Annotated in this window: 96 protein-coding genes and 1 riboswitch (1 of these 97 running past the window's edge); of the genes, 52 read left to right on the top strand and 44 right to left on the bottom strand. The window is 43.5% G+C overall.

Features of this window, described 5'->3' with window-relative positions:
* Together L4D09_RS09930 and L4D09_RS09925 are read left to right on the top strand one after the other, a co-directional pair.
* Nucleotides 1–1,387 carry the 3' portion of an amidohydrolase gene (locus tag L4D09_RS09930; RefSeq protein WP_428457348.1) on the top strand. It extends 260 nt beyond the left edge of the window, so 1,387 of the gene's 1,647 nt are visible here — the last part of the coding sequence; its start codon lies off the left edge, out of view; its stop codon occupies nucleotides 1,385–1,387.
* A 40-nt stretch (nucleotides 1,388–1,427) separates the two neighbouring features.
* Nucleotides 1,428–3,029: a BCCT family transporter gene (locus L4D09_RS09925; RefSeq protein WP_428457347.1), complete on the top strand. Its 1,602-nt coding sequence runs from the start codon at nucleotides 1,428–1,430 to the stop codon at nucleotides 3,027–3,029.
* A gap of 97 nt (nucleotides 3,030–3,126) precedes the next feature.
* Here the strand turns inward: L4D09_RS09925 and clpA are convergent, their stop codons facing one another.
* Nucleotides 3,127–5,391 (bottom strand): ATP-dependent Clp protease ATP-binding subunit ClpA, encoded by a 2,265-nt coding sequence (clpA, locus tag L4D09_RS09920; RefSeq protein WP_428457346.1) that lies wholly within the window; start codon nucleotides 5,389–5,391, stop codon nucleotides 3,127–3,129.
* 47 nt (nucleotides 5,392–5,438) lie between these two features.
* Nucleotides 5,439–5,759, bottom strand: coding sequence for an ATP-dependent Clp protease adapter ClpS (clpS, locus tag L4D09_RS09915; RefSeq protein WP_428457345.1), 321 nt, complete (start codon nucleotides 5,757–5,759; stop codon nucleotides 5,439–5,441).
* A 478-nt stretch (nucleotides 5,760–6,237) separates the two neighbouring features.
* On the opposite strand from clpS, the gene cspD reads away from it, so the two are divergent.
* A complete protein-coding gene (gene cspD / locus L4D09_RS09910) occupies nucleotides 6,238–6,459 on the top strand; it encodes a cold shock domain-containing protein CspD (RefSeq protein WP_428457344.1) in 222 nt (73 codons plus the stop codon).
* 301 nt (nucleotides 6,460–6,760) lie between these two features.
* Here cspD and icd read toward each other — a convergent pair whose 3' ends face one another.
* Nucleotides 6,761–8,014, bottom strand: coding sequence for an NADP-dependent isocitrate dehydrogenase (gene icd / locus L4D09_RS09905; RefSeq protein ID WP_428457343.1), 1,254 nt, complete (start codon nucleotides 8,012–8,014; stop codon nucleotides 6,761–6,763).
* A gap of 142 nt (nucleotides 8,015–8,156) precedes the next feature.
* Here icd and rluE point away from each other — a divergent pair, with 142 nt between their 5' ends.
* The 5 genes from rluE (at nucleotide 8,157) to L4D09_RS09880 (ending at nucleotide 13,636) form a co-directional block, all read left to right on the top strand.
* A complete protein-coding gene (rluE, locus tag L4D09_RS09900; RefSeq protein ID WP_428457342.1) occupies nucleotides 8,157–8,792 on the top strand; it encodes a 23S rRNA pseudouridine(2457) synthase RluE in 636 nt (211 codons plus the stop codon).
* Between the two features lie 336 nt (nucleotides 8,793–9,128).
* On the top strand, nucleotides 9,129–10,244 hold the full coding sequence (gene mnmA / locus L4D09_RS09895; protein WP_428457341.1) for a tRNA 2-thiouridine(34) synthase MnmA: 1,116 nt from the start codon (nucleotides 9,129–9,131) through the stop codon (nucleotides 10,242–10,244).
* A gap of 14 nt (nucleotides 10,245–10,258) precedes the next feature.
* Nucleotides 10,259–10,876, top strand: coding sequence for a high frequency lysogenization protein HflD (gene hflD, locus L4D09_RS09890; protein WP_428457340.1), 618 nt, complete (start codon nucleotides 10,259–10,261; stop codon nucleotides 10,874–10,876).
* 100 nt (nucleotides 10,877–10,976) lie between these two features.
* On the top strand, nucleotides 10,977–12,347 hold the full coding sequence (gene purB, locus L4D09_RS09885) for an adenylosuccinate lyase (RefSeq protein ID WP_428457339.1): 1,371 nt from the start codon (nucleotides 10,977–10,979) through the stop codon (nucleotides 12,345–12,347).
* A gap of 155 nt (nucleotides 12,348–12,502) precedes the next feature.
* On the top strand, nucleotides 12,503–13,636 hold the full coding sequence (locus L4D09_RS09880; protein ID WP_428457338.1) for a ribosomal protein uL16 3-hydroxylase: 1,134 nt from the start codon (nucleotides 12,503–12,505) through the stop codon (nucleotides 13,634–13,636).
* Nucleotides 13,637–13,776: 140 nt separating this feature from the next.
* Here the strand turns inward: L4D09_RS09880 and oppF are convergent, their stop codons facing one another.
* From oppF to L4D09_RS09850, 6 genes are all read right to left on the bottom strand, one after another.
* Nucleotides 13,777–14,766, bottom strand: coding sequence for a murein tripeptide/oligopeptide ABC transporter ATP binding protein OppF (gene oppF / locus L4D09_RS09875; protein WP_428457337.1), 990 nt, complete (start codon nucleotides 14,764–14,766; stop codon nucleotides 13,777–13,779).
* Nucleotides 14,766–15,731 carry an ABC transporter ATP-binding protein gene (locus L4D09_RS09870; protein WP_428457336.1) on the bottom strand — a complete coding sequence of 322 codons (966 nt, stop codon included), beginning with the start codon at nucleotides 15,729–15,731 and terminating at the stop codon, nucleotides 14,766–14,768. Before L4D09_RS09870 ends, oppF begins: the two co-directional genes overlap by 1 nt.
* 72 nt (nucleotides 15,732–15,803) lie before the next feature.
* On the bottom strand, nucleotides 15,804–16,715 hold the full coding sequence (gene oppC / locus L4D09_RS09865; RefSeq protein WP_428457349.1) for an oligopeptide ABC transporter permease OppC: 912 nt from the start codon (nucleotides 16,713–16,715) through the stop codon (nucleotides 15,804–15,806).
* A gap of 14 nt (nucleotides 16,716–16,729) precedes the next feature.
* Nucleotides 16,730–17,650 (bottom strand): oligopeptide ABC transporter permease OppB, encoded by a 921-nt coding sequence (gene oppB / locus L4D09_RS09860; RefSeq protein ID WP_428457335.1) that lies wholly within the window; start codon nucleotides 17,648–17,650, stop codon nucleotides 16,730–16,732.
* A 113-nt stretch (nucleotides 17,651–17,763) separates the two neighbouring features.
* The gene (locus L4D09_RS09855; RefSeq protein WP_428457334.1) at nucleotides 17,764–19,395 is read right to left on the bottom strand and encodes an ABC transporter substrate-binding protein; all 1,632 of its coding nucleotides are present in this window, start codon (nucleotides 19,393–19,395) and stop codon (nucleotides 17,764–17,766) included.
* Between the two features lie 435 nt (nucleotides 19,396–19,830).
* A complete protein-coding gene (locus tag L4D09_RS09850) occupies nucleotides 19,831–20,007 on the bottom strand; it encodes a hypothetical protein (protein ID WP_428457333.1) in 177 nt (58 codons plus the stop codon).
* A 691-nt stretch (nucleotides 20,008–20,698) separates the two neighbouring features.
* Between L4D09_RS09850 and L4D09_RS09845 the strand changes: the two genes are divergently transcribed.
* A complete protein-coding gene (locus L4D09_RS09845; RefSeq protein WP_428457332.1) occupies nucleotides 20,699–21,097 on the top strand; it encodes a MerR family transcriptional regulator in 399 nt (132 codons plus the stop codon).
* 80 nt (nucleotides 21,098–21,177) lie between these two features.
* On the opposite strand, the gene L4D09_RS09840 is transcribed toward L4D09_RS09845, so the two are convergent.
* From L4D09_RS09840 to moaA, 5 genes are all read right to left on the bottom strand, one after another.
* Nucleotides 21,178–21,714 carry a hypothetical protein gene (locus tag L4D09_RS09840; protein ID WP_428457331.1) on the bottom strand — a complete coding sequence of 179 codons (537 nt, stop codon included), beginning with the start codon at nucleotides 21,712–21,714 and terminating at the stop codon, nucleotides 21,178–21,180.
* Between the two features lie 258 nt (nucleotides 21,715–21,972).
* The gene (gene moaE / locus L4D09_RS09835) at nucleotides 21,973–22,419 is read right to left on the bottom strand and encodes a molybdopterin synthase catalytic subunit MoaE (protein ID WP_428457330.1); all 447 of its coding nucleotides are present in this window, start codon (nucleotides 22,417–22,419) and stop codon (nucleotides 21,973–21,975) included.
* 2 nt (nucleotides 22,420–22,421) lie between these two features.
* A complete protein-coding gene (gene moaD, locus L4D09_RS09830) occupies nucleotides 22,422–22,667 on the bottom strand; it encodes a molybdopterin synthase sulfur carrier subunit (RefSeq protein ID WP_428457329.1) in 246 nt (81 codons plus the stop codon).
* Nucleotides 22,664–23,143 carry a cyclic pyranopterin monophosphate synthase MoaC gene (gene moaC, locus L4D09_RS09825; RefSeq protein ID WP_428457328.1) on the bottom strand — a complete coding sequence of 160 codons (480 nt, stop codon included), beginning with the start codon at nucleotides 23,141–23,143 and terminating at the stop codon, nucleotides 22,664–22,666. Before moaC ends, moaD begins: the two co-directional genes overlap by 4 nt.
* Before the next feature lie 47 nt (nucleotides 23,144–23,190).
* Nucleotides 23,191–24,180: a GTP 3',8-cyclase MoaA gene (gene moaA / locus L4D09_RS09820; protein WP_428457327.1), complete on the bottom strand. Its 990-nt coding sequence runs from the start codon at nucleotides 24,178–24,180 to the stop codon at nucleotides 23,191–23,193.
* Nucleotides 24,169–24,312, bottom strand: a riboswitch (molybdenum cofactor riboswitch). Its footprint overlaps the gene before it by 12 nt.
* A 179-nt stretch (nucleotides 24,313–24,491) precedes the next feature.
* On the opposite strand from moaA, the gene L4D09_RS09815 reads away from it, so the two are divergent.
* The 3 genes from L4D09_RS09815 to yvcK all read left to right on the top strand — a co-directional run bounded on the left by L4D09_RS09815 (nucleotide 24,492) and on the right by yvcK (nucleotide 26,572).
* A complete protein-coding gene (locus tag L4D09_RS09815) occupies nucleotides 24,492–24,719 on the top strand; it encodes a hypothetical protein (protein ID WP_428457326.1) in 228 nt (75 codons plus the stop codon).
* Between the two features lie 157 nt (nucleotides 24,720–24,876).
* Nucleotides 24,877–25,452 (top strand): LON peptidase substrate-binding domain-containing protein, encoded by a 576-nt coding sequence (locus tag L4D09_RS09810; protein WP_428457325.1) that lies wholly within the window; start codon nucleotides 24,877–24,879, stop codon nucleotides 25,450–25,452.
* Nucleotides 25,453–25,666: 214 nt separating this feature from the next.
* Nucleotides 25,667–26,572 (top strand): uridine diphosphate-N-acetylglucosamine-binding protein YvcK, encoded by a 906-nt coding sequence (gene yvcK / locus L4D09_RS09805; RefSeq protein WP_428457324.1) that lies wholly within the window; start codon nucleotides 25,667–25,669, stop codon nucleotides 26,570–26,572.
* On the opposite strand, the gene L4D09_RS09800 is transcribed toward yvcK, so the two are convergent.
* From L4D09_RS09800 to uvrB, 3 genes are all read right to left on the bottom strand, one after another.
* Nucleotides 26,534–26,893 carry an Hpt domain-containing protein gene (locus L4D09_RS09800; RefSeq protein WP_428457323.1) on the bottom strand — a complete coding sequence of 120 codons (360 nt, stop codon included), beginning with the start codon at nucleotides 26,891–26,893 and terminating at the stop codon, nucleotides 26,534–26,536. The two genes, yvcK and L4D09_RS09800, sit on opposite strands and share 39 nt — an antisense overlap.
* Nucleotides 26,894–26,911: 18 nt before the next feature.
* Nucleotides 26,912–28,345, bottom strand: coding sequence for a quorum-sensing sigma-54 dependent transcriptional regulator LuxO (luxO, locus tag L4D09_RS09795; protein ID WP_428457322.1), 1,434 nt, complete (start codon nucleotides 28,343–28,345; stop codon nucleotides 26,912–26,914).
* 405 nt (nucleotides 28,346–28,750) lie between these two features.
* A complete protein-coding gene (gene uvrB / locus L4D09_RS09790) occupies nucleotides 28,751–30,787 on the bottom strand; it encodes an excinuclease ABC subunit UvrB (protein ID WP_428457321.1) in 2,037 nt (678 codons plus the stop codon).
* 835 nt (nucleotides 30,788–31,622) lie between these two features.
* Here uvrB and rsxA point away from each other — a divergent pair.
* The 7 genes from rsxA to nth all read left to right on the top strand — a co-directional run bounded on the left by rsxA (nucleotide 31,623) and on the right by nth (nucleotide 38,844).
* Nucleotides 31,623–32,204, top strand: a complete 582-nt coding sequence (rsxA, locus tag L4D09_RS09785) for an electron transport complex subunit RsxA (RefSeq protein WP_428457320.1) — start codon at nucleotides 31,623–31,625, stop codon at nucleotides 32,202–32,204.
* Nucleotides 32,205–32,786 carry an electron transport complex subunit RsxB gene (rsxB, locus tag L4D09_RS09780; protein WP_428457319.1) on the top strand — a complete coding sequence of 194 codons (582 nt, stop codon included), beginning with the start codon at nucleotides 32,205–32,207 and terminating at the stop codon, nucleotides 32,784–32,786. It begins immediately after the preceding gene.
* A gap of 1 nt (nucleotide 32,787) precedes the next feature.
* Nucleotides 32,788–35,670, top strand: coding sequence for an electron transport complex subunit RsxC (gene rsxC, locus L4D09_RS09775; protein ID WP_428457318.1), 2,883 nt, complete (start codon nucleotides 32,788–32,790; stop codon nucleotides 35,668–35,670).
* A 2-nt stretch (nucleotides 35,671–35,672) separates the two neighbouring features.
* Complete coding sequence (gene rsxD, locus L4D09_RS09770) at nucleotides 35,673–36,722, top strand: electron transport complex subunit RsxD (protein ID WP_428457317.1); 1,050 nt, start codon at nucleotides 35,673–35,675, stop codon at nucleotides 36,720–36,722.
* A gap of 8 nt (nucleotides 36,723–36,730) precedes the next feature.
* Complete coding sequence (gene rsxG / locus L4D09_RS09765; protein WP_428457316.1) at nucleotides 36,731–37,366, top strand: electron transport complex subunit RsxG; 636 nt, start codon at nucleotides 36,731–36,733, stop codon at nucleotides 37,364–37,366.
* Between the two features lies 1 nt (nucleotide 37,367).
* Entirely contained in the window at nucleotides 37,368–38,051 is a 684-nt protein-coding gene (locus L4D09_RS09760) for an electron transport complex subunit E (protein ID WP_428457315.1), read from the top strand.
* A 151-nt stretch (nucleotides 38,052–38,202) separates the two neighbouring features.
* Nucleotides 38,203–38,844, top strand: a complete 642-nt coding sequence (gene nth, locus L4D09_RS09755; RefSeq protein ID WP_428457314.1) for an endonuclease III — start codon at nucleotides 38,203–38,205, stop codon at nucleotides 38,842–38,844.
* 66 nt (nucleotides 38,845–38,910) lie between these two features.
* Here nth and L4D09_RS09750 read toward each other — a convergent pair whose 3' ends face one another.
* From L4D09_RS09750 to motY, 3 genes are all read right to left on the bottom strand, one after another.
* Complete coding sequence (locus L4D09_RS09750) at nucleotides 38,911–39,249, bottom strand: hypothetical protein (RefSeq protein ID WP_428457313.1); 339 nt, start codon at nucleotides 39,247–39,249, stop codon at nucleotides 38,911–38,913.
* A gap of 151 nt (nucleotides 39,250–39,400) precedes the next feature.
* Entirely contained in the window at nucleotides 39,401–39,709 is a 309-nt protein-coding gene (locus L4D09_RS09745; protein WP_428457312.1) for a hypothetical protein, read from the bottom strand.
* A gap of 85 nt (nucleotides 39,710–39,794) precedes the next feature.
* Nucleotides 39,795–40,682, bottom strand: a complete 888-nt coding sequence (gene motY / locus L4D09_RS09740) for a flagellar protein MotY (RefSeq protein ID WP_428457311.1) — start codon at nucleotides 40,680–40,682, stop codon at nucleotides 39,795–39,797.
* Between the two features lie 203 nt (nucleotides 40,683–40,885).
* Here motY and rnt point away from each other — a divergent pair, with 203 nt between their 5' ends.
* From rnt to L4D09_RS09725, 3 genes are all read left to right on the top strand, one after another.
* Nucleotides 40,886–41,554, top strand: a complete 669-nt coding sequence (gene rnt / locus L4D09_RS09735; RefSeq protein ID WP_428457310.1) for a ribonuclease T — start codon at nucleotides 40,886–40,888, stop codon at nucleotides 41,552–41,554.
* A 403-nt stretch (nucleotides 41,555–41,957) separates the two neighbouring features.
* On the top strand, nucleotides 41,958–43,217 hold the full coding sequence (locus L4D09_RS09730) for an outer membrane protein transport protein (RefSeq protein ID WP_428457309.1): 1,260 nt from the start codon (nucleotides 41,958–41,960) through the stop codon (nucleotides 43,215–43,217).
* 31 nt (nucleotides 43,218–43,248) lie between these two features.
* Nucleotides 43,249–45,693: a VolA/Pla-1 family phospholipase gene (locus L4D09_RS09725; protein WP_428457308.1), complete on the top strand. Its 2,445-nt coding sequence runs from the start codon at nucleotides 43,249–43,251 to the stop codon at nucleotides 45,691–45,693.
* A 94-nt stretch (nucleotides 45,694–45,787) separates the two neighbouring features.
* Here L4D09_RS09725 and L4D09_RS09720 read toward each other — a convergent pair whose 3' ends face one another.
* Nucleotides 45,788–46,393 (bottom strand): peroxiredoxin C, encoded by a 606-nt coding sequence (locus L4D09_RS09720; RefSeq protein WP_428457307.1) that lies wholly within the window; start codon nucleotides 46,391–46,393, stop codon nucleotides 45,788–45,790.
* Nucleotides 46,394–46,734: 341 nt separating this feature from the next.
* Here L4D09_RS09720 and L4D09_RS09715 point away from each other — a divergent pair, with 341 nt between their 5' ends.
* The 3 genes from L4D09_RS09715 (at nucleotide 46,735) to L4D09_RS09705 (ending at nucleotide 53,801) form a co-directional block, all read left to right on the top strand.
* On the top strand, nucleotides 46,735–48,057 hold the full coding sequence (locus L4D09_RS09715) for a Na+/H+ antiporter family protein (RefSeq protein WP_428457306.1): 1,323 nt from the start codon (nucleotides 46,735–46,737) through the stop codon (nucleotides 48,055–48,057).
* A 170-nt stretch (nucleotides 48,058–48,227) separates the two neighbouring features.
* On the top strand, nucleotides 48,228–49,562 hold the full coding sequence (locus L4D09_RS09710; protein ID WP_428457305.1) for a response regulator: 1,335 nt from the start codon (nucleotides 48,228–48,230) through the stop codon (nucleotides 49,560–49,562).
* Between the two features lie 48 nt (nucleotides 49,563–49,610).
* On the top strand, nucleotides 49,611–53,801 hold the full coding sequence (locus tag L4D09_RS09705; protein ID WP_428457304.1) for a transporter substrate-binding domain-containing protein: 4,191 nt from the start codon (nucleotides 49,611–49,613) through the stop codon (nucleotides 53,799–53,801).
* A gap of 132 nt (nucleotides 53,802–53,933) precedes the next feature.
* On the opposite strand, the gene L4D09_RS09700 is transcribed toward L4D09_RS09705, so the two are convergent.
* A complete protein-coding gene (locus tag L4D09_RS09700; RefSeq protein ID WP_428457303.1) occupies nucleotides 53,934–54,275 on the bottom strand; it encodes a Grx4 family monothiol glutaredoxin in 342 nt (113 codons plus the stop codon).
* 408 nt (nucleotides 54,276–54,683) lie between these two features.
* Between L4D09_RS09700 and sodB the strand changes: the two genes are divergently transcribed.
* The 3 genes from sodB (at nucleotide 54,684) to L4D09_RS09685 (ending at nucleotide 59,724) form a co-directional block, all read left to right on the top strand.
* Complete coding sequence (gene sodB, locus L4D09_RS09695; RefSeq protein WP_428457302.1) at nucleotides 54,684–55,268, top strand: superoxide dismutase [Fe]; 585 nt, start codon at nucleotides 54,684–54,686, stop codon at nucleotides 55,266–55,268.
* A 290-nt stretch (nucleotides 55,269–55,558) separates the two neighbouring features.
* A complete protein-coding gene (locus L4D09_RS09690; RefSeq protein WP_428457301.1) occupies nucleotides 55,559–56,632 on the top strand; it encodes an efflux RND transporter periplasmic adaptor subunit in 1,074 nt (357 codons plus the stop codon).
* Entirely contained in the window at nucleotides 56,632–59,724 is a 3,093-nt protein-coding gene (locus L4D09_RS09685; protein WP_428457300.1) for an efflux RND transporter permease subunit, read from the top strand. The genes L4D09_RS09690 and L4D09_RS09685 overlap by 1 nt, the downstream gene beginning before the upstream one ends.
* 69 nt (nucleotides 59,725–59,793) lie before the next feature.
* Here L4D09_RS09685 and asd read toward each other — a convergent pair whose 3' ends face one another.
* Nucleotides 59,794–60,909: an aspartate-semialdehyde dehydrogenase gene (gene asd / locus L4D09_RS09680; protein WP_428457299.1), complete on the bottom strand. Its 1,116-nt coding sequence runs from the start codon at nucleotides 60,907–60,909 to the stop codon at nucleotides 59,794–59,796.
* Nucleotides 60,910–61,695: 786 nt separating this feature from the next.
* On the opposite strand from asd, the gene nhaC reads away from it, so the two are divergent.
* The 4 genes from nhaC (at nucleotide 61,696) to L4D09_RS09660 (ending at nucleotide 66,049) form a co-directional block, all read left to right on the top strand.
* Complete coding sequence (gene nhaC / locus L4D09_RS09675) at nucleotides 61,696–63,141, top strand: Na+/H+ antiporter NhaC (protein WP_428457298.1); 1,446 nt, start codon at nucleotides 61,696–61,698, stop codon at nucleotides 63,139–63,141.
* A gap of 516 nt (nucleotides 63,142–63,657) precedes the next feature.
* On the top strand, nucleotides 63,658–64,377 hold the full coding sequence (locus tag L4D09_RS09670; RefSeq protein ID WP_428457297.1) for a nucleoside recognition domain-containing protein: 720 nt from the start codon (nucleotides 63,658–63,660) through the stop codon (nucleotides 64,375–64,377).
* Nucleotides 64,377–64,841 (top strand): YjiG family protein, encoded by a 465-nt coding sequence (locus tag L4D09_RS09665; RefSeq protein WP_428457296.1) that lies wholly within the window; start codon nucleotides 64,377–64,379, stop codon nucleotides 64,839–64,841. The genes L4D09_RS09670 and L4D09_RS09665 overlap by 1 nt, the downstream gene beginning before the upstream one ends.
* Nucleotides 64,842–64,927: 86 nt before the next feature.
* Nucleotides 64,928–66,049, top strand: coding sequence for a M20 family metallopeptidase (locus tag L4D09_RS09660; RefSeq protein ID WP_428457295.1), 1,122 nt, complete (start codon nucleotides 64,928–64,930; stop codon nucleotides 66,047–66,049).
* 30 nt (nucleotides 66,050–66,079) lie between these two features.
* Here the strand turns inward: L4D09_RS09660 and L4D09_RS09655 are convergent, their stop codons facing one another.
* Entirely contained in the window at nucleotides 66,080–66,253 is a 174-nt protein-coding gene (locus tag L4D09_RS09655; RefSeq protein WP_428457294.1) for a hypothetical protein, read from the bottom strand.
* Between the two features lie 305 nt (nucleotides 66,254–66,558).
* On the opposite strand from L4D09_RS09655, the gene hcp reads away from it, so the two are divergent.
* From hcp to fldA, 3 genes are all read left to right on the top strand, one after another.
* Nucleotides 66,559–67,908: a hydroxylamine reductase gene (hcp, locus tag L4D09_RS09650; RefSeq protein ID WP_428457293.1), complete on the top strand. Its 1,350-nt coding sequence runs from the start codon at nucleotides 66,559–66,561 to the stop codon at nucleotides 67,906–67,908.
* A gap of 167 nt (nucleotides 67,909–68,075) precedes the next feature.
* A complete protein-coding gene (gene nifJ / locus L4D09_RS09645) occupies nucleotides 68,076–71,657 on the top strand; it encodes a pyruvate:ferredoxin (flavodoxin) oxidoreductase (protein WP_428457292.1) in 3,582 nt (1,193 codons plus the stop codon).
* A 113-nt stretch (nucleotides 71,658–71,770) separates the two neighbouring features.
* The gene (fldA, locus tag L4D09_RS09640; protein WP_428457291.1) at nucleotides 71,771–72,259 is read left to right on the top strand and encodes a flavodoxin FldA; all 489 of its coding nucleotides are present in this window, start codon (nucleotides 71,771–71,773) and stop codon (nucleotides 72,257–72,259) included.
* An 85-nt stretch (nucleotides 72,260–72,344) separates the two neighbouring features.
* Here the strand turns inward: fldA and L4D09_RS09635 are convergent, their stop codons facing one another.
* The 3 genes from L4D09_RS09635 to yejK form a co-directional block, all read right to left on the bottom strand.
* Nucleotides 72,345–72,719 carry a nitrous oxide-stimulated promoter family protein gene (locus L4D09_RS09635; RefSeq protein WP_428457290.1) on the bottom strand — a complete coding sequence of 125 codons (375 nt, stop codon included), beginning with the start codon at nucleotides 72,717–72,719 and terminating at the stop codon, nucleotides 72,345–72,347.
* 121 nt (nucleotides 72,720–72,840) lie between these two features.
* Nucleotides 72,841–73,998, bottom strand: coding sequence for an Hpt domain-containing protein (locus tag L4D09_RS09630; RefSeq protein WP_428457289.1), 1,158 nt, complete (start codon nucleotides 73,996–73,998; stop codon nucleotides 72,841–72,843).
* Nucleotides 73,999–74,242: 244 nt separating this feature from the next.
* On the bottom strand, nucleotides 74,243–75,256 hold the full coding sequence (gene yejK, locus L4D09_RS09625; RefSeq protein WP_428457288.1) for a nucleoid-associated protein YejK: 1,014 nt from the start codon (nucleotides 75,254–75,256) through the stop codon (nucleotides 74,243–74,245).
* An 84-nt stretch (nucleotides 75,257–75,340) separates the two neighbouring features.
* On the opposite strand from yejK, the gene L4D09_RS09620 reads away from it, so the two are divergent.
* On the top strand, nucleotides 75,341–75,559 hold the full coding sequence (locus L4D09_RS09620; protein WP_428457287.1) for a YejL family protein: 219 nt from the start codon (nucleotides 75,341–75,343) through the stop codon (nucleotides 75,557–75,559).
* A gap of 46 nt (nucleotides 75,560–75,605) precedes the next feature.
* Nucleotides 75,606–77,450 carry a DUF3413 domain-containing protein gene (locus tag L4D09_RS09615; RefSeq protein ID WP_428457286.1) on the top strand — a complete coding sequence of 615 codons (1,845 nt, stop codon included), beginning with the start codon at nucleotides 75,606–75,608 and terminating at the stop codon, nucleotides 77,448–77,450.
* 159 nt (nucleotides 77,451–77,609) lie between these two features.
* On the opposite strand, the gene L4D09_RS09610 is transcribed toward L4D09_RS09615, so the two are convergent.
* Complete coding sequence (locus L4D09_RS09610) at nucleotides 77,610–77,885, bottom strand: hypothetical protein (protein WP_428457285.1); 276 nt, start codon at nucleotides 77,883–77,885, stop codon at nucleotides 77,610–77,612.
* Nucleotides 77,886–78,011: 126 nt separating this feature from the next.
* On the opposite strand from L4D09_RS09610, the gene L4D09_RS09605 reads away from it, so the two are divergent.
* Nucleotides 78,012–78,707 carry an SDR family oxidoreductase gene (locus L4D09_RS09605; protein ID WP_428457284.1) on the top strand — a complete coding sequence of 232 codons (696 nt, stop codon included), beginning with the start codon at nucleotides 78,012–78,014 and terminating at the stop codon, nucleotides 78,705–78,707.
* Between the two features lie 258 nt (nucleotides 78,708–78,965).
* Entirely contained in the window at nucleotides 78,966–80,600 is a 1,635-nt protein-coding gene (locus tag L4D09_RS09600) for a GGDEF domain-containing protein (protein ID WP_428457283.1), read from the top strand.
* 25 nt (nucleotides 80,601–80,625) lie between these two features.
* On the opposite strand, the gene L4D09_RS09595 is transcribed toward L4D09_RS09600, so the two are convergent.
* From L4D09_RS09595 to L4D09_RS09570, 6 genes are all read right to left on the bottom strand, one after another.
* Nucleotides 80,626–82,593 (bottom strand): DNA topoisomerase III, encoded by a 1,968-nt coding sequence (locus L4D09_RS09595; protein WP_428457282.1) that lies wholly within the window; start codon nucleotides 82,591–82,593, stop codon nucleotides 80,626–80,628.
* A 161-nt stretch (nucleotides 82,594–82,754) separates the two neighbouring features.
* Nucleotides 82,755–83,693, bottom strand: coding sequence for a sulfotransferase (locus L4D09_RS09590; RefSeq protein WP_428457281.1), 939 nt, complete (start codon nucleotides 83,691–83,693; stop codon nucleotides 82,755–82,757).
* A 373-nt stretch (nucleotides 83,694–84,066) separates the two neighbouring features.
* Complete coding sequence (mnmH, locus tag L4D09_RS09585; RefSeq protein WP_428457280.1) at nucleotides 84,067–85,158, bottom strand: tRNA 2-selenouridine(34) synthase MnmH; 1,092 nt, start codon at nucleotides 85,156–85,158, stop codon at nucleotides 84,067–84,069.
* 2 nt (nucleotides 85,159–85,160) lie between these two features.
* The gene (gene selD / locus L4D09_RS09580; protein WP_428457279.1) at nucleotides 85,161–86,198 is read right to left on the bottom strand and encodes a selenide, water dikinase SelD; all 1,038 of its coding nucleotides are present in this window, start codon (nucleotides 86,196–86,198) and stop codon (nucleotides 85,161–85,163) included.
* Between the two features lie 150 nt (nucleotides 86,199–86,348).
* Nucleotides 86,349–86,900, bottom strand: a complete 552-nt coding sequence (locus L4D09_RS09575; protein WP_428457278.1) for an NAD(P)H nitroreductase — start codon at nucleotides 86,898–86,900, stop codon at nucleotides 86,349–86,351.
* A 94-nt stretch (nucleotides 86,901–86,994) separates the two neighbouring features.
* Nucleotides 86,995–89,007 (bottom strand): NADPH-dependent 2,4-dienoyl-CoA reductase, encoded by a 2,013-nt coding sequence (locus tag L4D09_RS09570; protein ID WP_428457277.1) that lies wholly within the window; start codon nucleotides 89,005–89,007, stop codon nucleotides 86,995–86,997.
* Nucleotides 89,008–89,272: 265 nt separating this feature from the next.
* Between L4D09_RS09570 and sppA the strand changes: the two genes are divergently transcribed.
* The 3 genes from sppA to L4D09_RS09555 all read left to right on the top strand — a co-directional run bounded on the left by sppA (nucleotide 89,273) and on the right by L4D09_RS09555 (nucleotide 93,054).
* Nucleotides 89,273–91,126: a signal peptide peptidase SppA gene (gene sppA / locus L4D09_RS09565; RefSeq protein ID WP_428457276.1), complete on the top strand. Its 1,854-nt coding sequence runs from the start codon at nucleotides 89,273–89,275 to the stop codon at nucleotides 91,124–91,126.
* A gap of 83 nt (nucleotides 91,127–91,209) precedes the next feature.
* Nucleotides 91,210–92,220: an asparaginase gene (gene ansA, locus L4D09_RS09560; RefSeq protein WP_428457275.1), complete on the top strand. Its 1,011-nt coding sequence runs from the start codon at nucleotides 91,210–91,212 to the stop codon at nucleotides 92,218–92,220.
* Nucleotides 92,221–92,379: 159 nt separating this feature from the next.
* Nucleotides 92,380–93,054, top strand: coding sequence for a glutathione S-transferase family protein (locus L4D09_RS09555; RefSeq protein WP_428457274.1), 675 nt, complete (start codon nucleotides 92,380–92,382; stop codon nucleotides 93,052–93,054).
* A gap of 13 nt (nucleotides 93,055–93,067) precedes the next feature.
* Here L4D09_RS09555 and L4D09_RS09550 read toward each other — a convergent pair whose 3' ends face one another.
* Nucleotides 93,068–93,367, bottom strand: coding sequence for a YeaC family protein (locus tag L4D09_RS09550; protein WP_428457273.1), 300 nt, complete (start codon nucleotides 93,365–93,367; stop codon nucleotides 93,068–93,070).
* 240 nt (nucleotides 93,368–93,607) lie between these two features.
* Here L4D09_RS09550 and L4D09_RS09545 point away from each other — a divergent pair, with 240 nt between their 5' ends.
* On the top strand, nucleotides 93,608–94,429 hold the full coding sequence (locus L4D09_RS09545) for a DUF2989 domain-containing protein (RefSeq protein WP_428457272.1): 822 nt from the start codon (nucleotides 93,608–93,610) through the stop codon (nucleotides 94,427–94,429).
* Nucleotides 94,430–94,467: 38 nt separating this feature from the next.
* Here the strand turns inward: L4D09_RS09545 and msrB are convergent, their stop codons facing one another.
* A complete protein-coding gene (msrB, locus tag L4D09_RS09540) occupies nucleotides 94,468–94,872 on the bottom strand; it encodes a peptide-methionine (R)-S-oxide reductase MsrB (RefSeq protein ID WP_428457271.1) in 405 nt (134 codons plus the stop codon).
* 346 nt (nucleotides 94,873–95,218) lie between these two features.
* Between msrB and gap the strand changes: the two genes are divergently transcribed.
* Nucleotides 95,219–96,214: a type I glyceraldehyde-3-phosphate dehydrogenase gene (gene gap / locus L4D09_RS09535; protein ID WP_428457270.1), complete on the top strand. Its 996-nt coding sequence runs from the start codon at nucleotides 95,219–95,221 to the stop codon at nucleotides 96,212–96,214.
* Between the two features lie 444 nt (nucleotides 96,215–96,658).
* Entirely contained in the window at nucleotides 96,659–97,537 is an 879-nt protein-coding gene (locus L4D09_RS09530) for a D-hexose-6-phosphate mutarotase (protein ID WP_428457269.1), read from the top strand.
* Between the two features lie 57 nt (nucleotides 97,538–97,594).
* On the opposite strand, the gene L4D09_RS09525 is transcribed toward L4D09_RS09530, so the two are convergent.
* The gene (locus L4D09_RS09525) at nucleotides 97,595–97,975 is read right to left on the bottom strand and encodes a VOC family protein (RefSeq protein ID WP_428457268.1); all 381 of its coding nucleotides are present in this window, start codon (nucleotides 97,973–97,975) and stop codon (nucleotides 97,595–97,597) included.
* 571 nt (nucleotides 97,976–98,546) lie between these two features.
* On the opposite strand from L4D09_RS09525, the gene L4D09_RS09520 reads away from it, so the two are divergent.
* From L4D09_RS09520 to L4D09_RS09510, 3 genes are read left to right on the top strand one after another with little or no spacing between them, the layout of a single operon-like run.
* Nucleotides 98,547–100,481, top strand: a complete 1,935-nt coding sequence (locus tag L4D09_RS09520) for a PrkA family serine protein kinase (RefSeq protein WP_428457267.1) — start codon at nucleotides 98,547–98,549, stop codon at nucleotides 100,479–100,481.
* Between the two features lie 37 nt (nucleotides 100,482–100,518).
* Complete coding sequence (locus L4D09_RS09515; RefSeq protein WP_428457266.1) at nucleotides 100,519–101,790, top strand: YeaH/YhbH family protein; 1,272 nt, start codon at nucleotides 100,519–100,521, stop codon at nucleotides 101,788–101,790.
* A gap of 22 nt (nucleotides 101,791–101,812) precedes the next feature.
* Nucleotides 101,813–103,342: a SpoVR family protein gene (locus tag L4D09_RS09510; protein ID WP_428457265.1), complete on the top strand. Its 1,530-nt coding sequence runs from the start codon at nucleotides 101,813–101,815 to the stop codon at nucleotides 103,340–103,342.
* A gap of 59 nt (nucleotides 103,343–103,401) precedes the next feature.
* On the opposite strand, the gene fadR is transcribed toward L4D09_RS09510, so the two are convergent.
* A complete protein-coding gene (gene fadR, locus L4D09_RS09505; RefSeq protein WP_428457264.1) occupies nucleotides 103,402–104,253 on the bottom strand; it encodes a fatty acid metabolism transcriptional regulator FadR in 852 nt (283 codons plus the stop codon).
* 593 nt (nucleotides 104,254–104,846) lie between these two features.
* Between fadR and nhaB the strand changes: the two genes are divergently transcribed.
* Together nhaB and dsbB are read left to right on the top strand one after the other, a co-directional pair.
* Nucleotides 104,847–106,436 carry a Na(+)/H(+) antiporter NhaB gene (gene nhaB / locus L4D09_RS09500; protein ID WP_428457263.1) on the top strand — a complete coding sequence of 530 codons (1,590 nt, stop codon included), beginning with the start codon at nucleotides 104,847–104,849 and terminating at the stop codon, nucleotides 106,434–106,436.
* Nucleotides 106,437–106,559: 123 nt separating this feature from the next.
* Complete coding sequence (dsbB, locus tag L4D09_RS09495) at nucleotides 106,560–107,075, top strand: disulfide bond formation protein DsbB (protein WP_428457262.1); 516 nt, start codon at nucleotides 106,560–106,562, stop codon at nucleotides 107,073–107,075.
* Nucleotides 107,076–107,154: 79 nt separating this feature from the next.
* Here the strand turns inward: dsbB and L4D09_RS09490 are convergent, their stop codons facing one another.
* Both L4D09_RS09490 and L4D09_RS09485 read right to left on the bottom strand, forming a co-directional pair.
* Nucleotides 107,155–107,568, bottom strand: coding sequence for a (deoxy)nucleoside triphosphate pyrophosphohydrolase (locus L4D09_RS09490; RefSeq protein WP_428457261.1), 414 nt, complete (start codon nucleotides 107,566–107,568; stop codon nucleotides 107,155–107,157).
* 3 nt (nucleotides 107,569–107,571) lie between these two features.
* On the bottom strand, nucleotides 107,572–108,219 hold the full coding sequence (locus L4D09_RS09485; protein ID WP_428457260.1) for a YecA family protein: 648 nt from the start codon (nucleotides 108,217–108,219) through the stop codon (nucleotides 107,572–107,574).
* A gap of 213 nt (nucleotides 108,220–108,432) precedes the next feature.
* On the opposite strand from L4D09_RS09485, the gene L4D09_RS09480 reads away from it, so the two are divergent.
* Both L4D09_RS09480 and dusC read left to right on the top strand, forming a co-directional pair.
* Nucleotides 108,433–109,125 carry an NAD(P)H-binding protein gene (locus tag L4D09_RS09480; protein WP_428457259.1) on the top strand — a complete coding sequence of 231 codons (693 nt, stop codon included), beginning with the start codon at nucleotides 108,433–108,435 and terminating at the stop codon, nucleotides 109,123–109,125.
* Nucleotides 109,126–109,189: 64 nt separating this feature from the next.
* The gene (gene dusC / locus L4D09_RS09475) at nucleotides 109,190–110,155 is read left to right on the top strand and encodes a tRNA dihydrouridine(16) synthase DusC (protein WP_428457258.1); all 966 of its coding nucleotides are present in this window, start codon (nucleotides 109,190–109,192) and stop codon (nucleotides 110,153–110,155) included.
* 90 nt (nucleotides 110,156–110,245) lie between these two features.
* On the opposite strand, the gene L4D09_RS09470 is transcribed toward dusC, so the two are convergent.
* From L4D09_RS09470 to L4D09_RS09455, 4 genes are all read right to left on the bottom strand, one after another.
* A complete protein-coding gene (locus L4D09_RS09470) occupies nucleotides 110,246–112,282 on the bottom strand; it encodes a methyl-accepting chemotaxis protein (protein WP_428457257.1) in 2,037 nt (678 codons plus the stop codon).
* Nucleotides 112,283–112,533: 251 nt separating this feature from the next.
* On the bottom strand, nucleotides 112,534–112,899 hold the full coding sequence (locus L4D09_RS09465) for an MmcQ/YjbR family DNA-binding protein (protein WP_428457256.1): 366 nt from the start codon (nucleotides 112,897–112,899) through the stop codon (nucleotides 112,534–112,536).
* A 97-nt stretch (nucleotides 112,900–112,996) separates the two neighbouring features.
* Entirely contained in the window at nucleotides 112,997–113,572 is a 576-nt protein-coding gene (efpL, locus tag L4D09_RS09460) for an elongation factor P-like protein EfpL (protein ID WP_428457255.1), read from the bottom strand.
* A gap of 600 nt (nucleotides 113,573–114,172) precedes the next feature.
* On the bottom strand, nucleotides 114,173–114,460 hold the full coding sequence (locus L4D09_RS09455) for a hypothetical protein (RefSeq protein ID WP_428457254.1): 288 nt from the start codon (nucleotides 114,458–114,460) through the stop codon (nucleotides 114,173–114,175).
* Between the last annotated feature and the right edge of the window lie 883 nt (nucleotides 114,461–115,343).

The raw sequence follows: 115,343 nt of genomic DNA, 5'->3' as shown, positions 1-115,343 counted from the left end.
GTCGATCGCAGATCTTCGTGATGCTATCGGCCATGCCGCTGAAAACTGCTCTCCCGGTCAATGGATCCGTGGCTGGGGGATGAACTATGAGAAATTCCCTGACGGTCGAATACCTACTCGCTGGGATCTGGATGATATTTCACCGGATAACCCGGTTTGTATCGTGCATGTCAGCGGACACAATGTTTTGGTCAATAGCCTTGCCCTCAAGTTAGCCGGTATCGACGATACTGTTGCTGATCCTGATGGTGGCATGTTTGTGCGCAACGATGATGATGTTATCACCGGTTATGCATACGATAGTGCCCAGCAACTTGTTATTCCAACAAGCGTGGATGTTGGCCACCATGGGCCAGATATTGGTTACGATCTTCCACTAGGTGAACTGGTTGATGACATTGACCGCGCCTGTAAGGCCTACCTAAAAGTTGGCATCACCTCTATTGTCGACCCCCAAGTCACCACTCGTGAAATGCCTGGATACATGGAAGCCCGTAAACAAGGAAAACTCACGATCAAGACAACCTGTATGTACCTTTCCAATCACCAAGATGCCATCAATGAACTCGGCATCACTGATCATATAGGCAATGATCTGCTTTCTATTGGACCAATGAAATACTACTGTGACGGTGCTTTAATTGGCGGAACGGCACTGTTCTACCCAAATGAGCCTCAGGGGGATCACGGTTGCAAATGTAACAAGAGTGCAGGCAGAGGGTACACCTATTGGCCTGATATCGCCGCTTTCCAAGAAGCTTTAATCGATACCCATCGCCGAGGTATGCAGTTTGGTGTACACACTCAGGGGGATATGGCGATGGATATCGTGCTCGATGCTATCGAAGAAGCTCATCGACGATATCCAAGAACCGACACCCGACACCGTATAGAACACTGCCATGGTCCAACACGTGAGCAGGTTGCAAGAATCAAACACCTAGGAGTGATCCCCATAACCCAACCGGGACAAATTCATGAGACTGGTGACGACCTAATACAAATTTATGGTGAATCTCGCTCCTCTCGTTTCTGTCCACTGAGAGATATGCTTGATGATGGGGTCCCAGCAGTCATCAGTACCGATGCCTTCGTGCAGTCTTATAAGCCTTTCGACACAATAAGTGCCGCTCTTTGCAGAAAGAGCTTATCAGGCACAGTCATTGGCGAAGCACAGCAAATCAGTATTCTGGAAGCGATCCGCTCTTATACATGGAATGCCGCTTACTCAGTTTATCAAGAAAAACATAAAGGCTCACTCGAAGTTGGCAAACTGGCTGATTTAGTTATTGTCGATGGAGATCTGCTCTCTATTTCTAACGAGGATATTGTCCACCAAACCGTTTTCATGACGCTATCAGATGGGGAAATTGTGTACCAGAAATAACTGCAAACTTGCAACATCAACTCTCATGAAATGGAGAAACATGATGCTTAAACCCGAATCATTGAAAAAAGATAGCTTTTTAGGTGACTACGACAAGCCCTTATTTTGGTCGACAACCATTGTTACGGCTCTAATCGTACTCCTCGGTGCTTTTAACCCTGATGTTCTTAAAGACTATGCCAGTCAAGCACAAACATTCCTTAGCCAGAAGTTCGGCTGGTTTTACATTCTCGCTCTTGCTCTTTATGTTTTAGCTGGATTATGGATAGGATTTAGTCGATATGGGTCATTGAAGCTGGGCAAGCCTGATGACTCACCAGAATTTTCTACCTTCACCTGGGTATCTATGCTGTTTAGCTGTGGCATTGGTGTTGGCTTCTTACTTTGGGGGGTCGCAGAGCCACTAAACCACTATATGCAAACACCTTACATGGCTGCACCCGGTACAGAAGCTGCGATTCCAGTTGCATTACAAATTACCTTCCTTCACTGGGGGCTACATACCTGGACTGCATATTGTTTAGTTGGGCTGTGCATTGCATTCCCTGCATTTCGCTACGGTAAGCCGATGAATATAGGTATTGCACTTTATGGGTTACTAGGTGAAAAAACACATAGCAGCGGCTGGGCTCGCTTGGTTGATCTTATTGGTGCTGTTGCCACTATAGGTGGTATTGCAACAGTACTGGGGCTAGGTGTCATTTCGATAGATTACGGCTTTAGCCACATATTTAATATTGAAACGGGCAGTCTGGGCAAAGTTGGAATTATTGTCGCACTCGCTCTTCTTTATAGTCTCTCTGCTATTTCAGGCCTTAAGCGAGGGGTCGCGTTTCTCAGCACAGCCAATGTCATAATCATCATTTGTTTCGGTTTATTCATTTTATTCGCAGGCGATACAAATACCTTGCTGCGTCACTTTGTCACTGGCTTTGGTAACTACCTCGGAAATATTTTACCAATGAGCTTCTGGGCCGATCCTCTACAGAAAACTGGCTGGATTAACTGGTGGACAATTTTCTATTGGCTTGTCGTCATCTCTTGGTCTCCATTTGTTGGAGGGTTTGTTGCCCGTATATCACGCGGAAGAACGTTAAAAGAGTTCATTATCTTTGCCGTCATCATTCCTGCTATCTGTTCTATGCTATGGTTTGCTGTTCTAGGTGGTTCCGCGATAGGGGTTGAAGTTGCGGGTGAAGTAAAAATATTTGAAGCAGTACAAAATAATCTAGGCTCAGGCATCTACGTCCTGCTGGAGACATTCCCTATCAGTAAACTGCTCAGCATCGTTGTATTTACCAGCATGGTTATTTTCATTGTGACGTCAGCCGATTCCGCTTGCTTCTTCGTCGCAATGCAAATGTCGAAAGGCTCTTACGAGCCAGCAGTTGGAATGAAACTGACTTGGGGCTTATTAACAGGGCTTCTCGCGATAGTCTTGTTACTCAGTGGTGGTTTACAAGCGGTACAAACCGCCTCCATTGTTGCCGGTAGCCCGTTTGCCATCGTGATCGGTTTTATGGTTTGGTCGCTAATACGCTTGCTTAAGAAAGAATACGCTAAAGACTTTGGCCACATCAACAAACCAACCCACCAGCCAACTCAGGCCTCAGAGAGCCTGCAGAAACCGTCAAGTACTTAAATAGCGTCCTAACCTGAAACAAGTAATGATAAAACGTAAAAAAGCCGCATTATGAATTTTCATAGTGCGGCTTTTTAATTACTTCAACTCACGCCGGTTAATGCGCGGGCTCTAACTCACTGCTGAATTGAAACTCAAGTTCGTTGTTAACAATGTCAACACGCACAGAGCCACCATTCACTAAGCAACCAAACAACAGCTCATTCGCCATTGGTTTTTTCAGATCTTCCTGAATAACACGTGCCATCGGGCGTGCACCCATCGCTTTGTCATAACCTTTATCAGATAACCATTCACGAGCCTTCGATGATACTTCCATTGATACACCACGCGCATCAAGCTGCGCTTGGAGTTCAACAATGAATTTATCAACCACTTGCGTGATAACATCTTTCTCAAGATGGTTAAACCAAATGATGTTATCTAAACGGTTACGGAACTCCGGTGTAAACACACGCTTGATTTCCGACATTGCATCGTGACTGTGATCTTGTTGGATCAAGCCAATCGATTTACGTACCGTTTCTGTTACGCCCGCATTCGTTGTCATCACAAAAATCACATTACGGAAGTCCGCTTTACGGCCGTTATTATCCGTTAACGTACCGTTATCCATGATTTGTAGTAGTAAGTTAAATACATCTGGATGTGCTTTTTCAATTTCATCAAGCAGCACAACAGAGTGCGGTTGTTTGATAACAGCATCCGTTAACAAGCCACCTTGATCATAACCAACATAACCTGGAGGTGCACCAATCAAACGGCTCACCGTGTGACGCTCCATGTACTCAGACATATCAAAACGTAGTAATTCGATACCTAAAGTACGTGCAAGTTGAACGGTAACTTCTGTTTTACCCACCCCAGTCGGGCCTGCAAACAAGAATGAACCCACAGGCTTGTTGTCAGCACCTAAACCAGCACGGCTTAGTTTGATCGCTTCAGTAAGTACATCAATCGCAGGGTCTTGACCAAACACCAGCATCTTCAATTTACTATCAAGCTTTTGCAGTACGTCGCGATCACTTGAAGAAACTGATTTCTCTGGAATGCGTGCCATTTTGGCAATCATGGCTTCAATGTCACTCACATTAACTGTTTTTTTGCGTCGACTAGCAGGTGCTAGGCGACAACGCGCACCCGCTTCATCAATCACATCAATCGCTTTATCCGGAAGATGGCGTTCATTGATGTATTTCGCAGAAAGCTCTACCGCAGCACGAATCGCTTTGTTGGTAAAACGGACTTCATGGTGTGCTTCATACTTTGGCTTCAAGCCCATCAGAATTTTAGTCGTATCATCTAGCGATGGCTCTATCACATCAATTTTTTGGAAGCGGCGAGACAAGGCACGCTCTTTCTCAAAAATGTTGCTATATTCTTGATAAGTGGTAGATCCCATGCAACGCAGCTTACCGCTACTTAGTAGAGGTTTGATTAGATTCGCCGCATCAACTTGGCCGCCAGAGGCAGCACCCGCACCAATAATAGTGTGGATCTCATCAATAAACAGTACCGCATGATCTTCTTTCTCAAGCTGCTTCAAAATACCTTTGAAACGTTTTTCGAAATCACCACGATACTTAGTGCCCGCCAGTAAGGAACCGATATCAAGCGAATAAATAACACAATCTTTGATGATATCAGGCACTTGACCTTCAACAATTCGCCAAGCAAGGCCTTCCGCTATGGCTGTTTTACCCACACCAGCTTCACCCACCAACAATGGGTTGTTCTTACGGCGACGACATAGCACCTGAACGGTACGTTCAAGCTCTGAATCTCGACCAATTAACGGATCAACACCACCAGCACGAGCCAATTGATTAAGGTTCGTGGCAAAGTTTTCTAGGCGGTCTTCTGAATTTTGCTCAGCACGAGGATCTTCACCACCGACATCTGAGCTGTTCAGGTCATCATTATCGCTGTCTTTAACTGTACCGTGAGAAATAAAGTTAACCACATCAAGGCGACTAATATCACTTTTCTTTAGCAGGTATGCAGCATGCGACTCTTGTTCACTAAAAATCGCGACGAGCACATTAGCGCCAGTGACTTCACTGCGGCCAGATGATTGAACATGGAATACAGCACGCTGCAATACACGCTGAAAACTAAGTGTAGGCTGAGTTTCTCTGCTCTCGTCATCAACAGGAATCAATGGCGTAGTTTGTTCAATAAATGAGTCTAATTCTTTACGCAGCGTATCTAAATCAGCTCGACAAGCTAACAGAGCCTCTTGAGCGGCTGCATTTTCTAATAGCGCTAACAGTAGATGTTCTACTGTCATAAACTCATGACGCTTCTCTCTTGCACGTGCAAATGCACCGTTCAAGCTAGCTTCAAGTTCTTTATTTAGCATAAGGCACCTCCCCTAAATACCACTCAAAATGGCGTGCCGGAAAAAACCTAAGCTTTTTCCTTAGTACACAGTAGCGGATGTTCATGCTCCCTTGCATACATCATCACTTGAGCCACCTTTGTTTCGGCGACTTCAGCGGTGAAGGTTCCACAAACCGCTTTACCCTCATAATGCACAGCAAGCATCAACTGTGTTGATTTCTCCAGATCCATGGAGAAGAACTTCTGTAACACTTCTATCACAAAATCCATCGGAGTGTAATCATCATTATTTAAAATTACTTTGTACATCGATGGTGGTTTAACCTGGATATCCTCTTCTTCCAAGACGTCGGAGTCTGGGATAATCCATTCATATAACTTGCTCATAACCTTAACTTACCAGTACGATAGGAATAGTCCACCAATAAACAATAACTTAACATTCAGCTATAAAGAAATGGTAAATCGACCGCAATTTCCCTACCTATATATTCAGACTAATGCACACATTGTATTCCAGCAAATCTGAGATGACTATGACTAAGCCGACAATACCGACTGATAGAAGATGTATCTGCTGACAAAATGTCCATTTGCGATAGATGTTGCAAATAATTGCACATAATGCCTGATATCTACAGATATCAGACATCCGTTAACGATTATTCCTCTTTAGAAGATTATTTTGCCATCAATGTTTTTGCGAAGATGTTAACGCACACACTTGACTGTCCATTTATTTTTACTAAAGTGTAACCTGTAGTAGATATTAACTGCATCAAATTAGCATTAGTATGCAAGTCATGTTACAAAGAGATAGCAAGCTAATGCAAAATGGAACTTGAATGCAAAGAAGGATGTAAGCATGGCAACAGGTACAGTTAAATGGTTCAATAATGCAAAAGGGTTCGGGTTCATTTGCCCAGAGACTGGTGAAGGCGATATTTTTGCACACTATTCAACTATCCAAATGGATGGATACCGTACACTTAAAGCGGGCCAACAGGTTAATTACACGATAGAGACAGGTCCGAAGGGTTTCCATGCCAAAGAGATAGTGCCTGTTGAGGGTGAATTAACAAAATAACGCCCGTTTCAACCTGCATTTTCTAGGCGAGTCTGTGCTCGCCTTTTCTGTAATCCAGCACACTCCACACCTAGCATTTTTTTATTGTTTACCTTACTGGTAACCTTCCGCATTGACTGAATAATAAATGCATAAAGCCACCAGCCTCCCGCGCCCACCTATTAACAATTTTATTAACATAGTCACGATCAGATATTAATAATAAAAGATTAATGTGTATCGTAAGTCATCGTGCTTGATCTGCAGACATAAAAAAACCCGGCGTTATCACCGGGCTTTGGCATGCTAAATGTAACTTAAATTACATTTGTTCAATCATGTCGTCAGCAAACTCTGAACACTTACGCAATGTTGCACCTTCCATCTGGCGCTCAAAGTCATAAGTAACAGTTTTATTGCTAATCGCCGATTCCATTGAGCTGATGATTAGATCTGCCGCTTCTACCCAACCTAGGTGGCGTAGCATCATTTCTGCAGAAAGAATCAACGAACCAGGGTTTACTTTATCCTGACCAGCATATTTTGGTGCTGTACCGTGAGTCGCTTCAAATAGCGCAACACCATCACCAATATTTGCACCCGGTGCGATACCAATACCACCAACTTGAGCAGCCAATGCATCAGAAACATAGTCACCGTTCAGGTTCATCGTAGCAATAACATCGTACTCAGCAGGACGAAGTAGAATCTGCTGTAAGAATGCATCTGCGATGCTATCTTTAACCACGATTTCTTTGCCTGTCTTTGGATTTTTGAATGTCATCCAAGGACCGCCATCAAGAAGCTCTGCACCAAATTCTTCTGCTGCTACTTCGTAACCCCAATCTTTGAAGGCACCTTCGGTGAACTTCATGATGTTACCTTTGTGAACCAACGTCAGTGAGTCACGGTCGTTATCAATGGTGTATTGTAACGAAGCACGAATAAGACGTTTTGTACCTTCTTCAGAAATTGGCTTGATACCGATACCACACTGCTGTGTGAAGCGGATCTTCGTTGCGCCCATTTCTTCTTGAAGGAATTTGATAACCTTATCAGACTCTTCTGTGCCAGCTTTGAATTCAACACCCGCATAGATATCTTCCGAGTTTTCACGGTAGATAACCATATCGGTTAGCTCAGGCTGCTTCAGTGGGCTTGGCACGCCGTCAAAATAACGTACAGGGCGAACACAGATATAAAGGTCAAGCTCTTGACGTAGAGCAACGTTTAGCGAGCGAATACCGCCGCCAACTGGCGTGGTTAGTGGACCTTTAATAGCCACTTTATATTCACGAATGAAATCAAGCGTTTCTTGCGGTAGCCAAGCATCTTCACCATAAACCTGAGTTGATTTCTCACCAGTAAAGATTTCCATCCACTCAATTTTACGATCGCCAGCGTAGGCTTTGTTTACTGCAGCATCAACAACTTTGATCATTGCAGGGCTTACATCAACACCAATACCATCACCTTCAATATAAGGGATGACCGGGTTGTTAGGAACGACCAGTTTACCTTCAGAATCCAGAGTGATTTTCTGACCTTCAGCTGGTACAACTACTTTACTATCCATTTAAATCTCCTAGCGTCCATTTGTTATCTTTTTGTAAGATGCGCGCAAATCATACTTGAAAAATTATCGATACGCCACTCATGTGATTTTTCGAGTATAATGGGCATGTCGATTTACTACTTCCTAGTACAACACGCTATTTATGAAGCCAAATACCTCGCCGCGTCAACAAAAACGTTCTAATAATGAGCGCCGACCTTCAAGAAAATTAAATAAACCAAAGCGGCCACGCGGACCGCAGAAGATCATAATATTTAACAAACCTTTTAACGTTCTTACCCAATTTACAGGGGAACCAGGCGATAAAACCCTGTCAGATTTTATCCCTGTAAAAGACGTATACCCAGCAGGACGATTAGATAAAGACAGCGAAGGGCTGTTAGTACTAACTAACGACGGTGTGCTCCAAGCCCAACTGACTCAGCCGAAATCCAAGCAGCCAAAAGTATATTGGGTTCAGGTTGAAGGTGCCCCGAGTGATGAAGATTTAGAGAAACTACGCTCAGGCGTTACTCTCAAAGACGGGCCGACTTTACCAGCCGGCATTGAACGAATTGACAGCCCTGAGATTTGGCCGCGTAACCCGCCGATCCGTGAACGGAAAAACATCCCAACCACTTGGATCGCGATCACATTACAAGAAGGTCGTAACCGTCAGGTTCGACGAATGACTGCGCATATTGGCTATCCGACGCTGCGCTTAATACGCTACAAGATGGCTGAATGGACAGTGAAAGATTTAGCCCCTGGTGAATGGCAAGAAGTCACACTAGGCTAAATTTTGCCATTGAGTCGCTGCCTAATTTTGCTTATTAGGCAGCGCTTTCTCAATACAGGTAGTCTTTCTATCTAATCGGTAACTTTTTTCGTCAAAAAATTGAAAATAGCTACACATTTCTATCTGGCTAATCTATCATTGCCGCCACAAAGCAAACGTTTGCGTCATTTTTAAAGTCGGCCATTGAATCTGTTTTGAGTACTTTCTAGATAAGAAAGTTTGCTCTGAACTGAAGATAGGCAAATTAATAAAGTGTGATTAGGCTCTCGCTCTGTTTCGCGAAAAAGCTTTCTGTTAGAATTACGCCCTTAACACTATTAACGACTGAAGAGAAATATGTCAGATAACAGCCAGAAAAAAGTCATAGTCGGCATGTCCGGCGGCGTTGATTCCTCTGTATCCGCTTACTTGCTACTTCAACAGGGCTACCAAGTTGAAGGCCTGTTCATGAAGAACTGGGAAGAGGACGATAACGAAGAGTATTGTTCTGCCGCAGAAGATCTCGCTGACGCACAAGCTGTATGTGACAAATTGGGTATTCACCTGCACACCATTAATTTTGCAGCGGAATACTGGGATAACGTCTTCGAGTATTTCTTAGCTGAATACAAAGCAGGACGTACACCAAACCCTGACATTCTTTGTAATAAAGAAATCAAATTCAAAGCGTTTTTGGAGTTTGCTGACGAAGTACTTGAAGCGGACTACATTGCGATGGGTCACTATACACGTCGCAGTTTCCCAAGTGCTGAAGGCGACAAGCCACAGATGCTACGCGGTGTTGATAACAACAAAGATCAGAGCTACTTCCTTTATACCCTAAGCCACGAGCAAATTGCTCGCAGCCTTTTCCCAGTGGGTGAGCTAGAGAAGCCAGAAGTACGCCGTATTGCTGAAGAGCAAGACTTGATCACTGCGAAGAAAAAAGATTCAACGGGTATTTGCTTCATTGGTGAACGTAAATTCACTGAATTCCTAGGTAAATATCTACCTGCTCAACCAGGCAAGATTGAAACTGCTGACGAAGGTCAAGTCATTGGTGAGCACCAAGGGCTAATGTACCACACGCTTGGTCAGCGTAAAGGTTTGCATATTGGCGGCCAGAAAGGTGGCGGCGGTAACGAAGATGCATGGTACGTTGTTGATAAAGATGTGAAGCGTAATGTTCTAATTGTGGGCCAAGGTAAAGACCACCCTCGCCTTAAATCTGATGGTTTGATTGCTGGCCAGTTGCACTGGGTAGACCGTCAACCAATCCGTGAACCACTATCATGTACCGTAAAAACACGTTACCGCCAACAAGACATTTCTTGCACTATCATCCCAATTGATGATGAAAACATCAAAGTGATCTTTGATGAGCCACAAATTGCGGTAACACCAGGCCAGTCAGCTGTTTTTTATAGCGGCGAAGTCTGTTTGGGCGGCGGTATTATCGAGAAGCGTATCTAAGGGAGTTAACGCACATGGCACACACTGTATATGACCGTACCATTGCTTTTGCTGGGATTTGCCAAGCGGTAAAACTTGTTCAGAAAATTGCTCGAGATGGTCATTGTGACCAAGATATTTTGGCTGCCAGCCTAAACAGTATTGTGATCACTGAGCCATCAAATACCATCGAAATCTATGGTAATGAAGCTAACCTACGTATGGGCCTAGAAGCGTTATCCGCTGAAATTGATAACACCCCATCAGGTAATGAAATGACACGCTACTTGGTCAGTGTGATGGCACTTGAGCGAAAGCTTGCCAGTCGCCGTGACAGCATGTCTCAACTTGGTGATCGAATTGATACCGCTAAACGCCAAATCGACCACTTTGAGCTTCTAGAAGATCAAATGGTCAGTAATTTGGCCAGTATTTACCTTGATGTTATCAGCCCATTAGGCCCTCGTATTCAGGTAACAGGTACGCCTGCGCACCTTCAGCAGCAAGCTGTACAACATAAAGTACGTGCATTGTTACTGTCAGCTATTCGTGCGGCTGTACTTTGGCGTCAAGTCGGTGGCAAACGCCGCCATCTTATCTTTGGACGCAAGCAAATGGTTGAGCAAGCCAAGATATTGCTCGCCCGCTGCTAATTATTTACTGCTGGGCTGTGTTCCAGCATTTATTTTGTCTTTTGCCTTTGCGAAAGACTGTAATACATCGTTTTAACCTCACTAATCAGGAGAGATCAACATGGAACTGTCAGCATTGACTGCTGTTTCCCCGGTAGACGGCCGCTACGGAAGTAAAACAATTGCACTGCGCAGCATTTTCAGTGAATTTGGTCTGCTTAAGTACCGCACTATTGTTGAAATCCGCTGGCTACAAAAACTAGCCGCTACTGATGCTATCGTGGAAGTTCCTGCATTCAGCGATGAAGCTAACGCTTTCCTAAATCGTGTTGCCGCAGAATTTAGCGAAGAAGATGCGCTACGTATCAAAACAATTGAGCGCACAACAAACCATGATGTGAAGGCTGTTGAATACTTCCTGAAAGAAAAAGTAGCTGAAGTACCAGAATTACACGCAGTAAATGAATTCATTCACTTTGCATGTACATCTGAAGATATCAACAACACGTCTCACGCGTTAATGCTTCACGAAGCCCGTGAAACTGTGATCTTGCCTGAAATTCGCAACGTTATCGATGCGATTAAAGGTCTTGCAAATGAGTACCGTGAAGTACCGCTTCTTTCTCGTACCCATGGTCAGCCAGCTTCTCCATCAACGATGGGTAAAGAAATGGCAAACGTTGCATACCGCATGGAGCGTCAATTCAAGCAAATCGAAAGCGTTGAAATTCTAGCGAAAATCAACGGTGCTGTAGGTAACTACAACGCACACATCTCTGCTTACCCAGAAGTTGACTGGCACCAGTTCAGCGAAGAGTTCATTACTGAATCTCTTGGCGTTACTTGGAACCCGTACACAACTCAAATTGAACCGCACGATTACATTGCAGAGCTTTTTGATGCAATTGCTCGTTTCAATACGATCCTTCTAGACTTCGACCGTGACGTTTGGGGCTACATTGCACTAGGTCACTTCAAGCAGAAGACGATTGCAGGTGAAATTGGCTCTTCAACGATGCCACACAAAGTTAACCCAATTGACTTCGAAAACTCTGAAGGCAACCTTGGTTTAGCGAATGCTATGTTCAACCACCTAGCTCAGAAACTGCCTGTTTCTCGCTGGCAGCGTGATCTAACAGATTCAACGGTTCTTCGTAACCTAGGTGTTGGTGTGGGCTATGCAATCATTGCATACACTTCAACCCTAAAAGGTATTAGCAAGCTAGAAGTTAACCAAGCAGCACTTGAAGCAGAACTAGATCGTAACTGGGAAGTATTAGCTGAACCAGTACAAACTGTTATGCGCCGTTACGGTATCGAGAAGCCATACGAGAAGCTAAAAGAGCTAACTCGTGGTAAGCGTGTTGATGGTGAAGGCATGCGCGCATTCATTGACGGTCTTGAGCTTCCTGAGCACGAGAAAGTACGTCTAAAAGAAATGACACCAGCAAACTACATCGGTGATGCTATTAAGCTAACTGATAAGCTGTAATCGCGGGATAGCCCACGATTCAATTTTAAGGCCAGCATTTGCTGGCCTTTTTTTTGTTTTCCCCTCCTCATACGCCTCCCTCCGTCACTGCCGATTGGTATTAGCCAAATAAAGAGTATAATCCGCAATAATAGTCAGCTAAAAAAGCCAATAGTATGTATCAACTCAGCTTCTCATTCGATGAATTCCTTGCTGAATTCTGGCAAAAAAAACCGACCATTATTAAAGGTGGTTTTAAAAACTTTGTCGATCCTATCAGTGCAGATGAACTTGCAGGGCTTGCGATGGAAGAAGAAGTCGACTCCCGTTACATTGCAAAAAATGGTAATGAATGGGATGTTCGCCATGGGCCATTAACTTTCGATAATGTGCCAGAAGACAATTGGTCATTCATTGTTCAGGCGGCTAACCACTGGCATGAAGGTGCCGCAAGTTTGATCACCCCTTTCCGACAATTACCCAATTGGTTATTCGATGACTTAATGATCAGCTATTCCACACCTGGCGGTGGTGTCGGGGCACACATTGACCAATATGATGTCTTTATTATTCAAGGCTCAGGTAAACGCCACTGGCGAGTTGGTCCAAAAAAAGATGATTATGAAGAAGAATTTGGCCACTCTGGATTACGTCAAATAAAAAGCTTTGAACCAATCCTTGATGATATTCTCGAACCTGGCGATATTCTTTATATTCCACCAGGCTTTCCGCATGATGGCTATGCCATTGATACATCAATGAGCTTTTCTGTTGGCTTCCGCTCACCGAAGAAGCAAGAGCTTCTCAGTAGTTTTGCTGACTTTGTCATCGCCAATGAAGTTGGTGATGTGCATTATCACAACCCCACTCTACCAGCTCGTAAGACGCCTGGTGCTATCTTAGAAAGTGAAGCACAAGACTTAGAGGCCATGATGCGCAGCTTGCTTGATCATCCTCAAATGATGAAGCAGTGGATGGGAGAGCACCTCAGTAATAGCCGCCATGAACTTGATATTATCTCGGCAGAACCACCGTGGCAAAATGCTGAAACCTACCAGTTTTTAGAAAGTGGTGAGGTGATGAAACGTCTGGGTGGCCTTCGTGCATTCTATTTCCCTGAACAGCCTCATGTATTGTATATCAATGGTGATAGGTATGAGCTGCCCGAAGAGTGTGGCAAAGTAGCCACTTATCTGTGTGACGAAGAAAGCATCACTCAAGAGATGTTAGGTCAGTTGCTCGATCACCCTGCTTTTGTTGCCCTTCTAACTCAGCTGGTCAATCACGGCTACTGGTACCCTGTCGACTAAACAGCCACCAGCTCAAACGCTAAAAACAAAACACCGAGCCATGGCTCGGTGTTTTTACGTTACATAACAATAATTTCATCAGGTTGAGATAAAAAAAGCGCGGATTCTACCCCGCGCTTAAAGCCTGTCACAGGCTTAAATCAATGGACATTCAAGCAAGAGACAGCGTGAATATCATTCCCTTCAAGCTGTGGTTTTTTCTCCGCGCAAGATGCCGTAGCCACTGGGCATCGCGTCCTAAACACACAACCTGACGGCGGACTCATCGGTGATGGCAGTTCACCTTCAAGAAGCTCGATATGTTTATTGCGCTCTAAATCAGGATCTGGAATAGGCACTGCAGACATCAGCGCTTTGGTATAAGGGTGTTTCGGCTCGCTAAAGAGCGCATCTGACTCCCCCATCTCAACGGCATTGCCCAAGTACATAACCAACACTCGGTCTGATATATGCTTCACCACTGATAGATCGTGCGCGATAAAGATAAGACTTAAGCCCATCTCTTTTTGTAGTGATTTAAGTAAATTGACAACCTGCGCCTGAATAGACACATCCAATGCCGACACAGGCTCGTCACAAATAATCATTTTCGGTTTTAAGATCAATGCACGAGCAATACCGATCCGCTGACACTGCCCACCAGAGAACTCATGCGGGTAGCGATTAATCACATTTGGCAATAAGCCAACCTTTGTCATCATCGCTCTTACTTGCGCTTTCACATCCTCTTTCGATAATTGAGGAAAATAGGCTTTTAGGGGCTCAGCAATGATTTCGCCTACCGTCATACGTGGGTTCAACGAGGCTAATGGATCTTGGAAGATCATCTGAATATCTTTACGCTTTTCACGCATTGATTTGTGATCAAGCTTGGTGAGATCTTGCCCTAGCCAAACAACGCTACCTTCTGTCGCTTCGACCAAACCAATAACAGCACGAGCAAACGTAGATTTACCACAGCCTGATTCGCCAACGACACCGAGCGTTTCCCCCTCGTAAAGGCGAATACCTACACCATCAACAGCTTTTAGTGTTAACGGTTTTGTCCAAGGCCAAGCCGACTTTTGTGCAATGTTGAAATGCACTTTCAGATCTTGAATATCCAGCAGTAGATTTTTTTGTGCTTCCATTACCACGTCCCCATATCAGAAAAACACGCACGTAAACGCCCTTCGCTAAATGCTTTTAGCTCTGGTGCCTCTTGGTGGCAACGGCTAGAAACTCGGTGACAACGTTCTTGGTAAGGGCAGCCAACAGGTAAGCTTAGCAAGTTAGGAGGATTACCAGGGATCGTCGGTAACTCCTCGCCTTCGGTATCTAAACGCGGGATCGCTTTCAATAAGCCTTCAGTATACGGGTGAGAGGGCTGATAGAAGATCTCGTTGATCTTACCGTACTCCATGGTTCGGCCAGCATACATCACAAGTACTTTATCGCAGCTACCAGCAACAACACCTAGGTCATGGGTGATCATGATAATGGCAGTATTGAAATCACTCTTCAGCTCATTCATCATTTCCATGATTTGTGCCTGCACAGTCACATCCAGTGCGGTTGTTGGCTCATCAGCAATCAGCAACTTAGGGCGACACAATAACGCCATAGCAATCATCACCCGTTGACGCATACCACCAGAGAACTCGTGGGGATACATCAAAATGCGTTTACGTGCCTCAGGGATTTTAACAGCATCTAGCATACGAACGCTTTCTTCAAATGCCTCAGCTTTTCCCATCCCTTTATGCAGCATAAGCACTTCCATTAGCTGATCGCTAACTTTCATGTAGGGGTTTAACGAGGTCATCGGATCTTGGAAAATCATCGCGATTTGCTCAGCACGTATCTTGTTTAACTCTTTTTCAGGCAAATTAAGAATATTGCGGCCTTCAAATTTAGCACTACCGCTAATCATGCCATTCTTGGCTAAAAGGCCCATAATAGCGAAAACAGTCTGGCTTTTACCTGAGCCAGATTCGCCAACAATACCAAGGGTTTCACCTTGATCAAGTGAGAAATTTAGATCATTTACCGCGGTAACAATGCCGTCTTGGGTTTTAAATTCCACGCGTAGATCTTTGACATCTAATAAGCTCATAATACTTCCTTATACTTATTCACTTTTAATTCACTGCCACCATCGAGCAGTGAACTAAAGTTTGTCTTATTCTTATCTGTCTTTTGGATCCAGTGCGTCACGTAAACCGTCACCCACATAGTTAAAGCAGAACAAAGTCACGACCATAAAGGCTGCTGGGAACAAGAGTTGCCAAATGGCCACTTCCATTGTTTGAGCTCCTTCTTGAAGCAGTGCCCCCCAGCTTGTCATTGGCTCTTGAACACCAAGGCCAAGGAAACTCAAAAACGATTCAGTTAGAATCATCGATGGTACGAGCAAAGTAGAATATACCGCAACGATACCCAGTACATTTGGCACGATATGGCGTGTGATAATTCGCCACTGGCTAACGCCAGATACATGCGCAGCTTCAATGAATTCCTTGCTACGTAGCGACAATGTTTGACCACGTACAATACGTGCCATGTCGAGCCACGAGATTGCCCCAATCGCCACAAAAATCAGCATGATATTTCTGCCAAAGAATGTCACGAGTACAATCACAAAGAACATGAACGGGATGGAATAGAGGATCTCAATCAAACGCATCATAACGCGATCCGTTCGGCCACCTATGTAGCCAGAGGCTGCGCCATATAACGTACCAATGGTTACCGCAACGAATGCCCCCATGATCCCCACCATTAGAGAAATTCGTCCTCCAACTAAGGTTCGGGTATATAAGTCACGACCTAGGCTATCTGTTCCAAAGAAATGGCCTTCCGCGCCAAGACTTGGTGCCGCATGCAAGGCGTACCAATCGGTATCATCAAATGCATATGAGCTGAACATCGGACCAAAAATCACAGCCAAGGTGATCATGCTCAGAATAGCCAAGCTAATCATTGCCGCTTTGTTACGCATAAAGCGAATACGCGCATCTTGCCACAGGCTACGGCCTTCGATATCCAATTGCTCTGAAAATTTCTCGATGGCCTCTATGTTGTCTTTTTTAGTCAGCATCATTGTTCGGCCCCTTAATAACGAATTTTCGGATCAATGTACGCCAGTACAATATCGACAATGGCGTTGAACATAATAGTTAACGTACCAATAAGAATGGTAATACCTAATACCAGCGAGTAGTCGCGGTTAAAAGCGGCATTCACAAACAATTTACCGATACCGGGTAAACCAAAAATGGTTTCGATAACAACAGAGCCTGTAATAATACCGACAAATGCAGGCCCCATATAAGAGACAACAGGCAACATTGCGGGCTTTAAAGCATGCTTCAAGATGATATGTGGATAGCTCAGCCCTTTCGCCCGTGCGGTACGAATGAAATTACTGTTTAATGTCTCAATCATGCTGCCACGGGTAATACGTGCAAACGTCGCAACATACAATAATGACATGCCCATCATAGGTAATAGCATGTACTTAATCGACCCGTCGTTCCAACCACCGGCAGGTAACCAGCCCAAGTTAATTGAGAATATATAAATGAGTATTGGTGCCAATATAAAAGAAGGCATCACCACCCCGGCCATGGCGGTGGACATTATCGTATAATCTATCCAACTATTTTGTTTCAAGGCGGCAATGGTGCCAACGGTTACCCCCATCACCAATGCAAAAATAAAAGCAAAAAAACCAATTTTAGCTGACACAGGTAGCGCATTAAACACCAACTCGTTAACCGTAAAATCTTTATATTTAAAGGAAGGGCCAAAGTCGCCTTGAACAATATTGCCTAAATAAGTGGTGTATTGCTCAAATACCGGTTTATCGAGACCATATTTTGCCTCGATATTTGCCATTACTTCTGGAGGGAGAGGACGCTCAGTTGTAAATGGGTTACCTGGTGCGAAACGCATCAAGAAAAAGGAAATTGTAATTAATACCAATAGTGTTGGTATTGCTTCAAAAATCCGTTTTGCGATGAATTTAATCATAAAATTCCACCGTTAAATTATCGTCTGTGACAGTTATAAATCGCTAGCTGTAAAACTAGAAATGACACTGCTCTCTTCCTGAGAGCAGTGTTTATTAGATATCTTGCTGTTTATTAATCAGCAATGATGTATAGGTCTTTACTGAAGATATTATCTTCAGGGTTATTCTCTGGGTAACCACCAAGTTTCGGGTTAACGAGACGTGCATTTACATAGTGATAGATTGGCATAATTGGCATATCTTTCGATAATTGTGCTTCTGCACCTTTATACGCCGCCGAACGATCGCTATCTGACGCAGCTGCAAGTGCCTTATCTAATAATGCATCATAAGATTCACTCTCATATTTTGGATAGTTTTGAGAGTGACCATCACGCATAATCGCTAAGAAAGTTGATGCTTCATTATAATCACCACACCAGCCGGCACGTGAAACATCAAAGTTACCTTGACGCTTGCTGTCTAGGTAGCTCTTCCATTCTTGGTTTTCAAGTACTGCGGTTACACCCAGTGATTTCTGCCACATTGAAGCAATAGCAACCGCTACCTTCTTATGGTTTTCGCTGGTGTTATACAGTAAGTCGAATTTAAGCGGATTACTTGAATCATAACCTGCTTCAGCTAATAGCGATTTTGCTTTTGCTTCACGCTCTTTCTGAGTCAGCTTTGAATAGTCAGGCATTTCAACGTCAAGGCCATTCGTAGCTAATGGTGTGAAGTTATAAGCAGATGTTTCACCTTTACCCACAATGAACTTGGCGATCACATCGCGGTCAATCGCATAAGACAAAGCTTTACGCACATTTGCATCATTAAATGGTGCTTTAGCCGTATTAAACTCATAGTAATATGAACATAGGTATGGCGTAACTTTCACATTTTCAGGGTATTGTTTTACCAAACGGTTAAAGTGCTCGTTCGGCATTTCATACGTCACATCCACTTCACCCGCAAGAAAACGGTTCATTTCCGCAACTTGGTTTTCAATTGGTAGGTAAGTGACTTTATTTAATACTGATTCTGCATTGTTCCAATAAGCATCATTTCGAGTTAGCACGATACGCTCGTTAACAACCCAGTTATCTAGCTTATATGCGCCATTTCCAACATAATTTTCTGGGCTAGTCCACTTATCACCAAGCTCTTCTACTACCTTTGCATTAACAGGCTTCATCGAAGTATGCACTGTCATTGATGCGAAATACGGGACTGGTTTATCAAGTGTAATTTTTAAGGTATGTGAATCTACCGCTTCAACACCTAAAGAATCTGGGCTCTTTTTGCCCATAATGATATCACCAGCATTTTTCATGGTGGTCATTTCTAGGTAAGAAGCATAAGGAGAGCCAGTCTTAGGATCGGCAAGACGCTGCCAAGTATAAACAAAGTCACTAGCAACAACTGGATCGCCATTTGACCATTTTGCATCTTTTCTTAGGTTGAAGACCCAAGTTTGATTATCTTCGGTTTCCCAAGACTCCGCTACGCCGCCAACTAACTTACCGTTGCTATCTTGGTTAACTAAGCCTTCCAGCAAATCGCGAATCACATTCGACTCAGGGACGCCAGATACTTTCTGCGGGTCTAGTGATTCAACTTCAGTGCCGTTGCCTCGAACTAGTTCTTGTTTCGCCGCAAGTTTAACACCTTCCGGAACTTCCGCTGCGATTGTAGAAAAAGAAGTAGCGGCAACCGTCATACCAGCACCAAGCAAAAGAGCTTGGGTAATTTTATTCTTATACATGCATTAACTCCAATACATCATTTAATACGTCCTTGAGGCTCTCCAGTTGGCTGCATAATTAAGCAACTACCTTTGCATCACTAATCCTAAGCAACACAAAGCAAACCGAAGAATTGGTCAAAACATTATCAGGCATTGAAGTAAGTTGCCACATTTTGATTACAAAAAGCGACATAATTCTTAATAACAGTGATTAATGTGAAATAAGTGACTAGATGACTGTTTGGTTACAGCTCAATGTGTCACAAAATTCATATAAGAAAGAAATATCGGCCAATAACGCCATGAAAACCTGATTTTTGAATAATTAATCTCATTAAAAAACAAATAATCAGCACAAAAAACTCAAATACACAACGAAAGCCCACACAGTCAATAACATTTGTTTAAAGATATGACTCTGATACATAAAAAAAGCGCCTTTCGGCGCTTTTTTTATTTATTCTCACTGTCTAATTGAATATTGGGTGGCACTTCATTGGGTGTTTGCTGTTTTCCTTCAATCATTGACTGATTATCATCAGCATTTACAACCGAATCAAACAAACCATCGTGATTAATGTCATCCATCATTTGTTTAATTTTACGATTCGTAACACGCTTATGCTTCATGGAACCCTCCGTTGTTAACCGAAACTATCAATTTTGAGCAGTAGAAAAAGTCTATGTTTTAAACCCAGCTAGCTCACTTCGTTATTCAGACTGAATAAAATTTCAATAATTCCGCTCATTCAGCCATACGAAACATGAATATAAAATATGGCACAACAATATAATTCTCGCTCGTTATGCGCTGCCATAATAACCAAACCGAATATAAAGCAGCCTCAATAGATTGATTTTTCACATAGTGAACTTTTCACAAAGAAGGCATTTCTATAACAAGTTTATAACGCTACTATAAATTTATTGGCTATTTACTTAATTACACTAAGTTTATTCCAATAATCCGTTCCCGTTCCGTTATATCTTGAGAGTAAAAATATATGAGACCCGTTGGTTGCTATCCACCCCCAAGTCCTTCCCGCGTCCGTCACGGCTACGTGCCTCCATCGCACAAAGCCAAAGATGGTAACAAAGATAACAATTAAGCCTATGCGGTAGCGTTATCCTATCTCTAGCCCCTCATTATGAGGGGCTACTTTTTCCTCAAACACATCCGCTAATTTCTGCGATCCTTGCCATTCATCAATAGCTATGGAATCATCAGCTAACGATCAAGGAAATGATCTGCCACCTTATATCAAACAATAAACCAGCAGCACTTACTCGTTTGGTATTGATGTTTTGAATGGAAGCCTCGATGGAAACAAAAACAATTATACGTGACGAAACCTACTCGATATCTCAACTTGCACAGGAGTTTTCTGTCTCGTTAAGAAGTATTCGCTTTTACGAGGATCAAGGGTTACTTAAACCACAGCGTCGTGGCAAGCATCGGATTTTTTCACGCCAAGATAGAAGTCGGCTGATACTCATCCTACGGGGTAAGCGTTTAGGGTTTACTCTAATGGAGGTACAAGAGTTGTTTCGCCTATATGACGCAGATAGCGGCACAAAGAAACAGTTACAAGACATGCTCAATACTGTTCAGGCGCGCCAGAAAAAACTAAAACAGCAACAAAATGACATTGAACTACTGATGATGGAACTTAACGCTGCAGAGCGTCGTTGTTATAAGCAGCTATCAAAATTAAACTAAGTCATCACTACTGATAACAAGGGCGCCATTGCCCTTGTTACCACATAAAGATTCAAGTGCTAATATAATAATTTACACAACTAATGCATGTTTATTTTTATCGTCCACACCTTGTGTGTACGCTGAGTATCTACGCCATCAACAATCATACGTTTTAAATAAGCTAAACGATGGTGGCCTTCAATAAGATTAAAAGGCGCTTTTAACACCTTGCCGTTCATCATGGGTAAATCACGCTCATAATGAAGGACAATTGGGGCAACAGGCCAAGTACCTCTCTCTTGCATCTCTTGAACCAGCCAGCTACGTTGAAAAATAGGGTTTTGCATTCGGCCAGACAGCTTATCAATGACATCTTGGTGTGGCGTTTGAATTTTTGACTGAATTTTCTCTGAGCTCCACTCTTCCAAAGAGAAGTGCATTGACTGAAAATCCAACCACCCCCAATGACAAAGCACCCCTTTCCAATGCCGATAAACCCAATGCTCAAGTACATCATCAGGGAAATTAGGCAGTACTTGCTTTGCCTTAGGTCGCCATTGAGCCCATGTTTCACAGCTTCTTTGCCCAAAACCATCTGGCTCTAATTCATAGAGTAAACGATCGCTCCTGATCATAAGCATACTCCTTTGCAGATTTGCATTCCTTGCTTCATCGTTCAAAATCAAATAACCATTCACTATTTATGGTTATTTATACCCATACTTTGAAAGTAGCACAGCGCTTTAGGAATGAACACCTGAATATTTAAGAAAGATTATGCGGAACAGGAGGAACAGGAGGAACAGGAGGAACAGGAGGAACAGGAGGAACAGGAGGAACAGGAGGAACAGGAAAGAATAGAGCGCCCATATATAGGCGCTATAGTTGCAGTGTTATTTTTGCCAGCGATCAGCAGCAGAAGTATCTGTATCGCGAGCATCCACCCAACGTGATTCTTCTGCCGTTTGCTCTTTTTTCCAAAAAGGAGCACGTGTTTTCAAAAAGTCCATAATGAACTCACATGCCTCAAATGCTGCACCACGGTGAGCACTGGTTACGCCAACAAAAACAATTTGATCACCCAATGCTAGATCACCGACTCGGTGGATCACGCGGGTTTTCAATAATGGCCAACGTTGGCTAGCCTGCTCAACGATTTCAGCCAATGACTTTTCTGTCATTCCAGGGTAGTGCTCTAAAGAAAGACCAGTAACACTATCACCTTGGTTAAAATCTCTAACCTTGCCAACAAACGTAACCACGGCTCCAGCATCGGTCCCTTGAGACAGTTGCTCGTACTCATCAGCAACTGAAAAGTCTTCAAACTGAACAGAGATCATTATTAACCCCCAGTCACTGGCGGGAAGAAGGCAATTTCATCGCCGTCTTTAATTTCAGTATCTAACGCTGTGATTGTTTGGTTAACCGCCACCAGCAATTTTCCAGACTCTAATGCAAGCTGCCATTTATCACCACGTGTCACTAAGTGGCTTCGTAATGCTTCAGCTGTAGTAAATTCAGCATTTAATTCAAGGCGATCAACCCCTACTAGCTCTTTTACCTGAGCAAAGAAAAGTACGTTAATCATGATTCCACCTTAAAATGCCCAGACTTCCCGCCCGTTTTTTCAAGTAAACGAACCTGTCCGATCACCATGTCTTTTTGTACTGCTTTACACATGTCGTAAATGGTGAGTGCAGCAACCGAAGCCGCCGTCAGGGCTTCCATTTCAACACCAGTCTTACCCGCTAACTTACAACAAGACTCTATGCGCACCATATTTTCCGCTTCAATTGCTTCAAGTTGTACTTCAACTTTCGACAACAGCAACGGGTGACAAAGTGGAATTAGATCCCATGTTTTCTTTGCCGCTTGAATACCAGCAATGCGGGCTGTAGCAAATACGTCACCTTTATGATGCTGGCCAGAAACAATAAGCTGCAAGGTCTCAGCAGCCATATGAATAAAAGCTTCTGCGCGTGCTTCTCTAACCGTTTCTGACTTTGCAGACACGTCTACCATGTTCGCTTCACCAGAAGCATTAATGTGCGTAAATTGGTTCATCCGTTAAAATCCAAACAGAAAAAATGAATATAATGTAAAAAGTTGGCTTAGCCACCAATCGAGGACAAGTTCGGTGTCATGCCTGTATTTCCTTCATCAAGGAAGTGGCTAACCGCTTTTTCTTGTAATCCACCTTGAATACGAGCGATCAGTGCATCACGTTGTTCATCTTCTTGCAGTAAATCACGTAGCTCTACGCCATGATCACCAAACAAACACAAATGCAGCTTACCTTTTGCCGAAACACGCAAGCGATTACAGCTTTTACAGAAGTCTTTCTCGTAAGGCATAATCAGCCCTATCTCACCCTGATAATCAGGATGACAAAACACTTGGGCAGGGCCATCGTTATTGCTTTTAAGCTTCAACACCCAACCATTGGCAATTAAGTAATTACGAATACTCACGCCCGATACATGATGGTTGGTAAAGAGATCATCCATTTCACCCGTCTGCATTAATTCAATGAAACGCAGCTGAATAGGACGATGCTGAATCCAAGCTAAAAACTGAGGGAGTTGTTGTGAATTAAGATCTTTCAATAAGACCGTATTCACTTTTACTTGCTCAAAACCCGCATCAAAGGCTGCATCAATACCATCCATAACCTGATTAAACATGTTTTCACCAGTTATCTGATAAAACATCTTCGGGTCAAGACTATCAACACTCACATTAATGTGCGTTAAACCAGCATCACGCCACTCTTTAACATGCTTTGCCATACGGTAACCATTTGTCGTGGTCGCGACTTTGGTAATACCTGGCTGCGCTGCAACAGTACGAATGATATCGGTAAAATCACGACGAAGACTCGGCTCACCACCCGTAATACGCACTTTAGACGTACCACATTCAGCAAAAGCACCAGTCACTCGCTGGATCTCTTCAAGCGTTAGGAAAGAAGGTTTTTTATTCTCTGCTGGACGATAGCCATCCGGCAGGCAATATGTACATTTAAAGTTACAGACATCTGTAACTGACAAACGCAAGTAATAAAACTTGCGATGATAATTATCTTCAAATTGTTTCGCCACGGAACACCTTTCCAAATACGGGAGGCCGATGCATTTCTTTATCGACCCTGGTGACAAAATGTCACTGTCTTAAAACACTTATGTTTCTTTTAAGAAGCACTTAGTGATCCAAGCTCGGAGTTATGGCAATTGTGTAAAGGGGTATAATCCAAACAGAACACAACAGCGTATAGTTATAAAAGTATCAGAAAATTGACCAAACGGGCAAATCGTTGGAAAAAATTCGTGTTGCATTCTACCTTTCACGGGATTTCACGACAATACTACTAAAGTGAATACAGGAAAGTTTTCTTACAAAAAGTGAGGATATTATGTCCAATATAATAGAATCTGCCACGCTTGAAGATGTTGCGCTCTATCTACAGCGTGAAGAAGGGCTAGATGCGAGTAGTGCCCGCACACAAGCTCAGGTCGTTATTGATAGCTTTACCGATATGCAGGATAAAGGGTTAATAAAAGGCTGGTACTTTGATGAACAAAGTCACTTAGAACTGTTACCCAGCGACAGCGCACTGAAGATTATCGCAAATCAAAAATAATTCGCATTTTGCACACTCATTTTGGCCATCCGTTTGCAATATGATACTGAATACTGACTCATTAGTAAGAAAGCCCCAATAAAAGCGGTATGACAATCCGGCACTACATTTGCAATGTCTATATTATCTGACAAGGGTTAAATAGCCGGAGCATCTTATGAAACAGTACATACCGCTTCTTTTCCAAAAGCGCCATATTTTACCTGGCGGTAAAATTCCTCTCCGCATTGCACCCGGCCCACAAATGGATACGTTTAAAGCGGCATTATCGAGTGGCGATAGTTTTGGGGTCTGCATGTTCGATGAAGGTGAGCATGGACATCACTTCTTCCACATCGGTACACGTGTCACTGTAGAAGATTTTGACACATCCCCAACAGATGGCACATTGATCGTAACGGTTTCAGGCCATGAAAACTTTCGAATCGATAGTCTCGAGCGTAATGATGATGGGGTATTCATTGGCGAATGCGATGCCATTCCGCTCTGGCCAGAAACTCAAGTGAATAATGACCAGCAAATTCTCGCTGATAAACTAAAGGTCATGTTCAAAAAGCACCCAGAACTTAATGGCCTTCATCAGCAAAAACAATTCAATAACTTGACTTGGTTATGTCAGCGCTGGCTTGAAATACTGCCAGTACCACCCAGTGAGAAGCAAGCGTTAATAAATACACCGAACTGTTTAGATACATATGATTATTTAATGAGCATCATGCAAAAAACACACTAGTTGCCAAACCACAATGTACGCCTCACTCATAAGAGAAGGCGTAACGGGTTACGCAATATACCCTACCCCCGCCCGCGCGATCAGCTTGCCACGCATGTTTCACTCTCACGAAGTGTGACAAAGTTATCAGCTTTACGTAATTGCCTGTATTCGCTGTTATGAAATTAGTACACTGTTCACAATTCTTGTTTTATCGGTATATATTGGCACCTTCATGTCTAACGCAACCTCTCTTTCTAATCAAAGCCCAAACATTGTCGCTATTGGTGGCGGTCACGGATTAGGACGGATCTTATCGGCCTTATCTGACTACGGTGAGAACGTGACAGGTATTGTCACCACCACAGATAATGGTGGTTCAACAGGCCGAATAAGGGCTTGTCAGGGGGGAATTGCATGGGGAGATATGCGTAACTGTATTAATCAGTTAATTACCGAACCTTCTGTTGGCTCGATGATTTTTGAATATCGCTTTCGTGGTAACGGGGAGCTTGATGGACATAATCTCGGTAATTTAATGCTAAAAGCACTGGATAACCTTTCGATTCGCCCATTAGAAGCCATTAACCTCATCTGCGATATGTTAAAAGTAAAAACTAATATCGTTCCGATGTCAGAGCACCCAGCCGACCTATCAGCCATGACGCCAGCAGGTGAAATTATCTGTGGTGAAACCAGTGTTGACGAATTAGAAGATGTACCTCAACGTCTTTATGTTGAACCTGCAGTGCCCGCAACCAAAGAAGCTGTTATCGCGATCAATAATGCTGACATTATTTTGCTTGGTCCTGGTAGTTTTCTTACTAGTGTAATGCCTGCATTACTGCTGAAAGAAATAGAGCAAGCGCTGAAAAGCAGCTCAGCTAACGTTGTGTTTATTACTAACTTAGATAAAGAGAACGGCCCCGCGGGTAGAATGTCGCTCGCTCAAATGCTTCATTGGTGCGAGCGAGCAATGGGGGGGCGTCAAGTAGACTGCGTACTAACTGATCAGCCAAATGAATTGCTTGATGCGAAATATAAACAATACGTGGAAGATCTCGCATCAAACAATCACGAATGGCGTCATGACCGCGAAAAACTACAGCAAGCCATTGAGCGGATCATCATGGCTCGCTAAGCGTTTATATTCAATTGCCATACCCTCGACCAACTGTCTAAATTCAGACAGATGGTCGAACATCCACTGCTCTTGCCCTTGCTTTACTCTCGATTCGCACTCTTGCGCCATTAACGCTAATTCGTCGGCCCCAAAACTAGCGGCACTACTTTTAATGGCATGGCTGATCTCTCTCACCTGGCCAACACTTGGTTGATCTGAAAGCTGACAAAAATACTGATCCAGCTCATCACTAAATACGGTCAATAATAACGTTAAGGTATCGTGACCAACTTCGTCTGCCATACGCCTAATTGTTTCTGCGTTGATTCCGGTTGCCATTCAATACTCTCCCTACAACTAACCTTGTGCTTCCTGCCAGGTTTGTAATTTACGATAAATCGTGGACGGACTAACTTCCAAAAGTCCCGCCGCTCGCGGAATGTTGCCATCGCAGGCATCAATTGCTGCTTCTATTGCGCGTTTCTCTACAATCCAAAGCGGCTCTACCTGCGATTTAGTCGCCATTTGGCTTACACTGTTGATGCCATGCACTTCAGGTACGCTTGGCGTATCTAACACAATGCTTGAAGAGGATGCAATTTTAACGCCACCATTATTAATCGGGGGCGGCACCATCGGTAATGTAACCTCTGTGCCTGTATTTAGCACCACGATATTACGAATTACGTTTTGTAGCTCACGAACATTTCCTTGCCAATGATATTGAGTAAAGAGCTTAATAACTTCGGGGGAAAAACGACTAAAGTCCTTCCCTTCTTCAACCGATACCAGTGCCAGTAAAGCATGTGCTATTTCAAGTACATCTTCACCGCGATCGCGTAACGGAGGCAGTGTTACAGGAATAACATGTAAACGATAATATAAGTCTTCTCGAAAGCGCCCCTCTTGTACCTCTAACCAAGGGTTTCGATTCGTCGCACAAACAAAGCGTACATCAACAGAGCTGGTTTTCGATGAACCGACTTTTTGGTAGGTGCCTGTTTGAATGAAGCGAAGCAGTTTACTTTGCAAATCAAGATCCATTTCGCAAAGCTCATCAAGAAATAACGTCCCATTATTGGCAAGTTCCACAGCACCCTGCCGTTCAGTGGATGCCCCAGTAAACGCCCCTTTTACATGACCAAACAGTTCACTTTCGATCAACTCTTTGGGTATCGCAGCACAGTTTAAGGCAACAAATGGCTTATCATTTCGAGGACTCGCAGCATGAACGGCTTCCGCGCACACTTCTTTACCCGTTCCACTTTCACCCGTAATAAATACCGTTGCTTTACTCGATGCAGCAGATTCAATCACTCGATATACCGCTTGCATCGGTAAACTATTACCAATAAAGCCTTGATACTGTGCACCAGCCTGCTTGGAGGCTGTTACTCCTTGCGATGATTTTTCTTCACTTTTTAACGCATTATTAACCGTCACACGTAACCTGTCGGCTTCGCATGGTTTTATCAAAAAGTCTTGTGCGCCATAGCGCATTGCTTCAACAGCTACATCAATCGAACCGTGGGCTGTCATGATCACGACAGGTATATCGCCGAGATCGCGCCTTACCGCTTCCAACACCTCCATCCCGGTCATATCTGGCAACCTGAGATCCAGTAAAATAAGGTCCGGGATGATATCTTTGACAAACCTGAGCGCTTCTGAGCCCGTGCCAACGATCGTTACCGATACACCTAAAGGGTTGAGGTAAGACTTATAAAGTGCCGCGACTGACGCAGTGTCTTCAACCATCAAGACTTGGCGCTGTCTTGTTTTGCTTTCCATTGCCCCCTCCAAATCTTATTGATCTTTACTAATTGTAATCAATAGAAAAATTTTGATAGTACTTTTTTGTCATTGAAGTCGCATAACGCCTTTTTTTTCATTATGAATCGCATAATAATTCGCAAAATGCAAATGCGTGTTTATTTTTCAACCTTGAAATGACAAAAATGTCCTTCAAGGCCGCTAAAAAAGTACAATTAAAGATGTCTTAAAAAGTTGGCACAGGTTCTGCATTAATTAATATGACTCTCCTGAGAGTCAACCTAGCCAACTGACGTTGTTTGTGGATTTTTTCACTAAAACAATGACGCCAACCGAAATTGTTCTCGGTTGGCTTTTTTTTGCCTGAAATCTGCCCCTGATACATACGCAAAAGTAAAAAGAGGCATCTCAAATGAGTGGGAATTAACTGTTGGTAATAAATTGCTGTCTTAACGTATGAATTTTATCTCGCAGCTCTGCGGCTTTTTCAAACTCCAAATTCTGTGCCGCATCGTACATCTGCTTCTCAACCTGCTGTATTTCAGTTTCAAGCTGTTGTGGTGACATCGAACTATAGCTGCCTTTTGTCTCTGCGACCTTGTGAAGCTGCGCAGCTCGATTTGTTGATTTTCCTTTACCCGGAATACCTAGCTCCATAATATCGGAGACTTTTTTATCAAGGGATTTCGGCACAATGCCATGCTTTTCATTGTGTGCGATTTGTTTTTCTCGGCGACGTTCTGTTTCTGAAATTGCACGCTGCATAGAGCCGGTAATTTTATCACCATAAAGAATGGCTCTACCTTCTAAGTGGCGAGCCGCTCGGCCGATGGTCTGTATCAATGAACGTTCAGAACGTAAAAAGCCTTCTTTATCAGCATCCAAAATCGCAACAAGTGAAACTTCAGGCATATCAAGCCCCTCTCGGAGCAAGTTAATACCTACAAGTACATCAAATTCGCCTAAACGGAGATCGCGTATTATCTCGACCCGTTCTACTGTATCAATATCTGAGTGTAGGTATCTTACCTTCACACCATGTTCAGATAAGTATTCCGTTAAGTCTTCGGCCATACGTTTGGTTAAAGTCGTCACCAACACGCGTTCGTGCTTCACTTCTCTTTTATGTATTTCAGACAGTAAATCATCAACTTGTGTGGCAACAGGCCTTACTTCAATAATAGGGTCAAGTAAGCCCGTCGGCCGTACAACTTGCTCAGCGATATCATTACCAGACTTTTCAATTTCGTAATTGCCCGGTGTTGCGGATATATACAACGTTTGTGGTGCGAGTGCCTCAAATTCTTCAAATTTCAATGGCCGATTGTCTAGTGCAGAAGGTAGTCGAAAGCCGTACTCTACAAGGTTTTCTTTGCGCGAACGGTCACCACGGTACATGGCACCAATTTGTGAAACTGTTACGTGAGATTCATCAATAATCAACAAACCATCGGCAGGTAAATAATCAAATAAGGTCGGTGGTGGCTCGCCTTCTGTACGACCACTTAAATAGCGTGAGTAGTTTTCAATTCCAGAACAAAAGCCAAGCTCATTCATCATTTCAATATCAAACTGAGTACGCTGGCTGATCCGCTGTTCTTCTACCAATTTATTACTTTCAAGTAACTGTTTCTTACGGCTAGCTAATTCGACTTTTATACCCTCTACCGCCTCAAGTACTTTTTCTCTTGGTGTAACGTAGTGGGTTTTCGGATAAATAGTACACCTTGGTAAATCGCGCTTAATCAAGGTACCCGTTAAAGGGTCGAATACACTGATACAATCAACTTCATCATCAAATAGCTCAAGACGAATGGCATCTTTCTCTGATTCCGCAGGAAAAATATCTATGACTTCGCCACGAACTCGGAAGGTACCGCGCTCGAATGCCATATCATTACGCTTATATTGCAATTCAGCCAGGCGACGTAAAATATCACGTTGATCGATCATATCCCCACGTCGAACATGCAGCATCATCTTTAAGTAAGAATCAGGATCACCCAAGCCATAAATCGCAGACACTGAAGCTATGATAATGACATCACGCCTTTCCATCATTGCCTTGGTTGCCGATAGCCTCATTTGTTCGATATGCGCATTGACCGATGCATCTTTTTCTATAAAGGTATCGGTTGTTGGTACGTACGCTTCGGGCTGATAATAGTCGTAATATGAAACAAAATATTCAACAGCATTGTCTGGAAAAAAGCCCTTCATTTCTCCATATAATTGTGCAGCTAACGTTTTGTTGGGGGCAAGGATCATCGTTGGACGTCCAGTTTCCGCAATAACGTTTGCAACTGTGAATGTCTTCCCCGTACCCGTCGCTCCCAATAAAGTTTGGTGCGCCAGCCCTGAATCGAGCCCGTCAAGTAACTGCGAAATAGCCGTTGGCTGATCACCAGAAGGTGAATAGCGTGATGAAAGGTTAAAAGTTTTAGAGCTAGTCTTATCCATCATGATTCCGAACTGGTTATATGATCAGTGTAGTGACATTGTGCAGTAGCTTACGAACATGTCAATAATAGAGTGCATCCTTACGCATTCACCAATCTAGATCTTACTAAAGCCACCCGATGAGTAACCGCTTATTGGCATGGCATTTTTCGCTAATTAAAGTAAATATACTTTTCGCTTGACGGTATGAATCTTACACCGTATTATCACCGCCCACGATTCATACAGCCTCCATTCAGATTCATTCTGAATAAGTCCTCACTATTCCTTAGTGTTATATTTTTATACCAACCTTGCCCACAGCTTATTCAATTCTTGATTTAAATCAATTCACAGAAGATTATTCTCAATTAAAAAGTAAAGTAATTACTTCAATACACGTCCCCAAACTTAAGCCACACCTTATGATGCCCCCAATAACAGGTATTTAACGCCTTCAAAGAATTGTCTATTTTTTACACAAAACGCCACCCACATAGGCTTACTGAGTAGTTTCCAAGTATCCATTAACACACTTATCCACAGTTTCCGTGGATAAGTGTGCTAAAGCCTTGTCTTTACTGGGCTGTGGGAATGCAAGACCCTTTTGAGCGATTTGCTATATAAAAACGGTTCAAAATAAGTTGGCATGGTGCATACGAAAATATTTGACAAATGTTTACTTAATGCTGGAAATACGTACATGCCTGTTAATACAACATAGCATTCTCATTACGATGGGCGAATTAACCATCAAAAAGTACATCTAACTGAAAAACCCTGCTGCTGAGGAGTTGTTATAGATACAACAAAGACTGATAATATAAGGATCTTTAGCAAATAGTATTATGGCGGTATGACTGAATACCTACTCCTCCTTGTCGGTACAGTGTTGGTTAACAACTTTGTATTGGTAAAATTCTTGGGTCTATGTCCTTTCATGGGCGTTTCCAAAAAACTGGAAACCGCGATTGGCATGGGGTTAGCGACAACCTTTGTACTCACACTGGCATCAGTGTGTGCATACTTGGTTGAGACCTATATTCTTATCCCTTTGGATATTCAATACCTTCGAACCCTCAGTTTCATCTTAGTGATCGCTGTTGTCGTTCAATTCACTGAAATGGTGGTTCATAAAACCAGCCCAACGCTCTATCGTCTATTGGGGATATTCTTACCATTAATTACCTCCAATTGCGCAGTGCTCGGGGTTGCTCTCCTGAATATTAATGAGCGACATAATTTCATCGAATCCGTGATTTATGGCTTTGGTGCTGCGGCAGGTTTTTCACTCGTGCTGATACTCTTTGCATCAATGCGTGAGCGTATTGCTGCTGCTGACGTTCCAGAGCCTTTTAAAGGAGCATCTATTGCCATGATCACCGCAGGTTTAATGTCTCTCGCCTTCATGGGCTTTACTGGATTGGTGAAACTGTAAATGAGCGGATTACTGATTGCCGTCATCGCGATTGCCGTTCTTGCTGCAATCTTTGGCCTTATCTTAGGTTTTGCGTCTATTCGTTTTAAGGTAGAGGCCGATCCAATAGTTGAACAAATCGACGCCATTTTGCCACAAACCCAATGCGGGCAATGTGGCTACCCTGGCTGTCGTCCTTATGCCGAAGCCATTGCCAATGGTGATGACATCAACAAATGTCCTCCGGGTGGCCAACAAACGATAGAAAAACTTGCAGACCTAATGGGCGTTGATGTTCAAGAGTCTGCGCATGATGCTGAGAAAAGTATTAAGAAAGTGGCTTTTATTCATGAAGACATGTGTATTGGCTGTACAAAATGCATTCAGGCTTGTCCTGTAGACGCAATTGTTGGTGGAACAAAAGCCCTTCACACCGTGATTAAAGATGAATGTACCGGCTGCGATTTATGTGTTGCGCCGTGTCCAACTGATTGTATTGAAATGGTGCCTATAGAAACGACACCTGAAAGCTGGAAATGGGATCTGAACCAAATTCCTGTTATTAATCTACCAGCCGAAAGTAAACAGAGCACGGTGAAGTAACATGCTGTCAATTATCGAACAAATAAAGCAAGGCCAGCTTTGGGACTTTCCGGGCGGAATACACCCATCTGAAAACAAAAAAATATCGAACAAAGCTGCGATTGTACAAGCTGGTATACCCCAAGAACTCATACTGCCGCTGAAGCAACATATCGGTACCAAAGGTGATATTCTGGTTGCTGTTGGCGATAGCGTGCTTAAAGGGCAACCGCTGACAAAAAGTGACATGAGTATGTGCGTGCCTATTCATGCACCAACATCCGGTACCGTCAGTGCCATAGAACAACGTACAACAGCGCACCCTTCAGGCTTAGCCGATTTAAGCATCGTGATCCAAAGTGACGGTGAAGATAAGTGGTGTGAAAAAACTCAGACCCTCGACTATCAATCACAAGAGCCCGGTGAGCTCATTGATACAATTCGCCTCAATGGTATTGCTGGATTAGGTGGCGCAGGCTTTCCTACGGGACGAAAACTGCAAGGTAGCCTTGGACTTGCAGATATTTTAATCATCAATGCTGCCGAGTGTGAGCCTTATATCACCGCCGATGATCGCTTAATGCAAGATTATGCGACAGAAGTCATCGAAGGTATTCGTATCTTACGCCACATTGTGAAGCCAAAGCTTACGCTAATTGGTATCGAAGATAATAAGCCAGAAGCTATAAAGGCTTTAGAAAAGTGCGTTAATGCCGATGATAATATTATTATTCGTGTTATCCCAACCAAGTACCCTTCTGGCAGCTCCAAACAGCTTGTAAAGGTTCTAACTGGCCGTGAAGTACCAACACAGTCTCGCTCTTCAGCTGTTGGTGTAGTAGTACAAAATATCGGTACAGCCTTTGCTGTTAAGCGCGCGATTATTGATGGGGAACCATTAATTGAACGTGTTGTTACGCTGACAGGTGAAGCCTTCAAACAACGCGGTAATGTTTTTGCACGCTTAGGTACACCCATTAGCTACTTACTTGACCACTATGGCTACAAGCCGGATAGAAAGTACCCACGCGTTATTGTGGGCGGTTCACTGATGGGCTTCACCCTGCCCCATGCCAATGTACCGATCACTAAAATTACTAACTGTATTTTAGCTCCAAAGCGTCGAGAGTTGCCTCTTCACACGCATGAAATGGCCTGTATTCGCTGTAGTGCCTGTGCTGATGCTTGCCCAACATCTCTGTTGCCTCAGCAATTGCAATGGTATGCAAAAGACCAAGACTACGACAAATGCGAAGAGTATAACCTTTTTGACTGTATAGAATGCGGCGCTTGTGCCTATGTGTGTCCAAGTGAGATACCACTCGTCAGTTACTATCGTCAGGCGAAAGCTGAAATATACGCTCGACGTCAAGATGAAGAAAACGCAGAACGCGCTAAACAACGCTTTGAAGCTAAACAAGCCCGCTTTGAACGAGAAAAAGCCGCACGCGAGAATCGCTTCAAAAAAGCAGCAGACGATCGTCGAAAAGAGATGTCATCGTCTGGTGGTGATGATGCTGTCGCAGCCGCTATTGCTCGAGTAAAAGCCAAACAAGCGCAAGCGGCAAGCTCAGAAAAAGATGATAAAAAGCCGGCTGTTGCAGCAGCTATTGCTCGCGCTAAAGCGAAACAGGCAGAAGCAGCTGCAAAAGCAAATAACACGGAAGATTCACTACCCGACAATAGTGAAATGGCAAAGTTACGTGAAGAACGTAAGCGCCAAGCTCGTGAGCGTAAAGCGGCTAAACAAACAGAAATCAGTGAGGATCAAGTAACAACACCTTCTGATGATAAAAAGGACGCTGTGGCGGCAGCTGTTGCTCGTGCTAAAGCACGAAAAGCAGCGCAGCAAGCCGAAGTACCCGCAGAAACGGAAACGGATAACGCGCCAACAGTGGACGACCCGAAAAAAGCAGCTGTGGCGGCGGCCGTTGCTCGTGCTAAAGCTCGAAAAGCAGCGCAGCAAGCCGAAGTACCCGCAGAAACGGAAACAGATAACGCACTAGCAGCGGACGATCCGAAAAAAGCGGCTGTGGCAGCGGCTGTTGCTCGTGCTAAAGCTCGAAAAGCAGCGCAGCAAGCCGAAGTGCCTGCAGAAAAGGAAACGAAAACGGATAACACACCAGCTGTAGACGATCCGAAAAAAGCGGCTGTGGCGGCGGCTGTTGCTCGCGCTAAAGCACGAAAAGCAGCGCAGCAAGCCGAAGTACCCGCAGAAAAGGATACGGAAACGGATAACGCACCAACAGTGGACGATCCGAAAAAAGCGGCTGTGGCAGCGGCCGTTGCTCGCGCTAAAGCACGAAAAGCAGCGCAGCAAGCCGAAACTACTGCAGACGCTGATAAAGCGCCTGAAGCGGACGATCCGAAAAAAGCAGCTGTAGCGGCTGCCGTTGCTCGCGCCAAAGCACGAAAAGCAGCGCAGCAAGCCGAAGTACCTGTAGAAGCTGATACAGCGCCTGAAGCAGACGATCCGAAAAAAGCAGCTGTAGCGGCTGCCGTTGCTCGCGCCAAAGCGCGAAAAGCAGCGCAGCAAGCCGAAGTACCTGTAGAAGCTGATACAGCGCCTGAAGCAGACGATCCGAAAAAAGCAGCTGTAGCGGCTGCCGTTGCTCGTGCAAAAGCACGAAAAGCAGCGCAGCAAGCCGAAGCGCCTGCAGAAAAGGAAACGGAAGCGGATAACGCGCCAACAGTGGACGATCCGAAAAAAGCAGCTGTGGCTGCTGCCGTTGCTCGCGCCAAAGCGCGAAAAGCAGCGCAGCAAGCTGAAGCGCCTGCAGAAACGGAAGCTGATAACACGCCAGAAACTGACGATCCGAAAAAAGCTGCTGTAGCGGCTGCCGTTGCTCGTGCAAAAGCACGAAAAGCAGCTCGTGATGCACAAGAAAAAAATGAGGATAAATAATCGTGGCTTTTAATATTGCCAGTTCACCCCATGCACACAGCCGTCGAAGCACCAGTAGCTTAATGCGTACAGTGATTCTTTGCACTTCACTGGGTGTGGCAACTCAATGGTATTTCTTTGGCTGGGGTGTGTTAATCCAAGTTGCACTGGCTTCGATTGTCGCCGTTGTTGCTGAAGCCGCTATCTTGAAGCTACGTAGTCGCCCGCTTATCCCTTATTTACGAGATAACAGCGCGTTGTTAACTGGTGTATTGCTGGGGATTTCAATTCCACCTCTCGCACCATGGTGGATAACCGTTATTGGCGTAGTCTTTGCTATCATCATTGCCAAGCATCTTTATGGTGGCTTGGGGCAAAACCTATTTAATCCAGCCATGGTGGCCTATGTAGTACTGCTGATATCATTCCCACTACAAATGACCACGTGGCTGCCACCGATATCACTCAGCGCGGAGCCTGTAACATTTGTCGATAGCCTTAGTGCAATCATGACAGGCTTTACACAAGATGGGTTTAGCGTACATCAACTTCGTATCGCTGTGGACGGTGTTACAACAGCTACGCCATTAGATACCCTTAAAACATCACTAACAACCGGTCATACAACCGCTGAAATTCTGTCAGGCCCTGTCTTTGGCAGCATCGCGGGTATTGGCTGGGAATGGGTTAACGTTGCCTTTTTAATGGGTGGCTTGATCATGTTAAAGATGCGAGTTATCCAATGGCATATTCCTGCTGGCATGCTTGGCATGTTACTGCTCGTCAGCACCTTGGGCTTCTTAATTAGCCCAGATAACTCCGCCTCACCGTTGTTCCACCTATTTTCTGGTGCCACAATGTTAGGTGCATTTTTTATCGCTACCGATCCTATCTCTGCATCAACTACGGTAAAAGGCCGACTTATCTTCGGGGCAATAATCGGTTTACTTGTTTTCCTTATTCGAACCTTCGGCGGCTTCCCTGATGGCGTTGCATTTAGTGTATTACTTGCCAATATGTGTGTCCCTCTTATTGATTACTACACACGCCCTAGAACCTACGGCCATCAATAGGAGCTGTTATGATTAACGCGATGAAAAAAAATGGGGGCATATTAGCAATATTTGCTTTGCTCTCTACTACGTTGGTATCGGTAACTCACTTGCTAACAGCGGGTAAAATTGAAGAACAACAACAAAAAGAACTCCTAAAAGTCCTTAATCAAGTTATCTCGCCAGATAGCCATGATAATGAGCTCTATAAAAGCTGTACGCTAATTACCAATGAGCAATACCTAGGCACGCCAGCTCCAATGCCTGCTTATATCGCAGAAAAAGAAGGTAAGAAAACAGGCGTTGCTATAGAAGCCGTCGCACCAGATGGTTACAGCGGAGCGATTAAGTTGATCGTTGGCTTGAACATTGATGGCGTGGTAACAGGTGTACGGATCTTAAACCACAGCGAAACACCAGGATTGGGCGATAAAATAGAAACAAGGATCAGTGATTGGATCTATAGCTTCAATGGTAAGAAACTTACTGGCGAAAAAGATCCTCGTTGGGCTGTCCGTAAAGATGGTGGTGAGTTTGACCAGTTCACAGGGGCAACGATCACACCACGAGCGGTTGTTGGGGCAGTTAAGAACGTATCACTGTACTACCAACAGCATCAACAAAGCTTATTCAAACAACCTCTGAACTGTCAGGGCGGATCATAGTATGAATAATGAATTAATGAAAAATGGTCTGTGGAATAACAACCCTGCCATCGTACAGTTACTAGGCCTGTGTCCGTTACTCGCCGTTTCTGCAACTGTCACTAACGCGTTAGGCCTTGGTTTAGCAACGACAGCAGTATTGGTAGGTTCAAATCTGATTGTATCGTTGGTACGTCAGTGGATACCTTCAGAAGTTCGTATTCCTGTATTTGTCATGATCATTGCAGCCCTAGTAACCTGTGTTCAATTACTGATGAATGCCTTTACTTATGGACTCTATCAATCATTGGGTATTTTCATTCCTCTGATCGTAACCAACTGTATTATCATTGGCCGTGCCGAAGCTTTTGCTTCCAAAAATGATCCAAAACCAGCTGTAATAGACGGCCTTTGGATGGGACTTGGCATGACGGCAGCTCTGGTTGTTTTAGGTGCGATGCGTGAAATACTCGGCAATGGAACCCTTTTTGATGGTGCAGATCGCCTATTAGGTGATTGGGCCTCAGTACTGCGTATTGAAGTGTTTAATTTTGATAGCAGCTTTTTACTGGCTATATTACCGCCCGGTGCATTTATCGGTGTCGGATTCATGATTGCCCTAAAAAATAGTATTGATAAACAACGCGAAAAAAGAGCCAAAAAGCAACAAGATAAACCTGCTATCGAGCGAGTTCGCGTTACATAATCGAACTAATCATACATACTAAAGCAAACGCTTAATCACGCTGTGGGTACGGATAACCCACAGCAGAGCCGATGCAAAACATGCTCTTTATTCTCTGAACATACTATAAATCCAACAGATAAGAGCAATGTCAGCTTAACTGGAAGTCACTATGAACAATGAAAAACGCGTCCAAATACTGGAACGTCTACGAGCAGAAAATCCTCACCCTGAAACCGAGTTAAATTGGAGCTCTCCATTTGAGTTGCTCATTGCTGTATTGCTCTCAGCACAGGCCACCGACGTTAGTGTTAATAAGGCCACAGATAAGCTATACCCTATCGCTAATACCCCACAAGCTATATTCGATTTAGGTGTAGAAGGCGTAAAAGAATACATTAAGACCATTGGCCTATTTAATTCTAAGGCCGAAAATGTCATTAAGACTTGTCGAATATTGCTTGAACAGCATAACGGTGAAATACCGGAAGATAGAGAGGCGCTGGAGGCATTGCCAGGAGTCGGGCGTAAAACGGCGAATGTCGTACTTAATACCGCATTTGGCTGGCCAACTATCGCGGTTGATACCCATATCTACCGAGTTTCAAATCGCACCAAGCTTGCTATAGGTAAAAATGTTGACCAAGTGGAGCAAAAGCTTTTAAAAGTCGTCCCTAAAGAGTTTAAGGTGGATGTCCATCACTGGTTAATTCTGCATGGTCGCTACACCTGCGTAGCAAGAAAGCCACGCTGTGGTAGCTGCATTATTGAAGATCTTTGTGAGTTCAAAGAAAAAGTCTACCCAGAAGAATAACTTGATCCACACAAGCTAAAAAAGCCCGACATATCGGGCTTTTTTAGCATCAAACTCAGGCAGTAACTATTCAACCTTACTAAAATACTCCGTTACGATGGCACGGTAGTTATTGTCGTCACTGGTTGGGTCATTAAACTCGATAGAGTAATACGGCATAATACTTTCTTTCAGCTTTTCAGCTATTTGCATTTCTAAATTTTCAACACTGACAGTACTTGAAAGCTCATACGTTTCAGCGCGGTTAAGATCCATCTCTTCAGCTTGCTCAACAGTAATCTGCTCAGCCTCAACTTCTGCCGCCAACTCCGAGTCGACTTTGGTCACATCACTATTAAGTACAACATCATCACTTGCGAACACACTACCGACACCAAACATTAATAGCCAAACTAAATTTTTCATTACCACTACCTTCTTAGTTTTTATTGTTCACACTAAATTTAGCCACTTTTTAGGTTAATTCAGCTTCAGAAATAAGAAATATAGGTGGGTTGCTCTAAAGGTAAAGGTGACATCGCCACCTTTTAGTTTCCAGCACGTTAACAATACGAGGCTACTCGACCCGATTATAGTAGCCAGTAACAATAGCCTGGTAGTTACTGTTATCACTACGAGGTACGACATAAGCGACAGAATAGTACTCGATATTCTTAGATTTCAATTTGTTATATACCTGCTGGTCAAGTCGGGCCTTACTTGTGACAGTATAAACAGTAAACGACTCAGCTCTATTTAATCCGAGTGTTTCAGCTTTATCTTTCGATACCTCAAAAGGTACACCATCAACTTTAGCGACCTGATTACAGTCTTGTGCGAATAGAGGTGAGACAGCAAACAATGTCATGAATAACAACGTTTTCATATTCAACGGCCAATTTTGATTACACCCTATAAAGTTAGACAAACAATCAAAATTAGCGAATTTTATACCGAGAAAGTATGGAAATCTAAATAATCGTACGCCCTAAAGAGATCACAACACGACGGTTCTTACTTCGCCCAAGGGGTGATGCGTTATCTGCTATTGGACGACGCTCGCCAAAAGCTTCAACCTGAATGCGATTCTTAGGTAACCCCATTTGCATAAAATACTCTTCCAACTTAACCGCTCGACGTTCTGATAAAGCTTGGTTGGTATTCTTACCGCCTTGCGAATCGGTATAGGTTGCGACGAGGATCAAATCAACATCGTCACTATAACGAACAAAATCTGAAATTTGTGCCAAACGCTGTTGAGACGCTTTATTCAGTTCATCACTGTCCTTATCGTAATGAAGAACTGTAAACGCGATATCATCAAAACTGTAAGGTAATAAATTATCTAAACACTGGCTAAATTGATTGTATGAAGACTGAAAGGCTACAGCAGAAAGCCCGACGTCTACTCTCTTGTTTCTTTGTTGCCAATCTTGATAACTAAAGGTGGGGTAACGACCAATTTCCAGCTCTGAGAGTATCGCCCAGGCAGTCTGTCCCCCTACATAACCGTCAAACTGCTTAAAGAACGTTAACTTTGTTATAGGCTCTGCAGCCTCACCGGGCATCCATCTTGGCGGCATCGATACCAAGCTAACATTACGCGTTTCCCCCATAGGTCGACGCATTTTTAATTCAAAATCTAAGTTGATTTTTTTGCTGGCTTTAGAGGTAAATTGTGCCTCACCATAGTTTGGAATGGCATGAAGCATTCTACATTCAAGCGGGGTATCAACAGCCACCTTCCAACTGGATTGCTCTGGGCTTGCAACATATTTCTGGCCTGCCACGACGGCACAACTTAATACAAGACTAAGTGCCGTTGCTGCATAGCAAAGAGTGATTGTTGTTTTGCCCATAGTTATTACTCGTTCATTAAAACCTCTCTATTGTATCGGATAAAATAGAAAAATCTTTAATCAACTTACCTGTAGACACAAAATTTCGAATAGAACAGCTAACATCCATTCACCATAATGAAAATGCTCGTGCGACCTAAAGGTTTAGCTCCGGTTGTGAATCTGACATAATGGCGAATTATTTTATTTTCTGCCGCAGTGTTATGAGCCAAGATAACGAACTAAACACACTAAAAAGTCGCTTTCGCGGCTACTTTCCAGTTGTCATCGATGTAGAAACCGCTGGATTTAATGCTAAAACTGATGCATTGCTTGAAATTTGTGCAGTTACCCTGCAAATGGATGAGGATGGCTGGATAAAGCCTGCCACGACACATCATTTCCACGTAACGCCTTTCGAAGGTGCCGTCATTCACAAAGAAGCATTAGAATTTAACGGCATACGAGACCCGTTCAGTGTATTACGTGGTGCGGTGTCTGAAGAAGTGGCGTTAAAAGACATTTATAAACAAATTCGAAAAGAACAAAAAGCAGCGGGTTGTTCACGGGCAATCATGGTCGCGCACAATGCAAACTTTGACCACAGCTTCGTTATGGCAGCCTCTGAGCGAGCAAAACTTAAGCGTAATCCGTTCCACCCTTTTGCGACCTTTGATACCGCCGCATTAAGCGGTCTTGCTTTTGGCCAGACTGTATTAGCAAAAGCGTGTGCAACAGCCGGAATTGACTTTGATAACAAAGAAGCACACTCAGCACTGTACGATACAGAAAGAACAGCTGAACTTTTTTGTGAGATTGTTAACAAATGGAAGAAATTAGGCGGCTGGCCTTTGTTCGAAAATCAAACAGAAGATGAAGTAAGCGACGCTTAATTTAAACAACAGCCACTGCTGTACCTCCCTTTAAAGCCCAGACTCTCTGGGCTTTTTTTATGCATATTCAAACGCTCGTTTCATTTTAAACGTTTATTTCAAACAGCACGCAATCGAACGGTGAATAATTAGACAATATATTCAAAAACAATTGGTTACACTAGGTTAACAATTCTAAAGTTGATCTTTATAATAGTGCCAACTGTTTCATAATGTTTCGTAATGCTTCCAGTGATAACGAGTAGAAACAAATATCTCATTAGCCTGTTCTAATAGGCTAGCCCTTCTACTATGCCCATCCCGGAACACTCTCACCGAAACAATGAGCCAGTGATTTAGTTTGCTTTTCCTTTCATGGATAGAAGAGCAAGAAGCAGCGTCTAAATATAAGGCAACTATAATAATGTCTAAAAGAATCACTTATACAGCAATGGCCATTACCGCAGCGCTAGTTAGCATTAATGCTAATGCGGCAGGCTTCCAAGTAAATGAACACTCTGCATCAGGCCTTGGCCGTGCATTCTCTGGCGAAGTAGCAGTAGCAGATAATGCATCAGTGCTTGCACGTAACCCCGCGGCGATGGCCATGTTTGAACGCATGGAATTCTCGGGCAGCTTATCCCTAATTGACCCTTCTATTGATGTATCCACCGTTGGTAGCAGTCCGAGCCAAACATACAATGATGTAGCACCTTTCGCAGCAGTACCTGCAGGTTATTTCATCCAACCAATAAACGACAAACTTGCGTGGGGAGTTGGAATATTTTCAAATTACGGTTTCGCAACCGACTACCCAGCAGATGCGAATTTTGGTGCTTTAGCTGGTATGACAGATCTAATCACCATAAACATAAACCCCAACATTTCATGGCGGATTAATGATCACTTCAGCATTGGTGCAGGTGTATCTCTTGTTTATGCCGATGCAGAGCTAAACCGAAACTTCGGCAGCCTCGCGCCAATATACGGAACTGAACCAAGCCAAACACTGATGAACCTTCAAGGTGATACATGGGAGTGGGGCTGGAATATTGGTGCATTATGGGAACTCAACGAAAATAACCGCTTTGGCTTTAGCTATCGCTCACAGGTCGATTTAGATTTTGATGGCAAATACACTGACTATCAAGGAAGTGGTGTAGCAGGTTCTTCTCCAACAAACCCAGCCACAGTTGACGGCAATTTAAAAGTTCCTCTCCCTGCAATTGCTGAATTTGGTGGTTTTCACCAGTTAACTAAGCAATGGGCTGTCCATTATGGTGTTCAATGGACACAGTGGAGTAAATTTACCGAACTTAAAGCGACGAGTGATGACTGCATTGATAATACCTGCCTTCTTAAAGAAGAAGAGTATAACGATAGTTTCCGATATTCATTAGGTGCAACATACACGTTAAACCCTGAATGGGTGATCCGAGCAGGATTTGCGTTTGACGAACAAGCAGGAAAAGCAACCCTAAGTATCCCTGACACAGACCGCTACTGGTACTCAGCAGGCTTTACATATCTTTATAGTAATGACTTAACATTTGATTTAGGTGTTACCTACCTATATGGCAAAAGTAACACGTTCAAGGAAGAGTATGTTGATGGCCGAGAATATGAATTTAGTGGCAAGAACTATGCGTGGCTAGGTGCTGCACAAGTTAACTACAAATTCTAATTTTAGCTAAAAGATTTTAAGGATAAACTTAATGAATAAAAAATTACTTGCTCTTCTAGTAGCATCAACCCTTGGTTTAACAGCATGTGGAGATGAAGCCACAACAACAGGTGACCCTACATTAGATCCTGGTATTGGTGAAAGCCTAAAAGCAGAAACAAAAATAAAGTTCGATCTTACAACTGATCCATCTAATCCAATTATCGTTACGCCTACCTACCTCGCAATGGATAGCTTTGACGGTACAATAAAAACAGACGGTGACGTAGGTACAGAAGGATATTCAACTGATATTTCTGACCCTGAAATAGCCCTCGGAAAAACGGATGGTTGGAGTACGAACCAGCCAATAATGATCGAGTTTACTGGTAACAATCTTGATGCTAGCACAGCTGAAGATGGTTTCTACCTTCTAGAAACAGCAGACCCAAGCTCACCTGAGTATGCCAATACTCCCCCAATACCATTAACAGCTGCCAATGGTGATTTCATTGTAAGTGCATCAGGTAAAACACTAACAATCATCTTCCTAAAACCTTTAAAACCTGCAAGCCAATACCAGTTTGCGGTTACATCTGATCTTAAAGATGAAAAAGGTAACTCTGCAGGGATGAGTAGTAGTTACGCAGTTTTGAAATCAACGACTCCAACGCCAGACATGGCACTAGAGCCAGCCCAAAAAGTTGCCCACTTGAGTGAAGCGACTTTTGCTGCAACGGGGGTGGATAAAGATAAAATAATCTTCTCTAATTGGTTTACGACTGTATCTGCCGGTGATGCTATGTATGCCGCTAAAGCGGCTTCTGCACTTGCTTTACAACAGGGTGCAGAAAACGTCTGGGCAGGAACGGCAATTAGTGAAGACGTAACGCCAGATGAATTAGATAGTGTCTTCGAGATGTCTTTCGAACAAGCATCATTAACCAACACTCCAGACGGTAACCTTGTCTTCACAGGGACTGTCAACTTACCGTATTACTTAGAAACAGACCCAACGAAATTTGCTTCTACTCCGTGGCAAAGTGGTATGCCGAGCTTAGCTGCAATTTCTTATGTACTTGAAAACGGCTCTGATGCTGATAAAACAATTGTAATGGCTAAGCTGACCGAGCTTGGGATAACATTAGATGATCTCGCCAACATTGCGACAGATCCTGCGACTCAACTTCGCGTATTGCCATTACTGACAGGTCAAGAGATCATATTATCTGACGGTAGCCAACTTGACGCAGAGCGACTTATCACCCGCTATAGCCCTGTACCAAAATTGAAGTCAATACAGGAAGTGGAATACACTGTTATTTTCCCATCTGATACAGATTGTCAGAATATAGCGGCTAACCAAGTTACTATTTTCCAACACGGGATCACGTCTTACAAAGACACTCTTAAAGCAAGTGACCTCCCTGATAAAATAATTGGTGATTCATGTAATGCAATTTTTGCAATTGACTTACCGCTTCATGGTACTCGTGGCATCTCGCTTCCAGATGGAAGCACGGTTAATGCCTCAGACGATCCAAGTGTTTACCTGAACCTGCAATATCTACCCGTTGGTAGAGATAATGTTCGTCAAAGCATTACAGACCAAATAAACCTACGTGTCGCTATTGGCCGTCTTTTTGCGGGGATTTCAGCAGGAAACGGCAGTAATATGGGCCCACTTGGTTGGCTAGACCCTACAAAAGGTGTCAATTTTGTCGGTCACTCGCTAGGGGCAATTACAGGTATTGATTTGGCCTATGTTGCCAATCGCACTGTCAATGAAGAAACAGACCCGCTGCTCTTTAATATCAATAAGTTTGCGCTCGCAAACCCAGGAGCAGGTATTCCCTATTTACTTCTTGAGTCAGGCTCATTTGGTAACTTTGTCAAAGGTACTTTACTTTCGGCAAGCAGTGATGAATTTGCGGCAGTATGTAATAACCCAGGTTTGTTACCAATGACAACTTGTTATGGGCGATACGAACGATCGTTAGTGAATAGTGGTAGTAATGAGTCGCTCAGCCAACTCGAATCTATTTATAGCTTATACAGCGAATTTGCATATGCTTCTCAAACTATCTTGGATACAGTCGACCCACTCAATCACGCGCCACTTATTAGTGAACAAACTCCTGTTTATATGTCGATGACAATTGGTGACAGCACTATCCCCAACTATCTGATACCAAAAGCAACGGTTGAGGGGACTGATATCATGAAACCCTATTCAGCATTTGCAGGTACTGCAAACCTTGTATCAGAAGCACAGCTGGGACTAACTCCTACTACAAGTAGTGTTACTGGAGATAAACCACTGAAAACGGCTGCCTTCTTTACAGCGGGAAGTCACACTAGTTTCATGCAAGAAACGACAGCTCCCTCAGGCAAACCAGCGACCCCAGAAATGCAAGGGCATGCAGCTAGCCTGCTTAATGGTGATGGCACTACACTTACAGTAAACAACAGTGGAATTCTGACCACTACACCATAACTTCGTAATACTCACCAAAAAGGCTAGCCTCGCGGCTAGCCTTTGTTTTATCTCACCGTATTAATTGATGATATAACCAATGTTTTCGACTCAATTACAGGTCGTCAGTGTGCTCAGACAGGTACGCAGCAACACCTTGTGGTGATGCGTCCATGCCTTCCTTACCTTTTTCCCACTGCGCCGGACAAACTTCGCCGTGCTCTTCATGGAACTGAAGTGCATCTACCATACGAAGCATTTCGTCAATGTTACGGCCTAGCGGTAAGTCGTTCACCACTTGGTGACGTACTACACCTTCTTTATCAATCAGGAACGAACCACGGAAAGCCACACCCGCCTCTGGGTGCTCAACATCATAAGCCTGACAAATTTCATGCTTAGTATCAGCTATCAGTGGATATTGCACTTGGCCAATACCACCATCTTCAACTGCGGTATTACGCCAAGCGTTATGAGAGAACTGTGAGTCGATTGATACGCCAATCACTTCAACACCTTTTGCCTGAAAATCAGCAAAGCGCTTATCAAAAGCAATCAACTCAGATGGACAAACAAAAGTAAAATCTAATGGGTAGAAGAAAATAACCGCAGGCTTTCCTGCAATCTGCTCTTTCAAGTTAAACTGATCAACAATCTCACCATTGCCTAAAACAGCCGCGGCAGTAAAATCTGGCGCTGGACGACCTACTAGTACACTCATTACAAACTCCATTTAATTAGCACAGCATCATGAAAATGCCATTTATATAAACAGCATATAGCAATAACACGTTGTTATTGCTACGGGTTATACATCATTTAAGAACGCATTCAGTATAAACAGCACTTTATGACAAGGCTTAGATCTAAAGCACAGATAAAGAAAATTCCCTGTTAGCATCAAATTTTCCTCGACATGTTGAAAAATTTCAGCAAACTGAATGTTTTTGAGCAAAAAAGCCCAATTAATTAATAAATACGGTAATTCGGTGCTTTTTTATGCATCAAATGACGTAATACAAGTATTTTAAAAACATAACACAACGGATGGATCTCAGTTTTATGAACCCAATAGTAATATCGGTAAGCGTCATGCTTGTACTCGCTTTAATGCGGGTCAATGTTGTTGTAGCGCTTACCTTCAGTGCCATTTTAGGTGGCCTGATGGGCGGAATGTCATTAGCAGAAACAGTCTCTGCTTTTGAAGGTGGCCTTGGTGGCGGTGCAACAACTGCGCTTAGCTATGCAATGCTAGGTACGTTTGCTGTTGCGATTTCTCGCTCTGGCATCACCGATGTACTGGCACAAAAGGTGATTAAGAAAATAACTGGTCACAATAATGCTGCGGCCGCAACTGGCGTAAAATATTCCGTTCTGTCCATTTTACTACTGCTTACCATTTCTTCTCAGAACGCAATTCCAGTTCACATTGCCTTTATCCCAATTGTAATCCCACCGCTATTGCATGTATTTGCCAAGCTGAAGCTGGATCGTCGCCTCGTTGCCTGTGTACTAACATTTGGCCTTGTCACCCCATACATGGTTCTGCCAGTTGGCTTCGGTGGCATATTCCTTAACAATATTCTTTTGAAGAACCTACATGATAACGGATTAGATGTAGTTGCTTCTCAAGTACCATTTGCCATGCTTCTTCCTGCGTTAGGTATGATCTTTGGCTTATTGATTGCCACATTCTTCAGCTACCGCAAACCGCGTGAGTACTCAGAAGAAAAGATCCTCGCAAATGAACCAGAGCATGCTGAGATTAATATGCAGCATGTAAAGATCGCCGTTGTCGCTATCGTGGCTGCTTTAGGTGCTCAACTTTATAGTGGCTCGATGATTGTCGGTGGTTTGATCGGCTTCATGGTGTTCACCTTCGGCGGTGTCATCAAGTGGAAAGAAACCCAAGACGTGTTCACCAAAGGTGTACACATGATGGCAATGATCGGCTTTATTATGATCGCCGCAGCTGGTTTCGCCGCAGTAATGAAAGCAACAGGTGGTGTTGAAACGCTGGTTAGCTCGCTGGCGGATGCCATTGGTGATAACAAGCCATTAGCAGCGCTGCTTATGCTTGTCGTTGGCCTATTTGTTACCATGGGTATTGGTTCATCTTTCTCGACGATTCCAATTTTGGCGACGATTTACGTACCACTTTGCCTTACTTTTGGTTTTTCACCATTGGCAACGGTTGCATTAGTCGGTACTGCTGCTGCGTTGGGCGATGCAGGTTCACCAGCATCAGATTCAACTTTAGGTCCAACAGCGGGTTTGAATGCCGATGGTCAACACGAACACGTGTGGGAAACCGTTGTACCGACATTCTTGCACTATAACCTACCCCTAATTGCTTTTGGCTGGTTAGCCGCAATGGTGCTATAGCAGACGACAGGTTCTCATAACCCGATGTAACAACATGAATACCAGCCCAATATTGTGGCTGGTATTTTTTTATCTCACATTCCCCAGCAACTTCTTATAAAACAACATTCACATAAAGATTCCCTGTTCTATAGTTACTTGATAAGAAATAGATTTTTCAGGGATGATTAATGGAAATTCTCACTCAGTCATCATATCTAATCATTGATGACAGTAATATTATTCAAAGCGCCACACGTGCACTGTTAATGAAACTTGGCGTGCCAATGAACAATATCGTCAGCACCGCCAATGCAAAAGGTGCGATTTCTGCCTGCACTCAGCGTAAATTTGATATTTTACTTATCGACCATAACCTCGGAGCGGGTAGTACAGGACTACAGCTCTTAGAATACCTGCATTACAAACAGTTACTTTCAAGCCGAGTATTGGTTTTCATCGTTACAGGCAACGATAGCCAAGATGTATTTTTTGGCTACTCTCAGCTTGAGCCCGACGGCTACCTAATTAAACCCATTCGTTCTGGCGATATTATAAAGCGTGTCTCATCGGGGCTGCTGAGAAGAACATTTTGTGAAGAACTCCAAGAGGCGTTTAATAACGGTGGACTTCCTATGGTTAAGCCACTCTTTGCAAAAGCACCAGATACCATGGCACTAAAAGGAGGCATACTCTTTGTTGCCGACCTTTTACGCACAAAAGAGAAATTTGATGAGGCTCAGGCAATGCTCGCGGGCTTGCTGCAAATCCACGACTACCTACCCGCAAAAATCAAGCAAGTCGAAATACTGGCCGAGCAACAGCAATACAAGAAAGCCATTGCGCAGCTCGATCAACTTATCGACGAAAATGCCTTTAATGTACGGTTACTTGGCATCAAAGCCACCATTAGTGTGATGGCAGAACAATGGCAAGACATCGAGCCAACCATTCAACGCCACATCCAACTCCAGAGTAGCAACATTGAACAGACACTAAGCCTTGCTTGGTTTTATCTCTCAGAACACGACATCGTAAAAGCAGCACCATTGTTATCAAAAAGTGCATTGTTACTCCCCCACTCGATGTGGGACAACGCCGGTCGCCGTGGCCTTGCTGCATTCGCTGACTTACTCTCATGTAAACAATCAGATAATCCCAATGCTCTACAAAACTGGAAACTTGAAGCCGCCTGGGCTCGGATAAGCAAAGATCCAAAAAGTAAAATTTCCTCCAAAGGAACACAGAAGGCAATCTCCGCCATCAGGCACCTTCTTTTAGATGAGAAACAACAAGCACAAGAGACACTAGCTAGTATCCTCGACAAAGAAATATCTGACACTGAAACAGGCTATTTAATCTGTTGGGCACAGCATAAACTCGGTGATCAAGACAGCATAAACCACGTAACAAAAATAATGAGAAATCTCCAGTCGCCCACCAGTTTCACACTTGAACGTTTGCAGGCGATTGCTCTTAGTAAATTAACTCAACAGCGTATTTCGTTACCTGAACCGAGTGCTTAATACTCATTAATAAACAATATAGATTCTTTCTTTACAAGGATGTAAAGCATGCTACATGCTATTCGAGCAGCTATCAGACTCACTATTTTCATCTCGCTTGTTCTCTGTTCATCCAGGCTTATTGCTGCCCCAGAGCAACAGAAAAACGTCAACGACAATGCACCACAATCGGTCTTGAAGATCGGTCTTCCCTATTTCAGCCTCCCTCCCTATATTTATATCGACGACTCAATAGACTCCGCGCTTATTTCCCCACAAGGTTATGCTGTTAATAACGGTGCTTATAGTGGTTTATTCATTGATGTCTTAAAGCAAGTATCAGCTCATGCTGAGCTTAACTTTCAACTGGTGTTTTATCCGACCTATGAAGACGTGACGACCGCCTTCAAAGCAGGTGAACTCGATTTATTACTCGGGGTATCTTCAACGTTCGAGCGCCAAAAGTTCATGGCTTTCAGCGAGCCCATTTTTTCAATTCGCCGTGGTGTGATCACACAAGGCAAGCCAATTAACCGCTATCAAGAACTAAATGATAAAGCGATTGCCGTTGAACAAGGCTTTGCCTTACATGAATTGTTGCCAGCACTTTTACCTAAAGTACAGCTGCACTCTGTTCCTAATAGCACCGCTGCGATTAAATCCATTGAAAATAATACCTCTTTTGGTTATATAGGTGATGCAGCAGTCCTGTCGAACCTACTTAAACAAAATAATAACCAAGATTTATCTCTGTCAATCTTACCGGGATTACCAACCAACCACTTACACTTCGCTACTCAAAAAGGTAAACATAAGTTATTAAGCCGCATAAATTTCGCCTTGGAAGACATCAAGCGCGATAGTATGAAGGCGATTTATAATCAGTGGCTAACGCCCGACCAACAGAACATGTTCACTCACTATGGTCAACTGAGGCTCACCGCTGAAGAAAGAAACTGGTTAGATGCTAATCCTTCAATTACCGTTGGTATTCATCGAGACTGGGCCCCCTATGATTACATCAATCCGCAAAATCGGCATACGGGCCTCAGCGCCGACATACTCAATATAGTCAGCTACGAGTTAGGGGTTAAATTTAAAATTGAATCCTCCCCCTCGTACTCTGCATTACGAGAGTCATTCGCTGCCGGTAATATCATGATGCTTTCTTCTGTTGCTGAAACGCCAGAAGACAGCCAACAAATGTATTTCTCATCACCCTACATTCAAGAACCGTGGGTGTTATTTGGCCGTACCAGTGGCACATTCAATGATATTTTTCAGAAAACCAAAACTCGAGTTGGGGTCATTAACAACACCGCAGGGGATATGCTTCTGCCGCGTGTCTGTGAAAACTGTGAACCAGTCTCGTTCATCAACCAAGTTTCGGCTTTTCAGGCACTACAAAAAGAAGAAATAGATCAGGTTCTTACCTCATTACACCACGCCTCCCCATTATTACAGAGTGACTATATTGGCCAATTCAAAATGATTGGCCAGATACAGCAAGAAAACTTGCTACCACTACGGTTTGCAGTCAATTATCGCCACCCGATCTTACTCAATATCATTAATAAAGCATTAGCGGCCATTCCTGAAGAAGAGTTCTACCGCATAGAACATCAATGGCTCACCTTTGATTACCAAGAAGGCTTAGCGCCGATGGCGGTCGCTAAATGGGCAGGGTTAATTTCAGCACTTGGATTAATCATTATCATCAGTGTCATTAGCTGGAACCGGAAAATGGCGCAAGAGATTTTACAGCGAAAAACGGCAGAGCGCCGTGCAAAACGAGCAGAGCAACGCCTACAGCAATTAGCTGATAATCTTGATGGTATAGTGTTGCAGCACGTCCAATCTTCTATATCCGACCCTCTCACTTTTCATTTTACCTTTGTCAGTGCAGGCATTACCGAGCTACTCAACATTTCAGCCGAGCAGCTGTTTAATACACCGACCGCTTTACTTGACCAGATGAAAATTAATGATTTATCCACACTTAAACACAGTATGCTCAGCGCTTGTCAAGAAGGGCATTGGGATCACGAGCAAGCCATGAAAAGCCATAATGGCCAGCCAATGTGGGTACAGTTTAAAAGTCGGATCACCCCGCATGAAGACAATGGCTATTACTGGAATACTGTCGTTACCGACATTTCGCTGCTCAAGCAGCAACAGCAGGCATTAGATGACGCTCGCCAGAAGGCCGAAATTGCAACAGCAGCAAAGTCACAATTTCTAGCCACCATTAGCCATGAGGTTCGCACGCCCATCAGCGGTATTATGGGGTTACTTGAATTGATGTCTGATCAGCCTCTTAACGAAGAAACACGTAGCCTACACGGTGGACTAACTCAGTCTGCACGCAATATGCTCCACATTGTGAATGATGTATTGGACTTTTCGAAAATCGAAGCTGGCAAACTTGAACTTAACCCCACAACCGTTCAATTAGGTACCACTTTGGCCCGTATCATTCAGCCTCAATCGATACATGCACAACAAAAGAGCCTAGCCTTCCACTATTGGCAAGATCCCTTGTTAGCACACAGCCATTTCGTTGATGACATCCGTTTACATCAAATACTGAACAACTTTTTAAATAACGCGATTAAATTTACCCAGCAAGGAACAATCTCACTGATCGTCGATGTACTCACTCAGCAACAAAAGATCCCGCATCAAAGCGATACGCATACTATACAAGTGGTGCGCTTTAGCGTGAAAGATACAGGCATTGGGATCTCACAACAGCAACAAGAAGCCTTATTTAAACCTTTTGAGCAAGCGGATCAAAGCACTAGCCGTCGGTTCGGTGGGACTGGGCTTGGGTTGGCCATTGCCCGCAAGCTAGTAGAGCAGATGGATGGAACAATCACAGTCTCCAGCGAGGAAGGCAAAGGCAGTACCTTTGCGGTTACGTTACCTCTAACGGTTACTAGCCAGCAGTCCTCGCTGCGTCAACAAGTACGACTGAATGAAAAAAGTGCGCTGCTATTTGGTTACTTCATTCAACGAGAAGAGCTCTATCAATACTTACGCCACCACGATATGACTCCTGAGTTATCGACGGCAGTCAACCCGCAAGCCATTAGCGATATTTTAAAACGGCAACAGCCTGACTTTGCCTTTTTTGCTCAATCTATTTGGCAGCAGCTTAAGCAAAAAACTCCCGACTTCTTAAATGACTTAGCTAACTGTAAAGTCGTCATTATTAATCAAAACCCGATGCTGTCCCCAGAGCCTCTCGATAATCAGTGGTGGATTTCAGTTAACCCACTACTTCCCGATAATTTATTTCATGTTATGACACAGCCAATTAAAGAAGCGACAGCAATAGCGAAAGCATCGACATTCTCACCAATACTGACAGAAACAAAGGAAGAAGCAGAAAGTAACGGACGCCTCATTTTAGTCGCAGAAGATCACCCTATCAATCAGCAGGTCATCGCCAAACAGCTGGTTAAAATTGGCGTTCATGCCGATATTGTCAGTAATGGACTTGAAGCCTTAGCTGCACTAAAAGAAAAGCGATATGGGCTACTGCTGTCAGATTGCCATATGCCAGAAATGGATGGATACACGTTAGCAACAACTATTCGCCAGCACCACCAAACAGGTGAAGCCACCAATGACACACTAAGTAACTTGCCTATCATCGCGCTAACAGCCAACGCAATACAAGGTGAAGACAACCGCTGCTACGCCGTTGGCATGAATGACTTTTTAATTAAACCTGTTTCTATAACAAAGCTTCGTCAAGTCATTAATAAGTGGCTACCCGAGCCAGCTGAGGATACAGAAGAAATCACTAAAGTAAGCACAGCCAACGATTTCGGTGCTTTATTTGGTGATATATCGATGATGCTCGAGACACCAGAATCAGATCCACTCTTCAAAAATGAACAAATTGATAACGCCAACCATGATCAAGCCACTACCGTTGACGCCATCAATTCAGTACTTGAACGCGATAAAGTGATGAGTATTTTTGATGATGAAGAGCTGACTGATAGCTTGATAGATGAATTCAAAATAAACCACCAGCAAGATCTCGAGCTACTTCAACAAGCACTCAGTACGAATAATCAAAAATCTGCTGCCGATGTTGCCCATCGTATGAAAGGAGCAGCACGGATGCTGGAGTGCGAAATATTAGCGGCACCGCTAGAGCAGATTGAGTATCAGGCCAATCACAACCAACTTACCCCAACTGCAGAGGCGGTTATTTTACTTCAAACTCTCAGCAAGCAATTATAAGGGGCTATTACCTCCTTATTTCAATATATCACCATCATAAAAAACGCCCCGAGCAAGTAATTACTCGGGGCGTTCCTATAATTATCATCGCAGTTACTCGACCGAAATCAGCAATAACCGCCGCAGATAACCTTATTCAGCAGCAGCTTCACCGTCACGGCGTGATGCAGCTTCTTTGATAAGAGGCTGAAGCTCACCTTTTTGGAACATTTCGATGATGATGTCACAGCCACCAATTAGCTCACCGTCAATCCAAAGTTGTGGAAAGGTTGGCCATTGTGCGTAAACTGGTAGCTCAGCACGGATATCCGGGTTTTGTAGGATATCAACATAAGCAAACTTTTCGCCACAGCCCATTAGAGCTTGAGATGCCTGAGATGAAAAACCACAGCTTGGCAGTTTTGGTGAACCCTTCATGTACAACAGAATGGCATTTTCAGAGATCTGTTGCTTAATTTTATCGATGGTTTCCATAGCTTCCTCTTACGACTTTTGTTTATACCAAACAAATTCTACTGCCTGACTATTTATCATACACATAGCCCTGCTTTTTATGCTCAGTATTATAAGTTGAATATCACAAGCACATTCTACTGCCTTGAGCCTCGGAAAAAAACGCCTAAAAGTTATAAGGGTATTGTTTTCGTCATGATCTGCCTTTTCACGCACCTTTTTATGTTAGGGGGGTTTTAATAAAGAAAAAACTTGCTAAAATGATTCCAACATCACAACTCGCATACTTACCCTTGGGTATAGTAATGCTGTGATAATACCCACCAAGCGAATAAGATGGGTATCAGTCAGTTAAAAATAAATTGGCAACAAGCCAATTGGAAGCAATGTTTCAGGACCAGCCCCCTCATTAAAATGGAGAATCGAGCAATGGCATTCGAACTACCCGCTCTACCTTACGCAATCAACGCTCTTGAGCCACATATCTCTCAAGAAACACTTGAGTACCACCACGGCAAACACCACAACACTTACGTTGTTAAGCTAAATGGTCTAGTTGCAGGTACAGAGCTTGCTGAAAAATCTCTTGAAGAAATCATCAAGACTTCTACTGGCGGCGTTTTCAACAATGCAGCTCAAATCTGGAACCACACGTTCTACTGGCACTGCCTAAGCCCTAACGCTGGCGGCGAGCCTACTGGTGCAGTTGCTGACGCAATCGCTCAGTCTTTCGGTTCTTTCGAAGAGTTCAAAGCAAAATTCACTGATTCAGCAATCAACAACTTTGGTTCTTCTTGGACTTGGCTTGTTAAGAAAGCTGACGGCTCTCTAGACATCGTTAACACATCTAACGCTGCGACGCCTCTAACAGAAGAAGGCGTTACTCCGCTTCTAACTGTTGACCTATGGGAACACGCTTACTACATCGATTTCCGTAACGTTCGTCCAGACTACATGAACGCTTTCTGGGCACTAGTAAACTGGGAATTCGTTGCTAAGAACCTAGCAGCTTAATCTATTACTGGTTCCCCCTAGCCTCTGCTTAAGCGAGGTTAAAGCCAGACCTAAGCGCCTGCATTATGCAGGCGTTTTTTTATGCTCTTTTCTTACCTGTCATAAACCATATCGGCTAAGTACCTGTCCGCAGCCACTTATTCCTTGTGCGCATCCCCCCCCTAATACACATAAAAACCTATAAAATATATAAAATCGTATAGATTCATAGAGTTGATTTACGTTTCCCTGACAATTTACTGAACAAATAGAAGTAAAAAAGCGGGAGTATTCAGCAAGAAGATGCTCTTATGACTAAATTTTCAGCTCGCAAAACGCTTATAACGACCTTACTTTGCTTTGCTCCGGTAATCAGTGCCGCCGACATCGCAGAGTCTTCTGCGATCCCTGTCACTGTCGAACTTGTCACCACTAAAAACATTACACAGCACATCGAAGAAGTAGGAAAAATTACTGCGCTCGACTCTGCTAACCTGACTTTTAGCGCAGGTGCGAAAATCCAAGCCATTCACTTTAATGATGGCGATGCCGTCAAAGCCGGTGATGTTATTGCCAACTTAGACAGTACCAAAGCAGAAGCGGATTTCGATAAAGCACAAAGCTCACTCAATTTGGCAAAAACCAAATTGGACAGAACGCAAAACCTACTCGCAAAGCAGCCTGATGCCCTATCCCCGCAGGATGTAGACGAATTAAAAGAAGAAGTAAACCTAGCTGCTGCTGACTTTCGTCAAAAACAGGCTACATTGAAGGATTACACCATTGTCGCGCCATTTGATGGGCGCCTCACAACATTCACCTACTCGGTTGGTAGTCATATTGATGCATCAACCCCGCTCGTTAGCCTGTATAAACTTGACCCGGTAAAAGTGACTTATGCCATTAGCCAAGAAGATCTCGGCAAAGCCAGTAAAGGGCAAACCGTCACAGTAAGCGTATCTGCCTACCCAGATAAGCAATTCCAAGGCAAAGTTGATTACGTAGCCCCTGCGGTTGACGAAAGCTCCGGCCGTGTTGAGGTGCATGCCAGTATCGAAAATCCAGAGCTCACGTTAGCACCCGGTATGTTTGCCAACGTGCGCCACCAGCTAAAAACCAGTAACAGCCAACTCATCGCCCCACAAAATGCGGTTATCGCAAGCAATGAGCAACGCTATATCTGGGTGCTAGACGGCAATAAGCCCCAAAGGAAAAGTATCAGTCTGGGTGCCAATACCAATGATGGCTATGTCATTATTCAAAAAGGCCTGAAAAAAGGCGATATGGTCGTGACAACAGGCCAGCAAAAGCTCACGGAAAACAGCACAGTGAATGTATTAGCCCCGCATGCTGAACCGTCATCGAATACTGAAGGAGGTAGCTAATGCGCTTACCCGATATTTGTATCCGCCATCCCGTTTTTGCATCAGTGCTCAGTATTGCCATTGTGTTACTTGGCCTACTGTCATTCCAGAAACTATCGATTCAGTATTTCCCTGAACACCAGACCGCTACTGCGACAGTTAGTGCCAATATCACAGGCGCAAGTGCCGAGTTTATGTCACGTAACGTGGCAGACAAGCTCATTGATGCTGCGACCGGTATTGATAGCATTGATACCATGACCACCGATTGCGTCGAAGGCAGCTGTACCTTAAAGATCAATTTTACCGATGACGTCGATGACATTGAGTACACCAACTTGATGAATAAATTGCGCAGCGGTGTCGAGGGAATCAGCGACTTTCCCCCGAGCATGACCGATAAGCCCACGGTAACAGATAATACCTCTGATACCGGTGCTGCCAGTAATGTTATCACCTTCGTCAATACCGGCGGTATTGAACAGCAAGCTATGTATGACTATATCAGCCAACAGCTGGTGCCGCAGTTCCGTCATATCCAAGGTGTGGGTGGGGTATGGGGGCCTTATGGTGGTTCAGCCAAAGCAGTGCGTGTATGGCTAAAGCCGGAGCGCATGAAAGCACTGAATATCAAAGCCGCCGATGTCGTTGGCACATTAAGCACTTATAACAGCAGCTTTACTGCTGGCACCATTGTCGGCGAAGCCCGTGATTTTTCCATTAACCCTGTCAACCAAGTCGATAATATCAATAAGGTCAGCGACTTGGTGATCCGTGTCGATAACGGGCAAGTCATTCGAGTGAAAGACATCGCTAACGTCATTATGGGGGAAGAAAGCCTTAACCCTAGCCTACTATCGGTAAGTGGTGATCAAGCGATGTCACTACAGGTCTTGCCACTAAAAACAGAAAACCCTGTTGTTGTGGCCGATCGGGTCAAAGCGGCAATTGAAACCATGCAGACCAAGCTACCCGATGGCATTGAAATGAAGATGGTCTACAATCAGGCCGATTTCATAAAATCAGCCATTGATGAGGGCTTCGCCACATTGGTTGAAGCCATCGTCTTAGTCTCGATTGTCGTTATGCTGTTCCTTGGTTCATTCCGGGTGGCATCAATTCCCATCATTACTATTCCGGTTTGTGTGATCGGAGTCTTTGCTGTAATGGCATGGCTCGGATTCAGCATCAATGTACTCACTATCCTTGCCATTATTTTAGCGATTGGCTTAGTGGTCGACGATGCCATTGTGGTCGTCGAAAACTGCTACCGCCATATCGAAAATGGCGAAACACCTTTTAATGCCGCGTTAAAAGGCAGTAAAGAGATTGTATTCCCAGTCATTGCCATGACCCTGACACTGGCCGTCGTCTATTTGCCAATCGGCCTAATGTCAGGCTTAACCGCGGATCTATTCCGCCAGTTTGCCTTTACCCTTGCCGCTGCGGTAATCATCTCTGGCATCGTCGCCCTAACACTCTCTCCAATGATGAGTGCTTATTTGATCAAGCCTGCAAGCCACAAGCCGCGTTGGTTCTCGCATGTTGATCATCAACTCAACCGCCTGGCCGATGCTTATAGCCGCGAGCTAAATAAATGGTTTAACCGCAAAGCTGTAATGGCTGGCATCGCATTTGTTCTGCTGGGTGCATCGGGTTTTGCTTTTGTCCACATGCCGCAGGTCTTGCTACCAACCGAAGATTCGGGCTTTATTGATGTCACATCAACCGCACCAACTGGTGTCGGACGCCAATACCACCTCACTCACAATGCAGAGCTGAACAGTGTGATGGCAGATAATGAGGCGATAGAAGCAAACCTCTCTTATATCGAAGGTACGCCAACCAATCACGTACTACTAAAACCTTGGGGCGAGCGAACCCAAACTGCCGACGAGGTGATCACCGACTTAATCAACAAAGCGAGTAGCACAGTCTCTGCTTATGATATGTCATTTTCTGTTCGCTCAGCCGATAGCCTGAATATCGATAACAACCTGATCCTTGAACTGACAACAGTCGATCGCAACACTAAAGAACTAGCAGCCAGTGCTGAAGCTGCCGCTAAACTGTTCGACGAATACCCCGGTTTAACCAATGTAAAGAACTCTACAGTACGCGATCAGATCACTTATGATCTGACCATTGACCGCAATGCCATTGTCTTATCGGGTGTGAGCTACAGCGATGTCACCGACGCATTATCGACCTTTCTTGGCTCGGTAAAAGCGGCAGACCTGCAGGCCGAAGACGGCTTCACCTATCCCATTCAGGTACAGGTCAACCGTCAGGATCTCGGTAACTTTAATGTTTTAGACAAACTCTACGTCAGCTCGGAATCAGGTCAGAGCCTGCCACTGTCACAATTTGTCTCTATTGAACAAACCACGGCAGAATCGAGCTTTAAGACTTACATGGGGCGGGATAATGCCGAAATAACGGCAGATTTAATGCCTGGCTATACGGCTAGTGATGTCAAAGTTTTCATTGATCAACAGTTACCACCACTACTTAGCGATGCACAAGGCTATGCCTATAACGGTACCGTAAAAGTACTTAATGATTCACAAGCAGGTACTCAAATACTGTTCCTGTTGGCACTAATTTTTGTTTACCTGATCCTTGCAGCCCAATTTGAAAGCTTTATCGATCCACTGGTGATTATGCTTACCGTACCACTGTGTATTGTCGGTGCATTATTGACGCTATCGGTATTTGGCCAGAGCATGAATATCTACTCAAAAATTGGCTTACTTACATTGGTCGGTTTAGTGACTAAGCATGGGATTTTGCTGGTTGAGTTTGCCAATGAACAACGTAGGCAGGGAATGCCAGCACTCAATGCTGCCGTTGAAAGTGCGCGTTCTCGATTACGCCCTATCCTGATGACATCATTAACAATGATTTTAGGTGCGCTGCCACTGGCCTTCGCGTCTGGCCCCGGATCTCTAGGACGAGTTAACATCGGTTTAGTCTTGGTCGGAGGATTAGTTGCAGGAACCTTCTTCTCACTGTTCGTGGTACCCGTCGCCTATGTGGCAATGGACCAGTTAAAGGATAAACTGCGGGGTGTCTTGAGTCGCGGCGACAAACAGGCACAACCTGTCGCTTAAGCTTATTTGATTACAGCCAATAAAAACGCCTGCATTAGCAGGCGTTTTCTTATCATCAGAGAGTAGAGGTTACTTTTCTGCCAAGATAATACGCAGCGTACGGCGTAAGGGCTCTGCTGCACCCCAAAGTAGCTGATCACCCACAGTAAAGGCATTCAGATATTCACCACCCATCGCCAGCTTACGCAAGCGACCAACAGGAACAGATAATGTACCCGTTACTTTCGTTGGACTAAGCTCTTGCACAGTGATATCACGATCGTTCGGGATCACTTTTACCCAATCATTATGCGACGCGATGATCTGCTCGATTTCATCAAGCGGCACATCTTTCTTCAGTTTTAGCGTTAGTGCTTGGCTATGGCAGCGCATTGCACCAATACGAACGCATGTGCCATCAATTGGAATTGGCTGACCATCAAGACCTAGGATCTTGTTGGTTTCGACTGATGCTTTCCATTCTTCTTTGCTTTGACCATTTTCACGTTTAACGTCAATCCAAGGAATTAACGAGCCCGCAAGCGGTGCGCCAAATTCACTAGACGGAAAATCAGCAGAACGCATAGCATCTGCGACTTTACGATCAATATCTAGAATCGATGTTGACGGATCAGCAAGTTCACTCGACACCGTATCGTTAATCACACCCATTTGGCTGATCAACTCACGCATGTTCTTTGCACCAGCACCCGATGCGGCCTGATAAGTCTGTGATGTCATCCATTCAACCAAACCAGCTTGGTAAAGCCCACCCACAGCCATCAGCATTAAGCTGACAGTACAGTTACCACCGGTAAATGTACTTACACCGTTATGTAAGCCCTGCTTCATCTGGTCATAGTTCACAGGATCAAGCGAAATAATAGAATCGTCAGCCATGCGTAACGTTGATGCAGCATCGATCCAATACCCTTTCCAGCCAGCTTGACGCAATAGCGGATAAACTTTTTCAGTGTAACTTCCGCCTTGGCAGGTCACAATCGCATCCAGTTTTTTCAGGCTATCGATATCAAAGGCATCTTGAAGATTACCAGCATCTTTACCAAAATTTGGCGCAGGAATACCCACCTGAGACGTTGAAAAGAAAACAGGTTCGATTACATCAAAATCGCCTTCTTCTACCATACGCTGCATAAGGACAGAACCAACCATCCCTCGCCATCCAACTAAGCCTACTTTCATCATGTGCACTACACTCCCTGTTTCTATTTATATCAGTATAACTATCGGCAACTGCTATACATTGAACGTAAAGACGCTACTTATAGTTATCATGACAAACAGACCCCCATCTATAGTAATTTCGGCCTTGAAACACAAGTAGAATATGCAATAAACCTGTAAAAAAAATCACTACTGTGTGAAATTTTTATCTGGAAAGTAAAGTTGACGTTTTTATTCGCCGATATAAGCCATGCATCAACTCGGTAAATAAACGGGCTAGAAAGCAAACAACACCCGAATAAAAAGCAGACAGACTGATAGAAAACGTTCAATTTAATGGCTTAGAGCTATATTCATTAAATCTACAACACAAACTCCATTTCCATCATTTTTTGATATCACCACGACAAATTGATAACCTGCAAAATAGTCATCGAGCAACACTTTCACCTAGCAAGTAAGCCATGACACAAAGCTTTAGCCCAATAAATGGAGATATTTATAAATGGAAACAAATTTTACATACAGTCAAAAAACAACCACCTCACAACTCATGAACGCTTGATACACAAAAACATAACAATAAAATGTGTATTTTATCCATTTTTGAGCCTCTTATTGAATGAGTTCACAGAAAAGCAAACTCTTTATCGCAGCGACATACACTATTCGATAGAGTGGCCACGATTTCATATTAGACCTCAATAATTGGCTTTCAAATCATAACAATTTCAATTTAGCCTCATCATTTATTAATAAAATCAGAGGCTTTTTAAATTTCAGGCTCGACGTTACAAGGTTATAAACATGAACAAACAGACTGTAAAACTGCCTTCAATCACACAAGTAGTGATTGCACTGGGTATTTTTCTTGCGCTGGCATTCTCTTTTACAGCGAAGCTCGATCTACCAATCCAATTGGCTCTCTATATAGGCTGGTTCATTATCATGGCACTGGGTATTAAACTCGGCCATAACTACAAATCACTCGAACAAGCCGCTACCAAAGGCATTTCAAATGGTCTTGGTGCTGTGCTCATCCTGCTTGCCGTCGGTGCTCTTGTGGGGACATGGATTGCGGGTGGTATAGTACCAACCATCATTTATTATGGCCTTAAAGCCATCCACCCTTCGATATTCCTACTGGCAACCATGCTGATCTGTTCGCTAACAGCACTTGCGACAGGTACGTCTTGGGGTGCAGCGGGCACCGCAGGTATTGCAATGATGGGAATAGGTCAAGGCTTGGGGATTCCTGCACCAATGACGGCTGGTGCAGTACTGTCAGGTTGTTATTTCGGTGATAAAATGTCGCCATTATCTGATTCTGTGATCCTTGCTTCGTCGATGTCTAATGTCGAAATCGTCGAACACATTAAAGGCATGCTACCAATAGCTCTGATCAGCTACATCATTACCGGTATTATGTTTACTGCTGTTGGTATCCACTACGCGGGTAATGTCGATATGTCGCAGGTTGAATCTGTGATTATCGCAATGGATCAACAATTTGTTATTTCACCGTTCTCTTTTGTGCCAGTTATTGTTGTTCTAGGGCTTCTGACACTACGACTACCTTCTTTCCCTGTTATTTCATTTGGCTCTCTGCTTGGGATTATCTGGGCGGTAATGGTGCAAGATATGGATCCTCTTGTTGCCTTTAATACAGCATGGGCACCATTCTCAATTAGTTCTGGTGTGGACTTTATTGATGCCATCCTAAACCGTGGCGGTATGTCTTCAATGTTAGGCTCAGTGGCTGTGATTATTTTTGGCCTAGGCTTTGGCGGCTTACTTGATAAAGTCGGTGTATTACAGACCATTGCGAAGCTGTTTGAAAAGCGGGTTAACTCTGCAGGTAGCTTAACGGTTTCTACCATTGCAACCGCTTTTTTAGGTAACGTCTTCGGCTCTGCTATGTACGTGTCGCTAATACTGACGCCAAAGATTTGTGCAAAGAACTACGATCGCCTTGGTTACCAGCGTAAAAATCTATCTCGAAATGCAGAATTTGGCGGCACACTCACATCGGGTATGGTGCCATGGAGCGATAATGGTATCTATATGGCGAGTATTCTAGGTGTCGCGACCTTCTCTTACGCTCCGTTTATGTGGCTAAGCTTCGTTTGTATTATTGTCACCATTGTCTCTTCGTACATGGGTTGGTTTGTTGACCGCTGCCCACCAACCGTTGAAGCTGATAATGATGAAGAAGAGCTGCCTGCAGTTACTCAGCAACAAACCGTCGCATAAACAACGACTCCATTTTTCTTTATCAATCTAGAGCACCTTTGGGTGCTCTTTTTTTACATTATGCAAATAGACACCTACCACTAGCTAATTTTATTTTCATAAACTCACCAAATATGTAAATTAATATTAATGAGCGATATAATAGTAAGACGCCTTAAAACCCAGATAAATACATCAAAACCAACCTTTTCCACAAAAACAAAACGTTAAATACACTATTTTCAACCAATTAATTAATAAAGAAAAAACATTTCATCATAAGTTTAAATATAATGCTTGTTCATTAATTTATACAAATAGACCATTAATATAGATCTAGATCACAATTAATAACGAATACTTCCATAGTATTACTTTTCAGTAGCACATATTGACCCCAATCAAATAATTCCCACCCCATTTAGAGAAAATAACTGCGTTTTCTTATTTTAAGTAGCATAAACCTCTAACCGGTTGTTAAAGGTTGTTACAAGTTACTTTTGCCAGTTTGGCTTTTTTATTCCTACGAGGTTATATATGAGCAATCCAGCAGTAAAAGACCAAAAGGTATCGATAGGTGCATACATTGCCCTAGCGTTCGCTTTTGTGTTCTTTTCAGGTTTACTACAGACGAACGAGTGGTACGGTGTTTTTGATTTTAACACCCTAAATGGTTCTTTCGGCACCATGGCAAACAATGTCACGGTTGCTGCTGAAGGCGCGATAGAAGTAACGCAAACAACTATGCGTGGTACTGGCGGTAGCGGTGCTCGTGACGGTTTCCTATTCGCATTAACACTTGTTCCAACGGTTATGTTTGCACTAGGTATGATCAACGTACTTGAGCACTATGGTGCCCTAGATGCAGCACGTAAACTACTAACACCATTGCTGCGCCCTCTTGTTGGCCTGCCTGGTGACACTGGTTTGGCATTAATTGCTTCGCTACAGAACACCGACTCAGGTGCTTCTATGACTCGTCAACTTCAAGAAGCCGGTCATATTAATCAGCGAGAAACCGACGTATTTGCGATGTTCCAGTTCTCTGCTGGTGCAACTATCGTTAACTTCTTCTCTTCTGGTGCCGTGCTATTCACATTGGCCTATGCCGATGGCACACAAGCAGTAACATCTTCTATCGGCCTTGCTGTTGTAATGATGTTCGTAATGAAAATTGTAGGCGCAAACATCTTCCGCTTCTACCTTGCCGCGACTGACAAGAAAAACAACGTAACTTCAGAGAAGGAGACCGCATAATGTCTCAAGCAACTAAAAAACCAATGATCACTGATATCTTCGTAGAAGGTGCTAAGAAAGGCTGGGCTATTTCAACAAGCTCAACCATTCCAAATGTAATGATGGCGTTCGTGATCATCAAAGTACTTTCTCTGACTGGCGCACTTGATGCTATGGGCGTGTTGTTCTCACCAATTATGGGCGTTTTCGGCCTACCGGGTGAAGCAGCAGCCGTACTGATTGGCGCATGGATGTCAATGGGCGGTGCTGTCGGTGTTGTTATTACGCTATTTGATAGCGGTATCCTAGACGGCAACCACATTGCAATCCTAGCACCAGCTATCTACCTAATGGGTTCTCAGGTTCAGTACCTTGGTCGAATCCTTGGTGTTATCGGTACAGAAGGCCGCCATATCCCTGTAATGATTGGTATCTCTGTACTGAATGCCTTTGTTGCAATGTTCGTAATGAACATCCTGCTGTAATTTTTTAAAAGGGGAGCGCCTTTGCTCCCCTTTTTATTCCTGTCGCTATTCCTACCCGAAAAAACGGGTTTCTATCAGGAGCTACTATGAGTTTCTCACTACAAGATTACTTGGAAGAACTACGTCCGTTAATTGATGTTGACTGCGGTACCCTTACTAAAGAAGGCATCGAAGTTATTGCCAACCAGATGGAGAAAAAATACCTCGATCTAGGCTGGAACGTTAAGCGCATTGATTGCGGTATCGCAGGCACTGGCCTTGAAGTTCGTAACAAGCCTGAAGCTGAGTCGATCGATGTCATGCTAATTGGCCACATGGATACCGTATTCCCTGTTGGTACAGTTGCTGCTCGTCCAATGACGTTTGATGACAAGCGTGCGTATGGCCCAGGTGTTTCTGATATGAAATCGGGTCTACTAAACGTTGTTCACGTTATGCGTGAAATGGATAAAGAAACACTGGATAAGCTATCAATCTGTATTTGTATGAATCCAGATGAAGAGATTGGTTCTCTGCACTCAGAAAAATGGCTTAAGAGCGTTGCAGTCAATGCAAAAAATGTTTTGGTTGCTGAAGCAGCACGTGCTGATGGCTCTTTAGTTAAAGCTCGTAAAGGCATGGCACGTTACCGTCTAACGTTTGCAGGTAAAGCCGCTCACGCTGGTAATGAACCACAAAACGGCCGCAGTGCAATCACAGAAATGGCAAACTGGGTGTTAGCCATCAACAACCTTACCAACTTCGAGTCAGGTACTACCCTGAACGTCGGTGTGGTTAAAGGTGGCGCAGGCGCAAACATCGTTCCGGATCATGCAGAAGCCGTTATTGATGTTCGCTTCTGGGATAACGACGAATATGCTGATGCTGATGCGAAAATTCGCACACTTGCTGAAACACCATTTGTCGACGGCGTTGCAATTACTGTCGAGCGTGAAGCTCACAAACCATCAATGGTGCCTTCAGAGAAGACTGAAGCACTAATGGCGTTGGTTGAAGAGTCAGGTAAAGAGCTAGGTATTGATATTACATGGCAAGAAGTTGGCGGTGGTTCTGATGCTAACCTAACAGCGGTACTTGGTATTCCAACACTTGATGGCCTTGGCCCTGCTGGCGCTGGTTTCCACAGCGCAGATGAATATCTTGAACTAGACACGATCGAACCTCGTATCCAGTTACTTAAGAAAGTTATCACTAAAATTGCTGGTTAATTACTTTTTCCAGATATGACAAAGGGCGCTCTAGCGCCCTTTTTTGTTTTCATCATTACCTTGAATAACCATATTGTCACTCTGATGTGCAGGCTTACTTGCTACATAGCGGCTAAGAAACCGTGCTCTAACAGCCTGAACATGCTCTCTTGACTCTACCAATGCCATTGTACGAATACTTCTTTCTATTTTGCATACTTCCACCTTATTTCACCCCGAAAGTACTACTCAATAAAAAACGCGAGAAGCATAATTTATTAACCATCTACTTTTCAAGGATAAACGTTAAAAATAGCTTCTAAAGGTTAAACTATCTACTAACAGAACAGCTCTCCTAGGCTATTCATTTTGCTGGCCTTTTACGCATAAAGCTAAAATATAAAACATAAGATCCATATTTAATGCATGTTTTATTTGCGAAAATGATCTTGATCAAGGAACTCATCAGCCAGCCGCCGTATCCTCTCCCTATAAGTTGCAATATAAATACACCTTTAAGGAATGCAATAATGTCGAACCTAGCAATGTTTTGTCACCAGTGCTCTATGGCTCAGAGCGGTGGTTGCGGTAGCACAGGAAAAACCCAAGGTACCTGTGGTAAAGATGAAAACCTATCTCGTCTACAAGATATTATGATCTTTGGCCTAAAGGGCCTATCAGCATATCGGACTCATGCCGATGATTTAGGCGCGGATACTAAATCAGTTGATGATGTCATTGCCGAAACACTGTACTTCACCCTAACGAATGTTAACTTCAGTTTTGACCAGCACATCGAGCAGCTAATGAAAATTGGTGGTGCCGGTAGTGAAATGATGTCTCGTCTTGGCGAGGCACATCATAACCGTCTTGGTGTACCGACACCGGTATGTGTTCCTCAGAACAAAGCTGAAGGTAAAGGTATTCTAGTTACAGGTCATGATCTTGAATTGCTTGAGCGCCTACTGATTGCAACAGAAGGCAAAGGCATCAATATCTACACCCATTCAGAGATGCTACCAGCTCACGGCTATCCAGAACTTCGCAAATATAGCCACCTGAAAGGTAATGTGGGTAAAGCTTGGTTCGATCAAAAGCAACTATTCCAAAAATGGAATGGTACGATCATCGTAACAACTAACTGTATCGTGCCGCCTACAGGCCGTGCAGATTACGCAGATCGCCTATACAGCTACGGGATTGTTGGCATCGATAACTGCCGACAACTTGAAGATGACTTCGCCCCACTTATCGAGCAAACATTGAGCCTACCCGACATTGAAGGTTTCGATAGCGAAGATACCTTGATGACAGGCCATAACTACAAAACGATCCTAGGTCTTGCACCTCAGATCCTTGAGGCGGTTAACGAAGGTAAAATCAAGCAATTCTTCGTAGTGGCAGGTTGCGACAAACCGGGCAAGCCTAATGACTACTTCCGTGAATTGGCACTTTCAATCCCAGATGATTGCATCATATTAACCTCGTCATGCGGCAAATTCCGCTTCAATGATCATGACTTCGGAACCATTCCTGGTACTGAAATCCCACGTTATCTCGACCTTGGCCAATGTAATGACAGCTACGGTGCAGTCATGATCGCACTTGCTCTAAGTGATGCGATGGGCGTACCCGTTAATGATTTGCCGGTGAATATTGTCCTGTCTTGGATGGAACAAAAAGCGGTTCTTATCTTGCTTGCTCTATTCAACCTTGGAATCCAAAACATCTACCTTGGTCCTAATCCACCAGAGTTTGTCAACGAAGATATCTTTGCCTTCCTACAGCAGCAATTCAATCTGCAGCTAACAGGCAATGCCAAGGAAGATCTAGAGAAAATGCTGAACCCTCAGCCTCAAATCGAGATGGTTGAAGCATAACGCCCAATTTTACAGAGCCTAGTATGGGCTCTGTAAACCTACACAATTTGGGCCGGTTCTCTGCTACCCACTTAGGGCTGGTCCACCTATTAAAACAATAATAGAGCCTGACTATTCCTTGTAATAGATCAGCGCGTATTTGCAGTGCTTGTTCGCTGGAGCTCATTATGTCTAATGATTCGCAAAATCCCTCATCAACCACCCATAACATTTCATTTGCCACGATGGATGGCAATGAAGCAGCAGCCTCTATTGCTTATCGCTGTAACGAAGTGATAGGGATCTACCCAATAACACCATCATCACCGATGTCTGAAGCGTGTGAAACTTGGGAGTCTCAAGGCAAAGCTAACTTATGGGGCCAAGTTCCACGTGTCATTGAGATGCAATCAGAAGGCGGGGCCGCTGGTGCGGTGCATGGTGCTTTGATGGCTGGGGCGATGGCAACAACATTTACTTCATCGCAAGGCTTACTGCTTAAAATTCCCAACATGTATAAGATTGCTGGTGAACTAACCCCTTTCGTTATGCATGTTGCCGCGCGAACGCTTGCCACCCATGCCCTATCTATATTTGGTGATCATTCAGATGTAATGGCTGTGCGCCAAACTGGCTTTGCGATGCTATCGGCAAATAGCGTTCAGCAAGCACATGATTTTGCACTTATTAGCCAAGCTGCAACGCTCGAAAGCCGCATTCCATTCGTTCACTTCTTTGATGGTTTTCGCACCTCGCATGAAATCAACAAGATTGCCCTGATTAATGACGACACAATAAAAGCCATGATCAACCAAAATCAGGTTGACGATTTTCATCAACGAGGTTTAACGCCAGATTCACCAAGCATTCGCGGTACGGCACAAAACCCAGATACGTTTTTCCAAGCTCGCGAAGCGGCTAATCTCTATTATCAAGCCTGCCCTGATATTGTGGCAGCCAAGATGGAGCAATTTGCACAACTAACGGGCCGCGAATACAAACTGTTTGATTACTACGGTCATCCAGAAGCCACTGATGTTATTACCGTCATGGGCTCAGCCTCTGAAACGGTTCAACAAGCTGTAGACCACCAGCTGCAATTAGGCCGTAAGGTCGGGGTGATTAGTGTTCACCTATACCGCCCATTCTCGCTTAAGCATTTCTTATCTGTACTGCCAGTCACAGTGGAACAATTGGCCGTACTCGATCGCACTAAAGAGCCGGGTGCCGTTGGTGAGCCATTATACCTTGATGTGGCCACCACCCTGCAGCAAGCCTTTAACCAAAACCGCTTCCCACACTTACCTGCAGTAATCGGTGGGCGTTATGGTTTATCTTCAAAAGAATTCAATCCATCACATGCAGTAAGTATCTTCGATGCGATGATTAAGCGTTGCCTACACCAATCATTTACCGTGGGTATCAATGACGATATTACACACCTATCGCTCCCAGAACCGACAACGGTAGAGGTTGAGCCTAGCTCGCGTCTGCGCGCACTATTCTACGGACTAGGCGCCGATGGCACCGTCAGTGCAAATAAAAACACCATCAAGATCATCGGCGAAGGTACGCAGCTGCATACTCAAGGGTATTTCGTTTATGACTCTAAAAAGTCAGGCGGAACAACAGTCTCTCATCTGCGTTTTGACGGCTCCCCGATTGAAGCACCTTATTTGATTGAGCAAGCTGAATTCATTGCCTGCCATCAGTTTCAATTTGTGAACAAGCTGGAAATGTTTGAAAAGGCAACCCATCAAGCCACATTGCTTATTAACAGTCCTCATTCGGCTGATAATGTATGGGAACATCTGCCACTGGAAGTTCAGCAGGTTATCATTGATAAACAGCTAAACCTCTATGTTATCGATGCCGTATCACTGGCGCGTAAGCTTGGGCTAAAAAACCGTATCAACACCATCATGCAAGCAGGTTTCTTTGCGCTAAGTGAACTCATGCCCTTTGACGATGCAATTAGCCAGCTCAAACTAGCGATAGAAAAAAGCTATAGCAAGCGCGGGCCTGCAATTGTACAGGCAAACCATATCGCTGTTGATGCAACAATCGCACACTTAGCACAAGTGGCGATCCCTCCATCAGCCACCAGTATTTTCCGTCGCCCACCAGTTGTTAGCGAAAAAGCACCAGATCTGGTCAAGCGTGTTAGTGCCATGATGATGGCAGATAAAGGCGACCAACTGCCGGTTAGTGCCTTCCCTGTCGATGGCTGCTGGCCTACCGCAACAACCCAATGGGAAAAACGAAACATTGCGCAAGAAGTACCGGTATGGGAAGAAGATCTTTGTACCCAATGTAATATTTGTACCCTTGTATGCCCTCATGCTGCCATTCGAGCAAAAGCTGTTGCTCCCGAAGCATTAGAAAATGCACCACAAGGTTTCAAGCATACAGAATACAAACAGCGAGATTTCAAAGGACAGGCATATACCCTACAAGTTTCACCTATGGATTGTACCGGTTGTAACCTATGTACCACTGCGTGCCCAGCAAGTGATAAAAACAACCCTGAGCGTAAAGCCATAAATATGGCTCCCAAGCAAGGGGTTATTGAACAGCAGAGCGACAACTTTGACTTCTTCCTTGATCTGCCAGAGTTAGAACGTATCGATATCAAACGTATTGATGCTCGTACTAGTCAGTTGCTTCAACCGCTATTTGAATACTCAGGTGCATGTTCTGGCTGCGGTGAAACGTCGTATGTGAAATTGCTAACGCAACTGTTTGGTGATCGCTTGCTCATTGCCAACGCGACAGGCTGCTCTTCGATTTACGGCGGTAACCTACCAACAACGCCTTATGCCGTTGACCAACATGGCCGTGGTCCTGCTTGGGCAAATTCACTGTTTGAAGACAATGCCGAATTTGGCTTAGGGATGCGCTTAGCGCTCGATAGTAAACGTAATACAGCGTTGTCACTCCTTGAAACCGCGACCGATATATTGCCCCAAGCACTCATTGGACAAATCAAGATAGATGCCTTTGATGGCAGTGAGTCTGCCGTAGTACGTCAACGTGAGAATATCGCACGCCTACGAGCAGAATTGCCTTACTCTCATCGCCAGTTAGATAGTAAAGCGGATGATCTTGTTGCAAAAAGCAATTGGATTGTCGGCGGTGACGGCTGGGCTTACGACATCGGTTTTGGCGGCCTTGATCATGTACTTGCGGGAGGCGATAACGTCAATGTCCTGGTTATGGATACCCAAGGTTACTCCAATACCGGTGGTCAACAGTCAAAAGCAACACCGACAGGTGCCGTGGCTAAATTTGCGACTCAAGGCAAAGTCAGCAACGGGAAAGATTTAGCGTTAAATATGATGATGCATGGCAATGTCTATGTCGCCAAAATAGCCCTTGGTGCCAACATGAACCAAACCATTAAGGCACTGCAAGAAGCTGAAGCCTACCCAGGGCCATCTCTGGTCATTGCATATTCACCTTGTATTACCCATGGCTTCGATATGGCAGAAGGCATAGAGCATCAACAGCTATTAGTTGAGACTGGCTTATGGCCATTATTCAGATTTGATCCACGCCGGACTGAAAAAGGCCGGGCCGCCCTGCAAATGGACTCTAAAGCCCCGAAAAGAGATGTCGAAGATTTAATCAGCAAAGAAGCTCGATTTACTCAGGTTTTACGCCGCGACCCAGAGCGATATGAACGTAATCTTGAGCGTCTTCGTGATCAAGTGGCAACCAAGCACTTGTTGCTTGAGCAACTGGGTCAATGGAAACCAGAGAAAAAATAGAACATTAAGCGTAGCGACCAATATCGCTATGCTTCAAATCAACGTATATGAATAACAACTCATTAGGCGCCTTCGATACTGCACGTCTAAATGAAAAACTGTTGGAGAAAAACATGGCTAACATTGGTATTTTTTTTGGTAGCGATACAGGTAACACTGAAACAGTCGCAGAACGAATTGCGGTTAAGCTTGGTGTCGAGTGCACCGACATTGCAGGTAACAGCCATGACATTTTTGATGACTATGATTTCCTGATTCTTGGCACGCCCACCGCTAACTATGGTGAAATGCAGCCTGATTGGGACTATTTCGTACCTGAAATGGAAGATGCCGATCTAAGCGGGAAGAAAGTCGCTATCTTTGGCTTAGGCGATCAAGTTGATTACCCTGATAGCTACCTTGATGCGATGGGAGATTTAGCCGATCTTGTGATCGAAGCAGGTGGTGAATTAGTGGGCGAATGGCCAACTGATGGTTATGAATTCAATGATTCCCGAGGGGTAAAAGAAGGCAAATTTGTTGGCTTGGCACTCGATGAAGATCGCCAACCTGAACTGACCAACGATCGTATTGCCACTTGGCTACACAGCCTCGGACTGTAAACGACCATCAACGTTAAGTTCTATCGCAAAAAGACAAAGGCTGCATAATGCAGCCTTTTCTCTGTCTGAACGACACCACACTACGTTATTGTAATGGTGTTGTTGAATCAACACTCGTGGACCGACGAAGCATTCCCATTTTAAATTTAAACGCTTGGAGTGGTCGTCGCCAAGTAAATTTAGGCATTGCCCAGCGCAATACATGTTTCAAATGAAGCCGCTTAGCTGGCTGGTAGCACTGAGTTTGGCATTGCAAACAATTAGGTTTGTCGTTTCCTAAACGGCAACTGCCTATTCGACTCTCAACATAATTAATTAACCCTTCGCATTCTGGGCAAACAATCGCTCCACGGTGCAGCGTTTTACAATAAAGTCGAATCATCGCTTTAGCTGTATCCAGTTCACGCTGCTGACGAACTGAATGTGTAGTTTGAACGGTCATAGTGGCGGTATTATCCACCGACAGCACATCCATCCATTGATCTAAATCAATTTAGCCTAATGAACAGTTCAGTCAGTACAATATTCAGCAGCTAAACAGTGTAATAGATTGCTTTCCGAGCGTTAGAAAAGTAATCATTCTATGCGACAGCCGCTTCTGATAAATATTCCTTCGCACTCGCCACCGTTTCCGTTAAAACGTGATCAAGGCGAACACTTTCATCCCGTGTCACCGTTTGCTGCTGTTTCAACTTCGTTTCGATATCGGCTGCCAATGAATTTAGTGCCGCGGCACCTAAGCTACCAGAGACGCCTTTCAAGCTATGAACTAATCGTAATGATTGCTCATCAATTTCATTTTGTTCAACCATCTTGATAAAAGATTGGCCATCACCCGCATGCTCTTCAATAAAGATATCGAGTAACATCAACGCGGTTTCCTGATCCCCATCAAGTGAGTCAAGCAAGAAATCCACATCAATTTTAGCTTGCGCTTGCTGAGCATTCACGTCTGAAACCGACGGTTCTACTTTGGTCTGAGGTGCGTCTTCTATCGTCGATTGTTCCTGCTTTGATACAAAAATCGTTGGTTCCTGCTCTGTGAGCTCCTCAACGACCACATCTTCAAGCTTATCAAGGGCGGTTGTATCATTCGTCGCTTTAGATTGGCAAAGCTCAAGGCCTGCTGTAATTTCAAGCTCTACTTTTGCAATAATTACATTTAACCGTTGACAATCTTCATGTGTAATCCGGCCACCTTGGCTAACAGTATGCTCGATATGCTCTGTAACAGCCTTTAGTTGTTGCGCGCCTAAACTACCTGCAACCCCTTTTAAGCTATGCGCGATCAACTGAACCTTGGATAGATCACCAGCATCTAGTGCACGTTTAACCTTTTCACCATCATCGGCATGCTCTTCTAAGAAAATCTCCAAGAGCATACCAACAGATTCATAATCGTTGTCCATACTGTCGAGAATATGTTGTATATCAAAGACCAATAAAGAATCAATATCGTCAGTTTGTTCTGTATTTATGCCCGCATTCAAGTCAGTATCAATAGGCGTTGAATTAGGGGGTTGTGATATTGATTGCTGGTCATCCTCTTCTTTTGCTGGCTCGCCTTGAATAGACGGTGCTTTCACCTGTCCCTGATTTTTTATCAATATTCCAATACAACCGAGTGTCGCCGCTCCTGAGGCAGCCGCGACAATAAAACCAAGCTGCATACCAACTGTCGCACCAACAAAAACGCCGCCCGCAGTTACTATAGCCAGTAAAACTATTGTTAATTTCATCAAACCCAACCTTTATGGTGGCAGAGTCGTCCCCCGCAACACTCACTACGTATGATTAGAATTTAACTGGATAACCTTAATACGAACTCTGACATACAAACAAAGTCACCAATATCCAGAAACTTATACAAAACAACATGAATAACTTTAGACAATAAATTCATAAGTGGGCAAATATGAAACAAAGAAAAAGGGCAATGCCAATGGCATTGCCCTTTATAGGTAATAGTGTCCCGTCCTGAGATTAGTTATCGCTATTTAACCGGCGCAATAGCTGATCTTTTAGATTCGGCGGTATGCCTTTCAGCGTCAGTGTATCGCTCTCTGCATCATAAAAAATACGTTCGCCAAGCAGCATGCTATCGAAATTAATGCTTACACCACCACCTGAACCAACAAACTTCGTGAGTTTTCGCATGGCGGTACGATCAGCAGGAAAGCTTTCTTCTAACTCATAGCCTTGCTGTGACGTGAACTGGTAAAAGTCCGTGCCATCATTTGACTCAGGCAGTTCTGCCGCCAATTCTTTAACTGTCACTTCATCGCCAGACTGTAACTGGCCATTGCAGTAGTCATACACTTGTTTACGGTACTGTTGTTTTTCTTCTTTCTCTAAACGCGAATCCGCACAAAAATCCTCGACGGCTTGCATAAGTACTTGGTTTTGCTCTTTTACATCCAAACCAACTTCTGCCTGAAGAAAATCAAGGAAGAAATCCGCAATCTTACGGCCAACACGCCCTTTAATGAAGGTCAGATAACGATTTGAATCACTATCTGTTTCCCATGACGACAAATCAATACGCGCCACAATATCCATTTTCCCAACATCCAGATAATCAGTGGCACTGATATCCAGTTGTTCTGTCACCTTCATGCTATGGCATGTCGGCAACAAACCAATAAAGAGGTAATCCGTCGCTAGCGATTGGTACTCAGCAATCACCAATGTGCCAACATCGGCAAAAGGATATTTCGCGAGTTCTGAATGCAATCGCTGTACCGATTGATTAGAAAATGTAAGAAAATCTAACTCACCAGTACGTACTTGCTTCAACCAATGACTGAATTCGCTCTCAGCAGAGAAGTGACCAAACCCTTTCGCGCCTTTACTGCTATACACACGATGAAGCTCAGCCACCAAATCTTCTGTCGAAGAATTGTTTTCAAGTGTTTGTTTTCTTAGGTGAACTTCTAGTTCATCTGATTCGTTTTTTGTCAATTGGTGAAGAATGACATTCGAAAGTGTAAGACTCATAATGGAAAAATTTCAGTAAATCTAAAGTGTAGGTTATTATAAGTCGCTTTCTTCAACATTAAACAAGATTAAACAAGACTTCCTATGCCTATTACTTCAAAATACAGCAATAACAAAATTGAACAGATCATTGACGATGTGTTCGATGTACTAGAGAAGCATGATGCTTCAGCAGAGCTTGCTCTGATGATCGTTGGCAACATTGCTACAAATGTCATCAATGCAGATGTGCCTGCTTCGCAAAGGAAAGCTATTGCAGAGAAATTTTCAAAAGCCCTGCAAACCTCAATCAAAGAAGATTAATCTTGCTTGCGTTATAGCAATATAAGACTGGGAAACACTGACATTTATGGTCTCCAGCGGTAACAATTACAAAGACAAAGTCTCCCAGCTAATTAGCTGGGGGCATTGGTTCAGTTTTTTCAATATTATCGCTGCCCTGCTATTGGGCACGCGATACATTGTGCATTCTGAATGGCCCGAGAGCTTACTTGGTCAACTGTACCTTGCCTTTAGTTGGGTTGGGCACTTTGGGTTTCTTGTTTTTGGTTTTTACATTCTAATTCTTTTCCCTGCGAGTTTTCTGATCCCCTCACAGCGCTTGATGCGTCTGTTTGCGGTATTAGTTGGCACTACTGGCTTAACAATACTGTTGTTAGATACCCATGCCTATGAATCGCTGGATCTCCACTTAAGCCCATTAGTTTGGGATTTACTGCTAAGTGGCGAAAGAACTGAATTAAATGCTCGCTGGCAGTATTTGTTTATTACCGTCCCTGTTATTTTTCTGCTACAGCTCGTGCTGTCAGAATGGCTATGGCGAAAATTGAGAAAATTGACCCGAAAACATGTTGGCGTGCCTATCGCCATTGTTTTCGGTGTCTGTTTTATCAGTAGCCACCTTATTTATATATGGGCCGATGCCAACTTATATCGTCCTGTAACTGTCCAGCGCTCTAATTTTCCATTGTCTTACCCATTAACGGCTAAGTCATTTATGGAAAAGCATGGCCTACTTGATCGCAAAGAATACACCGAACGACTAAATGCCCAAGGTGTTGAGGACAGCGAAAATATCCGCTACCCATTAGAAAAACTTAGTTTCCAAGATCCGGGTACAGAGCAAAATATCTTAATCTTAATGATTGATGGCCTTCGCAGTGACATGGTGCAACCTGAGGTTATGCCGTATCTTTCCGCTTTTGCGAATCAAAACCTGCACTTCACCAATCATTACAGCAGCGGTAACGATGATTCATCAGGCATTTTTGGCTTGTTTTATGGATTACCAAACAATTATTACAACAGTATTCGCTCATCAAGTATTCCGCCGATCCTAATGAGTACGCTAAAACAGCGCGGCTACCAATTTGGATTATTCAGTGGCAGCAACTTAAGCGATACCGTTTATACCGACGCTGTTTTTAGCGGCCAAGATTTACCGACAGAATCGGCTAATAACGACGATCAAATGGCGATTGCTGAGTGGTCAGCTTGGTTGAGTGAGCAGTCAGAAGAAACGCCGTGGTTTAGCTACATTGAGCTGACCTCTGTTGAAAACTTTGAAGAAAGTGGCGATTATGAACCCATTTTTGAACCATCGTTAGGGTCAAACAATGTAAAAGGGCAAGACACCAATACCCTTTTCAAAAACAGCTATAAAAATGCGGCTTTCTATATTGATGAGCAGCTAATTACCATTTTTGACCAGCTCGTTGCCGAAAATACAATGGACAACACCATTGTTATTATCACCGCAAACCATGGTACAGAGTTTAACGAAACGGGTTCAAATAGCTGGGGCGCAAACTCCAATTACAGTCAGTACCAATTAAAAGTCCCAATGATCATTTATTGGCCAGATAGTGTCGCTTCATTGACGGATAGGCAAACCAGCCATTTTGACCTTGTACCCACTATTATGGAATCGGTACTCAGCGTCACGACGCCGACATCGGCGTACAGTAGCGGCACAAACTTATTCAAAGTCAATCCAAAACGCCGCTGGCTACTGGCAGGGAACAATGACGATATCGTAATGATCCAGCCAGAAGTAACAACTGTCGTTGATAAGTATGGTAACTACAACGTCTATGATCAGAACTACCAGCCGTTGGATACAACGAAGCCTAAGCTTTCAACATTAATGCAGGCTATGCACGAAATTAAACGCTTCTACCAGCCTCAAAAGTAGACGCTAAAATCGCAACATAGAAAAGCCCGTACAACTATTTAATGAATAGTTGTACGGGCTTTTTAATGCAACTTAACTCAACTATCTATCATGCAATGATTATCGGGTTAATCTGCAAGCGTGGCAGAGAGTAATTTAGGTTGATTAGACGAGTTCAAGTTAGTAATAATCCTGATTATTCGCAAAGCATTGCTCAAACCCGTCAGACCAACCATTCGCATATCGAGTATCAACCTCAATTCTTTCAGGGTCGCGTCGAAACCCTTCTTGATGAGTGCGTGCTTCTTGCTTTCGGCTGCTACAGCCATCTTGATAGCCATCAAGGTAATTTCGAGTAAAACCCAATTCAGACAGCTTTTCGTGGCGACTATCAGCACATCCAACAATGGCGCTGCCTACGACTATCGATGCAAATATTATTGGTACTATGTGCATAGTCTTCCTTAAATCAATATGAAAGATTACACCTATAATCTAGTGTTCCTCACCAAATATACCTGTCTTAGTTTCGATACATCCGCTATTTTTATACTCAAATTACCCTTTCATGTAGAAGACGATATGAGTAAATCTGTCCTTATAACGGGTGCAAACCGAGGTATTGGTTTGGCACTTACTGAGCTTTACCTTACAAATGGCTGGATCGTGTATGCTAGTTGCCGTGATATTACGCAAGCCAATGACTTAACCCAACTCCAAGACATTCATACACAATTGAGCGTGCTCGAGCTTGATGTCACAGACCATAATGGCATTCAGCAACTCAGCCATTCACTCCACACAATTAGTCTTGATTTATTGATTAATAACGCGGGATATTACGGGCCTAAAGGCTACGGATTTGGGCATACCAATACAGAGGAATGGCGGAAGGTGTTTGAAATCAATACTATTGCCCCATTGAAGTTAGTTGAAGCCTTCTATCCTCAAATAAAAGCAGGTAAGCCAGGTGTTATTGCTTGTTTATCTTCGAAGGTTGGCAGCATGGCTGAAAATACCAGCGGTGGAGGCTATATTTATCGCTCATCGAAAGCCGCACTCAACTCTGTAGTTAAAAGTCTTTCCAACGATCTTCAACCAGAAGGCATCATTAGTGTCGCACTTCACCCTGGCTGGGTCCAAACCGAGATGGGCGGGCCGAATGCACTGATTGATACTCACATTTCTGCACAAGGTATCAAGCAAGTTATAGATAATTTAACCGAGGCAGATTCAGGGCTATTCATCGATTATCAAGGCAACTATCTACCTTGGTAGTAACCACTAGCTATTCTGTTTGCTTCTTACGGACATATTCAACCTCTCCCCACTTTGCTTCTTCAATCACCATTCCCGAAGAAGCATTACCTCGGTTCAAAATAAGCAACAGGTATGATATTCACCTAAATAACGTGTGCCATATCTCCCAAATTTACTAATTAGTATGCATATAAATTACGATCTGTGTCATCACAATCATTTTAAYTTTATAAATCCGTAACAATAGTAATAAATAATAAAAAGGATACTCGAACGTTGGCTCAACACGAAGATCTAGACCGTTTCTTTCAACGCATACTTACTCAATGGGGAAAGGCTCATGGCCTACGCACTATTTGTGAGCTGACTTGCAGAAACCTCTTTCTAAGCTTTGGTGCAAAAAAAGCCCAACTTGTTGTCGCTTATAAATCGCGCTGGAAAACACTATTAGAAATGAAAGCCGATGGCATTCATTATCAGTTTCCACCATTAGAAATCCCAAAAGACAACACGATACCTTTTTATCAAATAACAAAAGCTATACGACAACGCCATACTCAAGTCATTGAACTCGACGCTGTCAGGCGATTTCTGCTACCAATAGAACGCCGCTCAACCATCATTGGCTGTTTGGTTTTTGACCTGCCAAGAAACGAGAAGAACGACAAGCTAGACAGTCATCATTTTTCCCCGCTATCAACACTGATTGCGTCTGAACTCGATTCTTATTTAATTAATGCCAGTATCCAAGATGAGCATTCCGGCCGCCGCAGTGCTGAACGTGAACTAAAGATCAGCATTGATGAACAGCACAACCTGCAACAACAGTTACAGGCTCTTCACGACATTTCATTTAAATTATGGCGAGCAAATTCTGTTGACGACATGATGTTTATCGCCGTTGATGAAGCAAAAAAGAACTTAAAAATAGACCGAGTGGCCATTTTCATCTTTCAAGACAATAAGCGGATGAGAGGTACTTATGGTACTGACATTCATGGGAATACGGTTGATGAACATTATTTCGAATCAGCGATCCCTAATGATTGGTTCGCAACTGAAACGTTGAAGAATAAAGAGTACTTTTCTGTTCAAAAAGACACACCGCTTTATCATGATTTTAAGCAAGTTGGCTTTGGCTGGAACGGTTACATTTCTCTCTGGGATGAAGATACCCCTATCGGGTGGATTGCTTGCGACAACCTCTTAAGCGGCATGCCATTACATGAAAACCATTACCAACTACTAAAACAGTTTGGTTTCATCGTGTCACAACATTATGTTCGTAGACAAGCTGAAGAGAAATTAAGAAAGCTCAATGCTGAGCTAGAAATCAGAGTCAATAAACGGACTGAAGAGCTGCAACAAGCAAATGAAAAGCTTGAGAAAATATCGAGATTAGACCCACTAACATGTATTGCTAACCGTCGGGTGTTTGATGAACAGTTTGCTGAGGAATGGCGTCGAGCAGAGCGACATCAATTACCATTATCTTTACTGATCATTGATGTCGATCACTTCAAATTGTATAACGATACATACGGGCATGCGGCTGGCGATCAATGCTTAAAAGCAATTGCCCAGTGCCTTGTCGACTTGGAAAGGCGAGCTGGTGCACTATTTGCCCGCTATGGTGGCGAAGAGTTTGTTTTATTACTGCCAGGGCAGGATCACAGCGCGGCTCGCTACGCCGCTAAACGAGTAATACATGCTATTCAAGCACTTCAAATCCCTCGTACGAATGGGGCCGAGAGTGCACCAAACATTGTCACAATTAGTGTAGGAGGAGGAACCATTATTCCATCTTCCTATCGCTCTCCGGATCATTTTTTTGAACAAACCGATCTCGCGTTATATGAAGCTAAATCATTAGGCCGGAACCAGTATTTCATGAATAAAAATAACACCTAATACGTACTTCCTCGTGATAATCCAGCTATTTTTTCTTTGCCACACGAGAGCGGCTTTGGCTTGTCGTATTTTTCTTCGGCCCACCTTTCGTATAGCGTCGTTTTTTACCCTTAAACGGTTCTGGCGACTTTAGATCTCGTAAACTTTGTGGCACATCGCTATGTTTTACCTTTTCCATAAGGCTGGCCACCTGTTGTTCAAGCGCATCCATAAAAGGTTTGTACGCACACTTTTTATCGGCCATATCTTGCAGCTGGTGCTCCCAGTGCGCCGTCATATCTGGATAAGTAGCTTCGTCTGGCAATGCGTAAACCAACCCTTTCCCTGCTTCTGTCGCATGGATACTTTTCCCTTGTCTCATCAACAACTGACGTTTGAATAAAAGATCCAAAATCCCCGCCCTGGTTGCCTCGGTACCTAACCCATCGGTATCACGCAAAATTTTCTTTAATGAGCTATCAGAAACAAAGCGCGCTATCCCTGTCATAGCCTGTAATAACGTCGCTTCCGTAAAGGCTTTTGGAGGCTCCGTCATCTTGTCTTTTATCTCACCCTCTTTGCAGGTTAATACTGTACCTTTCTCAAGGGGGGGAACTTTATCCGCTAAGTCAGTCTCGTTGGCAGAGTCATCACGACCAAGTAATTGACGCCACCCTGCCGACATTAACTGTCTTCCTTTGGCAATAAATAACCCACCAGCAATGGTGAACTCTAACTTTGCCTCGCTATAAACCGCCGCAGGGTAAAACTGCATTAAGTACTGCCGAGCAATCAGTTGATAAACCTTCTGCTCACTGCTGTTTAATGCATTTGCACTGATCGATTTAGGTGTAGGAATGATTGCATGGTGAGCATCAACTTTTTTATCATTCCAAGCTTTCGACTTAAGTGACGTATTTGCACCATTAACGGCTTGACTCAAACTCCCCTCATTATTCGCAATGGCTTGGCACACATCACCCGCTTGCTTGAAATGATCAACGGGTAAATATCGGGAATCAGAACGAGGGTAAGTGATCACTTTATGCTTTTCATAAAGAGACTGACAATTCGCCAGTACATCGGCAGCGCTCATACCATAGCGCTTTGCGGCATCAATCTGCAGCGCAGAAAGCGAATATGGTAGCGGTGCTGATTGCTTGGTTTCTTTGCGCTCAGAGGTAGTCACTTCCGCGGGTTGCCCTTTGATGCGACTAGCAACATTCTCACACAGCTTACGGTTAAGAATACGTCCGTCTTCATCCATCCACGGCTGGCAGGCTTCACTTGGCTTCCAACGCGCTCTAATCGACATATCCTGATAAGGGATCAGTGCAAATAGCTCATAAAATGGCTTTGGCACAAAATTGGCAATTTCATCATCACGCCGTGCGACCAAGCCCAAGACAGGCGTTTGCACTCGCCCAACAGATAATACCCCACGATAGCCCCCTTTCTGTCCAAGCAAAGTATAAGCGCGAGTCATATTCATGCCGTAAAGCCAATCTGCTCGTGAGCGTGCCAGCGCAGACACCGACAGTGGTATAAAATCACGGTTACTGCGCATTTTACTGAGAGCCCGCTTCACCGCTGCAGGGTTTAAATCGGAGATCAGCAACCGCTGCATCTTGGCTTTTTTACCTTGCGCCAACTTAACGTAATCTATTACCTCATCCACAAGTAGCTGCCCTTCTCTATCAGGGTCACCGGCATGTACAACATCACTTGCTTGCTTACAGAGCTTCCGAACCACCGCCAATTGTTGCTTGGCCGATTTTCGCGGTGAAAGTTGCCATTGCGCAGGTACAATCGGTAAATCTGCCAAATTCCATTTCTTGTACTTTTCGTCATAGGCATCAGGTTCAACCTGCTCGAGCAAGTGCCCAATACACCAAGTGACAATATCGCCATTTCCAACCTCGATGTAGCCATTTTGATTTTTATGAGGACGAGGTAGCACCGCCGCGATTGCGCGGCCAAGGCTTGGTTTTTCAGCAATATAAAGACGTGTCATGGGGCAAGATCTATTAATCAAACAGTGATTTTATTAACTTGAACTATATGAGAAAACAATCAAGAGAACAAGAAATACTGGATATAGATACAGTTGATAATGTGATTACGCTAAGTTGAAGGTTTCACCGCGCGTAATCACAGAAACAGAAACAAGTGCCATTAGGAAGTTTTAAGGATCAATTTTTTTTCTTTGACTAAAAATTTAATTGTTTTAGGTGCAACCCGAATAATCCATGTCAGATCCCAGCAGCGTTGGATCACCCTTTCCTTAAAAGAAAATTGAGGGCAATCCTCAATATACTTCATTTCATATAGGCTCTTTCCTGCGACCCAATCAAACCTTCTACGTTTAGATTGACTCCAACTTGAAAATCGCTCAAGGGGTTTAAAATTTTCGTTCATAGGTACTGCAGACCAATTGACTTCAGCTTGAGTGTTCTTCACTTCCGATGAGCCTGATATCTTCAGGGTCTTTACATCATTGATACTAACGCTATCTTCTTCAACCCCGATAAAGTTAAACATTTGGTTAATCTGCTCGCCGGTATTGGTCAACAGATCCTCATATTTCACGAGCATAATTTTATCTTGGAATTCAGGGTTATCTTTTATAAATGTTGAAATACGGCTTACAGATACCTGCCAGTCAAAAGCTGCTTTTTCAAAGTCCCAATCAAACGACTTCTCACCTGATTCGACTACAGAGCGCCCATCGCGCATAATGATAAATAAATGTGAGTCAGGGAAAAGTTTGAAAAAATGCTTAATATTTTTTGTTGAGGGCGTTTTGGTGACAATGACTGAGTCATGCGGCAAGTCAGCATCTTCATGAGCACTGGAAATAAATCCTTTTAAGCCATTACCTATGTGCCTCAATATATTATCTGAGGTTAGTACTTTATTTTCTTTATCCCACGTTGGATTCCAATAACGCTCAATTTTTTTTGAAAAGCGATAAAGAGCCCCTGACTGACTAACGATAAAGTCTTCATTTATCGGTGCACTGTTTTCACATTGATCGTGCAGTGTCAGCACATTCGATAGATAATTTGTTCCAGATCTTGGCATCACGCCTAGTAAAAAGCATATCCTTGCCATAAGCACTCCAGTTTAAAATGACTTATCTACAACCTATAAATACATTCATAATTAATTTCATTTTAATTAGCTCATTTTGCATGAACTTATTAATACGATATTAATAAACATAGCAGCTCTTAAACCTCTTATGCTGTAAAAACGCTCGATATATATCACATTTAATTTTCTGAGTGGGTTTTATGATAGTGACTTTTTTATTGGTGTAATAATCTTATAAACAAACACATTATCTTTCTGTTTATTTCATTGTTTTATATGACTATTTGTTACCATTTAACCTTTGAAGGGAAAGTACCACCTCCCTAAACGCTGGAGGTGGATTTTACCTAATTGTAAGCCGCTGGTTATAACTAACAGTTATCCCCGACTGTTAGTTACGGCTTTCCAGCCAATCTTTAACGTCGCGATATTGACCTCGGAAGACAATGCGATCTGTTTTTTTGCCAAGTTGGTAGGTATACATCGGATCGTAATAGTACTCGAGTAGCATTTTTAACCAGTCATAGTGGCTATCTAATGCACCTGTAGACTGCATAACCTGCACTGCATTTTTTTGTATTAGTAGTAGCTCTTCATAACGTTGAAAACCAAGTCGCTTACGAATACTGAACATCCCTTTTTCAAGGTATTCAGCAAACCTTAACCAGCCGTTTTCCTCACCGTATTGTGCAACGAAATCACGCTGCATTTTTACGACATAATCATCTAAAAGGCGCTCAAGACGTCTATCTAGCGGATCATCAACAATGGCTATGGGAGCTTGCTGCATCGCTTGATTAATAGATAACGGGACGCTTACTGAGCCAATGATTCTGCCTTCATCTTCAAAAACCAGGTGGTCATGTCCTGCTGCTTGTTTTTTAAGCATATCAATTGCTAAAATATTCTCGAAATCAATTTGTGTCCGCTGCGGGGTTACATAGCGCCCAAATGAAGAACCACGGTGATTTGCAGCTCCTTCTAAGTCGATACCATTTGCAACTTCATTCACCATGATCGTTTTACCACAACCTGTATTACCACCAATCAGCGTCATTGGTTTGGTTGCTACGGTATCAACCGTGTCAATTAAGAAACGGCGTAGAGCCTTATATCCACCCACGATCATCGGGTAATCAATACCCGCTTCTTTCAGCCATTGCTGCGTAATGCGCGAACGTAAACCGCCACGAAAACAATATAAGTAGCCCTGTGGATTTGCTTCACAGAACGCTTTCCAGCGCGCAACACGCTCAGCTTTGACAGTGCCATGGACCAATTCATGCCCTAAAGCAATCGCTGCACCTTGTCCCTGCTGTTTATAACAAGTACCGACTGCCTTTCGCTCGCTATCTAGCATTAAAGGCTGATTTTCCGAGGTCGGAAATGCGCCTTGAATAAATTCAATTGGAGCTCGCATATCCATTAATGGTGTTCCATTAACAAATAATTGCTTAAAGTCTTCACAGTTTGGACGAGACATGGCTAACAAATCTCAATCAATATAGCATCACCTTGACTTGCACTTAGCTCACCAATCGCACTCAGTGTCATTCCATGCTTTTTGGCAATCGCCTGCACTTCATGTTCCGCGTCGGGTGTTACGGCCAAGAGCAGGCCTCCTGATGTTTGCGGATCGCAAAGTAATGATTTTTGTTGTTCTGTCATCGAACCTAAGCGATGGCCATAACTCTCAAAATTACGGCCAGTTCCCCCAGGCACACAACCTTCCGCAATATACTCAAATACACCCGGTAGATAGGGCACTTGATCAAACTGGATCGTCGCTTTAAGGTCGCTACCTTCACAAATTTCGTTCAAGTGCCCCATTAAGCCAAAGCCCGTTACATCCGTCATGGCTTTTACACCAGTTACATCTGCAAAATCAGTCCCCGGTTTATTTAATGCACACATCCAATCACGTGCCAAGCCTTGGTGCTCTTCCTTCAATTTGGCTTTTTTCTCTGCCGTCGTCAGCACACCAATACCTAGCGGTTTCGTTAGATATAGTTTACATCCCGCTTCAGCCTGGTTGTTTCGCTTTACACGGTCGGTATCAACAATACCCGTTACAGCAAGGCCAAAAATAGGTTCAGGTGCATCAATCGAATGACCACCAGCCAACGAGATCCCAGCTTCACGGCACACTGCACGGCCACCTTCAATGACCTGCTGCGCGATTTCTGGGGCTAATACGTTAACGGGCCACCCTAGAATAGCTATCGCCATAATAGGCTTACCACCCATCGCGTAGATATCACTAATGGCGTTAGTGGCTGCAATACGGCCAAAGTCATATGGGTCATCAACAATGGGCATGAAGAAATCGGTAGTGCTTACCACCGCGGTACCATTACCTAAATCATATACGGCTGCGTCATCTTTACTTTCATTACCAACAAGCAGGTTAGGATCGGAAAAAGGAGCAAGCTGTGACCGAAGAATTGTATCAAGAACTTGAGGAGAAATTTTACAACCACATCCTGCTCCGTGGCTGTATTGAGTAAGGCGAACATTTTCCATGATACGCTCCGATATATAGACAAGAGCGAGAATTCTACTCCTGCGCTCAGATCGTGTCATCATTCAGGATCAAAAAGGGAAGCATTAAATGCTTCCCTTTTTTCATATACTTAAATTTAGCAGCAATGCGCACTTTACGTATCAGTGATACTACAAGTACTCCACAAATTGAGAGATATCTCTTACTGGTGCCTTGGCATCACGGCAGCCTGCTGTACCCATATAGAGGAAGCCCACAATTAAATCATCGCCCTCCACGCCCAAAGCTTCACGCACAACTGGATGGTAGGCCCACTTACCCGTTCGCCAAAAACCGGCAAAACCTTGTGCAACCGCTGCCATTTGCATTGCTTGTGTTGCACAACCCGCGGATAGGTGCTGCTCAATAACAGGGACTTTGTCATGCTCGGTGACTTTCGCAACCACGGTGATCACCATTGGAGCACGAAAAGGTGCTTTAGACGCTTTCTCGATAACAGCTTCGTCAGCACCGTCCGCTTTTGCCGCTTCAACAAGAATTTGAGAGAGTTTACCCAAGCCCTCATCCCCTTGTGACACAATAAATCGCCATGGCGTTAAACCCGCATGATCAGGTGCTCGTAAGCCTGCTTGGAAAATGGCCTCAAGTGCCTCACCTTCTGGTGCCGGTGAAGCGAGCTTTGGCAGTGAACGTCGATTTAACAAAAGAGAGAGCGCATCCATAACAACCTCAAATTAATATAGTTATTGCTTTAACGATACCATAAAAACCCCATGTTAAAACCGGATGCTAAGCAGGGAAATAACCCCACCTTCACTAGAGTTTTGCCGCAAGCTCTACACCTTGTCGGATCACACGCTTGGCATCGACTTCACCTGCAACATCAGCACCACCAATAACATGAACATTCACACTATTTGCTTTGAGCTTTTCTGATAATTCTTCAACTGAGGTTTGTCCTGCGCAAAGAACAATATGATCAACATCGAGAATTCGAGATTGCCCTTCTACCGTAATGTGCAAACCCTGATCGTCAATCCGATCATAATTCACACCACCGAGCAGCTCGACACCACGCTTCTCAAGTACTTTCTTATGGATCCACCCCGTTGTTTTACCCGGCCCTTTACCTACCTTGCCCGGCTTACGCTGCATCAACCAAACTTGCCGTTGGCTGACATATTCGTCATGAGGGTATAAACCACCCGCATGATCAATCGATTTATCAATGCCCCAATCTTGCAACCAGTCATCCAATGCTTGATGCTCTGGCTCTGTGAGCATAGTGGAAACATCCACGCCAATACCACCAGCACCAATCACTGCGACTTTCTGACCAAGCTGCACTTTATCGCGGATCAGCGTTTGGTAGTCGATCACTTTTTCATGTTCAACACCTGGTATTCCCGGTTTTCGAGGCTGGACACCCGTTGCAACAATGACATCATCATAACCACTTAATTCATCAGCACTTACCGCATGGCTTAGCTTCACATTAACGTTGGTTTGCTCAAGGCGGCGGGTGAAATAACGAATGGTTTCTTTGAATTCTTCTTTTCCGGGGATCTGCATGGCTAAATTAAACTGACCACCGACATAATCATTCTTTTCAAATAGATCAACATCAAAACCGCGCTCTGCTGCGGCAACAGCAGTCGCCATTCCGGCAGGTCCCGCACCAACAACTGCAATACGGCGATGCTGCGCCGCTGGTGATAGCACTAACTCCGTCTCATAACAGGCTTGCGGGTTAACAAGGCAGCTCGCTCGTTTGCCGACAAAGACATGATCTAGACACGCCTGATTACAGCCAATACAAGTATTAATGTCGTCAGCCCGATCCTGCTCCGCCTTTACGATAAAATCGGGGTCGGCAAGGAACGGACGTGCCATCGACACCATATCGGCCTGTTCAGACGATAATATCTCTTCGGCAACTTGTGGAGTGTTAATGCGGTTACACGTGACCAGTGGGATAGACACTTCAGACTTTAGCTTTTCAGTAACCCAAGCGAAGGCAGCACGTGGAACTTGGGTCGCAATCGTCGGCACTCTTGCCTCGTGCCATCCAATACCGGTATTTAAGATTGTGACACCTGCCTGTTCAAGCAACTTAGCCAACTGCACCACTTCTTCATGCGTACTGCCCTGCTCAACCAAGTCCAGCATCGATAAACGGAAAACAATGATGAAGTCGCGCCCAGCGCGTGCGCGAACCGCTTTCACTAATTCAAGTGGGAAACGAATACGATTTTCATAGCTACCACCCCACTCATCGTAACGATGATTAGAGCGCTTACAAATAAACTGGTTAATTAAATAACCTTCAGAGCCCATTAACTCAACGCCGTCATAACCAGCTTCACGAGCCAACTCGGCACTACGAGCAAAAGCATCAATGGTTTTCTGAATTTGACGCGTGCTCATTTGACTCGGGGTAAATTTGGAAATGGGTGATTTAATCGCCGATGCACTAACGGCTAAAGGATGCATAGCATAACGCCCAGCATGCAATAACTGAAGCGCAATCTTACCGCCCTCTTCATGTACTGCATCGGTAATTACGCGATGGGCTCGCGCTGCTCTTCCCGAACTGAACTCAGCACTTAAGGGGTGCAATCGGCCTCGAAAGTTCGGCGAAAACCCACCAGTTACAATCAAGCCGACACCGCCACGAGCTCGGGCGGCATAAAACGCGGCCAGTTTTTTAAATCCATCACGGGATTCTTCTAACCCTGTATGCATTGATCCCATCAACACACGATTACGTAATTGAGTGAAACCAAGATCTAACGGGGCTAACAAATGAGGGTAAGATTTATCGTCCATGGCTTCCATTCTTTTGTTGTTATGGTCTGACCAGTATATGAAGACTGCTGATTTTAATCAAACACTTGTTTACACCAAATTAACATTATCTTGATATGGATCTAACTAGGACCACACAAATTATTGCTAAGAGCACTCAACATTTTTTTGATAAATTCGCCGCAGCTGTAGATTTATCAAGGTCTTGATACACGATTTCTTACTGTAATTCCTTGTTTACTAAGTTAGGATAGAAGTAATACCGAACATATAATCAGGATTGTTCATGAAAATGATATTTAAGGGAATAGGTAAACTGTTCCGTGGAATTTGGAAACTAATTAGCTTTACTCGTCAGCTAATTATTAACCTAATTTTCCTTCTGATCGTAGGTGCGTTGTTCTTTGCTTTTTCTAAAAGTGGCGAAGAGCCGACAATTCCCGATGAAGCAGCACTTGTGCTTAATCTGTCTGGCCCCATTGTTGAACAACGCAACTACATTAGCCCTATCGATGCCGTTACCAGCAATGCGTTAGGCCAACCGCCTGTTAGGGAAAACGTATTATTCGATATCGTCGAAGCCATTCGTACCGCTTCAACTGACAATCGTATTACAGGCTTAGTGCTTAACCTGAAAGGAATGAGCGAAACTAACCTTACAAAGTTACGTTATATCGCAAAAGCCATTGAAGAGTTCAAGCAAGCAGGTAAGCCTGTTTATGCCGTTGGTGACAACTACAAGCAAAGCCAGTATTACCTATCAAGCTATGCTGATAAGGTTTTCATGTCTCCTGACGGCGGGATATTACTGACGGGATATGGTCGCTACAGCCTGTATTACAAATCATTGCTAGAAAAGTTAGACGTTAATACGCATGTTTTCCGTGTCGGCACTTATAAGTCATTTGTTGAACCTTACACCCTCGACGGCATGTCTGATGAAGCCCGAGAAGCGAATACCGTATGGCTAAATCAACTATGGCAAGCCTACACCACAGACGTAGCCAAAAACCGTAATATCGATGCCTCAGCTCTGACACCAGACCTTGATAATTTCATCGCTCAATTACAAGATGTCGGTGGTGACTTTGCTCAATTAAGCTTACAAATGGGTCTAGTGGATGAATTGATTAACCGCCCACAATTACGTCAACACCTCATTGATACATTTGGCAGTGACGGTGACAACAGCTTTAAACAAGTAAGTTATTACGATTACCAGCCAACGATACAAAGTACAGATCTGCCAAGTGAAAACCAAATTGCCGTCGTGGTTGCCAGTGGCGCAATTGTCGATGGTAGCCAATCCAAGAATTCAGTGAGTGGAGATGCCACGGCAGCTTTGCTGCGTGAGGCTCGGCTTGATGATAAAGTGAAGTCAGTCATTCTTCGGGTTGATAGCCCAGGAGGCAGTGCATTTGCTTCTGAGGTGATCCGTAATGAGGTTGACGCATTAAAGCAAGCGGGTAAACCCGTCGTGGTTTCAATGTCTAGTTTGGCGGCATCTGGTGGCTATTGGATCTCTTCAAGTGCCGATCATATCTTAGCCCAACCAACAACCATCACTGGTTCTATTGGTATATTCGCCATTTTAACGACCTTTGAAAAAGGGCTTGAAAAAATGGGCGTCTACAGCGATGGCGTGGGTACAACGCCATTCTCTGGCGTAGGTGTTACTCGTGAGTTACCGGAAGGCGTTGCCCAAGTCTTCCAGCTTGGTATTGAGCATGGTTATCAACGCTTTATTGGTCTAGTAAGCCAAAATCGTGATATGTCACTTGAACAAGCCGATAACGTTTCTCAAGGCCGAGTATGGACAGGTCAGGATGCGCTAAAATTAGGCCTTGTTGATGAGCTGGGTGATTTTGATGATGCGATTAACGCTGCCGTTAATATCGCACAGCTAGACAGCTATGAACTACGCTGGATGGCAGAACCACTTAGCACTGCAGAATTGTTTATGCAGCAATTTAGCTCTCAAGCGCGTGCGTTTATTGCGTCAGTAATGTTCGATAATGTACCTGAAGCCTTGCAACCTGTAACACAACAGGTTGTAACAGATCTTACCGCTCTTGGTAACTTTAATGATCCAAAAGGGCAATATGCGTTCTGCATAAACTGTATCGATATTGAAAAGTGAGACTAGCCCGGCAACGCCGGGCTTTTTTTACGAGCAGTTAGCCGTATAATGCGCGCACCAACCCATTAATTCTGTACTCGAAAATGGAAAGAAAACACATTTATATTGCCTATACTGGCGGCACCATTGGTATGCAGAAGTCAGACCATGGTTATATTCCTGTTGCTGGCTTTATGGAAAAGCAACTGGAGAGCATGCCAGAATTCCATCGTGCAGAAATGCCTAAATTCACTATCCATGAATACGATCCATTGATCGATTCTTCGGATATGACGCCAATGGATTGGCAGCGCATTGCCGATGATATTAAAGCGAACTACGACAAGTACGACGGTTTTGTAATCCTACATGGTACAGATACCATGGCATATACCGCATCTGCGTTGTCATTCATGTTCGACAACCTTGATAAACCTGTAATAGTTACAGGCTCTCAGATCCCGCTTGCGGAACTGCGTTCTGACGGTCAAAGTAACTTGCTCAATGCATTACATATTGCGGCTAACTACCCGATTAACGAAGTGACTGTGTTTTTCAATAACAAGTTAATCCGTGGTAACCGTAGTACCAAGGCGCATGCTGACGGGTTCGGAGCCTTTATCTCACCGAACTTACCCCCTTTATTAGAAGCGGGTATCAATATTCAGCTTAACAATGTTGAGCTTGATAAAAAGCCTGAAGGCGCTTTTAAAGTACACAACATCACCCCACAACCTATTGGTGTGATCACAATGTACCCAGGTATTTCACCAGAAGTTATTCGCAATACGCTGCGTCAGCCAGTAAATGCAATGATCCTGTTAACTTTTGGCGTGGGTAATGCCCCACAAAACCCAGATTTACTTGAACAGCTACAAGAAGCGACTGAACGCGGTGTGATTGTGATGAACCTGACACAGTGCCTATCCGGTAAAGTGAATATGGGCGGCTATGCTACCGGTTGTGCTCTTGCTGATGCTGGCGTACTCAGTGGCTATGATATGACCCCAGAAGCAGCTCTCGCTAAGCTGCATTACTTACTGAGCCAAGACTTACCCACTGAAACAGTCAGAAGCTTAATGCAGCAAGACTTACGTGGTGAGCTTACTCACTAATTCGTCCATCAGCCTCTCTTACCTTAAAGCGAGAATCTATGATTCTCGCTTTTCTTTTTCCAGCCGTCGCTTTATGCCAGTCATCTATATCCAACTTCGGCATAACTTCATTCTTTCTCGTCTACACTTTCTGTTATTACTCTTTATACAGGCAAAGCTATGACGATGATCCTCCACGGTGCGTCCATTTCACCTTTTGTCAGAAAAATCATGCTAGCACTCGCGTATAAAGGGATAAGCTACGAGTTACAGCCACTTAATCCTTTTGTCGAAAAAGAGTTAGCTCAAAAGCGTCACCCGATGGGAAAGGTGCCCATCCTCGAACATAATGAGCTGAGCATTATCGATTCAACCGTTATTGCTCACTACCTCGATGACACTTTTCCTGTCCCCCCGCTTTACCCTGGTGATGCCGCATCACGAGCACAGATCCGCTGGCTCGAAGAATATGCCGACACACGACTAACCTCGCTCATTGGTGGAGTCATGTTTTACCAAAAGATTTTACGAGGTAAGATTCTCAACAAAGATATTGATGAGGAGGCGATTGAGCTCTGTATTGAACATCATTTACCACCCGTCTTAGCTTATTTAGAAGAACAATTGCCCGACAACGGTTTTGTTACTGAGCATTTTTCAATGGCTGAGATCAGCTTATGGAGTGTCATGCGAAGTGGGTGGATGGCAGGATTACGTTTTTCTAATTACCCTAAGCTCAATCAATACCTCAGCACCATAGAACAAGAGCCATGGGTTGCCAATTTGATCAGTGTTGAGGATCATGAAATGTCAGGCTTTTATTGCAAGCCCATTGTTATTGGCACCCAAGATTAAAACCTTGCTCTTGTTACAGCTGCTCGTAATCGAAACGGGCAATCTCATCAGTGTGGTTTGATGATTGATCACCTTCAAAATCACGCTTAAATTCTGCTTTTGATTTGAATTTGATTTCCCCCCCAACTTCTACGGACATATGTTCAGCTTGAACATTGTGGCGTGATTGGTAAAGCATAACCGCTTGTAAGGCTGAATCACGTTGCGCCTCCGTTAACACGGTACCATCTGGCCATTTACCAAGCTCAACAGCTGTAGAGATACGACGATAGATATCTGGTGTCATCGCTTTTAACAGAGTATCAAGATCCATATGATTTACTTTCCACGTTCATTGTTTAATTATTTTGCTTGGTATACCAGTTTCAGCTCAAGCTCGCCAAACATCCGTCGATAAAATGCTTAGGGGATCACACTACACTTAAAAATGGGAATCCGATTTCCTGTACAACTTCTGGTAAAATGGGACTTATCAGAGTTAATCGCACCAATAGCGAAAAACCAATCAACAAATTCGCCTTAGCCAGCCGCACAGGATCAACATAGCATTCGTATGAAGCATTCTTTTACAATCATTTCCAAGGTTATTTTTATCGTAATTAGCCTAATCGTTCTTTCTGGCTGCGACTTGAAACACCGATCGACAGATAGCCTGTGTAACAGTAACCCTCAACTATGCGCTGATACGAATCTGAATGATGGTCAATGCCGGCTGCAGCGCACTAGCTTAATCTGGCAACGATATGACGTGCTGAAAAATCCAATTGATGCTGAGAAGTTCAAAGAGCTTAAATTTACCTACGATTATCAAAAATGCTTAGAGTATGCGGCACGTATTGAGCCCACCGAATTAAAAGAACGAAAAACCAACCGTACTCGTGCGCTACTAAAGGCTTATGACTCCATTAAACGGCTCAACCTTGAACTTGCTGACTCCTCAGACCCAGACATTATCTACTATCGATGGAGCCAAGGTGACAGGAAGGCACTACAGCAATTTCTCAAACTCGAAGGGACACCAGCGCTAGAGACACCCGAGATGCAACTCGCGTTAGCCACTTTCTATACCGATAAAGACAAAGCAAAGACCATGGCTTTATTGCAGCGAGCATTAACTCTCTACGACAAAAACCAAAAAGTAAAACCTGAAATTATTCAAAGCCTAGCGACTATTTCTCATCAAGACGGCAATATAGACCATGCCTACTTATGGGCGATGATCGGTAATGAACTAAAAATACCGGTTAGCAGCCGTGAAAAGCTAATCGCGTTCTACCCAATGGACGACCAACAACGGGAAGGTCTTGATCGTAGAGCGAAACAAATTGCAAAAGCGATTAATCGCGGTGAGTATAAAATCAACATGGTGCGATAGCCGCACCATGTTCAAAACACTGCAAAGGTGAAAGTAAATTACGCCTCCCCCTTATCCTCTGGCACTTGAAACACCAACGAGACCGAATTAACACAATATCGCTCTCCAGTCGTTTGTGGCCCATCAGGAAAAACATGACCTAAGTGGCTGTCGCACTGCGTGCAGCGGATTTCAGTTCGAAGCATACCGTGGCTGTTATCCTCTAAATAGCGAATTGCAGCTTTATCCACTGGGGCATCAAAACTCGGCCAGCCACAACCTGAATCATATTTACTGTCAGAGCTAAACAACGGCGCATCACAACAAGTGCAACTATAGATGCCCGTTTCACGGTTATGTAAAAGTGTCCCTGAGAACGGCGCTTCCGTTCCCTGTTCACGACAAACTCGATATTGCTCATCGGTTAACTTGCCCTTCCAATAAGCATCTGATTTATCTGACATTAGATATCCTTATTATATTTATTTTGTTGTCACTTTAGAAAATGAGTTGCCAGTTTGCTGAGTGTGGCACATACTTTCCGCTCGAAAGGATTTTACATCTTCACGACTCATTTAAGCATATTTTAGCTGGGCTACGTGTTGATATTAAAAGTTAATAACGATAATGATGGATATTCATACAGCTCCTGTATACTTTTGCAGCGTTGTAGTGGGAATGTAAAAAAAAAACGAAATTTTTTTGACCTTACGCAATTTAAATTCGTTTTTCACTTGCAGCATCACATTTGTTTCTGTAATTTTACTACCAGTTATCTTTCATTAGAAATTAAGTTGTGGAGCAACTGAAATGACTATCAAAGTAGGTATTAACGGTTTTGGCCGTATTGGACGTTTTGTTTTCCGTGCATCTGTAGAGCGTAACGACATTGAAGTTGTTGGTATCAACGACCTTATCGATGTTGAGTACATGGCATACATGCTTAAGTACGACTCAACTCACGGCCGTTTCAACGGTACTGTTGAAGTTGAAGGCGGTAACCTAATCGTTAACGGTAAAACTGTTCGCGTAACTGCTGAGCGTAACCCAGAAGATCTTAAGTGGGATGCAATCAACGTTGACGTTGTTGCTGAAGCAACTGGTCTTTTCCTAACAGACGAGACTGCACGTAAGCACATCACTGCTGGTGCTAAGAAAGTTGTTCTAACTGGTCCTTCAAAAGACGCTACGCCAATGTTCGTAATGGGTGTTAATGACTCAACTTACGCTGGCCAAGACATCGTTTCTAACGCTTCTTGTACTACTAACTGTCTAGCACCTGTTGCTAAAGTTCTTAACGACAAGTTCGGTATCGAATCTGGTCTTATGACTACAGTTCACGCAACTACAGCAACTCAAAAAACTGTAGATGGTCCTTCAGCTAAAGACTGGCGTGGCGGTCGTGGTGCTTCTCAGAACATCATCCCATCATCAACTGGTGCAGCTAAAGCAGTAGGCGTTGTTCTTCCTGAACTAAACGGCCTTCTAACTGGTATGGCTTTCCGCGTTCCAACTGCAAACGTTTCTGTTGTTGACCTTACAGTTAACCTAAAAACTGCTGCAACTTACGAAGCAATCTGTGCTGCTATGAAAGAAGCATCAGAAGGCGAGCTAGCTGGCGTTCTTGGTTACACTGAAGACGCAGTTGTTTCTCAAGACTTCATCGGTGAAGTTCAGACTTCAGTATTCGATGCTAAAGCTGGTGTTGCGCTAACTGACAAGTTCGTTAAAGTTGTATCTTGGTACGACAACGAAATCGGTTACTCAAACAAAGTTCTTGACCTAATTGCTCACATCTCTAAGTAATGTAAGCTTTTAGTAAGAATAATAAAAGGCGGCGCTTTTAAGTGTCGCCTTTTTTGTATCTGGCGATCACCGCAATAGAAAACATGATTAAATTGAGCTTCTTCATTGGTAACTAAAGACTGAATTAGTCATATTGGTCGATGTATTTTTATGCTTTAAGCAGCATTTTACAGCTTTTATACTACCGTTCCGAGTTGAAAATACAAGAAAGACTAAAATTTACTTACAAATTTAACAAATATTTTTTATTTTTTGTTGATAATTTTTAAATAAAAATAAGTTTGACGACTTTTGATATTTTTTATCATTGCGTATCAACGTTAACAATAATGATATACCAAAGTGACTTTAAGAAGCTGAGTAATGGCTCGTATCACGCTATGCCAGCCTTGCCCCGCAGAAGGTTGCTTTGGTATATAAATCAAACAATTAAAGGATTGCCTGATGGACTTGCGTCAACTTTCTACACTTTCAACCTTATCTGACTCAGTTACTGTGTGTGAATATCAAGGCATAAAGATAATTCGCATTATCCACAATGCTGTTGAAGCGGGCATTTCGCTTCATGGCGGTCACCTCATCTGGTTCAAACCCACCGGTGAAAGCGATGTCATTTGGTTAAGCGAAAAAGCTGAGTTTGATCCAACAAAGGCTATTCGAGGTGGTATCCCTGTTTGTTGGCCATGGTTTGGTAAAGCAGCAACACCGTCGCACGGGTTTGCCCGCAATAGTGAATGGACATTAAAAGAGCACCGTGAAAATGAGCACGGCGTCATTGTGGCACTCGCATTAGAAGATAATGAAACCACACGTGAGATTTGGCCGCATAAATTTAACAACGAGCTGATTTTTGAAATGAGTTCAACCTTAAAGGTCAGCCTGACATCAACCAATACTGACACGTCCACTTGGCATTATGGCGGAGCGCTCCATAGCTATTTTGCTATCAACGATATTAATCAGACCCATACTACAGGCATGGGTACACACTACCTTGATAGCACCCAAGGTGGTAAAGCCTGTATCGGTGAAGAAACGCTACACTTTGCTCAAGAAGTTGATCGTGTCTATAGCCAACCAACAGATGTCATCACTATTCACGATACCGCTGGTCATCGCTCGCTTGAAGTGAGAAATAGCGGTCACAATGCAGCTGTTTTATGGAACCCTTGGCAAGCCCTGTCACAGAGCATGGCTGATATGGCAGACAACAGCTTTGAAACCATGGTATGTGTTGAATCAACACTGACTGGCAATGACAGCATCACCCTTGCGCCAGGTGAAAGCCACACATTAGCGACCGAAGTATTCGTCAAGCGTTAAGTAACCCTAAGCGCCTTACGATCAATTTTAAGGCGCTTTCCCCTAGCCCACATTAAATTAAGCAAGCATTTGAGAGTTAGCTTCAATCAATACCCAGCCATTACCATCAGGGTCAACAAATGTCGCAAAGCGCCCTCCAATAATGGTAACGATTTCAGACAACGGTACACCACGGCTACTCAGCTCATAATGCGTACTATGTATATCGTCTGTCTGTACGACTAACCCCTGTACAGAGCCAGCCTCCATTCCCCCAAACGGGATCACTAAGCTGATGGTTGTCTCGGCCCCCTTAGGCGCTAACTGAATCCACCGCTTATGATTATCAGCGTGATGATCACGTATCAGCTCAAACCCAAGTGCGTCTCTATAAAACTGTAAGGCTTCTCCTTGGTCAGAGACAGGAATTGAAACAGTGTCGACTCGTGAAATACTCATTAAACCAGTTCCCCCCAATCAATAGCACTTTTTTATCATAAGCTAAGGCATTTGATTTCGCGCACGAAATAAACATTATTCGTGCCAATGCAACGCCGTATTTAAAACAAAACACGGCTATTCATACCGATTTTTTCCACGATCAAACCGAAATTAAACAGAAAAACAGCCCTTTTTTAAAAATAACATCTTGCGCCAAGCATTCGCGCCAGTTTGCTCGTTTGCACAAACAAACGACAAGTTATTTAGCCAAAATGACTAGCTATGAAATAAATTTCGCAATATTCAACTAGCTATTTTTGCAAGCTAACCGCTCACATATCCGCAACTATTTAGTGATGTTTTTTTAAACATTCTCTCTTGCAGAACGCGATTTATAGGAGGATAGTAACAATAAGTACAAAAAACACTCACTTTGTGAGCGTGAAGTTGAAAGGGAAATTTAGTTTATAAACCAACAACTCATTGAAGCAAATTAATCAGTTAGGTCTAGTCTTAAGTTAAGAGGGATGTGAAAGTATTTTGTTTTCGTCCTTTCTAATTGATTAAAGAACGATTCAGGGGGCATACCATGAGTATTTTTGACCACTATCGTCAGCGCTATGAAGAAGCCAAGGATGAAGAGCTTTCACTACAAGAATTCCTTGAAATCTGTCGCAACGATCGCAGTGCGTACGTAAACGCAGCAGAACGTCTATTGATGGCTATCGGCGAGCCAGAAATGATCGATACCGCTCAAGATCCAAGTTTGAGCCGTCTTTTCTCTAACCGTGTAATCTCTCGCTACAAAACGTTTGAAGATTTCTATGGCATGGAAGATGCTATAGAGCAAATCGTCTCTTATTTAAAACATGCCGCTCAAGGTTTGGAAGAGCGTAAACAAATTCTCTACCTACTTGGTCCTGTGGGTGGCGGTAAATCATCTTTAGCTGAAAAGCTAAAAAGTTTAATGCAGAAAGTACCTGTATATGTACTCACCGCTGACGGCGTACGCAGCCCAGTAAATGACCACCCTTTCAGTCTATTTGATAAAACTGAAGATGGTGATTTGCTGAAGCAAGAGTACGGCATTCCTGAGCGCTACCTCAACACCATTATGTCACCATGGGCCGCGAAGCGCCTGCATGAATTTGGTGGGGATATAACTCGATTTAAAGTGGTTAAAGTCCGTCCATCTATTCTAGACCAAGTCGGTATTGCGAAAACTGAGCCAGGCGATGAAAACAACCAAGATATCTCGTCGCTTGTTGGTAAGGTTGATATTCGTCAGCTAGAACATTTCTCACAAGACGATCCAGATGCTTATAGCTACTCTGGTGCACTTTGTAAGGCAAACCAAGGCCTTATGGAGTTTGTGGAAATGTTTAAAGCGCCATTAAAAGTGCTGCACCCACTACTTACTGCAACACAGGAAGGTAACTATAACGGTACCGAAGGGCTTTCAGCCTTACCGTTTGACGGTATCATCCTTGCTCACTCGAATGAATCTGAGTGGCAAACGTTCCGTAACAATAAGAATAACGAAGCCTTCTTGGATCGTGTTTACATTGTTAAGGTTCCATATTGTCTACGCGTTTCAGAAGAGATAAGAATTTACGAAAAACTACTACAAAGTAGTGAGCTTTCTGCCGCACCATGCTCACCAAGTACGCTTGAGATATTGGCGCGATTTACCGTACTGTCACGCTTAAAAGAACCAGAAAACTCCAGCCTCTATTCTAAGATGCGTGTTTACGATGGCGAAACACTAAAAGACACCGATCCAAAAGCAAAATCTTACCAAGAGTACCGGGATTATGCGGGTGTTGATGAAGGTATGGCTGGTCTTTCAACCCGTTTTGCTTTCAAGATTTTGTCACGTGTATTCAACTTTGATCATTCAGAGGTGGCAGCTAACCCTGTTCATCTGTTCTATGTACTTGAGCAGCAAATTGAACGTGAGCAATTCCCGCAAGAGTTAGCTGAGAAATACCTTGAGCATTTAAAAGGATTCTTAACACCTAAATACGTTGAATTCATTGGTAAAGAGATTCAAACCGCCTACCTTGAGTCTTACTCAGAGTATGGACAGAATATCTTTGACCGCTACGTAAGTTATGCTGATTTCTGGATTCAAGATCAAGAGTATCGCGACCCAGAAACTGGGCAACTATTCGACCGCTCGGCATTAAATAACGAGTTGGAAAAAATCGAAAAACCTGCCGGTATCAGTAATCCGAAAGATTTCCGAAATGAAATCGTTAACTTTGTATTACGTGCTCGTGCAAGTAATGCCGGTAAAAATCCTAATTGGACCAGCTACGAGAAACTGCGTACCGTTATCGAGAAGAAAATGTTCTCGAATACCGAAGAGCTACTTCCCGTTATTTCATTCAATGCTAAAACTTCAACCGATGAGCAGAAGAAACACGATGACTTTGTTGCTCGTATGATGGAGAAAGGCTATACCCGCAAACAGGTTCGCTTGTTGTCTGAATGGTATTTACGTGTTCGTAAGTCGTCATAAAGACCGAGTGTTAATGGATGAATAAAGGGGGGAGCTTATGGCGCATTTCATAGACCGCAGGCTCAACGGTAAAAATAAAAGCACGGTAAACCGTCAGCGATTTTTACGCCGTCACAAGCAACAGATCAAAGAATCAATTGCTGATGCGGTAAATAAACGCTCGATTACCGATGTAGATAGCGGTGAGAATATAACCATTCCTTCCCGCGATATCAGCGAGCCAAGCTTTCACCAAGGCCGCGGTGGACGACGTGAAGTTGTCCACCCGGGCAATGACCAGTTCAGCCCCGGAGACCGCATTGAACGCCCTCAAGGAGGGGGCGGTCAAGGTGGTGCCGGTGAAGGACAGGCTAGCCCTGATGGTGAAGGGCAAGATGAGTTTGTATTCCAAATTTCTAAGGATGAATATCTCGATCTTCTCTTTGAAGATTTAGAGCTACCAAATCTTGAGAAAAACCAGCTAAACAAAGTTGTTGAATGGAAAACGTTCCGTTCGGGTTATAAGTCTGCAGGGGTTCCAGCCAATATTGCAATCGTAAAATCATTGCAAAACTCTTTGGCCCGACGTACGGCAATGACAGCAGCAAAACGCCGTCAGTTACGAGAGTTGGAACAGACCCTCGATTTATTGATGAATACTGAGCCCGCTCAGCCTTTTGAAGAAAAAAAGGTGAAGGAAGATATTCTAGCACTGAAGCAAAAAATCAGCAGTGTGCCGTTTATTGATACCTTCGATTTACGTTACAAAAATTATGAGCGCCGTCCTCAGCCCACCAGCCAAGCAGTCATGTTCTGCTTAATGGATGTATCAGGCTCAATGGACCAAGCAACCAAAGATATGGCTAAACGCTTCTATATCTTGCTGTACTTGTTTCTTAATCGAACTTATAAGAATGTGGATGTGGTCTTTATTCGACACCATACACAGGCAAAAGAAGTGGATGAGCACGAGTTTTTCTACTCCCAAGAGACCGGTGGCACAATTGTTTCAAGTGCTCTGCGGATGATGGATGACATCATTAAAAAACGCTATTCACCGGCAGAATGGAATATATATGCAGCGCAAGCTTCTGATGGTGATAACTGGGCGGATGATTCACCCGGCTGTAGAGAGCTACTGGATAAACAAATTTTGCCAGCCACTCGCTACTACTCTTACATCGAAATTACGCGGCGAGCGCATCAAACACTTTGGCGGGAATATGAAGCCCTACAAGGTAAGCACAGTAATTTTGCAATGCAGAACATCAGAAGCGTAGAAGACATATTCCCTGTATTCCGGGAGCTATTTAAGAAGCAAGTTAATTAATATCGCTTTAGGGGAGTGTGCTATGGAGACAACCACAAAGTCAAAGGCACTCAGTGACGGTCCAGATTGGACGTTTGATCTTCTCGATCAATATCATATAGAGATAAAGCGTGTAGCCGATCATTATCGGCTAGACGCCTACCCCAATCAGATTGAGATCATCACCGCTGAACAAATGATGGATGCCTATTCCAGTATTGGTATGCCCATTAATTATCATCACTGGTCATTTGGTAAACGTTTCATTGAAACAGAACGGGGCTATAAGCATGGTCAGATGGGGCTTGCTTATGAAATCGTAATTAATTCCGATCCCTGTATCTCCTATCTAATGGAAGAAAACACAATCACGATGCAAGCATTAGTAATGGCTCATGCTTGCTATGGACACAACTCGTTTTTCAAAGGCAATTACCTCTTTAAAACGTGGACAGATGCCAGTTCAATTATCGATTACCTCTTATTTGCACGGAAGTACATTACTGAATGTGAAGAGAAATATGGTGTTGAAGATGTTGAGCGCCTGGTTGATTCCTGCCATGCGCTAATGAATTATGGCGTTGACCGCTATAAACGTCCTGAACGTATTTCAATGGTCGAAGAAAAAGCAAGGCAGCAAGCGAGAGAAGATTACCTGCAAACACAGGTGAATGCTTTATGGCGAACGATTCCAGTTCAACAAGAAACAGAAAATGTCGCAGAAGAAATCCGCTTCCCGTCAGAGCCACAAGAGAACATTCTTTACTTCATTGAAAAGCATGCGCCTTTACTGGAGCCTTGGCAGCGTGAAATCGTCAGGATAGTTCGTAAGGTTAGTCAGTATTTCTACCCACAAAAACAAACGCAAGTCATGAATGAAGGTTGGGCTACATTTTGGCACTACACCATTTTAAATCATCTATATGATGAGGGACTAGTGACAGACCGTTTTATTCTTGAGTTTTTACACAGTCATACCAATGTCGTCGCTCAACCTGAATATAACAGCCCATACTATAGCGGTATTAACCCCTATGCACTTGGGTTTGCAATGTTCCAAGATATTCGCCGAATATGTGAGAATCCGACGGAAGAAGATAAGCATTGGTTCCCAGACTTTGCGGGTAAAGATTGGCTCGAAACCGTGCACTTTGCGATGGAAAACTTTAAAGATGAAAGCTTCATCAGTCAGTTTTTATCACCAAAAGTGATCCGTGACTTCAAGCTATTCGCCGTTGATGATGATGATAGGCACAACTATGTTGAGGTAAGTGTTATTCACAATGAAGAAGGGTATCGTACCATTCGTGAAAAACTCTCATCACAATATAACTTAAGTAATAATGAACCCAATATTCAGGTTTGGAATGTTGCTTTAAAAGGTGACCGCTCCCTAACGTTACGTTATGTACCACATAACCGTATTCCGCTGGCTAATAGCCACGATGAGGTGTTAAAGCATATGTATCGCTTGTGGGGATTTGATATCACACTTGAAGAGGAACTGCCTGATGGACGCACCCAAATTTTAGGGACTTGTCCAGTGCGAAATCAATACAACACCGAAATGTAATTCAACATTTAGAAACAAAAAAGCGAGAGCATTAGCTCTCGCTTTTCTTTAATTCTGTATTATTGCTCTTCTTCATATAAGTGGCGTGCAATCTCAAGACGGTTTGCATACCAAATTGCACCACTTTCTCGACCATATTGACGAATACGATCGGCAACAGCTTCAGGTTGCTGGTTATCGCAGTACGATTTCATATCACGGTAGAAGTTAAGCGCTAGCTCGCATGCTTCCTGATTCATGAAGTAGTAACCACCAACACGGGTGTAAATCTTACGCAAACCATTGATAGTTAACACGTAAAGCGTATTGCCCGATTTTTTCGCCAGACCTTGGTACATACGGTAATCGAAATAATTGAATGCACGGGCACGGCAGATTGCTTCACACAGTTCAGGATCATCTTTTCCGTATTTATCAACAATCTTTTTCACTTCTTGCACTAAAGCAGCTTTGTCTTCGCTATTCTCAACGAATTCAGCAAAGCTCTCTGCTTTTAGCAATGATTCACACTCATCAATAACATGATCAAGTAGTTGGCTCGACTCTTCATGGTTGCCCTTAACGGCATAACGCATGTAAACACTGCTAATGTCAGTACGTGCAGACAATAAGTCTTCCAGCACGCTCTGAACATCCTGTCCATCTAAGGTAATCAGTGTATCCAGAATACTTAAGCCCGAAGTATCCATGTAGTTGTTAACGCGTGTTGGTTTACCATGTTGAATCGTTAACCAGCCATCACGAGCAAGCCTTTGTAATACTTCACGCAGCGTTGTTCGAGTAACACCAATTAGTTCGGATAACTCTCGCTCTGCAGGTAAAATAGAGCCCTGAGGGAAGTGATTATTCCAGATACTTTCTATAATATATTTCTCAGCAAATGTTGCTGGGCTATCAGCCTTTATAACCATCTGATTAATTTCCAGTTGCTTCTTGCTATTTTTTTATTGACTCATCATACCACTAGTATGATTTGGTTGCCTACTTTAATGCGGATAGCGACCACCACGCACAAGGCTTTATACAGCCTAATCGACCATGATAACAGATAGATTCAGTTAATATCTTCAGACAAATAAACACTTACAGTATATGGACATACCATTCACATCCCCATTAATACTTTAATCTTTGCATCAACATCAAAAAACTTGATAAAGCTCAACGTATTTTGAAAGATGTAAGCATATATTTCACCCGCTCGTAGCAAACTCGTGCTTTTCACGCGTTTTTTGATGATTTTACACAATATTAAATAAGTTCATCTACTAGCACTTGACTGATCTAGATCACACGGTACAGTTAGCACGATCTGGGAGCTGAATGGATGCTGCTGCCTGCTTTAAGTTAAACACCATACATGTATGATTTTTAGCTTAGAGGGTCTCTACAGAACAATAACCGACACAATAATATAATGGTTATTCTGCTCTCGGACTACAAAAGGCAAAGTAGCACGCAGCTCATCTTTATGTTTATGCGTATATTTTGAGAGACTCGAAACATGGCTATTTCGCTAGGGAACGCCTTTATAAAGAACTTTTTAGGCAAGGCTCCAGATTGGTACAAAGTATCAATCATTGCTTTTCTAATCATTAATCCGCTCGTTTTTTTCTTCGTAGACCCATTTCTTGCCGGTTGGCTTTTGGTTATTGAGTTTATCTTTACCTTAGCTATGGCGCTTAAATGTTACCCTCTTCAGCCTGGTGGTTTACTGGCTATAGAAGCGGTGGCTATCGGTATGACCAGCCCTGAAATGGTTAAACACGAGCTTGTTGCAAATATTGAAGTGCTCTTACTGCTGATCTTTATGGTTGCTGGTATTTACTTCATGAAGCAGCTCTTGCTGTATATATTTACCAAAATACTGATCGGTATTCGCTCCAAAACGCTACTATCACTCGCCTTCTGTGTTATGGCGGCTTTCCTGTCGGCTTTCCTTGATGCACTAACGGTTATCGCCGTTGTCATTAGTGTCACAATTGGCTTCTACAGCATTTATCATAAAGTCGCCTCTGGCCAAGAGCCTCATGCCTCGCATGATCACACGTCTGATAGCAACATCCGTGAAGTTAGCCGCGATGACCTTGAAAACTACCGAGCATTCCTACGTAGCCTGCTCATGCATGCTGGTATTGGTACTGCTCTGGGTGGTGTCATGACCATGGTGGGTGAACCTCAAAACCTGATCATTGCAGACCAAGCTGGCTGGTTATTTGGTGAATTTATTCTACGTATGTCACCGGTAACAATACCTGTTTTCTTCTGTGGTATTTTAACTTGTGCCCTCGTCGAAAAATTCCAAATATGCGGTTATGGTGCTTTGCTACCTGAAAATGTCCGAAGAATATTAGTTGACTACGATAACGAAGAACGTAAACGCCGAACTAACATTGATTACGCAAAACTATGGATTCAAGTTGTTATAGCAGTTTGGCTCATTGTTGGCCTTGCCATGCACCTTGCCGCTGTTGGCCTAATTGGTTTGACGGTCATAATTCTTGCGACATCATTCACTGGCATCACTGAAGAGCATGCTCTGGGTAAAGCGTTTGAAGAAGCTCTGCCGTTTACTGCACTATTAGCGGTCTTTTTCTCAATCGTTGCGGTGATCATCGACCAACAGCTATTCGCACCAATCATTAACTTGGTATTGAGCCTTGAGGGTAATGCTCAAATGACCATGTTCTACATAGCGAATGGTCTACTCTCAATGGTTTCTGACAATGTATTCGTCGGTACGGTATACATCAACGAAGTGAAAACAGCGCTAGATAACGGTGTCATCACTCGTGATCAATTTGACATGCTAGCCGTTGCCATTAATACCGGTACTAACCTACCGTCAGTGGCGACACCGAATGGACAAGCTGCATTCCTATTTGCGTTAACATCGGCACTGGCACCATTGATTCGCTTATCATATGGACGCATGGTCTACATGGCGCTGCCATACACCATCGTCCTGTCTATCGTTGGTCTTGCCTGCATTGAATTTACGTTACTGCCGATGACCAACTGGTTTTATGATATGGGCTGGCTCACTCAGGCAACTGAAACCGCCATACAAATTGCACCGTCTACTGGACATTAATTGAATCTTTCGTAAAGATAAGTGTCAGTTATAACAAATCAAGGCCCTGAATATTCAGGGCTTTATTTTAAAGCTTCTACTGCCTATTAATGGCTCGTTCATCATATTAACTGGATATACACCATGCACTTTCTGTATACCTTTTCTAAAAGCCGTCTCTCGTGGCTTTTACTGTTTGCTTTTGTTGTGTTTTTTGAGGGCTGCGCACTGTTTTTCCAACATGTGATGAAGCTCGACCCTTGCGTAATGTGCATCTATGAACGTGTTGCAATGATGGGGATCGGTTTTGCCGCACTACTGGGAATGATTGCACCACAAAATGCCATTATTCGATGGTCTGGCCTTGCAGCATGGGGCTATACCGCTTACAAGGGACTTGAACTAGCCCAAGAACATGTGGGTTACCAATTTAACCCGTCACCATTTGCAACATGTGACTTATTTGTCACCTTCCCAGACTGGGCTCCTTTGAATAAATGGGTTCCGTGGATGTTTGAAGCGAATGGTGATTGCAGTAAAGTCGTATGGGAATTCCTTGGCCAGTCAATGCCGCAGTGGCTAGTGATCATTTTCGCAGCTAACCTTGCCGCTATAGCACTTATTGTTATTGCTCAGTTCCTAGGTACCAAGAAAGATTAAATACCGCCTAATGCGTAAAGATTAAAAAAGCGAGAAACTCACGTTTCTCGCTTTTTTCTGCTCAGGAAAATGCCTTCCACTAACCGTTTTTTAACGCATCAACGATAGGATAATCGGCTGGGCACAATGGATAGTTAGTAATATCACCAAGCTCAACCCATAACGCATTTTGATGACTTTTTAAAACGAGATCGCCCGCCAGCCAATGTGATAAGTAGCCCATCAAATGAACGACCTTATCGCCGTAATCAAAACGACTTTCGGCTAGAAATTGTCCTGTTTGGGTCTCAATCACCAACTCTTCAAATAGCTCACGTTGCAATGCTTGCTCCGGTGTCTCTTGCGGTTCAACTTTACCGCCAGGAAACTCCCACAACCCACCTTGGCTAGCATGGTCAAACCTCTGTGCAAGCAAATATTGTCCCGATTTTTTTATGACACCAGCCACAACCAAAATGACGGGTTTATCCGCGGTGTTATCCTTTGCTGTCATGTATTACTTGCCACAACATTGCTTGAATTTTTTTCCACTACCACATAAACACACATCGTTACGGCCCGTTTCCTTATAAGGGTTGACCGCTTGGGCTGCAGCGCCTTGCTGAATCTCATCAGCAGCCATTACAACTTCGGCTAGCATCAAAGGCAGTTGTGAATAAAGATCCTCAAGGGCTGGCATCCCTGTCACACCAGCTTCAGCCATTTGGCCCCGTGTGCCCTCTTCATCCATGATTAACATCAGTGTGGTAATCAATGCTGATAGCATTCGCATAGTGCCATCAGACATTGGCTGTTCAGCCCAATTAGGTTCAATGGCTGGCCAAACAGTTAAAAAACCTTCGGCAAAGTGAACCATATCATCCGTCAGCCCTTGTTCGGACTGCCAATTGACTTGCTCTGGTAATACAAACTCACCGGCTTTGATATGGCAATATTGCATTTCAAAGTGATTCAAGATCGTTCTTTTATCATCACTATTGATTACTACAGATTCATCAACTTCAACACCACCCGTTACCAATAGCGGTAGCCAAGTCTCAGGGTCTAACGGCTTTGGGTTGGCGTTAGCCGCCAATAGCGCACCTTCAATAAAAGTGGCTGGCATGCCTTCCCACTGTTCCGGTAGTGTCATTAGTTCAGTCATGGTGTTCTGTCTCATTTCATCGTTATTGCCGCAGATTATATACCCAAGTCAATCTCGCTGAAACGCACAACTTGATCATATTACGAATGTGTTTGAAAGCCTTCATCATTTCAGTAAGTTGAGTTATCTCAGTAAAACAACTAAAAATCGATAAAACGGTTGAATTCAATAGCGAATAGTGGCAAAAATGATGAAGTTTAAGCCAGCATCAGGATGCAAAGTAATATGTCAGGAGCCATCATTGCCGGAGCAAGCGGTCTCGTTGGAGACGAACTATTGCACCTTCTTCTTAGCCATCCGGCATTTAGCACTGTCTATTCGCTGTCTCGGCGCGAGCTTCCTTTCCATGGATCTAAGCTCACTCAGATTGTCCACTCAGAGCTTAGGATCACTGACTGGGAAGAATCCGCCCCAACACCTACGATTGGCTTTATCTGTTTAGGTACAACCAAAAAACAAGCTGGCAGTAAACAAGCACTAGAGGCAGTGGATTACCAACTCGTCAAAGAGGTGGCAAATACCATGAAAATGATTGGCGTAAAACACATTGTCGTCATATCTAGCTTATTTGCTAACCCTTGGTCGCCTTCTCATTATTTGCGCTGTAAAGGCAAAATGGAGAAAGCCCTCACTGCCATGAATTTTGAACATTGCGTCTTTATTCGACCCGGCCCCTTAAAGGGCGAGCGCAGTGCTCCACGTAAAGATGAACTGTTAGTACAAGGCATTTTCGACATCTTCCAGCCCGTCGTGATTGGCCCTCTTGCGAACCTCGATCCTATCCCTGCAGAACAAGTGGCTAAACGTATGCTAGCACTGTCTATTGCAGCAGAAAACGGAACACTTAAAGCAATCGAAGTGATTTCAGGAAAGATGCTATTAGACAAGCCCGCAGTTACCCACTAAAATCTCGCATCCAAACTAGGGGCAACTCCTAGAGACTATTCGACTACTTGTATCGAGAAGTGCAATGCGTGTAATTTTAGGCCCGATGGAAGGTGTACTTGATCATCTAATGCGGGAAATGCTGACAGAAATAAACGATTATGACTTATGCGTGACTGAATTCGTCCGTATCGTTGATCAGTTACTACCCAATAGTGTTTTCTATCGTTTATGCCCTGAACTACATCAAGGCGGGAAAACTGCTACCGGTACGCCGGTACGTGTACAATTGCTTGGCCAACATCCCGGCTGGCTGGCAGAAAACGCACATCGCGCAATACAGTTGGGTTCATCTGGCATCGATATTAATTTTGGCTGCCCCGCTAAAGCAGTTAATAAAAGCCGTGGTGGTGCTGTTTTATTACAAGACCCACAACGAATGTATGACATCGTTAAAGCCGTACGCAAAGCAACTGACCCAAGAAAGCCCGTTACGGCAAAAGTCCGTTTAGGCTGGGATGATCCTTCTCACTGTTTTGAAATTGCCGATGCCGTTGCACAAGCCGGTGGCGATGAAATCGTCATCCATGCCCGTACCAAGGTCGATGGTTATAAAGCAGACACCATTAAATGGGATCACATCCGTCAGCTTAAAGGCAAAGTAAATATCCCGATTATCGCTAACGGTGAAGTGTGGAACTATCAAGATGGCCAGCGTTGTCTGGAAACAACACAGACCGATGCCTTAATGGTGTGCCGCGGTGCGCTTAATTTACCGAACCTTGGGAATGTCGTTAAGCACAACGCCCCACCAATGACTTGGCCAGAGGTACTTCAGTTATTACTTCGCTATTCTGAGTATGAAATTAAAGGCGATAAAGGCCTGTATTATCCAAACCGTGTTAAACAATGGTTTGCTTATCTGCGTCATCAATACCCAGAAGCTAAAGCATTGTTTGTCGATATCCGCAGTTTGAATAAAGCCGCTCCAATTATCGATGTATTAAAGCATGCCTATGCCAATATACATCTTCGAGCGGTAAACGATTAATACAATGATTAATCGCATTTAGCTTTGCAGACAAACTATCCCCACAAAGAGAACGTAAAAACAGTCCTCTTTGTGGATGAGCTAAATGTATTAGTGGAAATAATTCACTTTACGTTGTAATGATGTCGCCCCTTGTTTGAGCTGATCGGCATTGTGATTCGTTTTTTCACTTAGCTCTTTACTACGTTGGTTTAAACTACTAATTTCATGAGCGTTAGCTGCTATTTCATGTGAAACTTGCGCTTGCTGCTCTGAGGTTGCCGCTATCGTTTCAGCTTGCAACGCAATATCTCTGACTTGCCCTGTTATTGTCTGTAAGGAGTCATCAGCAATATGTGCTTTTTCAAGTAACATAGTGGCATTTTCACGGCTATGACCCATCAGGCCAACAGCGCTCTGTGTTGATACTTTCAACTCTTCAATGATCAATACAACATCTTGTACAGAAGATTGAGTTCGATGAGCGAGGGTTCTCACTTCATCAGCGACAACAGCAAACCCGCGACCTTGCTCGCCTGCTCTCGCGGCTTCAATGGCTGCATTTAAAGCCAGTAAGTTAGTCTGCTCAGCTATATCATCAATGATCTTAGTAACCGATTGAATGTTTTCACTCTGCTTGCTGACCTTATTAATGGCTGTTGATGACTCACCTAGCAAGCTATTTAACTGACTAATGCCATCAGTTACATCATCGACACACGCACGGCCAGCTTGGGTCTCTTCGTCAGCATTGCGTACATTACTCGCAATCGTCTCCACTTGCGTGGCAATAGATTGCGCAGAGGTCGCAAGCTCTTCTATCGCCGACACCACTTGCTCGACCCGATCTTGCTGCTTATCCATCTGAATCAAATTTGACTTCGTATCTGTCGCGACTTGACTCGCCTGAGTTGACACATCACCGCTCGTCGTACGGATATCAGACACTAGCTCATTGAGCTGATTTGCCATCCCGCCCACGCTGTTGTTTAACCTTACAATCTCACTCTTTGAATTATCATCACCTTTAGCCACTTTCATGCTGACTTCACCTTTCCCTAAGCGCTCCATGAAATGGGTAAGGCTACTGAGCGGTGAAATAAGCTGATTGAGATACAGGCTAAGCAATAGAAAACTCGCCGCACCAATGACCAACGCAACAATAATGATGATTTTTAATAAATCTTGGCTCTGCTTGGTCACTTCGCTAACGAAGGTGCCACCAAGTAACTTCCAGTTCCACCCTGGCACTTCAGCAAATATAAGGTATTTTTGATCCGAGCGACCTTGGTTGTCCCACTGAAACAACAGCAGGCCATTAGCGGTTTCAAAAATAGCATCAAAAGGGCGCGCACCATCAAAATCAGTGATATCAATAATGGCAGGATCTTGTTCGGTAAATGTGGGGTGAAGTAAATACTTACCAAGTTGGTCTTCCTCATTATTTACAACGATGGTGTAACCCGTATCACCCCAACTGACGGTATTTAATGACGCGTAAATTGCTTGGGTCGCATCCGTTAGTGGTAAACCAACAAACACTACAATTGGATCACCCGACATTGAGTGGCGAACCGGAAAGTAAGAGGCTAAATACGTTTCACCAAACATGGTTACTTGTTCGGTATAGCTTTGACCTTGCCGTAGGCTTGTGTATGCCGGGTGCTGTGATCCAAGTGCCGTACCAACAACTCGTTCGCCGTTCTGATCGGTTAATGATGTGGATATTCGGATCCAATCATCACCAACAGGTGAAAATATCGTCGCAATTGCACCGGTATCTTGCGTAAAGGCATCTACAATCTGATTATTGTTAATCAGGCTTTCACCGTTAATGGTGATATCTAATACGCTATGGCCATGTAACACCTGAGTATTACTCTCCGCAGTCACCCCTTGTATATAGCGATGGCTAAACGCTGAAGACAGAGACTCTAATGTCGACAAATAGCTGTCGTATTGCCCAGCAACCGTTCGGGCAATCGCATTAAGCTGACTTTGATGGCTATCGAATGTGTTTTCTAAGTAAGAATTGTATGCAGAGCGATAGACCAGCGTGGCTGTCGTGGTAAAAGCTGTAATTAAACACAACATAATCACGAGCCTAAGCTGCAAACCAACACTGGCATTTCTAAATTTTTTCAGCATAATTTCTCAAAATGAGGTTAGTAACGTCCATAACAAGTAAGATAATGAATTCCATTTCCTTAGCTTTTAGCGGCTGAATCTATCGATAAATTCAATTAAAAAACATCAGAGTTGGCTTTATTATGTATGGAGTTATTGCTGATATTAAGATTATTAATAGGCTGTTTATAATTGCCTAAAATCGCAAATTTATTTGGCAGGACGTTTATGCGTAAGTGTTTATATGCGTTATAACACGACACTCCGAAACGTTATTCTTGATTTAAACCCAGTTCTTTCTGCTTTCTTTTTGTCAGCCCTAGCGAGACAATCCGATGAGACTCTCGGAGGTAATACATTAACGCCTCATCTGTTTCTTGCGAGCTTTCGTAATGCTGTATCCACTTCATTCCGCGAGAAGCAAAATAAGGTGCTGGTTTATAGCCACTATGATCGCTTAAAAAAACGTAATTAAGATCAGATACTTTAAAGGTGAACGCCGGACGACTATTGTTTCCCCAGCCACCAATAGCGAAAACTTTATCACCCACTTTCCAAACATGGGAATTGTTCCATTGCATCACATACGTTGTAGCAGGTAATTCACGGCAGAACGCATTGTACTCGTCATAAGTCATAGTTATCCCCTCCACCTAACGTTAAACTAAAAATGGCGCCATATAAGGTGTAAATATACCCCCCTCTACGAACGCCATTATCATTTGCTATGTTTGATTACTTAGAATCAGCACGGCTCATGAATTTATTTTCAGAGGTGTTGATCTTAATCTTTTCACCATTTGCAATATATTCAGGTACCTGAACAGACAAACCAGTAGAAAGAATCGCAGGCTTAGTACGAGCACTCGCCGAAGCCCCTTTGATAGAAGGATCGGTTTCAACAATCACAAGTTCAACCGTTGCTGGTAATTCGATAGCCACAGGAGAATCGTCAACAGTTAGTACTTGAAGACCTTCTGTCTCTTCGGTGATGAAAAGTAGCTCTTCTGCAATAGACGCTTTATTGAAGTTATAAGGCGTGTAATCTTCATTATCCATGAAGACATACTCATCACCATCAATGTATGAAAAAGTAACTTGATGGCGACGGAAATCTGCAAGCGTAATCATCTCATCAGCTTTAAAGCTTTCGTCAGCTTTCGTACCTGTTGCTACATCATAAAGACGCATTCTGTATAGGCTAGCGCCAGCACGACCACTAGGCGTTAGCTTTTTAATTTCTTTAACAAGAAATACTTTACCGTTATGCTCGATAGCTGCAAACTTTTTAATCTCACTTGCCTTTGGCATGATCATTTTTCCAAAAATAAATTGTGCAGTGAAATTACCATGAACTGGATTTTAGGCAAGTATTGAGAGTGTGAAATTCCCGTTTTTTCACCAAAAAAATGGCTATAAATCGGCTGCTTTCAGCCAAACTATAACCATTTCTCGGCGGAGATTGAATAACGTATAAATCGGTGGCTCTAACAGCCAACTATTTGCGATTAGGATGATTCAAAATTTCCAAGAATTAATTTTTGTTTCTATGAATCATGAGAGAGTCCAGCAATACCAATGGGTTCATGACTTTCTCAACAAAAAGCCTTTCTCTAATCAAAAACTGAGAAAATCACCCCGAAATTCTCAACTATCCCATCAAGTCGATCAAAGCAATTCTCGACATTTTGTTGCTAACCAGCGCTCTGCGATACAAGCAAGCAAGCAATCCTCCGTTGCATCATACATGCCTCTCATACAACCACATACAACCACAACTCTGCGTAAGAAACTTTTGGACAGAAATGAGCTAGCCCTACCTTGAATAAGTTAAGCTAAAAATCATTAAGCTAATTTTTTATTTAGTTTAAACACAATGGGGCAAAAGCTAGCTACGCCTTCATACAGCCATTAATCAGACTGCCTTACACCAAAATCCTCATCGGGTAACTCACTGTCAAACATATTAATACCACGACGGTGGTCTATCAGTGCCAATAAAGCGACGTGGAAACAATTCTCACACAAATCTAAATGATGAGAAATACCATCATTTTTAGAGCCATAGCCCCAAGAGGCGGTTAGCTCGCCTACCTCTTCAACTCTTGCGCCATCGCAGTCAATCAAAACGCTAGCACCACAGACGTCACAACGACGGTCAACAACGACCTCGACCTGTTTTAAACCGTAAATTTTCATGTCTACTATCCATATCTGAGCTCACGTTTCATCAATAGTAAACCAATCTCCCATTGAAAGCTTAATGGGGGAAATCTTTGTTACGGTGATATACCCGCCAGCACGAAGCTGGACATTTTCGTGTTTAGTGCCCCGTCAGCAAACCTCTGGACAGGTTTAATCCGACTTACACATGAAGCCAAAGCAGCAGTCTAACGGCTTATAGCTATAGACACACCTTCATTAATGAACTTAAACAACAAGGATATGCAGAGGCCAATATCGCACAGTTGGTTGGTCACTCCGTTCAAAGTCAGACATTTAACAGATACGGAAAGAAGTGTGCACTAGACAAGCTAATGCCGATCGTTGATTCTCTTGCATATCCCATTAAAGAGATATAAATCAACTCACCCCAGCCAATCTCAGATAATAAAAAGTAATCTATAGTTTATATTATAYTTAAATAAAGTAACTATTAAACAACGACTAAAGAGTAGCTTCCTCAATATTCATTTCAATTCATTTTAAAAAGATGAAAAGTACAACTAATGGTTATGAGGAATACTTTAGTAACTGAGGACAAAAAGTGATCACAGTCAATCAGTGAGAATTGCTAACTTGATTTTGTCCCGATCCGAACCAGAAAACACCAGAAAACCCGACTTCGTTAGAAAGTTTTGGACAAAAATGAGCTAGCCCATCAGCTAACTCGAAGCTGGATCCCCCAGTTAAAAGTTATCTTCAAAGTAAAATATTTGCATTAATTTTTATAATGTGATTTTCAGAGAAATCGTGGCTCAATGACAGATTTACACTTTTTACATGGAATAAATATACCGATAATACACTTTTTACATGGAATAAATGTACCGATAATACACTTTTTACATGGAATAAATGT

The organism is Photobacterium makurazakiensis, assembly GCF_050336715.1.
GTDB lineage: Bacteria > Pseudomonadota > Gammaproteobacteria > Enterobacterales > Vibrionaceae > Photobacterium > Photobacterium makurazakiensis.
This window is presented reverse-complemented; position numbering and strand designations above follow the sequence as displayed.

Excerpts from the sequence above, each read along its gene's own strand:
- L4D09_RS09925 (WP_428457347.1), top strand. The coding sequence starts at position 1,428 with ATGATGCTTAAACCCGAATCATTGAAAAAAGATAGCTTTTTAGGTGAC.
- clpA (WP_428457346.1), bottom strand. The coding sequence starts at position 5,391 with ATGCTAAATAAAGAACTTGAAGCTAGCTTGAACGGTGCATTTGCACGT.
- clpS (WP_428457345.1), bottom strand. The coding sequence starts at position 5,759 with ATGAGCAAGTTATATGAATGGATTATCCCAGACTCCGACGTCTTGGAA.
- cspD (WP_428457344.1), top strand. The coding sequence starts at position 6,238 with ATGGCAACAGGTACAGTTAAATGGTTCAATAATGCAAAAGGGTTCGGG.
- icd (WP_428457343.1), bottom strand. The coding sequence starts at position 8,014 with ATGGATAGTAAAGTAGTTGTACCAGCTGAAGGTCAGAAAATCACTCTG.
- rluE (WP_428457342.1), top strand. The coding sequence starts at position 8,157 with ATGAAGCCAAATACCTCGCCGCGTCAACAAAAACGTTCTAATAATGAG.
- mnmA (WP_428457341.1), top strand. The coding sequence starts at position 9,129 with ATGTCAGATAACAGCCAGAAAAAAGTCATAGTCGGCATGTCCGGCGGC.
- hflD (WP_428457340.1), top strand. The coding sequence starts at position 10,259 with ATGGCACACACTGTATATGACCGTACCATTGCTTTTGCTGGGATTTGC.
- purB (WP_428457339.1), top strand. The coding sequence starts at position 10,977 with ATGGAACTGTCAGCATTGACTGCTGTTTCCCCGGTAGACGGCCGCTAC.
- L4D09_RS09880 (WP_428457338.1), top strand. The coding sequence starts at position 12,503 with ATGTATCAACTCAGCTTCTCATTCGATGAATTCCTTGCTGAATTCTGG.
- oppF (WP_428457337.1), bottom strand. The coding sequence starts at position 14,766 with ATGGAAGCACAAAAAAATCTACTGCTGGATATTCAAGATCTGAAAGTG.
- L4D09_RS09870 (WP_428457336.1), bottom strand. The coding sequence starts at position 15,731 with ATGAGCTTATTAGATGTCAAAGATCTACGCGTGGAATTTAAAACCCAA.
- oppC (WP_428457349.1), bottom strand. The coding sequence starts at position 16,715 with ATGCTGACTAAAAAAGACAACATAGAGGCCATCGAGAAATTTTCAGAG.
- oppB (WP_428457335.1), bottom strand. The coding sequence starts at position 17,650 with ATGATTAAATTCATCGCAAAACGGATTTTTGAAGCAATACCAACACTA.
- L4D09_RS09855 (WP_428457334.1), bottom strand. The coding sequence starts at position 19,395 with ATGTATAAGAATAAAATTACCCAAGCTCTTTTGCTTGGTGCTGGTATG.
- L4D09_RS09850 (WP_428457333.1), bottom strand. The coding sequence starts at position 20,007 with ATGAAGCATAAGCGTGTTACGAATCGTAAAATTAAACAAATGATGGAT.
- L4D09_RS09845 (WP_428457332.1), top strand. The coding sequence starts at position 20,699 with ATGGAAACAAAAACAATTATACGTGACGAAACCTACTCGATATCTCAA.
- L4D09_RS09840 (WP_428457331.1), bottom strand. The coding sequence starts at position 21,714 with ATGATCAGGAGCGATCGTTTACTCTATGAATTAGAGCCAGATGGTTTT.
- moaE (WP_428457330.1), bottom strand. The coding sequence starts at position 22,419 with ATGATCTCTGTTCAGTTTGAAGACTTTTCAGTTGCTGATGAGTACGAG.
- moaD (WP_428457329.1), bottom strand. The coding sequence starts at position 22,667 with ATGATTAACGTACTTTTCTTTGCTCAGGTAAAAGAGCTAGTAGGGGTT.
- moaC (WP_428457328.1), bottom strand. The coding sequence starts at position 23,143 with ATGAACCAATTTACGCACATTAATGCTTCTGGTGAAGCGAACATGGTA.
- L4D09_RS09815 (WP_428457326.1), top strand. The coding sequence starts at position 24,492 with ATGTCCAATATAATAGAATCTGCCACGCTTGAAGATGTTGCGCTCTAT.
- L4D09_RS09810 (WP_428457325.1), top strand. The coding sequence starts at position 24,877 with ATGAAACAGTACATACCGCTTCTTTTCCAAAAGCGCCATATTTTACCT.
- yvcK (WP_428457324.1), top strand. The coding sequence starts at position 25,667 with ATGTCTAACGCAACCTCTCTTTCTAATCAAAGCCCAAACATTGTCGCT.
- L4D09_RS09800 (WP_428457323.1), bottom strand. The coding sequence starts at position 26,893 with ATGGCAACCGGAATCAACGCAGAAACAATTAGGCGTATGGCAGACGAA.
- luxO (WP_428457322.1), bottom strand. The coding sequence starts at position 28,345 with ATGGAAAGCAAAACAAGACAGCGCCAAGTCTTGATGGTTGAAGACACT.
- uvrB (WP_428457321.1), bottom strand. The coding sequence starts at position 30,787 with ATGGATAAGACTAGCTCTAAAACTTTTAACCTTTCATCACGCTATTCA.
- rsxA (WP_428457320.1), top strand. The coding sequence starts at position 31,623 with ATGACTGAATACCTACTCCTCCTTGTCGGTACAGTGTTGGTTAACAAC.
- rsxB (WP_428457319.1), top strand. The coding sequence starts at position 32,205 with ATGAGCGGATTACTGATTGCCGTCATCGCGATTGCCGTTCTTGCTGCA.
- rsxC (WP_428457318.1), top strand. The coding sequence starts at position 32,788 with ATGCTGTCAATTATCGAACAAATAAAGCAAGGCCAGCTTTGGGACTTT.
- rsxG (WP_428457316.1), top strand. The coding sequence starts at position 36,731 with ATGATTAACGCGATGAAAAAAAATGGGGGCATATTAGCAATATTTGCT.
- L4D09_RS09760 (WP_428457315.1), top strand. The coding sequence starts at position 37,368 with ATGAATAATGAATTAATGAAAAATGGTCTGTGGAATAACAACCCTGCC.
- nth (WP_428457314.1), top strand. The coding sequence starts at position 38,203 with ATGAACAATGAAAAACGCGTCCAAATACTGGAACGTCTACGAGCAGAA.
- L4D09_RS09750 (WP_428457313.1), bottom strand. The coding sequence starts at position 39,249 with ATGAAAAATTTAGTTTGGCTATTAATGTTTGGTGTCGGTAGTGTGTTC.
- L4D09_RS09745 (WP_428457312.1), bottom strand. The coding sequence starts at position 39,709 with ATGAAAACGTTGTTATTCATGACATTGTTTGCTGTCTCACCTCTATTC.
- motY (WP_428457311.1), bottom strand. The coding sequence starts at position 40,682 with ATGGGCAAAACAACAATCACTCTTTGCTATGCAGCAACGGCACTTAGT.
- rnt (WP_428457310.1), top strand. The coding sequence starts at position 40,886 with ATGAGCCAAGATAACGAACTAAACACACTAAAAAGTCGCTTTCGCGGC.
- L4D09_RS09730 (WP_428457309.1), top strand. The coding sequence starts at position 41,958 with ATGTCTAAAAGAATCACTTATACAGCAATGGCCATTACCGCAGCGCTA.
- L4D09_RS09725 (WP_428457308.1), top strand. The coding sequence starts at position 43,249 with ATGAATAAAAAATTACTTGCTCTTCTAGTAGCATCAACCCTTGGTTTA.
- L4D09_RS09720 (WP_428457307.1), bottom strand. The coding sequence starts at position 46,393 with ATGAGTGTACTAGTAGGTCGTCCAGCGCCAGATTTTACTGCCGCGGCT.
- L4D09_RS09715 (WP_428457306.1), top strand. The coding sequence starts at position 46,735 with ATGAACCCAATAGTAATATCGGTAAGCGTCATGCTTGTACTCGCTTTA.
- L4D09_RS09710 (WP_428457305.1), top strand. The coding sequence starts at position 48,228 with ATGGAAATTCTCACTCAGTCATCATATCTAATCATTGATGACAGTAAT.
- L4D09_RS09705 (WP_428457304.1), top strand. The coding sequence starts at position 49,611 with ATGCTACATGCTATTCGAGCAGCTATCAGACTCACTATTTTCATCTCG.
- L4D09_RS09700 (WP_428457303.1), bottom strand. The coding sequence starts at position 54,275 with ATGGAAACCATCGATAAAATTAAGCAACAGATCTCTGAAAATGCCATT.
- sodB (WP_428457302.1), top strand. The coding sequence starts at position 54,684 with ATGGCATTCGAACTACCCGCTCTACCTTACGCAATCAACGCTCTTGAG.
- L4D09_RS09690 (WP_428457301.1), top strand. The coding sequence starts at position 55,559 with ATGACTAAATTTTCAGCTCGCAAAACGCTTATAACGACCTTACTTTGC.
- L4D09_RS09685 (WP_428457300.1), top strand. The coding sequence starts at position 56,632 with ATGCGCTTACCCGATATTTGTATCCGCCATCCCGTTTTTGCATCAGTG.
- asd (WP_428457299.1), bottom strand. The coding sequence starts at position 60,909 with ATGATGAAAGTAGGCTTAGTTGGATGGCGAGGGATGGTTGGTTCTGTC.
- nhaC (WP_428457298.1), top strand. The coding sequence starts at position 61,696 with ATGAACAAACAGACTGTAAAACTGCCTTCAATCACACAAGTAGTGATT.
- L4D09_RS09670 (WP_428457297.1), top strand. The coding sequence starts at position 63,658 with ATGAGCAATCCAGCAGTAAAAGACCAAAAGGTATCGATAGGTGCATAC.
- L4D09_RS09665 (WP_428457296.1), top strand. The coding sequence starts at position 64,377 with ATGTCTCAAGCAACTAAAAAACCAATGATCACTGATATCTTCGTAGAA.
- L4D09_RS09660 (WP_428457295.1), top strand. The coding sequence starts at position 64,928 with ATGAGTTTCTCACTACAAGATTACTTGGAAGAACTACGTCCGTTAATT.
- hcp (WP_428457293.1), top strand. The coding sequence starts at position 66,559 with ATGTCGAACCTAGCAATGTTTTGTCACCAGTGCTCTATGGCTCAGAGC.
- nifJ (WP_428457292.1), top strand. The coding sequence starts at position 68,076 with ATGTCTAATGATTCGCAAAATCCCTCATCAACCACCCATAACATTTCA.
- fldA (WP_428457291.1), top strand. The coding sequence starts at position 71,771 with ATGGCTAACATTGGTATTTTTTTTGGTAGCGATACAGGTAACACTGAA.
- L4D09_RS09630 (WP_428457289.1), bottom strand. The coding sequence starts at position 73,998 with ATGAAATTAACAATAGTTTTACTGGCTATAGTAACTGCGGGCGGCGTT.
- yejK (WP_428457288.1), bottom strand. The coding sequence starts at position 75,256 with ATGAGTCTTACACTTTCGAATGTCATTCTTCACCAATTGACAAAAAAC.
- L4D09_RS09620 (WP_428457287.1), top strand. The coding sequence starts at position 75,341 with ATGCCTATTACTTCAAAATACAGCAATAACAAAATTGAACAGATCATT.
- L4D09_RS09615 (WP_428457286.1), top strand. The coding sequence starts at position 75,606 with ATGGTCTCCAGCGGTAACAATTACAAAGACAAAGTCTCCCAGCTAATT.
- L4D09_RS09610 (WP_428457285.1), bottom strand. The coding sequence starts at position 77,885 with ATGCACATAGTACCAATAATATTTGCATCGATAGTCGTAGGCAGCGCC.
- L4D09_RS09605 (WP_428457284.1), top strand. The coding sequence starts at position 78,012 with ATGAGTAAATCTGTCCTTATAACGGGTGCAAACCGAGGTATTGGTTTG.
- L4D09_RS09595 (WP_428457282.1), bottom strand. The coding sequence starts at position 82,593 with ATGACACGTCTTTATATTGCTGAAAAACCAAGCCTTGGCCGCGCAATC.
- L4D09_RS09590 (WP_428457281.1), bottom strand. The coding sequence starts at position 83,693 with ATGGCAAGGATATGCTTTTTACTAGGCGTGATGCCAAGATCTGGAACA.
- mnmH (WP_428457280.1), bottom strand. The coding sequence starts at position 85,158 with ATGTCTCGTCCAAACTGTGAAGACTTTAAGCAATTATTTGTTAATGGA.
- selD (WP_428457279.1), bottom strand. The coding sequence starts at position 86,198 with ATGGAAAATGTTCGCCTTACTCAATACAGCCACGGAGCAGGATGTGGT.
- L4D09_RS09575 (WP_428457278.1), bottom strand. The coding sequence starts at position 86,900 with ATGGATGCGCTCTCTCTTTTGTTAAATCGACGTTCACTGCCAAAGCTC.
- L4D09_RS09570 (WP_428457277.1), bottom strand. The coding sequence starts at position 89,007 with ATGGACGATAAATCTTACCCTCATTTGTTAGCCCCGTTAGATCTTGGT.
- sppA (WP_428457276.1), top strand. The coding sequence starts at position 89,273 with ATGAAAATGATATTTAAGGGAATAGGTAAACTGTTCCGTGGAATTTGG.
- ansA (WP_428457275.1), top strand. The coding sequence starts at position 91,210 with ATGGAAAGAAAACACATTTATATTGCCTATACTGGCGGCACCATTGGT.
- L4D09_RS09555 (WP_428457274.1), top strand. The coding sequence starts at position 92,380 with ATGACGATGATCCTCCACGGTGCGTCCATTTCACCTTTTGTCAGAAAA.
- L4D09_RS09550 (WP_428457273.1), bottom strand. The coding sequence starts at position 93,367 with ATGGATCTTGATACTCTGTTAAAAGCGATGACACCAGATATCTATCGT.
- L4D09_RS09545 (WP_428457272.1), top strand. The coding sequence starts at position 93,608 with ATGAAGCATTCTTTTACAATCATTTCCAAGGTTATTTTTATCGTAATT.
- msrB (WP_428457271.1), bottom strand. The coding sequence starts at position 94,872 with ATGTCAGATAAATCAGATGCTTATTGGAAGGGCAAGTTAACCGATGAG.
- gap (WP_428457270.1), top strand. The coding sequence starts at position 95,219 with ATGACTATCAAAGTAGGTATTAACGGTTTTGGCCGTATTGGACGTTTT.
- L4D09_RS09530 (WP_428457269.1), top strand. The coding sequence starts at position 96,659 with ATGGACTTGCGTCAACTTTCTACACTTTCAACCTTATCTGACTCAGTT.
- L4D09_RS09525 (WP_428457268.1), bottom strand. The coding sequence starts at position 97,975 with ATGAGTATTTCACGAGTCGACACTGTTTCAATTCCTGTCTCTGACCAA.
- L4D09_RS09520 (WP_428457267.1), top strand. The coding sequence starts at position 98,547 with ATGAGTATTTTTGACCACTATCGTCAGCGCTATGAAGAAGCCAAGGAT.
- L4D09_RS09515 (WP_428457266.1), top strand. The coding sequence starts at position 100,519 with ATGGCGCATTTCATAGACCGCAGGCTCAACGGTAAAAATAAAAGCACG.
- L4D09_RS09510 (WP_428457265.1), top strand. The coding sequence starts at position 101,813 with ATGGAGACAACCACAAAGTCAAAGGCACTCAGTGACGGTCCAGATTGG.
- fadR (WP_428457264.1), bottom strand. The coding sequence starts at position 104,253 with ATGGTTATAAAGGCTGATAGCCCAGCAACATTTGCTGAGAAATATATT.
- nhaB (WP_428457263.1), top strand. The coding sequence starts at position 104,847 with ATGGCTATTTCGCTAGGGAACGCCTTTATAAAGAACTTTTTAGGCAAG.
- dsbB (WP_428457262.1), top strand. The coding sequence starts at position 106,560 with ATGCACTTTCTGTATACCTTTTCTAAAAGCCGTCTCTCGTGGCTTTTA.
- L4D09_RS09490 (WP_428457261.1), bottom strand. The coding sequence starts at position 107,568 with ATGACAGCAAAGGATAACACCGCGGATAAACCCGTCATTTTGGTTGTG.
- L4D09_RS09485 (WP_428457260.1), bottom strand. The coding sequence starts at position 108,219 with ATGACTGAACTAATGACACTACCGGAACAGTGGGAAGGCATGCCAGCC.
- L4D09_RS09480 (WP_428457259.1), top strand. The coding sequence starts at position 108,433 with ATGCAAAGTAATATGTCAGGAGCCATCATTGCCGGAGCAAGCGGTCTC.
- dusC (WP_428457258.1), top strand. The coding sequence starts at position 109,190 with ATGCGTGTAATTTTAGGCCCGATGGAAGGTGTACTTGATCATCTAATG.
- L4D09_RS09470 (WP_428457257.1), bottom strand. The coding sequence starts at position 112,282 with ATGCTGAAAAAATTTAGAAATGCCAGTGTTGGTTTGCAGCTTAGGCTC.
- L4D09_RS09465 (WP_428457256.1), bottom strand. The coding sequence starts at position 112,899 with ATGACTTATGACGAGTACAATGCGTTCTGCCGTGAATTACCTGCTACA.
- efpL (WP_428457255.1), bottom strand. The coding sequence starts at position 113,572 with ATGCCAAAGGCAAGTGAGATTAAAAAGTTTGCAGCTATCGAGCATAAC.
- L4D09_RS09455 (WP_428457254.1), bottom strand. The coding sequence starts at position 114,460 with ATGAAAATTTACGGTTTAAAACAGGTCGAGGTCGTTGTTGACCGTCGT.